Origin of the sequence: Streptomyces sp. NPDC001231 (genome assembly GCF_042896885.1) — a bacterium.
Taxonomy (GTDB): domain Bacteria; phylum Actinomycetota; class Actinomycetes; order Streptomycetales; family Streptomycetaceae; genus Streptomyces.
In genome coordinates this window covers 16,574-130,345 of the sequence record NZ_JBIAXS010000013.1, presented here as the reverse complement: position 1 = coordinate 130,345, position 113,772 = coordinate 16,574, and the positions used below count along the sequence as shown (strand labels likewise).

At 71.7% G+C, this 113,772-nt stretch carries 104 protein-coding genes and 2 pseudogenes (1 of these 106 running past the window's edge); 56 read left to right on the top strand and 50 right to left on the bottom strand.

Annotation, left to right across the window (positions count from 1 at the left end; all coding sequences use genetic code 11):
* Both ACFY3J_RS17955 and ACFY3J_RS17950 read right to left on the bottom strand, forming a co-directional pair.
* Positions 1-952 carry the 5' end (the start) of a S8 family serine peptidase gene (locus tag ACFY3J_RS17955; RefSeq protein ID WP_390841225.1) on the bottom strand. It extends 2,723 nt beyond the left edge of the window, so the window shows 952 of its 3,675 coding nt (coding positions 1-952); the start codon lies at positions 950-952; its stop codon lies off the left edge, out of view.
* A gap of 496 nt (positions 953-1,448) precedes the next feature.
* Positions 1,449-3,275, bottom strand: coding sequence for a S8 family serine peptidase (locus ACFY3J_RS17950; protein WP_390841224.1), 1,827 nt, complete (start codon positions 3,273-3,275; stop codon positions 1,449-1,451).
* 873 nt (positions 3,276-4,148) lie between these two features.
* On the opposite strand from ACFY3J_RS17950, the gene ACFY3J_RS17945 reads away from it, so the two are divergent.
* The 11 genes from ACFY3J_RS17945 (at position 4,149) to ACFY3J_RS17895 (ending at position 14,379) form a co-directional block, all read left to right on the top strand.
* A complete protein-coding gene (locus ACFY3J_RS17945) occupies positions 4,149-4,721 on the top strand; it encodes a GNAT family N-acetyltransferase (RefSeq protein WP_384176968.1) in 573 nt (190 codons plus the stop codon).
* A gap of 397 nt (positions 4,722-5,118) precedes the next feature.
* Positions 5,119-6,810, top strand: coding sequence for a nitrite/sulfite reductase (locus ACFY3J_RS17940; protein ID WP_390841223.1), 1,692 nt, complete (start codon positions 5,119-5,121; stop codon positions 6,808-6,810).
* Positions 6,807-6,989 carry a hypothetical protein gene (locus ACFY3J_RS17935; protein ID WP_361412369.1) on the top strand — a complete coding sequence of 61 codons (183 nt, stop codon included), beginning with the start codon at positions 6,807-6,809 and terminating at the stop codon, positions 6,987-6,989. The genes ACFY3J_RS17940 and ACFY3J_RS17935 overlap by 4 nt, the downstream gene beginning before the upstream one ends.
* Complete coding sequence (locus ACFY3J_RS17930; protein WP_384176972.1) at positions 6,986-7,696, top strand: phosphoadenylyl-sulfate reductase; 711 nt, start codon at positions 6,986-6,988, stop codon at positions 7,694-7,696. The genes ACFY3J_RS17935 and ACFY3J_RS17930 overlap by 4 nt, the downstream gene beginning before the upstream one ends.
* Positions 7,697-7,744: 48 nt before the next feature.
* Positions 7,745-8,281, top strand: a complete 537-nt coding sequence (gene cysC / locus ACFY3J_RS17925) for an adenylyl-sulfate kinase (RefSeq protein ID WP_384176974.1) — start codon at positions 7,745-7,747, stop codon at positions 8,279-8,281.
* Positions 8,278-9,222 (top strand): sulfate adenylyltransferase subunit CysD, encoded by a 945-nt coding sequence (gene cysD, locus ACFY3J_RS17920; RefSeq protein ID WP_384176976.1) that lies wholly within the window; start codon positions 8,278-8,280, stop codon positions 9,220-9,222. The genes cysC and cysD overlap by 4 nt, the downstream gene beginning before the upstream one ends.
* A 2-nt stretch (positions 9,223-9,224) precedes the next feature.
* Complete coding sequence (locus tag ACFY3J_RS17915; protein ID WP_390841222.1) at positions 9,225-10,559, top strand: sulfate adenylyltransferase subunit 1; 1,335 nt, start codon at positions 9,225-9,227, stop codon at positions 10,557-10,559.
* 225 nt (positions 10,560-10,784) lie between these two features.
* Positions 10,785-11,933 carry an aliphatic sulfonate ABC transporter substrate-binding protein gene (locus ACFY3J_RS17910; protein ID WP_390841221.1) on the top strand — a complete coding sequence of 383 codons (1,149 nt, stop codon included), beginning with the start codon at positions 10,785-10,787 and terminating at the stop codon, positions 11,931-11,933.
* 36 nt (positions 11,934-11,969) lie between these two features.
* On the top strand, positions 11,970-12,749 hold the full coding sequence (locus tag ACFY3J_RS17905; RefSeq protein WP_384176982.1) for an ABC transporter ATP-binding protein: 780 nt from the start codon (positions 11,970-11,972) through the stop codon (positions 12,747-12,749).
* On the top strand, positions 12,736-13,626 hold the full coding sequence (locus ACFY3J_RS17900) for an ABC transporter permease (RefSeq protein WP_390841220.1): 891 nt from the start codon (positions 12,736-12,738) through the stop codon (positions 13,624-13,626). Before ACFY3J_RS17905 ends, ACFY3J_RS17900 begins: the two co-directional genes overlap by 14 nt.
* A gap of 6 nt (positions 13,627-13,632) precedes the next feature.
* Positions 13,633-14,379 carry a sirohydrochlorin chelatase gene (locus tag ACFY3J_RS17895; RefSeq protein ID WP_390841219.1) on the top strand — a complete coding sequence of 249 codons (747 nt, stop codon included), beginning with the start codon at positions 13,633-13,635 and terminating at the stop codon, positions 14,377-14,379.
* Positions 14,380-14,626: 247 nt separating this feature from the next.
* On the opposite strand, the gene ACFY3J_RS17890 is transcribed toward ACFY3J_RS17895, so the two are convergent.
* Positions 14,627-15,244, bottom strand: a complete 618-nt coding sequence (locus ACFY3J_RS17890) for a DsbA family protein (RefSeq protein WP_390841218.1) — start codon at positions 15,242-15,244, stop codon at positions 14,627-14,629.
* Positions 15,245-15,287: 43 nt separating this feature from the next.
* Entirely contained in the window at positions 15,288-16,379 is a 1,092-nt protein-coding gene (locus tag ACFY3J_RS17885) for a ketopantoate reductase family protein (RefSeq protein WP_390841217.1), read from the bottom strand.
* Positions 16,380-16,446: 67 nt separating this feature from the next.
* Between ACFY3J_RS17885 and ACFY3J_RS17880 the strand changes: the two genes are divergently transcribed.
* A complete protein-coding gene (locus ACFY3J_RS17880) occupies positions 16,447-17,274 on the top strand; it encodes an aldo/keto reductase (RefSeq protein ID WP_390841257.1) in 828 nt (275 codons plus the stop codon).
* A 45-nt stretch (positions 17,275-17,319) separates the two neighbouring features.
* On the opposite strand, the gene ACFY3J_RS17875 is transcribed toward ACFY3J_RS17880, so the two are convergent.
* Complete coding sequence (locus tag ACFY3J_RS17875; RefSeq protein WP_384176992.1) at positions 17,320-17,868, bottom strand: DUF1697 domain-containing protein; 549 nt, start codon at positions 17,866-17,868, stop codon at positions 17,320-17,322.
* 260 nt (positions 17,869-18,128) lie between these two features.
* Here ACFY3J_RS17875 and ACFY3J_RS17870 point away from each other — a divergent pair, with 260 nt between their 5' ends.
* A complete protein-coding gene (locus ACFY3J_RS17870) occupies positions 18,129-20,381 on the top strand; it encodes an MMPL family transporter (protein ID WP_384176995.1) in 2,253 nt (750 codons plus the stop codon).
* 20 nt (positions 20,382-20,401) lie between these two features.
* Here the strand turns inward: ACFY3J_RS17870 and mgt are convergent.
* A pseudogene (gene mgt, locus ACFY3J_RS17865) lies at positions 20,402-21,647 on the bottom strand (macrolide-inactivating glycosyltransferase).
* Between the two features lie 139 nt (positions 21,648-21,786).
* On the opposite strand from mgt, the gene ACFY3J_RS17860 reads away from it, so the two are divergent.
* Positions 21,787-22,650, top strand: a complete 864-nt coding sequence (locus ACFY3J_RS17860) for a phosphotransferase enzyme family protein (RefSeq protein WP_390841216.1) — start codon at positions 21,787-21,789, stop codon at positions 22,648-22,650.
* 271 nt (positions 22,651-22,921) lie between these two features.
* Here the strand turns inward: ACFY3J_RS17860 and ACFY3J_RS17855 are convergent, their stop codons facing one another.
* Both ACFY3J_RS17855 and ACFY3J_RS17850 read right to left on the bottom strand, forming a co-directional pair.
* Positions 22,922-23,644 carry a 3'-5' exonuclease gene (locus tag ACFY3J_RS17855; RefSeq protein ID WP_384176999.1) on the bottom strand — a complete coding sequence of 241 codons (723 nt, stop codon included), beginning with the start codon at positions 23,642-23,644 and terminating at the stop codon, positions 22,922-22,924.
* A 109-nt stretch (positions 23,645-23,753) separates the two neighbouring features.
* Positions 23,754-24,992, bottom strand: a complete 1,239-nt coding sequence (locus ACFY3J_RS17850; protein WP_384177001.1) for an SAV2148 family HEPN domain-containing protein — start codon at positions 24,990-24,992, stop codon at positions 23,754-23,756.
* A 727-nt stretch (positions 24,993-25,719) separates the two neighbouring features.
* On the opposite strand from ACFY3J_RS17850, the gene glgX reads away from it, so the two are divergent.
* From glgX to ACFY3J_RS17835, 3 genes are all read left to right on the top strand, one after another.
* Positions 25,720-27,837, top strand: a complete 2,118-nt coding sequence (glgX, locus tag ACFY3J_RS17845) for a glycogen debranching protein GlgX (RefSeq protein ID WP_384177003.1) — start codon at positions 25,720-25,722, stop codon at positions 27,835-27,837.
* A 559-nt stretch (positions 27,838-28,396) separates the two neighbouring features.
* Entirely contained in the window at positions 28,397-30,751 is a 2,355-nt protein-coding gene (treY, locus tag ACFY3J_RS17840; RefSeq protein ID WP_384177005.1) for a malto-oligosyltrehalose synthase, read from the top strand.
* Between the two features lie 57 nt (positions 30,752-30,808).
* The gene (locus ACFY3J_RS17835; protein ID WP_384177007.1) at positions 30,809-32,059 is read left to right on the top strand and encodes a M14 family zinc carboxypeptidase; all 1,251 of its coding nucleotides are present in this window, start codon (positions 30,809-30,811) and stop codon (positions 32,057-32,059) included.
* Positions 32,060-32,355: 296 nt separating this feature from the next.
* Here the strand turns inward: ACFY3J_RS17835 and ACFY3J_RS17830 are convergent, their stop codons facing one another.
* The 3 genes from ACFY3J_RS17830 to ACFY3J_RS17820 all read right to left on the bottom strand — a co-directional run bounded on the left by ACFY3J_RS17830 (position 32,356) and on the right by ACFY3J_RS17820 (position 34,835).
* On the bottom strand, positions 32,356-32,781 hold the full coding sequence (locus tag ACFY3J_RS17830) for an SSI family serine proteinase inhibitor (RefSeq protein WP_390841215.1): 426 nt from the start codon (positions 32,779-32,781) through the stop codon (positions 32,356-32,358).
* Positions 32,778-34,103, bottom strand: coding sequence for a M14 family zinc carboxypeptidase (locus ACFY3J_RS17825; RefSeq protein ID WP_390841214.1), 1,326 nt, complete (start codon positions 34,101-34,103; stop codon positions 32,778-32,780). The genes ACFY3J_RS17830 and ACFY3J_RS17825 overlap by 4 nt, the downstream gene beginning before the upstream one ends.
* Before the next feature lie 180 nt (positions 34,104-34,283).
* On the bottom strand, positions 34,284-34,835 hold the full coding sequence (locus tag ACFY3J_RS17820) for an FHA domain-containing protein (RefSeq protein ID WP_384177013.1): 552 nt from the start codon (positions 34,833-34,835) through the stop codon (positions 34,284-34,286).
* Between the two features lie 173 nt (positions 34,836-35,008).
* Between ACFY3J_RS17820 and treZ the strand changes: the two genes are divergently transcribed.
* On the top strand, positions 35,009-36,763 hold the full coding sequence (gene treZ / locus ACFY3J_RS17815; protein ID WP_390841213.1) for a malto-oligosyltrehalose trehalohydrolase: 1,755 nt from the start codon (positions 35,009-35,011) through the stop codon (positions 36,761-36,763).
* A 25-nt stretch (positions 36,764-36,788) separates the two neighbouring features.
* Here treZ and ACFY3J_RS17810 read toward each other — a convergent pair whose 3' ends face one another.
* From ACFY3J_RS17810 to ACFY3J_RS17785, 6 genes are all read right to left on the bottom strand, one after another.
* Positions 36,789-37,751, bottom strand: a complete 963-nt coding sequence (locus tag ACFY3J_RS17810) for an aminoglycoside phosphotransferase family protein (protein WP_384177017.1) — start codon at positions 37,749-37,751, stop codon at positions 36,789-36,791.
* Positions 37,752-37,798: 47 nt separating this feature from the next.
* Positions 37,799-38,926, bottom strand: coding sequence for an aminopeptidase P family protein (locus ACFY3J_RS17805; protein ID WP_390841212.1), 1,128 nt, complete (start codon positions 38,924-38,926; stop codon positions 37,799-37,801).
* A 601-nt stretch (positions 38,927-39,527) separates the two neighbouring features.
* Complete coding sequence (locus tag ACFY3J_RS17800) at positions 39,528-40,076, bottom strand: PDZ domain-containing protein (RefSeq protein ID WP_384177021.1); 549 nt, start codon at positions 40,074-40,076, stop codon at positions 39,528-39,530.
* 34 nt (positions 40,077-40,110) lie between these two features.
* Positions 40,111-42,273: a germacradienol/geosmin synthase Cyc2 gene (cyc2, locus tag ACFY3J_RS17795; protein WP_390841210.1), complete on the bottom strand. Its 2,163-nt coding sequence runs from the start codon at positions 42,271-42,273 to the stop codon at positions 40,111-40,113.
* A 117-nt stretch (positions 42,274-42,390) separates the two neighbouring features.
* On the bottom strand, positions 42,391-43,569 hold the full coding sequence (locus ACFY3J_RS17790; RefSeq protein WP_390841209.1) for a damage-control phosphatase ARMT1 family protein: 1,179 nt from the start codon (positions 43,567-43,569) through the stop codon (positions 42,391-42,393).
* Positions 43,570-43,591: 22 nt separating this feature from the next.
* Positions 43,592-44,239, bottom strand: coding sequence for a ScbR family autoregulator-binding transcription factor (locus ACFY3J_RS17785; protein ID WP_384177027.1), 648 nt, complete (start codon positions 44,237-44,239; stop codon positions 43,592-43,594).
* Between the two features lie 299 nt (positions 44,240-44,538).
* Here ACFY3J_RS17785 and ACFY3J_RS17780 point away from each other — a divergent pair, with 299 nt between their 5' ends.
* A complete protein-coding gene (locus ACFY3J_RS17780) occupies positions 44,539-45,543 on the top strand; it encodes a lytic polysaccharide monooxygenase (protein WP_390841208.1) in 1,005 nt (334 codons plus the stop codon).
* Here the strand turns inward: ACFY3J_RS17780 and mgtA are convergent.
* Together mgtA and ACFY3J_RS17770 are read right to left on the bottom strand one after the other, a co-directional pair.
* Positions 45,500-48,211 (bottom strand): magnesium-translocating P-type ATPase, encoded by a 2,712-nt coding sequence (gene mgtA / locus ACFY3J_RS17775; RefSeq protein WP_384177031.1) that lies wholly within the window; start codon positions 48,209-48,211, stop codon positions 45,500-45,502. The genes ACFY3J_RS17780 and mgtA overlap by 44 nt on opposite strands.
* The gene (locus tag ACFY3J_RS17770) at positions 48,201-48,557 is read right to left on the bottom strand and encodes a metalloregulator ArsR/SmtB family transcription factor (protein ID WP_225075702.1); all 357 of its coding nucleotides are present in this window, start codon (positions 48,555-48,557) and stop codon (positions 48,201-48,203) included. The genes mgtA and ACFY3J_RS17770 overlap by 11 nt, the downstream gene beginning before the upstream one ends.
* Positions 48,558-48,746: 189 nt before the next feature.
* On the opposite strand from ACFY3J_RS17770, the gene ACFY3J_RS17765 reads away from it, so the two are divergent.
* A complete protein-coding gene (locus tag ACFY3J_RS17765; RefSeq protein ID WP_141357183.1) occupies positions 48,747-49,202 on the top strand; it encodes a tellurite resistance TerB family protein in 456 nt (151 codons plus the stop codon).
* Between the two features lie 111 nt (positions 49,203-49,313).
* Here the strand turns inward: ACFY3J_RS17765 and ACFY3J_RS17760 are convergent, their stop codons facing one another.
* The 5 genes from ACFY3J_RS17760 to ACFY3J_RS17740 all read right to left on the bottom strand — a co-directional run bounded on the left by ACFY3J_RS17760 (position 49,314) and on the right by ACFY3J_RS17740 (position 53,800).
* The gene (locus ACFY3J_RS17760; protein WP_384177034.1) at positions 49,314-50,273 is read right to left on the bottom strand and encodes an ABC transporter substrate-binding protein; all 960 of its coding nucleotides are present in this window, start codon (positions 50,271-50,273) and stop codon (positions 49,314-49,316) included.
* Between the two features lie 220 nt (positions 50,274-50,493).
* Positions 50,494-51,162 carry an ABC transporter permease gene (locus ACFY3J_RS17755; RefSeq protein WP_225075705.1) on the bottom strand — a complete coding sequence of 223 codons (669 nt, stop codon included), beginning with the start codon at positions 51,160-51,162 and terminating at the stop codon, positions 50,494-50,496.
* Positions 51,159-51,875: an ABC transporter permease gene (locus tag ACFY3J_RS17750; RefSeq protein WP_384177036.1), complete on the bottom strand. Its 717-nt coding sequence runs from the start codon at positions 51,873-51,875 to the stop codon at positions 51,159-51,161. The genes ACFY3J_RS17755 and ACFY3J_RS17750 overlap by 4 nt, the downstream gene beginning before the upstream one ends.
* On the bottom strand, positions 51,872-53,068 hold the full coding sequence (locus ACFY3J_RS17745; protein WP_384177038.1) for an ABC transporter ATP-binding protein: 1,197 nt from the start codon (positions 53,066-53,068) through the stop codon (positions 51,872-51,874). Before ACFY3J_RS17745 ends, ACFY3J_RS17750 begins: the two co-directional genes overlap by 4 nt.
* Before the next feature lie 366 nt (positions 53,069-53,434).
* Positions 53,435-53,800, bottom strand: a complete 366-nt coding sequence (locus ACFY3J_RS17740; RefSeq protein ID WP_141357191.1) for a DUF6479 family protein — start codon at positions 53,798-53,800, stop codon at positions 53,435-53,437.
* Positions 53,801-53,980: 180 nt separating this feature from the next.
* On the opposite strand from ACFY3J_RS17740, the gene ACFY3J_RS17735 reads away from it, so the two are divergent.
* A complete protein-coding gene (locus ACFY3J_RS17735; RefSeq protein ID WP_390841207.1) occupies positions 53,981-56,707 on the top strand; it encodes a SpoIIE family protein phosphatase in 2,727 nt (908 codons plus the stop codon).
* Between the two features lie 228 nt (positions 56,708-56,935).
* Here the strand turns inward: ACFY3J_RS17735 and msrB are convergent, their stop codons facing one another.
* The 4 genes from msrB to ACFY3J_RS17715 form a co-directional block, all read right to left on the bottom strand.
* Complete coding sequence (gene msrB, locus ACFY3J_RS17730; protein WP_141357193.1) at positions 56,936-57,343, bottom strand: peptide-methionine (R)-S-oxide reductase MsrB; 408 nt, start codon at positions 57,341-57,343, stop codon at positions 56,936-56,938.
* A 14-nt stretch (positions 57,344-57,357) separates the two neighbouring features.
* Positions 57,358-58,746, bottom strand: coding sequence for a UDP-N-acetylmuramate--L-alanine ligase (gene murC, locus ACFY3J_RS17725; protein WP_384177043.1), 1,389 nt, complete (start codon positions 58,744-58,746; stop codon positions 57,358-57,360).
* A 71-nt stretch (positions 58,747-58,817) separates the two neighbouring features.
* On the bottom strand, positions 58,818-59,291 hold the full coding sequence (locus ACFY3J_RS17720; protein ID WP_384177045.1) for an indole-3-glycerol phosphate synthase: 474 nt from the start codon (positions 59,289-59,291) through the stop codon (positions 58,818-58,820).
* A gap of 198 nt (positions 59,292-59,489) precedes the next feature.
* Positions 59,490-60,317 carry a pyrimidine reductase family protein gene (locus tag ACFY3J_RS17715; protein ID WP_390841206.1) on the bottom strand — a complete coding sequence of 276 codons (828 nt, stop codon included), beginning with the start codon at positions 60,315-60,317 and terminating at the stop codon, positions 59,490-59,492.
* Positions 60,318-60,354: 37 nt separating this feature from the next.
* Here ACFY3J_RS17715 and zapE point away from each other — a divergent pair, with 37 nt between their 5' ends.
* The 9 genes from zapE to ACFY3J_RS17670 all read left to right on the top strand — a co-directional run bounded on the left by zapE (position 60,355) and on the right by ACFY3J_RS17670 (position 70,255).
* On the top strand, positions 60,355-61,491 hold the full coding sequence (zapE, locus tag ACFY3J_RS17710) for a cell division protein ZapE (protein WP_384177049.1): 1,137 nt from the start codon (positions 60,355-60,357) through the stop codon (positions 61,489-61,491).
* Positions 61,492-61,591: 100 nt separating this feature from the next.
* Positions 61,592-62,170 carry a carbonic anhydrase gene (locus tag ACFY3J_RS17705; RefSeq protein WP_384177051.1) on the top strand — a complete coding sequence of 193 codons (579 nt, stop codon included), beginning with the start codon at positions 61,592-61,594 and terminating at the stop codon, positions 62,168-62,170.
* Positions 62,171-62,280: 110 nt separating this feature from the next.
* On the top strand, positions 62,281-63,228 hold the full coding sequence (locus tag ACFY3J_RS17700; RefSeq protein ID WP_384177053.1) for a slipin family protein: 948 nt from the start codon (positions 62,281-62,283) through the stop codon (positions 63,226-63,228).
* Positions 63,229-63,420: 192 nt separating this feature from the next.
* On the top strand, positions 63,421-63,993 hold the full coding sequence (locus tag ACFY3J_RS17695) for a YbhB/YbcL family Raf kinase inhibitor-like protein (RefSeq protein WP_384177055.1): 573 nt from the start codon (positions 63,421-63,423) through the stop codon (positions 63,991-63,993).
* An 88-nt stretch (positions 63,994-64,081) separates the two neighbouring features.
* On the top strand, positions 64,082-64,954 hold the full coding sequence (locus ACFY3J_RS17690) for a polysaccharide deacetylase family protein (RefSeq protein ID WP_384177057.1): 873 nt from the start codon (positions 64,082-64,084) through the stop codon (positions 64,952-64,954).
* Positions 64,955-65,060: 106 nt separating this feature from the next.
* The gene (locus tag ACFY3J_RS17685) at positions 65,061-65,780 is read left to right on the top strand and encodes a peptidyl-tRNA hydrolase (protein WP_390841256.1); all 720 of its coding nucleotides are present in this window, start codon (positions 65,061-65,063) and stop codon (positions 65,778-65,780) included.
* Between the two features lie 205 nt (positions 65,781-65,985).
* Positions 65,986-67,440 carry a DUF692 domain-containing protein gene (locus ACFY3J_RS17680; protein ID WP_390841205.1) on the top strand — a complete coding sequence of 485 codons (1,455 nt, stop codon included), beginning with the start codon at positions 65,986-65,988 and terminating at the stop codon, positions 67,438-67,440.
* 117 nt (positions 67,441-67,557) lie between these two features.
* Positions 67,558-68,382 carry a TIGR04222 domain-containing membrane protein gene (locus tag ACFY3J_RS17675; RefSeq protein WP_390841204.1) on the top strand — a complete coding sequence of 275 codons (825 nt, stop codon included), beginning with the start codon at positions 67,558-67,560 and terminating at the stop codon, positions 68,380-68,382.
* A 214-nt stretch (positions 68,383-68,596) separates the two neighbouring features.
* Positions 68,597-70,255, top strand: coding sequence for an alpha/beta fold hydrolase (locus tag ACFY3J_RS17670; protein WP_390841203.1), 1,659 nt, complete (start codon positions 68,597-68,599; stop codon positions 70,253-70,255).
* Positions 70,256-70,297: 42 nt separating this feature from the next.
* Here the strand turns inward: ACFY3J_RS17670 and hemQ are convergent, their stop codons facing one another.
* Both hemQ and hemG read right to left on the bottom strand, forming a co-directional pair.
* The gene (gene hemQ / locus ACFY3J_RS17665) at positions 70,298-71,029 is read right to left on the bottom strand and encodes a hydrogen peroxide-dependent heme synthase (RefSeq protein ID WP_390841202.1); all 732 of its coding nucleotides are present in this window, start codon (positions 71,027-71,029) and stop codon (positions 70,298-70,300) included.
* Positions 71,030-71,033: 4 nt separating this feature from the next.
* Positions 71,034-72,488, bottom strand: coding sequence for a protoporphyrinogen oxidase (gene hemG / locus ACFY3J_RS17660; RefSeq protein ID WP_390841201.1), 1,455 nt, complete (start codon positions 72,486-72,488; stop codon positions 71,034-71,036).
* Positions 72,489-72,670: 182 nt separating this feature from the next.
* Here hemG and ACFY3J_RS17655 point away from each other — a divergent pair, with 182 nt between their 5' ends.
* Both ACFY3J_RS17655 and ACFY3J_RS17650 read left to right on the top strand, forming a co-directional pair.
* A complete protein-coding gene (locus tag ACFY3J_RS17655; RefSeq protein WP_384177069.1) occupies positions 72,671-73,666 on the top strand; it encodes a DUF4349 domain-containing protein in 996 nt (331 codons plus the stop codon).
* A gap of 78 nt (positions 73,667-73,744) precedes the next feature.
* Positions 73,745-75,154 (top strand): FAD-dependent oxidoreductase, encoded by a 1,410-nt coding sequence (locus tag ACFY3J_RS17650; RefSeq protein ID WP_390841200.1) that lies wholly within the window; start codon positions 73,745-73,747, stop codon positions 75,152-75,154.
* Between the two features lie 3 nt (positions 75,155-75,157).
* Here ACFY3J_RS17650 and ACFY3J_RS17645 read toward each other — a convergent pair whose 3' ends face one another.
* Positions 75,158-75,454 carry a hypothetical protein gene (locus ACFY3J_RS17645; RefSeq protein ID WP_390841199.1) on the bottom strand — a complete coding sequence of 99 codons (297 nt, stop codon included), beginning with the start codon at positions 75,452-75,454 and terminating at the stop codon, positions 75,158-75,160.
* Between the two features lie 125 nt (positions 75,455-75,579).
* Here ACFY3J_RS17645 and ACFY3J_RS17640 point away from each other — a divergent pair, with 125 nt between their 5' ends.
* Both ACFY3J_RS17640 and ACFY3J_RS17635 read left to right on the top strand, forming a co-directional pair.
* Complete coding sequence (locus tag ACFY3J_RS17640) at positions 75,580-76,398, top strand: rhomboid family intramembrane serine protease (protein ID WP_390841198.1); 819 nt, start codon at positions 75,580-75,582, stop codon at positions 76,396-76,398.
* Between the two features lie 457 nt (positions 76,399-76,855).
* Complete coding sequence (locus ACFY3J_RS17635) at positions 76,856-77,116, top strand: helix-turn-helix domain-containing protein (protein WP_390841197.1); 261 nt, start codon at positions 76,856-76,858, stop codon at positions 77,114-77,116.
* 305 nt (positions 77,117-77,421) lie between these two features.
* Here the strand turns inward: ACFY3J_RS17635 and ACFY3J_RS17630 are convergent, their stop codons facing one another.
* Positions 77,422-78,054, bottom strand: coding sequence for an HAD-IA family hydrolase (locus ACFY3J_RS17630; RefSeq protein ID WP_390841196.1), 633 nt, complete (start codon positions 78,052-78,054; stop codon positions 77,422-77,424).
* A gap of 173 nt (positions 78,055-78,227) precedes the next feature.
* Here ACFY3J_RS17630 and ACFY3J_RS17625 point away from each other — a divergent pair, with 173 nt between their 5' ends.
* The 11 genes from ACFY3J_RS17625 (at position 78,228) to ACFY3J_RS17575 (ending at position 88,700) form a co-directional block, all read left to right on the top strand.
* On the top strand, positions 78,228-79,448 hold the full coding sequence (locus tag ACFY3J_RS17625) for a helix-turn-helix domain-containing protein (protein ID WP_390841195.1): 1,221 nt from the start codon (positions 78,228-78,230) through the stop codon (positions 79,446-79,448).
* A 514-nt stretch (positions 79,449-79,962) separates the two neighbouring features.
* A complete protein-coding gene (locus tag ACFY3J_RS17620; protein ID WP_390841194.1) occupies positions 79,963-80,430 on the top strand; it encodes an ATP-binding protein in 468 nt (155 codons plus the stop codon).
* A gap of 149 nt (positions 80,431-80,579) precedes the next feature.
* Positions 80,580-82,424, top strand: coding sequence for a glycoside hydrolase family 15 protein (locus tag ACFY3J_RS17615; protein ID WP_390841193.1), 1,845 nt, complete (start codon positions 80,580-80,582; stop codon positions 82,422-82,424).
* Complete coding sequence (locus ACFY3J_RS17610; protein WP_390841192.1) at positions 82,424-83,884, top strand: ATP-binding protein; 1,461 nt, start codon at positions 82,424-82,426, stop codon at positions 83,882-83,884. Before ACFY3J_RS17615 ends, ACFY3J_RS17610 begins: the two co-directional genes overlap by 1 nt.
* The gene (locus ACFY3J_RS17605) at positions 83,881-84,291 is read left to right on the top strand and encodes a roadblock/LC7 domain-containing protein (RefSeq protein WP_390841191.1); all 411 of its coding nucleotides are present in this window, start codon (positions 83,881-83,883) and stop codon (positions 84,289-84,291) included. The genes ACFY3J_RS17610 and ACFY3J_RS17605 overlap by 4 nt, the downstream gene beginning before the upstream one ends.
* Positions 84,288-84,644, top strand: a complete 357-nt coding sequence (locus tag ACFY3J_RS17600; protein WP_390841190.1) for a DUF742 domain-containing protein — start codon at positions 84,288-84,290, stop codon at positions 84,642-84,644. Before ACFY3J_RS17605 ends, ACFY3J_RS17600 begins: the two co-directional genes overlap by 4 nt.
* Positions 84,622-85,236: an ATP/GTP-binding protein gene (locus ACFY3J_RS17595; RefSeq protein ID WP_390841189.1), complete on the top strand. Its 615-nt coding sequence runs from the start codon at positions 84,622-84,624 to the stop codon at positions 85,234-85,236. Before ACFY3J_RS17600 ends, ACFY3J_RS17595 begins: the two co-directional genes overlap by 23 nt.
* Entirely contained in the window at positions 85,233-86,411 is a 1,179-nt protein-coding gene (locus ACFY3J_RS17590) for a cytochrome P450 (protein WP_390841188.1), read from the top strand. The genes ACFY3J_RS17595 and ACFY3J_RS17590 overlap by 4 nt, the downstream gene beginning before the upstream one ends.
* Positions 86,412-86,424: 13 nt before the next feature.
* A complete protein-coding gene (locus tag ACFY3J_RS17585) occupies positions 86,425-87,654 on the top strand; it encodes a cytochrome P450 (protein WP_390841187.1) in 1,230 nt (409 codons plus the stop codon).
* Between the two features lie 24 nt (positions 87,655-87,678).
* A complete protein-coding gene (locus tag ACFY3J_RS17580; protein ID WP_390841186.1) occupies positions 87,679-88,158 on the top strand; it encodes a helix-turn-helix transcriptional regulator in 480 nt (159 codons plus the stop codon).
* Positions 88,155-88,700 (top strand): hypothetical protein, encoded by a 546-nt coding sequence (locus ACFY3J_RS17575; RefSeq protein WP_390841185.1) that lies wholly within the window; start codon positions 88,155-88,157, stop codon positions 88,698-88,700. Before ACFY3J_RS17580 ends, ACFY3J_RS17575 begins: the two co-directional genes overlap by 4 nt.
* Positions 88,701-89,222: 522 nt before the next feature.
* Here the strand turns inward: ACFY3J_RS17575 and ACFY3J_RS17570 are convergent.
* The gene (locus ACFY3J_RS17570) at positions 89,223-89,486 is read right to left on the bottom strand and encodes a hypothetical protein (RefSeq protein WP_390841184.1); all 264 of its coding nucleotides are present in this window, start codon (positions 89,484-89,486) and stop codon (positions 89,223-89,225) included.
* 20 nt (positions 89,487-89,506) lie between these two features.
* Between ACFY3J_RS17570 and ACFY3J_RS17565 the strand changes: the two genes are divergently transcribed.
* The gene (locus ACFY3J_RS17565) at positions 89,507-92,650 is read left to right on the top strand and encodes a tetratricopeptide repeat protein (protein ID WP_390841183.1); all 3,144 of its coding nucleotides are present in this window, start codon (positions 89,507-89,509) and stop codon (positions 92,648-92,650) included.
* A 90-nt stretch (positions 92,651-92,740) separates the two neighbouring features.
* A pseudogene (locus ACFY3J_RS17560) lies at positions 92,741-92,932 on the top strand (hypothetical protein); the annotation flags it as partial.
* Here the strand turns inward: ACFY3J_RS17560 and ACFY3J_RS17555 are convergent.
* On the bottom strand, positions 92,873-93,988 hold the full coding sequence (locus ACFY3J_RS17555; protein WP_390841182.1) for an ISAs1 family transposase: 1,116 nt from the start codon (positions 93,986-93,988) through the stop codon (positions 92,873-92,875). The pseudogene ACFY3J_RS17560 and the gene ACFY3J_RS17555 overlap by 60 nt on opposite strands.
* Before the next feature lie 209 nt (positions 93,989-94,197).
* Here ACFY3J_RS17555 and ACFY3J_RS17550 point away from each other — a divergent pair, with 209 nt between their 5' ends.
* A complete protein-coding gene (locus ACFY3J_RS17550) occupies positions 94,198-94,443 on the top strand; it encodes a hypothetical protein (RefSeq protein WP_390841181.1) in 246 nt (81 codons plus the stop codon).
* A 22-nt stretch (positions 94,444-94,465) separates the two neighbouring features.
* Positions 94,466-95,266, top strand: coding sequence for a PIG-L deacetylase family protein (locus ACFY3J_RS17545; RefSeq protein WP_390841179.1), 801 nt, complete (start codon positions 94,466-94,468; stop codon positions 95,264-95,266).
* 55 nt (positions 95,267-95,321) lie between these two features.
* Here ACFY3J_RS17545 and ACFY3J_RS17540 read toward each other — a convergent pair whose 3' ends face one another.
* The 12 genes from ACFY3J_RS17540 to ACFY3J_RS17485 all read right to left on the bottom strand — a co-directional run bounded on the left by ACFY3J_RS17540 (position 95,322) and on the right by ACFY3J_RS17485 (position 105,744).
* Complete coding sequence (locus ACFY3J_RS17540) at positions 95,322-96,233, bottom strand: aKG-HExxH-type peptide beta-hydroxylase (protein WP_390841178.1); 912 nt, start codon at positions 96,231-96,233, stop codon at positions 95,322-95,324.
* Between the two features lie 96 nt (positions 96,234-96,329).
* Positions 96,330-96,500: a hypothetical protein gene (locus ACFY3J_RS17535; RefSeq protein WP_390841177.1), complete on the bottom strand. Its 171-nt coding sequence runs from the start codon at positions 96,498-96,500 to the stop codon at positions 96,330-96,332.
* Between the two features lie 79 nt (positions 96,501-96,579).
* Positions 96,580-97,293: a hypothetical protein gene (locus ACFY3J_RS17530; protein WP_390841176.1), complete on the bottom strand. Its 714-nt coding sequence runs from the start codon at positions 97,291-97,293 to the stop codon at positions 96,580-96,582.
* Positions 97,290-99,170: a radical SAM protein gene (locus ACFY3J_RS17525; RefSeq protein ID WP_390841175.1), complete on the bottom strand. Its 1,881-nt coding sequence runs from the start codon at positions 99,168-99,170 to the stop codon at positions 97,290-97,292. The genes ACFY3J_RS17530 and ACFY3J_RS17525 overlap by 4 nt, the downstream gene beginning before the upstream one ends.
* Positions 99,171-99,204: 34 nt before the next feature.
* A complete protein-coding gene (locus ACFY3J_RS17520) occupies positions 99,205-100,137 on the bottom strand; it encodes a nucleotidyltransferase domain-containing protein (protein WP_390841174.1) in 933 nt (310 codons plus the stop codon).
* Positions 100,134-100,955: an NAD(P)-dependent oxidoreductase gene (locus tag ACFY3J_RS17515; protein ID WP_390841173.1), complete on the bottom strand. Its 822-nt coding sequence runs from the start codon at positions 100,953-100,955 to the stop codon at positions 100,134-100,136. The genes ACFY3J_RS17520 and ACFY3J_RS17515 overlap by 4 nt, the downstream gene beginning before the upstream one ends.
* 119 nt (positions 100,956-101,074) lie before the next feature.
* A complete protein-coding gene (locus tag ACFY3J_RS17510; protein ID WP_390841255.1) occupies positions 101,075-101,770 on the bottom strand; it encodes a TylF/MycF/NovP-related O-methyltransferase in 696 nt (231 codons plus the stop codon).
* A 2-nt stretch (positions 101,771-101,772) separates the two neighbouring features.
* Positions 101,773-102,246 carry an NUDIX domain-containing protein gene (locus ACFY3J_RS17505; protein WP_390841172.1) on the bottom strand — a complete coding sequence of 158 codons (474 nt, stop codon included), beginning with the start codon at positions 102,244-102,246 and terminating at the stop codon, positions 101,773-101,775.
* 87 nt (positions 102,247-102,333) lie between these two features.
* Positions 102,334-103,209 carry an isocitrate lyase/phosphoenolpyruvate mutase family protein gene (locus ACFY3J_RS17500; RefSeq protein WP_390841171.1) on the bottom strand — a complete coding sequence of 292 codons (876 nt, stop codon included), beginning with the start codon at positions 103,207-103,209 and terminating at the stop codon, positions 102,334-102,336.
* Between the two features lies 1 nt (position 103,210).
* The gene (locus ACFY3J_RS17495; protein ID WP_390841170.1) at positions 103,211-103,861 is read right to left on the bottom strand and encodes a thymidylate kinase; all 651 of its coding nucleotides are present in this window, start codon (positions 103,859-103,861) and stop codon (positions 103,211-103,213) included.
* Positions 103,862-103,865: 4 nt separating this feature from the next.
* The gene (locus tag ACFY3J_RS17490) at positions 103,866-105,116 is read right to left on the bottom strand and encodes an ATP-binding protein (protein WP_390841169.1); all 1,251 of its coding nucleotides are present in this window, start codon (positions 105,114-105,116) and stop codon (positions 103,866-103,868) included.
* Between the two features lie 493 nt (positions 105,117-105,609).
* Positions 105,610-105,744 (bottom strand): hypothetical protein, encoded by a 135-nt coding sequence (locus ACFY3J_RS17485; protein WP_390841168.1) that lies wholly within the window; start codon positions 105,742-105,744, stop codon positions 105,610-105,612.
* 72 nt (positions 105,745-105,816) lie between these two features.
* Here ACFY3J_RS17485 and ACFY3J_RS17480 point away from each other — a divergent pair, with 72 nt between their 5' ends.
* Entirely contained in the window at positions 105,817-106,227 is a 411-nt protein-coding gene (locus ACFY3J_RS17480) for a PP2C family protein-serine/threonine phosphatase (RefSeq protein WP_390841167.1), read from the top strand.
* Positions 106,228-106,333: 106 nt separating this feature from the next.
* On the opposite strand, the gene ACFY3J_RS17475 is transcribed toward ACFY3J_RS17480, so the two are convergent.
* The 3 genes from ACFY3J_RS17475 to ACFY3J_RS17465 are packed head-to-tail and all read right to left on the bottom strand — an operon-like array spanning position 106,334 to position 108,359.
* Positions 106,334-106,957 carry a hypothetical protein gene (locus ACFY3J_RS17475; RefSeq protein WP_390841166.1) on the bottom strand — a complete coding sequence of 208 codons (624 nt, stop codon included), beginning with the start codon at positions 106,955-106,957 and terminating at the stop codon, positions 106,334-106,336.
* Positions 106,954-108,150, bottom strand: coding sequence for an MAB_1171c family putative transporter (locus ACFY3J_RS17470; protein WP_390841165.1), 1,197 nt, complete (start codon positions 108,148-108,150; stop codon positions 106,954-106,956). Before ACFY3J_RS17470 ends, ACFY3J_RS17475 begins: the two co-directional genes overlap by 4 nt.
* Complete coding sequence (locus ACFY3J_RS17465; RefSeq protein WP_390841164.1) at positions 108,147-108,359, bottom strand: hypothetical protein; 213 nt, start codon at positions 108,357-108,359, stop codon at positions 108,147-108,149. Before ACFY3J_RS17465 ends, ACFY3J_RS17470 begins: the two co-directional genes overlap by 4 nt.
* 21 nt (positions 108,360-108,380) lie before the next feature.
* Between ACFY3J_RS17465 and ACFY3J_RS17460 the strand changes: the two genes are divergently transcribed.
* Positions 108,381-108,620 (top strand): hypothetical protein, encoded by a 240-nt coding sequence (locus ACFY3J_RS17460; protein WP_390841163.1) that lies wholly within the window; start codon positions 108,381-108,383, stop codon positions 108,618-108,620.
* A 269-nt stretch (positions 108,621-108,889) separates the two neighbouring features.
* Here the strand turns inward: ACFY3J_RS17460 and ACFY3J_RS17455 are convergent, their stop codons facing one another.
* Positions 108,890-109,336, bottom strand: coding sequence for an XRE family transcriptional regulator (locus ACFY3J_RS17455; RefSeq protein WP_390841162.1), 447 nt, complete (start codon positions 109,334-109,336; stop codon positions 108,890-108,892).
* Positions 109,337-109,870: 534 nt separating this feature from the next.
* On the opposite strand from ACFY3J_RS17455, the gene ACFY3J_RS17450 reads away from it, so the two are divergent.
* The 5 genes from ACFY3J_RS17450 to ACFY3J_RS17430 all read left to right on the top strand — a co-directional run.
* The gene (locus ACFY3J_RS17450) at positions 109,871-110,017 is read left to right on the top strand and encodes a hypothetical protein (protein ID WP_390841161.1); all 147 of its coding nucleotides are present in this window, start codon (positions 109,871-109,873) and stop codon (positions 110,015-110,017) included.
* Positions 110,014-110,910 (top strand): helix-turn-helix domain-containing protein, encoded by an 897-nt coding sequence (locus ACFY3J_RS17445; RefSeq protein ID WP_390841160.1) that lies wholly within the window; start codon positions 110,014-110,016, stop codon positions 110,908-110,910. Before ACFY3J_RS17450 ends, ACFY3J_RS17445 begins: the two co-directional genes overlap by 4 nt.
* Positions 110,911-110,912: 2 nt before the next feature.
* Positions 110,913-111,614 carry a hypothetical protein gene (locus tag ACFY3J_RS17440; RefSeq protein WP_390841159.1) on the top strand — a complete coding sequence of 234 codons (702 nt, stop codon included), beginning with the start codon at positions 110,913-110,915 and terminating at the stop codon, positions 111,612-111,614.
* Positions 111,615-111,774: 160 nt separating this feature from the next.
* Entirely contained in the window at positions 111,775-112,422 is a 648-nt protein-coding gene (locus ACFY3J_RS17435; RefSeq protein ID WP_390841254.1) for a WhiB family transcriptional regulator, read from the top strand.
* A partial coding sequence (locus ACFY3J_RS17430) for a hypothetical protein (RefSeq protein WP_390841253.1) occupies positions 112,419-113,772 on the top strand: 1,354 nt, incomplete at its 3' end. The genes ACFY3J_RS17435 and ACFY3J_RS17430, both read left to right, overlap by 4 nt.

Sequence of the window (113,772 nt, the reverse complement as noted above, 5' to 3'; positions counted from 1 at the left end):
GCTTCGCACCGGGCGCCACACCGCGGCGCAGCCCGTCGGAGGCCTTGCCGGTACCGGCGATCGTGGACGCCACATGGGTACCGTGTCCGTGTTCGTCCACCGCACCCTTCGGGCTGTTGGTGAAGTCAACCGCCTCGGTGATCCGGCCGGCGAGATCGGGGTGGGTGGCATCGATGCCACTGTCCAGCACCGTGACCTTCACGTTCGAACCGTCGTAGCCGCGTTCCCAGGCGGCGGGCGCGCCGATCTGCGGTACGGACTGGTCGAGCTCCAGCTTCGTCAGCTCGTCCAGCCACACCTTCCCCACCCCGGCCAGCGGGCCGGAGGCCCGGGAGGCCGCGGCGGACTTGCCGGTGGTCTTCTCCCGCACCTCTCGCCACCACTGGCCGTTGTCCTTGATGGTCATCGAGCGGGCGTTGATGCTCGGCAGGACGGTCTTGGCGGTCGTACCGGCGGCGGTCGCCGCTGTCCGGGCACTGGCCTTCCCGGTGTACGTGGCAATCACCGGGACCTCACCGGTCCTGCCCTCGGCCGCCCAGTCGGCCAGCTTGGCGAGGTTGAAGAGTTCCCAGTCCAGCAGGTCGGCACCGAGCAGCGACAACGCGTCTTCCGGTACGACGTAGACCTGGTCGTTCCTGGTGACGGTGTGAAAGAGAACCGACTCGTTCCCGGGCCGCGTCGCGGGCTCGATCTCACGGACGACCGGCTTCCGGTCCTCGGTGATGCCGATCTGCACCTTGTCGCCGGTCACCAGCGTCAGGGACAGGTTCGCCCGATTTCCGGCGGCAGCCTGGAGAAGGCTGTCGTGGACCGACGCGGGCAGGTTGCGGGCAGTAAGGGAAGACGGAGCCGGAGTTGGGTTGGAGGCATTCGCCGCGGTGCTCGACATGACCGTCCCGAGGACGGTGATGCCAGCGGCCGCGGCGGCCAGCCGTCGCCCGAAACGCCTCATCGCAAGGCCTCCCGAGATGCCGTTCTTTCGGGTTGGCCGTGAAAATGGCGCGGGGGATGCATGAGCGTCTCCTACTCATCATGAGGAAGAAGTTCTTGCTGCATTCGGCAGATACTTTCGGGCTCTTCACGGACCGAGGCAACCGATGGGCAGTGGCGGATTTCTTCCATGTCGGAAACCCGTCACGACATTCGGCCGGAAGACCGGCGGAGGAACGCCAAAGTGCTCGTGGGGAGGGGAAACTGCCGGCGCCGCGTTCGGGAATGCGGAGCTATGCCGATGGTGCGGTGTATCAGGCGGGCCGGTGCGGACGTCAGAACTCTCGGATATGTCCGGTCTTTTCGAGGATGCTCTCGATTTCGGCAACACGGAGGAACGGCAAGGTATTCGATTGCCGGTGCAACGGGGTGTGCCCCTGACACAAGGGCGTTCCTTGTGCCAGGGGTGCGGTCGGGAAAGGGCTGCCGTGAGGGTCAGCGAATGGCGTAGGCCTTGATCAGTTGACGGTGAGGTCGACGGTGGGCACGTCCTTCGTGGCGCCGACGGTGGTACGGATCGCGGTGCCGTCGGGCGCGGTGGCGGTGATGATGCCGGTGTAGTCGCCCACGGCGCCGAGCTCGGGGTGGCAGGTCACCGTCACGCTGGCGGTGGAGTTCGCCGGGACCGTCACGCTGTTGGCGCCGAGCGTGAACATGCCGTCCGGCGGGGGTGCCGTCTCTCCGAGGCTGAACAGGCCGAGCGACAGCGTGGTGTCCGCCGCGGAGGTGTTGACGTAGTTGATCGTCTTGGTGAGCGGCGCGCTCTCGGCCGACTTCTTGCCCATGCTGATGACGGCGGGGCTGGAGTACGTCGTGGCGTCGATCGCCTCGGGCACGTCGACGCGGCCGTTACCGCCCTGGTAGGCGTTGTACGAGCCCTGCTTGGTGGTGCTGACCAGCACCTGCTTGGGCCGGTCGGCGGACCAGTCGGGGTGGCGCTGGACGAGGGTCGCCGCTGCGCCGGACACGTGCGGGGTGGCCATCGAGGTGCCGTTGGCCGAGGTGTAGTTGGTGTCGACCGGGGTGCCCATCGTGGTGCCGGCGGCGCGCGCGGCGACGATGTCCACGCCCGGTGCGGTGATCTCCGGCTTGACCGCGAAGGTTTCCTTGACCGGGCCGCGGCTGGAGAAGTTCGCGAGCTGGTCCTGCTTGCTCACCGCGCCGACGGTCAGTGCGTCCTGGGCGGCACCCGGCGAGCCCCCGGTCCCCTTGCCCGGGCCCGTGTAGCCGGCCGCGATGACAAACAGCGGCCCGGAGGACTCGGTGAGCTGGTTGGCGGCCTGGCTGATCGGGTCGGTGCCATCACTGCCGGCCGCCGAGCCCAGGCTCATGCCGATGACGTCCGCGCCCTGGGCCTCCGCCCACTCCATGCCGGCGATGACCATCGACTCGGATCCCGAACCGGCCGTGTTGAGGACCTTGCCGATGTACAGGTCGGCGCCCGGCGCCACACCCTTGAGCCTGCCGCCCGACGCGGCACCCGAGCCGGCGATGGTCGAGGCGACATGCGTGCCGTGGCCGTGGTGGTCGACCGCGTCGGAGTCGTCGCTGAAGTTCGGCGTCTTCTTCACCTGCCCCGCCACATCGGGGTGGTTGGGGTCGATTCCGGTGTCGAGGATGGCCACCTTGGTGCCGGCGCCGTCGTAGCCGGCCGCCCACGCGTCCGGGGCGCCGATCTGCGGCACACTCTGGTCCAGAGTGACGTGCACCGGCTTGTCGAGCCAGAGCTTCTTGATGCCGCCGGCGAGCTTCGGTGCCTTCGTCGCGGCGGTGCTGTCGTCGTCGACCGCCTCCCAGAAGGTCGACGCCTTCTTCCTGGCGGCGTGCAGCGCCACCGCGTTGGCGCTGGGCGGCTCATCCTTCTTCACCGAGCCGGCCGGCGCGGCCTGGTCGAGCGCCGTGCCGGCTTTGCCCGGCGCGCCTGCGTAGGTCGCGATCAGGGGTACGGCGGGGCGGTGTGCGTCGTCGTAGCCGTACTCGACGAGCTTGGTGACGTTGAACAGCTCACGGTCGAGCTCGTTCGCGGCGAGGTAGGGCTGTGCCTTGTCCGGGATGACGTAGACCTCGTCGCCCACCTTCATGGACGTGAACGCCGCCGGGGTGCCGTCGGCTGCGGGCTCCACCGTCGCAGCCTGGAAGCCATTGGCGTGACGCTCCAGCGTCACCACCTCGCCGGTGACGAGGGTGAGCTTGTGTGTGGCGACAACGGGGCTGTTCTGCTGCGGCTGGGCTGCCGGCGTCTCGGCGGCGGTGGCGGCGGGGAGGGTGACGAGCGTGCCGGCCACACAGGCTGCGATGAGAATCCCCAGGGCGGTCCACACTGGACGGTATGTCAGCCAGCAGGGTGTTGAGGTAGTCGGGCGGTCCGGGTGTCCGATCGGCCCACCCGGTCGTGACAGCCTCATCAAGGTGATGACCTTCTCTGAGAGGGAACAAGGCGCGCGCAACCACGCAGCCGCGCGGATTCGGCGCCGCGTCGGATGACTGCGTCGTACGTGGTGGGCGGTCGTGCCAGCCCTCCTGAGATGCCCTTCATTTCGGGTTCGCCGTGAAAACGGCGCGGGGGATGCATGAACGTCTCCTGCTCATCATGAGGAAGAAGTTCTTGCTGCATTCGGCAGATACTTTCGGGCTCTTCACGGACCGAGGCAACCGATGGACAGTGGCGGATTTCTTCCATGCCGCAAACCCGCCACGACATTCGACCGGGAGACCGACGAAGGAACGCCCAAGCGCTAGCGGGAAGGGAAAACTGCCGGCGCCGCGGTCGGCAATGTGGAGCTGCGCCGATGATGCGGTGCATCAAGCGGGCCAGTATGGACGCCAGAACTCTCGGACATGTCCGGCCTTTTCGAGGTTGCTGCCGATTTCGATCTTGACGGTGGTGGTTGTGCTGCTCTTTCATGTGTGAGCGGCGAGCAGCACCAGGTCGGCGGACCGCGCACCGTGTTGATGCAGCGGGTGTGCGCTGCCGGTATGTCAGGCACGGGGACCTCGATGTGCTGTGGGATCCGGAAAATCGGGTCGGCCGGACGCGTCGGGCGGGTCCGCGGGATTCGCCGGACGCCCGGCCGGCCACGGCCTTCGGGCGAACGGACCGAGTGAGACCACACACTCCCGATCGACAGAGGCCGGGCGCGGATGATTCCCTGACCGGCATGACGAGCATCGCCGTGACCACCTGGTCCCTGGAGCAGACCTCCCCGACCGACCTCCTGCCGGCCGCCGTGCCCGAGGGGGACGTACGGGTCGTACGGTCCGAGGTTCCCTCCCCCGAGTTCAGCCGGTTCCTCTACGCCTCGGTCGGCGGCGACATCCGCTGGACGGACCGGCTGGGCTGGACGTACGCGCGGTGGCGGGAGTACCTGGAGCGTCCGGGTGTCGAGACATGGGTGGCGTACGACCGCGGCACTCCGGCGGGTTACGTCGAACTGGAGGCGCAGGACGAGGGCGTCGTGGAGATCGTCTACTTCGGTTTGATCGAGGCCTTCCGCGGCCGGCGGATCGGCGGCCACCTGCTGTCCTGCGGCACCGCCCGCGCCTGGGACCTGGCCGACCGCTGGCCCGGACGGACGCCGACGAAGCGGGTGTGGCTGCACACGTGCAGCAAGGACGGCGAGTTCGCGATGGACAACTACCAGCGCCGGGGCTTCAAGCTCTTCGACACCAAGGTCGAGGAGGAGGCGGAGGTGGCCACTCCGGGCCCCTGGCCGGGGGCGTACCCGGCCTGACCTGCGGGTGCGCGCACGATCGCGGCCGACGCGCCGAACGACACCCCTGTCCTGAATCCCGGGACAGGGGTGTCCGCATGCCGGACGAAGCTGGACGCTGTCCAGATCGCCGTGCCAGGCTTTCCACCATGTCTGGAACTGGAGTCGCCCTGGTGAGCCGACGGCACGTCGACCACGGCCGCATGTCCAGCGCCATCTGTCCGGCGAGCTGACCTCACCCGCTGTGGCCTGACGGCCACGGGCCCGGGTCCACCGGTTCTCCCGCTTTTCCGGTTTTTCTGCTTTCCCCCGCTTTCCCCACCTGCGCACAGACGCGCATACCTGCCCGTCTGCCGATGTGCCCTGCGCCCACGCAGGTAAGAGCCGCATTCCCGCTGTCCCGAAGGACGTATCGACCATGGCCGCCTCTCCGCAGAACCCCACCGCGCCCCGCCGCAAGGTGAGCCGTCACCGCGGCGAGGGGCAGTGGGCCGTGGGGCACCTGACCCCGCTCAACGGCAACGAGCAGTTCAAGAAGGACGACGACGGTCTCAATGTGCGGACACGCATTGAGACGATCTACTCCAAGCGCGGTTTCGACTCGATCGACCCCAACGACCTGCGCGGCCGGATGCGCTGGTGGGGGCTGTACACCCAGCGCAAGCCGGGCATCGACGGCGGCAAGACCGCGATCCTGGATCCGGAGGAGCTGGACGACCGCTACTTCATGATGCGCGTGCGCATCGACGGCGGCCGGCTCACCACCCGGCAGCTGCGGGTCATCGGCGAGGTCTCGCAGGAGTTCGCGCGCGGCACCGCCGACATCACCGACCGGCAGAACATCCAGTACCACTGGATCCGGATCGAGGACGTGCCGGAGATCTGGAACCGCCTGGAGGCCGTCGGCCTGTCCACGGTCACCGCCTGCGGCGACACCCCGCGCGTGATGATCGGCTCCCCCGTCGCGGGCATCGCCGAGGACGAGATCGTCGACGCCACCCCGGCGCTGGAGGAGATACAGCGCCGCGTCCTGGGCAACAAGGCGTACTCGAACCTCCCCCGGAAGTTCAAGACGGCCATCTCCGGCTCGCCGCTGCTCGACGTGGTCCACGAGATCAACGACGTCGCGTTCGTGGGCGTGCGCCACCCCGAGCACGGGCCCGGCTTCGACCTGTGGGTCGGCGGCGGCCTGTCCACCAACCCCAAGCTGGGCGTGCGGCTGGGCGCCTGGGTGCCGCTGGAGGAGGTCCCGGACGTCTACGAGGGCGTCCTGTCGATCTTCCGTGACTACGGCTACCGGCGGCTGCGCAACCGGGCCCGGCTGAAGTTCCTGGTCGCCGACTGGGGCGCGGAGAAGTTCCGCCAGGTACTGGAGGACGAGTACCTGAAGCGCGGGCTCGTCGACGGGCCCGCCCCCGAGGAGCCGGTCCAGAAGTGGCGCGACCACGTCGGGGTCCACCGGCAGAACGACGGCCGTCACTACGTCGGTTTCGCCCCGCGGGTCGGCCGCGTCGACGGCGCCACCCTGACGAAGATCGCCGAACTGGCCGAGGCGCACGGCTCGGGACGGGTCCGTACCACCGTCGAGCAGAAGATGATCATCCTCGACGTCGAGGGGGACCAGGTCGACTCGCTGGTCGCCGGTCTGGAGGCACTGGACCTCACCGCCCGGCCGTCCACGTTCCGGCGCGGCACCATGGCCTGCACCGGCATCGAGTTCTGCAAGCTCGCCATCGTCGAGACCAAGGCGCGCGGCGCCACGCTGATCGACGAACTGGAGCGCCGGCTGCCGGACTTCGACGAGCCGATCACCATCAACCTCAACGGCTGCCCGAACGCCTGCGCCCGCATCCAGGTGGCGGACATCGGCCTCAAGGGCCAACTGGTCGTCGACGACCGGGGCGAGCAGGTCGAGGGCTACCAGGTGCACCTGGGCGGCGCGCTCGGCCTGGAGCCCGGCTTCGGCCGCAAGGTGCGCGGACTGAAGGTGACGGCGCGGGAGCTGCCCGACTACATCGAGCGGGTCCTGACCCGCTACCAGGAGCGGCGCGAGGACGGCGAGCGGTTCGCCGCCTGGGCCGCCCGGGCGTCCGAGGAGGAGCTGTCATGAGCGAGCGGGCCGCCCCCTTCTACTGCCCGTACTGCGGCGAGGAGGACCTCCGTCCGAGCGAGGAGGGCCACGGCGCCTGGGAGTGCGCGGGATGCAACCGGGCCTTCCGGCTGAAGTTCCTCGGGCTGCTCGCCCGGGGCGTCGGGCGAGCCGGCCACGAAGGGGACGAGGGGATATGACCACGACTCCGGAAGCAGGCGTGGAAGCCGGGTTGAAGGCGCTGGCCGAACAGGCGGGCCGCGACCTGGAGGACGCCTCCGCGCTGGAGATCCTCCAGTGGGCGGCCGCCACCTTCGGCCGCCGGTTCTGCGTCACCTCGTCCATGGAGGACGCGGTGGTCGCCCACCTCGCCTCCCGTGCGATGCCGGGCGTGGACGTGGTGTTCCTCGACACCGGTTACCACTTCCCGGAGACCATCGGCACCCGCGACGCGGTCGAGGCCGTGATGGACGTCCACGTCATCACCCTCACCCCGGAGCGGACGGTCGCCGAACAGGACGCCGAGTACGGCCCGAAGCTGCACGACCGTGATCCGGACCTGTGCTGCCGGCTGCGCAAGGTGCGGCCGCTGGAGGAGGGCCTGAAGGGCTACACGGCGTGGGCGACCGGACTGCGCCGCGACGAGTCCCCGACCCGGGCGAACACCCCGGTCGTCGGCTGGGACGAGAAGCGGCGGAAGGTCAAGATCTCCCCGATCGCCCGCTGGACCCAGGACGACGTGGACGCCTACGTCGCCGAACACGGCGTCCTGACCAACCCGTTGCTGATGGACGGCTACGGCTCCGTGGGCTGCGCGCCCTGCACCCGTCGCCTGCTGGAGGGCGAGGACGCGCGCGCCGGCCGCTGGGCGGGCAGCGCCAAGACCGAGTGCGGACTGCACGGCTGACCCATGACCGTGCTTTCCACGACCGCTTCCAGACACAGGGAGACACACGTGACGACCGGAGCCACCGTCTGGCTCACGGGTCTGCCGAGTGCCGGCAAGACCACCATCGCGCACGAACTGGCCGGACGGCTGCGTGCGGAGGGCCATCGCGTCGAGGTGCTCGACGGCGACGAGATCCGCGAGTTCCTCTCCGCGGGCCTCGGCTTCAGCCGCGCGGACCGGCACACCAACGTGCGGCGCATCGGCTTCGTCGCCGAACTGCTCGCCCGCAACGGCGTCAAGGCGCTGGTCCCGGTGATCGCGCCGTACACCGACAGCCGCGACGCGGTGCGCGAGTGGCACGCGAAGAACGGCACGGCGTACCTGGAGGTGCACGTCGCCACCCCGGTCGAGGTGTGCTCCGTACGCGATGTGAAGGGTCTGTACGCCAAGCAGGCCGCGGGCGAACTGACGGGGCTGACGGGCGTCGACGACCCGTACGAGCAGCCCCTGTCGCCGGACCTGCGCGTCGAGTCGCAGCACCAGACGGTCCAGGAGTCGGCGGCTTCCGTGCACACGCTGCTCAGCGAAAGGGGACTGGCATGACGACCGTCGCCAAGACCAAGGCGGGCGACGAGGGGACGGGCAGTCCGTACGCCCTCTCCCACCTGGACGCGCTGGAATCCGAGGCGGTGCACATCTTCCGCGAGGTGGCGGGCGAGTTCGAGAACCCGGTGATCCTGTTCTCCGGGGGCAAGGACTCCATCGTCATGCTGCACCTGGCGCTGAAGGCGTTCAGGCCCGCCGCGGTCCCCTTCTCGCTGCTGCACGTGGACACAGGGCACAACTTCCCCGAGGTCCTCGACTACCGCGACCGCACGGTGGCCGGGCACGGCCTGCGGCTGCACGTCGCCTCCGTGCAGGACTACATCGTCCGTGGCGTCCTCAAGGAGCGCCCGGACGGCACCCGTAATCCACTGCAGACCCTGCCGCTGACCGAGAAGATCCAGTCCGAGCGGTTCGACGCGGTCTTCGGCGGCGGCCGCCGCGACGAGGAGAAGGCCCGCGCCAAGGAGCGGGTGTTCTCGCTGCGGGACGAGTTCTCCCAGTGGGACCCGCGCCGTCAGCGGCCCGAGCTGTGGAACCTCTACAACGGCCGGCACGCGCCCGGCGAGCACGTCCGGGTGTTCCCGCTGTCCAACTGGACCGAGCTGGACGTGTGGCAGTACATCGCCCGCGAGGGCATCGAGCTGCCCGGTATCTACTACGCCCACACGCGCGAGGTCTTCCGGCGCGACGGCATGTGGCTGACCGCCGGCGACTGGGGCGGCCCCAAGGACGACGAGGCCGTGGAGAAGCGGCTCGTGCGCTACCGCACCGTCGGCGACATGTCGTGCACCGGCGCCGTGGACTCCGACGCCGACACCATCGAGAAGGTGATCACCGAGATCGCCGCCTCGCGCCTCACCGAGCGCGGCGCCACCCGGGCCGACGACAAGCTGTCCGAGGCCGCGATGGAAGACCGCAAGCGCGAGGGGTACTTCTAGACATGACCACGACCACGACCACGGACCTGGCGGCCACCACCCTGCTGCGGTTCGCCACCGCCGGCTCCGTCGACGACGGCAAGTCCACCCTCGTGGGCCGGCTGCTGCACGACTCCAAGTCGGTCCTCGCCGACCAGCTGGAGGCCGTGGAGCGTGCCTCCGCGAGCCGCGGCCAGCAGGCCCCGGACCTCGCGCTGCTGACGGACGGGCTGCGCGCCGAGCGCGAGCAGGGCATCACCATCGACGTGGCCTACCGCTACTTCGCCACCCCGCGCCGCCGGTTCATCCTCGCGGACACCCCGGGCCATGTGCAGTACACGCGGAACATGGTCACCGGCGCGTCCACCGCCGAACTGACGGTGATCCTGGTGGACGCCCGCAACGGCGTGGTGGAGCAGACCCGCCGGCACGCGGCGATCGCCGCGCTGCTGCGCGTGCCGCACGTGGTCCTGGCCGTGAACAAGATGGACCTGGTCGACTACCGGGAGTCCGTGTTCGCCGCGATCGCCGAGGAGTTCACGGCCTACGCCACCGAACTGGGCGTCCCGGAGGTCACCGCCGTCCCGATCTCGGCGCTGGTCGGCGACAACGTGGTGGAGCCGTCCGCGACCATGGACTGGTACGGCGGCCCGACCGTCCTGGAGCACCTGGAGACGGTCCCGGTCAGCCACGACCTGGCGCACTGCCACGCGCGGCTGCCCGTGCAGTACGTGATCCGGCCGCAGACCGCCGAGCACCCCGACTACCGCGGCTACGCCGGCCAGATCGCCGCCGGCAGCTTCCGGGTCGGCGAGGCGGTGACGGTGCTGCCGTCCGGCCGCACCACCCGGATCTCCGGCATCGACCTGCTCGGTGAGCCGGTCGACGTGGCCTGGACGACGCAGTCGGTGACGGTCCTGCTCCAGGACGACATCGACGTCTCGCGCGGCGACCTGATCGTGCCGAGCAAGGACGCGCCCGCCACCACCCAGGACGTCGAGGCGACCGTCTGCCACGTCGCCGACCAGCCGCTGACCGTCGGCCACCGGGTGCTGCTCAAGCACGGCACCCGCACGGTCAAGGCGATCGTCAAGGACATCCCGTCCCGGCTCACCCTGGACGACCTGTCCCTGCACCCGCACCCCGGGCAGCTCGTCGCCAACGACATCGGCCGGGTGAAGATCCGCACCGCCGAGCCGCTGCCGGTCGACTCCTACGCCGACTCGCGGCGCACCGGCTCGTTCATCCTGATCGACCCCTCCGACGGCACCACGCTCACCGCGGGCATGGTCGGCGAGTCCTTCGCCGCCCCGGTACCGGTCAAGGACGAGGCGGACGAGGACGGCTGGGACTTCTGACCATGAACTCCCCCGACTTCTACTCGACGTTCGCCAAGGAGGGCGGCCGGGTCGGCAGCGGCGCCCTCGGCAGCGGACAGGGCGGAGTGGCCCGATGTGCGCGCTGACGTACGCGCACTGCCCGCGCGCCCTCACCCCCCACCATCCGCGTAGAAGAAGACCTGCCGACCTCCCGGCCACGACCTGACGGGCGTGACCGCCGGGCCTGCGAGAGGACAGCCTCCCGTGCCAGCCAACCTTCCCCCGTTCCGCAACCGCCCGACCGGGGGCACCCGCACGCCCGTACTCCGCCGCGGCCTCGCCGTGGTCGCCGCCCTGCCCCTGCTCGCGCTCGCCGCCTGCGGCTACGGCTCCCAGGCCGACGACGACGGCGCCAAGCAGAAGGTGGCCGCCGGGGCCGAGAAGACCGACGGTCTCGACTCGGTCAGGATCGGCTACTTCGGCAACCTGACGCACGCGACCGCGCTGGTCGGGGTGCAGAAGGGCTTCTTCCAGAAGGAGTTGGGCGCGACGGTCGTCAAGCCGTCGGTATTCAACGCCGGGCCGTCCGAGATCGAGGCCCTCAACTCCGGCTCCATCGACATCGGCTGGATCGGCCCGTCCCCGGCGATCAACGGCTACACCAAGTCGGCCGGCAAGAGCCTGCGCATCATCGGCGGTTCGGCCTCCGGCGGGGTCAAGCTCGTGGTCGACCCGAAGAAGATCAAGTCCCTGAAGGACGTCAAGGGCAAGAAGATCGCGACCCCGCAGCTGGGCAACACGCAGGACGTGGCGTTCCTCAACTGGATCGCGGAACAGGGCTGGAAGGTCGACGCGCAGAGCGGCAAGGGCGACGTCTCCGTGGTCCGCACCGACAACAAGATCACCCCGGACGCCTACAAGTCCGGCTCCATCGACGGCGCCTGGGTGCCGGAGCCGACCGCGTCCAAGCTGGTCGCCGAGGGTGCCGAGGTGCTGCTGGACGAGGCGTCGCTGTGGCCCGACAAGAAGTTCGTGATCACGAACATCATCGTGTCGCAGAAGTTCCTCGAGGAGCACCCGAAGGCCGTCGAGGCGGTACTGAAGGCCTCCGTGGACACCAACAAGTGGATCAACGCCAACCCGGACGAGGCGAAGGCCGCGGCGAACAGGCAGCTGGGGATCGACTCCGGCAAGGAACTGCCGGAGAACGTCCTGGACCCGGCGTGGAAGTCCATCCGGATCACCGACGACCCGCTGGCCTCGACTCTCGACGCCCAGGCGCGGCACGCGGTCAAGGCGGGCCTGCTGCAGAGCCCGAAGCTGGCCGGCATCTACGACCTCGCCCCGCTGAACAAGGTCCTCAAGGCCGCGGGCGAGCCGACCGTCAGCGACGCCGGTCTCGGCGCCGAGTAAAGCCCGTAGCCGAAGAGTTCCCAGGAGGTGACGACCATGGCCACGACCCTTGCCAGGGCCGCCGAGACCGTAGCGCACGCGGCCCGCCTCGAGAACGTCTCGAAGTCCTTCGCGGCACCGGGCGGACAGCAGCTCGTGCTGGACGGCATCAGCCTCGATGTCGCTCCGGGCGAGTTCGTCACCCTCCTGGGGGCCTCGGGCTGCGGCAAGTCCACCCTGCTGAACCTGGTGGCGGGGCTGGACCGGCCCACCGCCGGGTCCATCACGACGGACGGCCGCCCCGCCCTGATGTTCCAGGAGCACGCCCTCTTCCCCTGGCTGACCGCGGGCAAGAACATCGAACTCGCGCTCAGGCTGCGGGGGGTGGCGAAGCCGGAGCGGCGCGGCCGGGCCGAGGAGCTGCTCGAACTCGTCCGGCTGAAGGGCGCGTACGGCAAGCGCGTCCACGAACTGTCCGGCGGGATGCGCCAGCGCGTGGCGATGGCCCGCGCGCTGGCCCAGGAGAGCAACCTGCTGCTGATGGACGAGCCGTTCGCGGCGCTGGACGCCATCACGCGGGACGTCCTGCACGACGAGCTGACCCGGATCTGGCAGCAGACCGGGGTGTCGGTGCTGTTCGTCACGCACAACGTGCGCGAGGCGGTGCGGCTGGCCCAGCGCGTGGTGCTGCTGTCCTCCCGTCCGGGCCGGGTGGCCCGTGAGTGGACGGTGGACATTCCGCAGCCGCGCCGCATCGAGGACGCGCCCGTGGCGGAACTGTCCCTGGAGATCACCGAAGTCCTGCGTGGGGAGATCCGCCGACATGGCCAGCACTGAGACGAAGACGGCGCGGGGCGGCGAACTGGCCGACGTGGAGGCCGGTCTCGACGCCCTGGAGGCCACGACGGCCGGCCGTACGCCGCTGCGCCAGACCCTGGTCAGCAAGGTCCTGCCACCGGTCGTGGCGATCGCGGTGGTCCTGGTGGTCTGGCAGGCGCTGATCTCCCTGAAAGTGGTCGACGACCCGAGCAGGCTGCCCTCTCCCGCCGACGTGGGCGGCGAGTTCAAGGACGCCTGGTTGCAGGGCAAGCTGCTCGGCTTCATCTGGACGTCCGTCTCGCGCGGTCTGCTGGGCTTCGTGTTCGCGCTGGCGATCGGCACCCCGCTGGGCCTGCTGGTGGCCCGGGTGAAGTTCGTGCGCGCGGCCATCGGCCCGATCCTGTCCGGTCTCCAGTCGCTGCCGTCGGTGGCGTGGGTGCCGCCGGCGGTGATCTGGCTGGGCCTGGACAACTCGATGATGTACGCGGTGATCCTGCTCGGCGCGGTCCCGTCCATCGCCAACGGCCTGGTGTCCGGCATCGACCAGGTGCCGCCGCTGTTCCTGCGGGCGGGCCGCACGATGGGCGCGACGGGTGTCCGGGGCGCCTGGCACATCGTCCTGCCGGCCGCGCTGCCGGGCTATCTGGCCGGTCTGAAGCAGGGCTGGGCGTTCTCCTGGCGCTCGCTGATGGCGGCGGAGATCATCGCCTCCTCGCCGGACCTGGGCATCGGCCTGGGCGCCCTGCTGGAGAACGGCCGCAACGCCAGCTCCATGGCCATGGTGTTCGAGGCCATCATCCTGATCCTGTTCGTCGGCATCGCCATCGACCTGCTGATCTTCAGTCCGCTGGAGCGGTGGGTGCTGCGCAGCCGCGGTCTTCTCGTGAAGAGCTGAACGCCCATGATCTCCCAGCCTGTTCTCCTCGTCGTCGCCCACGGCAGCCGCGATCCGCGCCATGCCGCGACCGTGCACGCCCTGGTCCGCCGGGTCCGGGCGCTGCGCCCCGGGCTGCGCGTGGAGACGGGCTTCCTGGACTTCAACGTCCCGTCCGTGCCGGGCGTGCTGGAGTCCCTGGCGGCCGACGGGGTGCGGGACGTCGTGGCGCTGCCGCTGCTGCTGACCCGCGCCTTCCACGCCAAGGCGGACATCCCCTCGGTGCTGCGCCGGGCGCCGTCGCGGCTGCGGATCCGGCAGGCGGAGGTCCTCGGCCCCTCACCGCTGCTGACGGCCGCCCTGGAGCGCCGTCTGTACGAGGCGGGTCTCGACCCCGCCGACAAGTCCTCGACCGGGGTCGTGCTGGCCTCGGCGGGGTCCTCCGACCCGGAGGCGATCGCAGTGATCGCAGAAATCGCGCGGGAGTGGCGGCACACCGGATGGTGCGCCGTGCGGCCTGCGTTCGCCTCCGCATCCCCGCCCCGCACCGAGGACGCGGTGCGGGAACTGCGGGAGCTGGGCTGCGCCAAGGTCGCGGTCGCGCCGTACGTGCTGGCACCGGGTTTCCTGCCGGACCGTATCGCTCGGGGCGCGGCCAAGGCCGGGGCCGACGTGCTGGCCGGGGTGCTCGGCCCGGCGCCGGAGGTGGCCCGGGTCCTGCTGGAGCGCTACGACGCCGCCCGGCTGCCGCTGTCCGCGGCCCTGGGAGCCTGACGGGCGGGCGCCCGCTCCGGCCGCGGCCCGGCACTCCCCCGTGGTGCCGGTCCGCGGACGGTCCGACCACCGGCCGCCGGTGATCGGCGAGCGGTGGTGTCGTTCAGTTCAGCGCGCGGCGGTGCGCAAGTGTCACTGCCGTACTACGGGCGGGGATCCGAATGTGGATCATCCAGCCCAAGCCGTGCGCCGAGCGATGCGCGGCCGGTGCGCGGTGCGGTCGGTGCGCGGCCCGGTCGGTCGCGGCTCAGTCGAAGCGGAGTGATCCGGTGCGGGTCCGCTTGAGCTCGAAGAAGTCCGGTCGGCTCGCCAGGACCCGGAAGGCGTCGAACAGTTCGGCCGCCTCGGCCCCGCGCGGGATGGCCCGCAGCACAGGGCCGAACCACACCGTTCCGTCGACATGAATGGTGGGCGTACCCACATACACGCCCGTGTCCGGCTCGGCGCCGGCCTCGTGACTGCGCCGTACCGCCTCGTCGTAGGACGGGTCGTGCGCGGCCGCCGCGAGGTCCTGGTCGAGTCCGAGTTCGGCCAGGGCGCCGGTGACCACCGCCTCGAAGTCCTCCTCCCCGCGTTCGTGGATGCGGACGCCGAACGCGGTGTACAGGTCCCGCAGCACCTTCTCGCCGTGCCGCTCGGCGGCGGCCACCGCGACGCGTACCGGACCGATCGACTTGTCGACCAGTTCCCGGTACCAGTCGGGCAGTTCGTTGCCGGTGTTGTGCAGGTACAGGCTCATGACGCGGAACCCGAGGTCGAGCGGACGCTCGTGTTCCACCTCCAGCAGCCAGCGGGAGGTGATCCAGGCGAAGGGGCAGGCGGGGTCGAAGAAGAAGTCGACGCGGGTCGGCGAGTCAGGGGTCATGCCGTCGACGCTAGTGCGCGATTGGCGCAGGATCGCGGTCCAATCAGGAGGTCTTTTCGTGGGCCACCTGGCCCGCCGGGTCCACCTGGACCAGCGCGTCCGCCTGGGCCGCCCACTCCCCTTGGTCCGCCGAATCCACCGCGTCCGCCAGCCGCACCAGTTCCGCCGGCGGCAGCGAGCCGGGCGCCCGGCGCTCTCGCGCGAAGGTTCCGGCCAGGTGCTGGAGCAGTTCGTTCAGCGGTGCCGGTACGCCGTGCAACCGTCCCAGGAGCACGATCTCCCCGTTGAGGTGGTCGGCCTCGATGGAGCCGGTGCCGCGCATGAGGGACTGCCAGGAGGAGCCGCCGCCGCGCGGGGCGCCCGGCAGCGGCACCAGGGTGATCTTGTCGCCGCGGACCTTCCTCTGCTCCTCGGCGCTCGCCCACGGGATGCCGGCGGCGGCGAGCACCGCCTCGCCCTCGGCGCGCACCCTCGCGTACAGCGCCCGCGTCTCCTCTCCGTCCAGCGGGCCGCTGACCGCCTCGATCGCGTTGGCGAGGTTGTCGAGCAGCTTGGCGTACTGCCAGCGGCTCACGTCCGGCACGACCGGCGCCTCGAAGCGCGCCGACTCCAGGTCGGCGGAGATCCGCCGCAGGGTGTCGTCGGTGCCGTGCGGGTAGCGGCCGAGGTGCAAGATGCCGGTGAGCGGGGTGCCGGCGGCCGAGACGGCACCGGGTTCGACGTGGGTCGCGGGCAGCCAGACGCAGACGCCGTACACGTGCCGGAAGCGGCGCAGGGCGAGTCGCTGTCCCTCCACCCCGTTCTGCGCGCACAGCAGCGGCAGCGTCCGCTCGGCCGTGCCGCCGCCCGCGACCGGCGCCGGGCCCCAGGCCGCCAGCGCCGCCTCGGTGTCCTGTGTCTTGACGGCAAGCACGAGCACGTCGTCGGCGCGCAGTTCGCCGAGCGCCTCGGGCCCGTCCACGGCGGGCAGCCGGTACGTCAGCTCGCCCTCCGGCACCGTCAGCCGCAGCCCGCCCTCCCGCAGCGCCGCGAGGTGCGCTCCGCGCGCGACCAGCACGACCTCGCGCCCGCTCTGCGCCAGCCGCCCCCCGATGACCCCGCCGACCGCCCCTGCCCCGATGATGATGTAGCGCATGGGACGAGCCTCCCACAGCCATCCGTACGCTTCACCGGACGACCGAGGAGACCGTGTGACCCCGGAGATGTTCACGCTCGGCGGCGACCTGCCCGTACGGCGCCTCGGCTACGGCACCGCGCAGCTCACCGGCCCCGGCTACTGGGGCCCGCGCGGCGACGCCCGGGACGCGGTGGCCGTGCTCCGGCGGGCGGTCGAGCGCGGGGTGACCCTGATCGACACCGCGGACAACTACGGACCGTGCGTCGCCGAGGAACTGGTGGCCGAGGCCCTGCACCCCTACCCCGAGGACCTGGTGATCGCCACCAAGGGCGGGGTGGTCCGCACCAGCGACGGCGCCTGGCACATCGACGGGCGGCCAAAAGCACTGCGGGCGATGTGCGAGGCGAGCCTGCGCCGGCTGCGGCTGGAGCGGATCGACCTGTACCAGCTTCACCGGCTCGACCTCGCCGTGCCGATGGCCGAACAGCTCGGCACGCTCGACGAGTTGCGCGAGGAGGGCAAGATCCGCCACATCGGCCTGGACACCGTCTCGGCCGAACAGCTCGCCGCGGCACTGGAGTCGACCTCCGTCGCCTCCGTCCAGAACCGCTACAACCTCCTCGACCGCGCGTCCGAGCCGCTGCTGGAGCTGTGCGAGGAGCGCGGGATCGCGTTCCTGCCGTGGTTCCCGCTGGGCAACGGCACGTTGACCGGGCACCCGGAGTGCGCCCGGGTCGCCGCCGCGCACGGCGCCACACCGGGGCAGGTGGCCCTGGCGTGGCTGCTGCACCGCTCCCCCGTGCTCTGCCCGACACCGGGCACGGGCACGCTCGCGCACCTGGAGGAGAACCTGGACGCGGGCGGCGTGTCCCTCCGCGCCGCCGAGCTGTCCCGGCTGGCCGCTCTCGGGTGAGCGCGTCCGCCCCGATCGCGTCCGCCCCGATCGCGCCCGCCCGGGTCAGGCGTCCGGGGCGGTCAGCTCGACGAGTTTGAGCACCGTGTTCCAGTTCCGGCTGGTGGCGATCAGGTCCTTGTTCAGCCGCTTTCTGGACAGGTGCTCGGCGAGCTTGGAACGGCCGAGCCCGTCCGGCGCGTACAGGTACAGGGCCCGGTCGCCGAGGCGGAACTCCTCGGGCAGGTAGGCGTCCCGGTCGATCTCCGCGTAGCGCTCCGCCTCGACGGGCGCGGAGAAATAGGTCACGTGCAGCTGCCGGCCCTCCAGTTCTGCGGCCGGGAACGGGCAGGCCTCGGCGACCGCCCGCAGATAGGCGTGGTCGCGCACGATCACGTCCACCGGGAAGCCGAACCGCTTCTCCAGCGCCGCCGTGAACTCGGCGGCCAGCGACTCCTCGTCGCCGTGATCGGCGGCGAAGACGGCCTGGCCGCTCTGCAGATGGGTCTGCACACGGGTGTGGCCGAGCTCCGCCACCAGGGTGCGCAGCTCGGCCATCGGAACCTTCTTGCCGCCCACGTTGATTCCGCGCAGCAGCGCGGCGTACATCGTCATCCGCCCACGATAGAGCGGCGGGCGGAACGCACACCCCTGATCCGCGCCCCCGAGAAGCCGGGATAGGTGTAAGGGGTCGGCGTACTCCCCAGTGCGGAGGAAGCGGGGTCCGGCAGGAGGAGCCCCGGCGGGGGCACTTCACCGGTCAGCACGACGAGCGGGGCATCCCCCCGCACCTACCTTCGATGCGGAAGGCGACGGCAGGGGGTCGTCGCCGCGCACGAGGTCCGCAGGGCCTTTCGAGAAGGGGCAAGCCCGTCATGGTGAACGGAGAGACACGGGCGCGGGGCCTCGCCGCGCGGGCCGGCGGCTGGAGCGCCCGGCATCGATGGGCCGCGGTCGGGATCTGGGTGCTGTTCGTCGTGCTGGCGATGGGGCTGGGTTCGGCGGCCGGCCGGCTGGACGTCAAGGAGAGCGACCAGCTCAAGGGCGAGACGCACACCGCGGCGAAGATCATCGAGGACGCGGGGATCAAGGAACCGGCGAGCGAGACCGTCCTGATCCAGGCGAAGGACGGCTCCGGCAAGGCCACGGACGCCGGCTTCCGGGCGGCCGTCGGCGACGTGATCACGGCCGTCGAGGGAACCGGCCTGGTCACGGACGTGACTTCGCCGTACGACACGAAGACCATCTCCGGGGACGGCCGCAGCGCGCTGGTGCAGTTCGCGCTGCGCGGCGAGGCGGACACCGCGGGCGCGCGGGTGGAGCCGGTGCTCCAGGCCGTGGCGAACGTCCAGAAGGACCACTCCTCGCTGCGGATCGAGGAGATCGGCGGCGCCAGCATGCAGAAGCAGTACTCCGACGCCTTCGGGGACGACTTCAAGCAGGCCGAGTTCTCCGCCGTGCCCGTGGCCCTCGGCATTCTGCTGATCGCCTTCGGCGCGCTGGTGGCCGCGCTGCTGCCGGTGGCGCTGGCGATCACCGCGATCATGGCGACGATGGGCCTGATGGGCATCGTCAGCCACCTCCAGCCGATGAGCGACACCGCCAACTCCGTGATGCTGCTGGTCGGCATGGCGGTCGGCGTCGACTACTGCCTGTTCTACCTGCGCCGCGAGCGCGAGGAGCGGGACGCCGGGCGGGACGCGGGGACCGCGCTGCGCATCGCCGCCGCGACCAGCGGGCGCGCGATCATCGTCTCCGGCGTGACGGTGTGCGTGGCGATGGCGGGCATGCTGTTCACCGGGGTCGCCGAGTTCGAGGCGATGGGCCTGGCCTCGCTGATGGTGGTGGCCGTCGCCATGGTGGGCTCGGTGACCGTGCTGCCGGCGCTGCTGTCGCTGCTGGGCGAGCGGGTCGAGAAGGGGCGCCTGCCGTTCCTGCGGCGCGGCCGGCGCGGCAACGGGGAGAGCAGGTTCTGGACGGCCGTGCTGCGGCGTGTGCTGGCCCGGCCCGTGGTGTCGGCCGTGGTGGCCGTGGGCGCGCTGCTCGCCGTCGCGGCTCCGGCACTGGGCATGAAGACCTCGCAGCTCACGCTGGACCAGGAGTTCGGCGACTCGCTGCCCATCGTGCAGACCTACAAGCGGCTCAACGAGGCCTTCCCCGGCGGCTCCCAGCCCGCCCAGGTGGTCGTCAAGGCCGAGGACGTCAACGCCCCCGAAGTGCGGCAGGCGTTGACCGCGTTCAAGGAACGGGCCATCGCCTCGGGCGCCTCGCGCGGCCCGGTCGACATCAGGCTGCACGAGGACCGGAACGTCGCCCTCGTCTCCGTCCCGCTGGTCGGCGGCTCGGACCTCGACAAGGCGGGCGGGAACCTGGAGAAACTGCGTGACGAGGTGCGGCCCGCCACGCTGGGCAAGGTCGACGGCCTCCAGGCGCCGATCACCGGCCAGGTGGCCGGCTCGCACGACTTCAACGCCCAGCTCGTCGGCTCCGTCGTGCCGGTCTTCGTCTTCGTCGTGGTCTTCGCCTTCCTGCTGATGCTGCTGTCGTTCCGCTCGCTGACCGTCGCGATCACCTCGATCGTGCTGAACCTGCTGTCCGTGGGCGCCGCCTACGGCATCCTCGTCGCGGTCTTCCAGCACGGCTGGGGCGCGTCGCTGGTCGGCGCCCACGGCGTCGGCGCGATCGTCACCTGGCTGCCGCTGTTCCTGTTCGTGATCCTGTTCGGCCTGTCGATGGACTACCACGTCTTCGTGGTCTCCCGGATTCGCGAGGCGCGGCTGCGCGGCCGGAGCACGAAGGACGCCATCCAGCACGGTGTGGTCACCACGGCGGGTGTCGTCACCAGCGCCGCGGTCATCATGGTCGCCGTGTTCGCGATCTTCGGGACGCTGTCCATGCAGTCGATGAAGCAGATGGGCGTGGGCCTGGCGGCCGCGGTGCTCATCGACGCCACGATCATCCGCGGTGTGCTGCTGCCCTCGGTGATGTCCCTGCTGGGCGAACGCAACTGGTACCTGCCCAAGTGGCTGCACCGCCTTCCGGACCTCACCCACGACGAGACCCCGGAGGCGGTCGCGGGCACGCCCGCCCCGCCTGCTCCGAGCAAGGGCGAGCCACTGGGGGTGTGAGCCTCAGCGGGCGGCGCTTGTCACCCTCTCCCGGCGGGCAGTTCGGCTTCGATGAGGTCGGCCGCCCGCCGGGTGCCGCCTTCCTGGGCCATGGCGGCCTGGACGTCCTTCAGCCGCCGCGCCACCTCGGGGTCGTCGACGAGGGCGAGGGCGGTGGCACGCAGGGTCTCGGCGGTCGCCTCCTCCATGGGGAGGTGGCGGGCCACGCCGAGGCCCTGGAGCATGTCCGCGTTGCCGAACTGGTCGACGGCCTGCGGTACGGCGATCATCGGCGTCGCGGTGGCCATGCCCTCCTGGCTGCCCCCGGCCCCGGCGTGTGTGACGAACAGGTCGGCCTGGCGCAGGATCGCCAACTGCGGTACCCAGGACCGCACTTCGACGTTCGCGGGGACGTCGCCGAGTTCGTCCGAACGCACGTGCTTGCCGACCTGGAGCACCGTGTGCCAGCCCGGCAGCTCACCGAAGGCCCTGACGCACTCCCGGTAGAAGCCGGGCTGCTTGGTGAAGGAGGAGCCGAGCGAGACGAGCACCACCTTCTCGGCCCCGGCGGGCCGCTCCCAGTCGCCCTGCGCCGAGCGGTCGCCCTGGCAGGCGCCGACGAAGCTGTAGACCCTCTCGTCGACCCGGTCGGCATGCGGTTGCAGCGCGCGGGGGATCAGGACGATCGAGCGGTCGGGGCGGCCGGCGAACGGATCCGGGTGCAGGGTGACCCCGTTCTCCGCGAGCCACGCCTCGAAGCGGGCGTAGTAGGCCCGGCCCCGCTCCGTCTTCCGGGGCTCGGCCCACAACGGTTCGGCGACCTCCTCCTCGTATCCCTCCCAGGCCACGAGGTTCGGCGAGAGGGAGATCGCGGGCACCCCCCAGCGGTGGGCGAGGACGCGGGCCGGGTAGGAGGTGATGTCGTGCAGTACGAGGTCCGGCTCGTCGTCCCGGTAGGCCTCGATCAGCTGGGGCAGGGCCTGGATCGCGTCGTTCAGGAACGGCTCGACGTTGTCGAGCAGCGTGCTTCCCCAGGCGGAGGGGTCGTCGTCGGGCGAGGGCAGCGTGGAGTGCCAGGGCTTCACCTCCGCGCCGGTCTCGGCGACCTTGTCCGCGAAGACGGGCGGGATGGCGTACGTCACCCGGTGTCCACGTGCGACGAGTTCCCGGATCACTTCGAGGCTCGGGTTCACGTGTCCGTGGGCGGCGACGGAGAACATGGCGATGTGGGTGCGAGTGGGCATGCCCCGGACCCTAGGCGAGACGATACGTCTCGTGCAACGCGATTTCGGCGCCTGCGGACGGATCGCCCCGGCCGGGACACCGGACACCGGCCCCGACCTGTGCGGATGCGACACTGACCCGGCGAAATGGGCGGGGCTTCGGCGCGGTTGCCGGGGCCCGGACGAGGACACGGAGGCGGACGATGGACGAGGCGCGGGCTCGGGAGGTACTGGCCGGGACGGGGGTGTTGCCCGGTCCGGCACGTGACGCGCGGCTGCTCGCCCTGGGTGAGAACGCGGTGTTCGCCGCCGGGGACCTCGTCGTCAAGGTGGGCCGGGACGCCGAGCTGTGGGACCGGGCTCGGCGCGAGCTGCGGATCGCGCTGTGGCTGGCCGAGGCCGGTGTCCCCGCGGTGCGGGCCGCAGCCGCGGAGGCGATCCTCGCCGAGGGGCATCCGGTGACCGTGTGGCACCGGCTGCCCGATCCGGTGCGGCCCGCCGAGCCGTCGGACCTCGCCGAACTGCTGCGCCTGGTCCACGCCCTGCCCGCCCCCGGCTTCAAGCTGCCGAGCCGCGAGCTGCTCGGCGGCGTGGAACGCTGGCTGCGGCTCGCGGGCGACACGATCGACCCGTCCGACGCGGCGTATCTGCGGGAACGCCGCGACGGCTTCGCGGCGGCCGCCGCCGCGCTCACCCCGCAGCTGCCGCCGGGCCCGATCCACGGCGACGCGCTGCCACGCAATGTGCACGTCGGTCCCGACGGGCCGGTCCTGGTCGACCTGGAGACCTTCTCCTCCGACCTGCGCGAGCACGACCTGGTGGTCATGGCTCTGTCCCGGGACCGCTACGGCCTGCCCGCCGAGGCCTACGACGCCTTCACCGGGACCTACGGCTGGGACGTACGCGAGTGGGAGGGCTGCCCGGTGCTGCGCGGCGCCCGCGAGACGGCCAGCTGCGCCTGGGTCGCCCAGCACGCCCCCAGCAATCCCAAGGCACTGGCCGAGTTCGAGCGCCGGGTGGCGTCCCTGCGGGACGGCGACACCACCGTGCGCTGGTACCCGTTCTGAACCTTCCGTTCCCCCTTCCGACCCGGCCCCTTCCGGTCCCCCTTCCGGCCCGGGACCGGTCGCCGGAGCGGCAACAGCAGCCGGCGCGGGACGAGCGGGAGCCGGTCCACGGGCACTACGAGCATGACCGGAACGGCAAGCCGGCAGCCCGGATCGCGCCCCGGCGCCCGTGACCGGACCATCAAGTCGGCTGCGGCGAGCGGAAACCGGTCCGCGGGCACCACGAGCTCTACCGAACCGGCAAGCCGGCAGCCCGGACCGCGCCCCGGGCTCAGACCGTCTCGCCCGCCGGCTGCCGCAGTGGCCACGCGCCGTCGACCACCGCGTCCGGGTCGCCCTTGCGGCGCAGGAAGTCCTGGAAGTCCGCCGCCCAGGCGGCGTGCCACTCGATCTGGCGGCGGTGCAGCTCCGCCGGGCCGAGGGCCGCGACCTTGGAGTGGCGGCCGGCTATCGCGGCGGCCAGCCGGGCCGCCGCGAGGGCGTCGGCCGAGGCGTCGTGGGCGGCGTCCAGGACGACGCCGTACTCCGCGCAGACCGCCTCCAGGGTGCGCTTACCGCGGCGGTAGCGGTCGGCCCAGCGGTCGATGGTGTACGGGTCGACGACCGGGCCCGGCTCCGCTCCGCCCAGGCGGTCACTCAGGGACGGCAGTCCGTACCGGTGCAGTTCGGCGGAGAGCAGGGTCAGATCGAAGGCCGCGTTGTACGCCACGACCGGCACGCCCGCCTTCCAGTAACCGGTCAGGACGTCCGCGATGGCGTCCGCGACCCGGTCGGCCGGCTCGCCCTCGGCGGCCGCGCGTTCGTTGCTGATCCCGTGCACCGCCACCGCCTCCGCCGGGATCTCCACGCCGGGATCCGCCAGCCACTCCCGGCGACCCGCCGGCTCCCCTCCCCTGACCTCGATCACGGCGCCGGTGACGATGCGCGCCTCGCGCGGATCCGTCCCGGTCGTCTCCAGGTCGAAGCCGATCAGCAGCTCCCGGTGCCAGCCCATGGCGGCCCCCCTTCTCGGTGGTGCGTTCCCCCAGTGGCCTCCACGATCGCACGCGCCACTGACAATCCGAGGACCACGTTCCGCTTTCCGCCCGGGGACTGAGGGCGTTTCAGGACACCGGGCGCGAATCCACCCACATCAGCTCGAACTCCTCGCGATAGGCGGAGAAGAGCCCGCCCTCGTCGATCTCGCCGGGTTTGACCACCTTGTTCCCGTTCCGCAGGACGAAGACGGGGGCCTCCATGCCACGGCTGCGCCGCAGATAGGACTGCACGACCGCGATGCCGTCCGAGCCGTCGCCGTCGACCAGGTAGGCGGTGACGCGGGGGGTCTCGTCGTAGACCTGGATCTCGAAGGCGCCCGGATCGCGCAGCCGGCCGCGCACCCGGCGCATGTGCAGGATGTTCATCTCCACCGAGCGACTCAGCTCCCCGCGCTTGAGCCCGAGTTCGCGCTCGCGCCGCTTCACCGCACTGGAGGCCGGGTTCAGGAACAGCAGCCGCACCCGGCAGCCGGACTCGGCGAGCCGCACCAGGCGGCGGCCGGAGAAGTTCTGCACGAGCAGGTTCAGACCGATGCCGATGACGTCCAGACGGCGGGCGCCGCCGAAGATGTCCTCGGCCGGGAACTGGCGCAGCAGCCGCACCCGGTCGGGGTGCACGGCGACCACGTCCGCGTACCGGTCGCCGACGAGGTCCTCGACCGCGTCGACCGGCAGCCGCCGGGCGGAGGGCACGTCACCGCCGGTGCCGAGGATGTCGAGCAGCCGCGCGGAGGCCCGCTCGGCCTGACTGAGCACCGTCTCGGACAGGGCCCGGTTGCGGGAGACGACGTTGCGGGCCACCTCCAGCTCGTCCAGGGCGAGTTCGACGTCCCGCCGCTCGTCTATGTAGGGCGCGAAGCACGGCCAGTGCTGCACCACCAGCTCACGCAGCTGCGGCAGGGTGAGGAAGCTGATCACGTTGTCGTCGGCCGGGTCGAGCAAGTAGCCCTTGCGGCGGCTGACTTCGCGTACCGCGACGGCCCGCTGCACCCACTCCTGGCCGGCCGGTCCGGCGGCGGCCACCACCCAGTCGTCGCCGTGGACGGGCTCGTAGACGGGGCGCAGCACGGCGGCCACGACGGCGCGCAGCCGCTGTTCGACGAGGTTCAGCCAGATGTAGGCGCGGCCGGCCCGCTGGGCGCGCGTGCGCACCTCGCGCCAGGCGCCCGCGTCCCAGTCCAGCTCCGGCCCGATGGCACCCGCGTCCATCGGCCGGGCCAGGGACACCACACCGGAGGGGACGTCTGCGGAGTGCCCCTCGTGACCCTCGTCACCAGGGGGCAGCTCCAGGCCTCCCGAGCCCACCCGTGCACCGCCTTCCGCTCCCCCGGGCACTCCCCGTCCCAACGATCAAGGAAGGGTACTCCGGGAGCGGTGCGCGACGCAGCCGGATGCACAGCTCCTTTCTCAACTTCCGCACGCTATCTGCCCGTTCCGGCGGGCCAGGGCCTGCCGAGTGAGCTGATTCATAGCCGGTGACCGGCACCGGCCGCCGTCCGCGTCCCGGTCGGCGCCGTATGCCCCCGTGTCCGCCACCCCGCCGGGTGAGGGCCGGTCAGCCTGTTGACCCGCGGTCACGCCGGGCCCCGCGGCGCGCTCGGCCCACCCCGCGCACCTGGGCCTTCTCGTCCCGCGGGCACCGTGCGCCCGCTCTCTCCCGCGAGGGGGCCCGGCGTTCGCGCCGGGTGGGAATCGCGTCCTGCGGCAGCGGCGCGGAGTGCTGCCGCATCCGGGTTCCGGCGCGCGGAGCGCCCTGGCAGCCTGCCCGACGGAGCCGGACGAACGCGAACGCGTGTACCGGCATTCGCCGATCGGGGTGATCACCTCGGAAGAGGGGTGCGGCTGTTCGGGTGTCGTGCGCAGGTCGCACGGTGGGTGCCCGGTGATCTACCGCACGCACTGCCGCTGCCAGAACGCAGTCAGCCCATCGGTTCGGCACACGGACGTGCGTCATAGGCGCATCCCCGACTTTGGTGGAGACTCGGAGCCAAGGCGCCACCCGCGGCGCCGCACACCTGAAAGAGTCTTGTCCATGCAGGTCTGGCCTGGAGAGGCGTACCCACTCGGCGCCACGTACGACGGCGCCGGCACCAACTTCGCGGTCTTCACGGAGGCCGCGGACCGAGTGGAGCTGTGTCTGCTGCACGACGACGGCTCGGAGACGGCGGTGGAACTGCGGGAGAGCGACGCCTTCGTCCGGCACGCGTACGTGCCCGGTGTCATGCCGGGACAGCGGTACGGGTTCCGGGTGCACGGTCCGTACGCCCCGGAGCGCGGACTGCTCTGCAACTCGGCGAAGCTGCTGCTCGACCCGTACGCGCGTGCGATCAGCGGCTCGATCCGGTGGGGCGAGGAGGTGTACGGCTACCACTTCGACGACCCCGGCCGGCGCAACGACCTGGACTCGGCGCCGCACACCATGACGTCCGTCGTGGTCAACCCGTACTTCGACTGGGGCGACGACCGGCTGCCGCGCCGCGGCTACCACGAGACGGTGATCTACGAGGCCCATGTCAAGGGCCTCACCATGCGGCACCCGGGGCTGCCCGAGGAGCTGCGCGGCACCTACGCGGGTCTCGCCCACCCGGCGGTCATCGACCACCTGACCGAACTCGGCGTCACCGCCCTCGAGTTGATGCCCGTGCACCAGTTCGTGAACGATCATCGCCTGGTCGACCTGGGCCTCAACAACTACTGGGGCTACAACACGATCGGCTTCTTCGCCCCGCACAACGCCTACGCCTCCTGGGGCGACCGCGGCCAGCAGGTCCTGGAGTTCAAGTCGGCGGTCCGCGCGCTGCACGAGGCCGGGATCGAGGTCATCCTCGACGTCGTCTACAACCACACCGCCGAGGGCAACCACCTGGGCCCGACGCTGTCCTTCAAGGGCATCGACAACCCGCGCTACTACCGGCTCACCGACGACCCGCGCTATTACATGGACACCACGGGCACCGGGAACTCCCTGCTCATGCGGTCCCCGCACGTGCTCCAGCTGATCATGGACTCGCTGCGGTACTGGGTCACCGAGATGCACGTCGACGGCTTCCGCTTCGACCTGGCGGCCACCCTGGCGCGGCAGTTCCACGAGGTGGACCGGCTGTCGTCGTTCTTCGACCTGGTGCAGCAGGACCCGGTGGTCTCCCAGGTGAAGCTGATCGCCGAGCCCTGGGACGTCGGCGAGGGCGGCTACCAGGTGGGGAACTTCCCGCCGCTGTGGACCGAGTGGAACGGCAAGTACCGCGACACCGTGCGGGACCTGTGGCGCGGCGAACCGCGGGCGCTCGCCGAGTTCGCCTCCCGGCTGACCGGCTCCTCCGACCTCTACCAGGACGACGGCCGCCGCCCGCTGGCCTCGATCAACTTCGTCACCTGCCACGACGGTTTCACCCTGCGCGACCTGGTCTCGTACAACAACAAGCACAACGAGGCCAACGGCGAGGACAACCGGGACGGCGAGAGCCACAACCGGTCCTGGAACTGTGGCACCGAGGGCGAGAGCGACGACCCCGGGGTGCTCGAGCTGCGGGCCCGGCAGGCGCGGAACTTCGTCGCGACGCTGATGCTGTCCCAGGGCGTGCCCATGATCAGCCACGGTGACGAGTTCGCGCGCACCCAGCGGGGCAACAACAACGCCTACTGCCAGGACAACGAGCTGTCCTGGGTGCGCTGGCCGGAGCCCGGCGAGCAGGACGGCGAACTGCTGGACTTCGTCCGGGCGATGGCGGGGCTGCGCAGGGACCACCCGGTCTTCCGGCGGCGCCGCTTCTTCCACGGGCGGCCGGTGGAGGGCACGCACGACGAGCTGTCCGACATCGCCTGGTTCACCCCCGAGGGCCGGGAGATGACCCAGCAGGACTGGGACTCGGCGCGGGCCTCCGCGCTGACCGTCTTCCTCAACGGCAACGCGATCTCCGAGCCCGGCACGCGCGGGGAGCGTATCGCCGACGACTCCTTCCTGCTGCTGTTCAACGCCGCGCCGAAGCCGCTCGACTTCGCCGTGCCGGTCGATCACGGGCGCCAGTGGCAGGTGGTGGTGGACACCGCGCGCACGGACCCGGTCCCGCCGGGCACCGGCCCCAAGGTGCGGGCCGGGGAACGGCTCACCCTGACGGACCGCAGCCTGACGGTACTGCGACGACCGGCTTAGCGCTCCCCGGACCGGAAGCCGACGTGGCGCTCCCCGGGGCGGAAGCCGGGGTGGCGCTCAGGCCGGGCCCCAAGCCGGACGAGGCGCCCGGCGCAGCGCCCGCCCTCCTGGGCGGAGAGCCGACGTGGCACCCCGGACCGGAAGCCGGCGTGGTGCTCCCTGAGGCGGAAGCCCGGCGTGGTGCTCCCTGGGGCGGAAGCCCGGCGTAGCACTCCCGGCCGGGGCGAGGCGCCAGTACAGCGTCCACCCTCCCAGGCAGGGAGCCGACGTGGCGCACCGGAAGCCGACGTAGCCCACCCGAGCCGGAAGCCCGGCGCAGCACTCCCGGCCGGGGCGAGGCGCCAGTACAGCGCCCACCCTCCCAGGCAGGGAGCCGACGTGACACCCCCGGACCGGAAGCCGACGTAGCACCCCCCGCGCCGGAAGCCCGGCGTGGCGCCCCCCTCCCGGGCGAGGGCAGGCGTCCGTCCGGGCGAGGGCACTCACCCGCCCGCGTGGGGCGCAGGGCACATGGCGGCCGGGTGACACCAAAGGCGGCCGGGCGGGTACGTAGCTCTCCATGACATCCGAGACACCCGAGCGTCCCGAGTCCGTCGTGCCCACGGCCACCTACCGGCTCCAGCTCCAGCCCGAGTTCCCGTTCGCGGCCGCGGAGCGGGCCGTGCCGTACCTGGCCTCGCTCGGCGTCTCGCACCTGCACCTGTCGCCCGTCCTCCAGGCCGTACCCGGCTCCGCGCACGGCTATGACGTCGTGGACCCCACACGGGTGCGCGACGAGCTCGGCGGTGAGGAGGGCCTGCGGGCGCTGGCGCGCACCGCGCGGGAGCACGGGCTCGGCCTGGTCGTGGACATCGTGCCGAACCACATGGCCATGGCCCCGCGGTACAACCACGCCCTGTGGGAGGTGCTGCGGGAGGGCCCCGCGTCTCCGTACGCGCGCTGGTTCGACATCGACTGGGAGGCCCAGGGCGGCAAGGTGCTGCTGCCCGTGCTCGGCCGTCCGGTGGGCCGGGAGGCCGGCGAGCTGGAGGTGGACGGCGACGTCCTGCGCTACCACGACCACGCCTTCCCGCTGCGCGAGGGCACCGGGAGGCTGCCGCTGCCCGAACTGCTGGACGCGCAGTGGTACCGGCCGGTGTGGTGGCGACTGGCCCGTACGGAACTGAACTACCGGCGCTTCTTCAGCATCTCGGAGCTGATCGGGGTGCGGGTGGAGGACCCGGAGGTGTTCCGGGCGACCCACGCCAAGATCCTCCAGCTGCTGGCGGATGGGGTGGTCGACGGGCTGCGCGTCGACCACCCGGACGGACTCGCCGACCCCGACGCCTACCTCCGGCGGCTGCACGAGGCGACCGGCGGGCGCTGGACGGTCGTCGAGAAGATCCTCTCCGACGGCGAGCACCTGCCGGCCTCCTGGCCGGTCGCGGGCACCACCGGCTACGACGCCCTGCGGCACGTCGACGGCCTGTTCACCGACCCGGCCGGAGCGGGCGAGCTGGCCGGGCGGTACCGGCGGTTCGCCGCTCCGCGCGACGACAGCGGCGGGGACTGGGAGGCGACGGTACGGCGGGCGGCGTACACGGTGATCACGCACGAGCTGGCCGCCGAGACGGAGCGGCTGACCCGGGTGGCGAACCGGGTGTGCGCCACCTCCCCGGACCCGGCGCTGCGCGACCGCGCTCCCTGGGCGCTGCGCACCGCCCTGCGGGAGCTGCTGGTCCGCCTCCGCGTCTACCGGCCCTACACCTCCGTGGACCCGGCGTCCGTGGTCACCGAGCGGGCCGCCGAGGAGGCCCGGCTCGCCTTCGTGGTGCCGGAGGAGGGCGAGGCCGTCGACGTGGTGCGCGACCTGGTCGTCGGGCGGGCCGGATCCGGGCCCGACGCCGTGGAGTTCCGCACCCGGTTCGCGCAGGCCGCTTCCGCGTTGCGCGCCAAGTCCGTCGAGGACACCGCCTATTACCGGTACGTGCCGCTGCTGTCGGCCAACGAGGTGGGCGGCGAGCCCGGTCACCCGGCGGTGTCCCCGGAGGACTTCCACGCGTACTGCGCCCGGGTGCAGCGCGACTGGCCGGTCACCGGGACCGTGGTCTCCACGCACGACACCAAGCGCAGCGCCGACGTACGGGCGGCGCTGGCCGTGCTCACCGAGTGCCCGCGCGTCTGGGCGGATCTGCTGGACGAGGTGACCGGCGGCGGGAAGGGCGTGCCGGACCCGCAACTGGCGTGGGCGGCCTGGCAGACGGTGTTCGGCCTCGGCCCCGCCGACGGGGAACGCGTGCGGCAGGCGCTGCTGAAGCACGTACGGGAGGCGGGCCTCCACACGAGCTGGACCGAGCAGCGGCCCGCGTACGAGGAGGCGGTGGCACGGTACGTCGACGAGGGGCCGTGCGGGCCACCGGCGGGGCCGGTGACCGCCCTGCGCACCGCGCTCGAACCGCATATCCGGGCGAACGTCCTGGGTACGGCCCTGGTGCACCTGACGATGCCCGGCGTGCCCGACGTGTACCAGGGCACGGAGGCCGAGTACCGGGCCCTGGTCGACCCGGACAACCGGCGCCCGGTGCGGTTCCCGCCCGCCGACGCGGGCGACAAGGGCGCGGTGACGGTGGCGGCGCTGCGGCTGCGCGCCCGCCGGCCGGAGGTCTTCGGCCCGGCGGCGACGTACGCCCCGCTGCTCGCCGAGGGGCCGGCGGCGGCCCATTGTGCGGCGTTCGAGCGCTCCGGGGAGGTGGTCACGGCCGTGACCCGGCTGTCGCTGCGGCTGGCGGAGGCGGGCGGCTGGCGGGACACCCGGCTGCCCCTGCCGCCGGGCCGGTGGTCCGACGCGCTGACCCCCGGGCGGGAGTTCGAGGGGCACGTGCCCGTGGCGGAACTCTTCGAGCGGCTGCCGGTGGCGCTGCTGGAGCACGCTTGACAGGACCCGGCGTCCGTGGGGTACTGCGGAATGCGAAGCCGGGAGGACAGGTCGGGGGTGAGTCTCCTGCCGGAGCTGCGCTACCCCAGTGTTCCCGAACTGGTCGCCTCGGCCCATGCGCTGGCCGCGTACCGGCCGGACCGGTGCGTGCTGAGGCAGGTCGGCCACTCCCGTGCGGGACGACCGCTGCACCTGCTGTCCGTCGGGCAGGCCCGGCGGGCGGTGCTGGTGGTCGCCGGCGCCCACGCGAACGAGCCCACCGGCGGCTCCACACTCCTCGCCGTCGCCCGCCGCGTGCTGCGCGAGGAGCGGTTGCGGGTGGACACCTCCTGGCACTTCCTGCTGTGCGCGGACCCGGACGGGGCGAGTCTGCACGTCACTCCGGCCCCGCGCAGCCTGCTCGACTACCACCTCGGGTTCTTCCGGCCCGCCGGGCCCGAGCAGCCGGAGTGGTCGCCCTCCGTGTTGCCGCCCGACCGGCTGCCGCCGGAGACGCGGGCGCTGACCGGGGTGATCGACGAGCTGCGGCCCTACCTCCAGGTGACGCTGCACGGCACCGAACTGGGCGGCAGCTGGGTGCAGCTGACCCGGGACGTGCCCGGGCTCGCCGAGCCGTTCGGCAAGTCGGCGGCACGGCTGCACATCCCAGTGGAGACGGGTGCTTCGGACGCGGCCGGCTGGCCGGTCTCGGGGCCCGGGGTGCGGGTGATGCCGGGGCGTGGCGCGGGCCCGGCGTATCCGAGCATGCCGGACGACGCGCGGCACAGCACCTGGTTCCGCCCGCATCGGTACGGCGGCATGACCGCGGTCGTGGAGGTGCCGATGTGGGCGAGCGACCTGGTGGACGACCCCGCGCCGCATCCCGCCCCGGCGGCGGCGATACGGCGGCTCGCGCACCGGCTGCTGCGGGACGCGCGGGAGGTGGAGCTGGTCCTCACCGACGCGCTGCCGCGTCTGCGCGGGGCGGACGGGCCGCTGCTGCGGGCGGCGAAGTGGGGGCTGAGCCTGGTGCCGGGACTGGCCGCGGACTGGATCCACACCCCGCCCGCGGACACCACGATGGCGTACGTCGGCAGCGTGGACGCGTTCGGGCGCCGCCTGCCGCTGCGGGCCGCGGCGATGCTCCTGCGGACCCTGCGCGAGACCGACGACCGCGCCGCCCCGGACCTGGAACACCTCGTGACCACCTGGAGCGAGTCCTTCGCCCACCGCTTCCACGCCCGCTGGGTCCCCCTGGAACACCAGGTGGAACACCAGAGCCGCACAGTCGTCACCACAGCCCACCAGGCCCGCACCCCGCCCACGTGACCCACACGGGCCACGCCACCCCGTGCCGACCGCGGTTCCGAGCCCGCGGAGCGGGCGCCCGTCACGGCGCCGCACACGCACGGCAGCGGCCCCCGCACCCCGCCCCGGCACACGCGCGTATCGGACACGTGCCGGTCCTCAGCCGCCACGGCGAAGACGACGCCCGCCCAGGCGTTCCAGCGGGCGCGCCCACCACCGCGCCGCACGCAGGACAGCGGCACACCCCCGGAGTCCCGCCCTGGGCACGCGCGCGTGCCGGGTGCGCGGCGGGCCTTCCAACCGCCGTGCGTCGGGCCTCAGTTGACCATGGCGAAGACGGCGCCCGTGCGGGCGTTCAGTCGGCAGGTGTTGGAGAAGGTCTCCGTGTAGTGGATCGTTCGGCCGTGCCACTGGCCGTGGGCGTGGGCCGTTACCGGCGCGTGGATCATCGGGCAGAGGACGTCCCGGTGGGGGATGCCGTGGATGTCGCCGCCGGACGAGCGGAGCCGGGTGCAGGCGTCGGCCGCGTGGGCGTGGCCCCGGGGCGGGTCGCACAGGAGCAGGGCGCCGCGGACGTCACCGGAGCGCTCGTCGCCGTGGGTGACCGTGACGTGGAGCCAGTCGGACTGGCCGGTGGGCCGGTGGGCGGCCGTGGCCGGGGCGGCGCCGGCGAGCAGGAGTGCGGCCGCCGCCGTCAGGCCGCGCCGCAGGCAGGTCGTGGCCGCCTTGGCGAGGTGGGTCATTCCCCGTGTATCGGCACGGACGCCCGCGTGTCCCACCCCGGCTCCCCCGATCGTGAGCGCACGCGCGCGTGCCGCCCGGCGAGTTCGCACACGGCCAGCACCACCCGCGTCTGGTACTCGGCCTGCCGGGCGACCGGTATCCAGCGCGCCCGCAGGTTGTCGCGGTAGTCGGCGCACCCCTGCTCGATGAACCGGTCCAGCTCGGGCAGGACGCCGGCCCCGTCGTGCCCGGCACCGCGCACGAGCCGGTGCAGCAGTCCGGCGGTGCGCAGTGCCAGCCGCCGCCCCGCGATGCGCAGCGCGGCCAGGTGGGCGTTGGTCATCGGCGGGAGCGGGCGCAGCGTGCCGTCGTCGGTGTCGGGGTCCCACGCGTCGGCGAGCCCGGGGCAGACCAGGAGGTAGTCGTCCACCGGCGCGAGCAGCCGTTCCGCGTCCGGCACGTCGGCGAGGTACGGCCGGACCCGTTCCAACAGCCGCTCCATGAGCCGGATGTCCTCGCGCAGGGCGCGACTGACGGTGCGCAGCACGCCGTCCGGGTCCGCGGGCGCCGAGCCGTCGGACACGGCGTCCACACCCCACATGGGCGCCTCGACGACGGCGGTCACGGTGCCGTGCCGCTGCGGGTGGAGCCACGTCGACTCCACGGCCGCCTCGGTGATGGCGGCGGCCAGGCCGCCCTGGCGCGGCGGCGGGATCCGGTAGACGGCGGGCCCCAGACGCGGCCAGTACAGGGGGTCGTACGCGCCGAGTTCGCGCGGGATGCCGAGCCGCGCCGCGGCGTGCCCGACGCGCCGTGCGAGGCCGGGCAGTTCGCGGGTCACCTCGACGAAGCCGCCGCCGACGTCGACGCCGTGCAGCGAGCACTGGACGAAGGGCCGCAACTCGTCCTGGAGTTCGAGCAGCGCCCGGGTCTCCGGCAGCGAGGCGGCCGCGGCACCGTCGGGCAGCCACTCGGGCTGCTCCAGGAACCCGGGCCGGAAGAAGTCCCGGAAGTAGTGGCCGAGGGTGTAAGGGCCTCTGAGCCAGCCTTCGTTGCGCCGTGAGCCGTCGGGGTCGAGGCACAGCAGCAGGTTCCAGGTGACGTCGTCGTCCGCGCCGCCGCCGCGGCCGGCCAGCACGCGTTCGGCCAGCCTCAGTACGGTGGCGCCGCCCACGGGCTCGTTGGCGTGCGGTCCGGCGACCACGAGGGCCTGGCGGCTGCCGTGGCCGACGGAGAGCAGCCACAGGGGCAGGCCCCCGCGGGAGATGCCGACGCGGCGTAGCCGGGCGTCCCGGGGCCGGCGGGCGACGAGTGCGGCGGCGTGCGCGCCCAGCTCGTCCACGGACGGATAGCGCGGGAGTGGCGGCAGGGCACACCTCCACAGTGCGGCGCCGACGCTTTACCACATGTACATGGCGTACACACAGTCAGTCATGACTTGTCGGATACGTCAACACCAGCGTCCGAAAAAGGACTTGACCCGCCGTATCGGATGAGCCGGCGCCAGTGGCGGCGGTGTGGCTCAGTTCGCGGAGAGCCGGAACGCCAGCTGCCCGAACCCGACCTGGTCGCCCTCGCGCACGACGGCCGCGCCGACCACGCGCCGCCCGTTGACGGTCGTGCCGTTGGTCGAGCCGAGGTCCCGCAGCACCCACATGCCGCCCTGGTGGCGCAGTTCGGCGTGCACCCGGGAGACCGTCTCGTGGTTCAGCCGCAGACCGCTGGCAGGATCGCGCCCTATGAGCAACGGGTGACCGCTGCCGGAAAGCGGCAGCAGCAGCTTGGGCAGCCGCTCGGCCTGCCAGGCCCGGCGCAGCCGCACGCCGAAACCGGACACCGCCTCGACCGTGCCGAACACCAGCCGGGACACGCGTCCCTCGGTGCGCAGGTCCGAGGTGAGCGCGGCGAGCTCGTCCGGCCGGCGGGCGGCCAGGGCCAGCTCCATCCGCCGTACGAACGTGTCGTGCGACAGCCGTCCCATCGCGACGCCGTCACGGAGCACCTTCAGCGCCTTGTCGCGCTGCGCGTCGGAGAGCCGCGCGGGGTACGTGTGGGACTCGAAGGACGACGTCACGTTGGCGATTGTCGGTCAGTCGACCCCGCGTGTCCAGCTATCACGGCGACGCACACCAGCCACGCGGATCCGGCGACACCCGCCGTAAAAGGGGGAATTCAAAAGCGGATTGATCTCTTGTGCCGCACCATGGACGGGCTATGTCACGGTGAGCGAACGAAGGGGAACCGTCCGTGCAGTTCGAGGTGTGGGCACCACAGGCCGGCCGTGTGACGCTCCAGTGCGACGGCGCCACGCACGCGCTGGAGCGCGATCCGGAGCGGGAGGGGTGGTGGACCGGTGAGGCCGAGGCGCGCGACGGCTCGCGGTACGGATTCGCGCTGGACGGCGGCCCGGTGCTGCCCGATCCGCGCTCGCCGCGACAGCCGGACGGCCCGGACGGGCTGAGCGCGGTCGTCGAGCACGCGCGGTACCCGTGGCGCTCCGCCGACTGGCCCGGGCGCCCGCTGCCCGGCGCGGTCCTGTACGAGCTGCACATCGGCACGTACACACGTGAGGGCACCTTCGAGGCGGCCGCCGAACGGTTGCCCCACCTGGTCGAACTGGGCGTCACTCACGTGGAGTTGATGCCCGTGTGCCCGTTCCCCGGCCGGCACGGCTGGGGCTACGACGGCGTGTCGCTGTGGGCGGTGCACGAGCCGTACGGCGGACCCGAGGGGCTGAAGCGCTTCGTCGACCGGGCCCACGAGCTGGGCCTGGGCGTGGTCCTGGACGTGGTGCACAACCACCTGGGTCCGTCGGGCAACCACCTGCCGCGGTTCGGGCCGTACTTCACCGACACCCACCACACCCCGTGGGGCGCCGCCGTCAACCTGGACGCGCCCGGCTCGGACGAGGTGCGCCGTTTCCTGGTCGGCAGCGCGCTGGCGTGGCTGCGCGACTACCGGATCGACGGTCTGCGCCTGGACGCGGTGCACGCCCTGGTGGACACGCGCGCGTGCCACTTCCTGGAGGAGCTGTCGACGGCCGTGCACGCGCTCTCCGCCGACCTGGGCCGCCGTCCGTTCCTGATCGCGGAGTCGGACCTGAACGACCCGCGGATCATCACCCCGCGCGCGGAGGGCGGTCTCGGCCTGGACGCCCAGTGGAACGACGACTTCCACCACGCGCTGCACTCGGCGCTGACCGGCGAGTCCCAGGGCTACTACGCCGACTTCGGGCGGGCCCCGCTCGCGGCGGTCGCCAAGACGCTGACCGGCGGCTACTTCCACGACGGGACGTACTCCGGCTTCCGGGGCCGCCACCACGGCCGCCCGCTGGACCGCACCCGGGTGGCCGGGCACCGGCTGCTCGGCTACAGCCAGACCCACGACCAGGTCGGCAACCGGGCCCGGGGCGACCGCCTGTCCACGCTGCTCGCCGGCTCCCCCGGGCTGCTGGCCTGCGCGGCCACGCTGACGATGACCGCGCCGTTCACGCCGATGCTGTTCATGGGCGAGGAGTGGGCGGCCGGCACGCCGTGGCAGTACTTCACCGACCACACCGACCCGGAGCTCGCGGAGGCGGTGCGACGGGGCCGGCGGCGGGAGTTCGCCGAGCACGGCTGGGCGGAGGAGGACGTGCCCGACCCGCAGGACCCGGCGACCCGCGACCGCTCCTGCCTGGACTGGTCCGAGCCGGGGCGCGAGCCGCACGCGCGCGTGCTGGCCTGGTACCGCCGGCTGACCGCCCTGCGGCACGAGCAGCCCGACCTCACCGACCCCGACCTCGCCGACACCAAGGTGGCCTACGACGAGGAGGCCCGCTGGTTCGCCTTCCGGCGCGGGGACGTGCTGGTGGCGCTCAACCTCGCCAAGGAGCGTGCGGAGATCCCCCTCGGCAACCGCCCCACCGAGGTGCTGGCCGCCTGGGAACCGGTCGCGGCACCCGGAGCGGACGGGCTGCTGCACGTGCCCGCGGAGTCGTGCGCGGTGCTGTTCCAGCACTGAGCACGGCACCGCGCCCGGACGGCGCCTACTTCCCGGTGTCCCCCGTGTCCGCAGGGTCCGCGGCGTCCTCCCGGAACTCCGTCACCCGCTCCAGCAGGATCGCCTCCCAGGCGTGGCGCAGCTGGGACCTGAGGAGCGGCAGCGGGCTTTCGTCGCGGCCGTCGAGGCGTGCGGCGAGGCGGATCACGGTGTCGCAGCGGGCCAGCCACAGGCCCCGCAGGCAGGGCCGGGCGCTGTAGCCGGCGAGTGTGGCGGCGCGCACCGCGGCGGGGGAACCGACGGCGACGGCGACGCCGGCGATGTCCTCGGCCGGGTCGCCGACCACGGCGTCGGTCCAGTCGAGGACCCCGCGCACCCGGCCGTCGGCGCTCACCACCAGGTGCTCGCCCTTGAGGTCGTGGTGGACGAGCACGGCGGTGCCGGGCTGGGCGGCCAGCTGGGCCGCGGCGGGCGCCGTGAGCTGGGCCATCCGCGCGGGGTCGAACTCGTCGGCGGCGCCGAGGCGTTCGGCGGCGTGCACGGCCATGCGGCGCAGCGCCTCCAGGGAGCGCGGCGCGGTGCGCGGGACGCCGAGGGTCTGGGCCTGCCGGACGGGGACCTCGCGCAGCCCGGTGAACAGCCCGGCCAGGTCGTCCTCGCCGACGGCGGAGACGTCGTGCTCGCCGGCCGAGCCGCCGGTGATCCGGGTGTCCAGCGTGTACGTCAGCCCGGGCGCCCACTCGCCGCGCGCGACGCTGGCCGGGACGGCGACCGGAAGGTGCGGGCGGACCAGTTCGCGCAGCCGCAGTTCGCGGCGCTGGCGCTCGGCGGCCTCACGGTCGGGGGCCAGGCGCAGCACATGGCGGGCGCCGACCCACCAGGTGGAGTGCTCGCCGCCCTCGGCGACGGGCCGGACCTCGGGGCCGGGGGCGGTGTCCGAGCCGTCCTTGAGCAGGGTGCGGACCAGTCTGCGGACCGTGTCCGCGGTGGGTGTCGGTGCCTGGGTCATCGTCGCGCCGTGTCGTTGCGGTTGCGGGGTGGGGGGACTGCCGGTGGTCAGTCCACTATGACCATCTCCCGGGTCGTGTCGTTGAGGCGGCGTCCCCCGTCCTCGGTCACGGTGACGATGTCCTCGATGCGCACCCCGAAGCGGCCGGGCAGGTAGATGCCGGGCTCCACGGAGAAGCACATGCCGGGTACGAGGGGCTGCTCCTCGCCCTCGATCATGTAGGGCGGCTCGTGCGTGGTGACGCCGATGCCGTGGCCGGTGCGGTGGATGAAGAACTCGCCGTACCCGGCCCGGGTGATGACCGCGCGGGCGGCGCGGTCGACCTCCTGGCAGGAGACGCCGGGGCGCACCGCCCGGAAGCCGGCCTCCTGGGCCTCGCGGACGATGTCGTGCACCCGACGCTCCTCGTCGGTCGGCTCGCCGACGTGCACCGTGCGGGTGGTGTCGGAGCCGTAGCCGTCCTTGAGTCCGCCGAAGTCGAGGACGACCATGTCGCCGCGCTCGATGACGCGGTCGCCCACCTCGTGGTGCGGATTGGCGCCGTTGGGGCCGGAGCCGACGATGGTGAAGTCGACCTGGGAGTGCCCGAAGCGCCGCAGCAGGCCGGCGAGGTCGGCGGCGACCTCGGACTCGCGGCGGCCGGAGAACCGCACCTTCCGGATCTCCTCGAACGCGGCGTCGGCGGCCGCGCCCGCCGCCGCGAGCAGTTCCACCTCGGCCGCGTCCTTCACCGCGCGCAGCATGGGCAGGGCCTCGGTAAGGGAGGCGTAGGAGATCTTGGGCAGCGTCTGTTGCAGGGCGAGCAGGTGCATGGCCCAGGTGTTGTCGCTGATGCCGAACCGGCCGCGGTCGTCGAGGAGGGCGGCGGTGACGGCGTAGGGGTCGGTGCCGTCGGTCCAGTCGCGCAGGGCCAGGGCGGACGCGCCGGTCGCCTTGGCGGCGTCCGGGGCCTCCAGGGTGGGCACGACGAGTACGGGTTCGCGTCCGGCGGCGAGGACGAGCAGCGTGAGCCGTTCGGTGACGGCGGTGGGCGCGTACCCGGTCAGCCACACGAGGTCCGGTCCCGGTGCCACCAGCAGTCCGGCCAGCCCGGCATCGGCTGCCGCGCGGGCGGCGCGTTCCAGCCGGACCCTGTAGTCGTCGGCGGTGAAGGGCGCGAGCGCGATGCCGGTCATCCGGGCCTCCGTATGCGGCTGAAACGGTGAGGAAGGCTACGGGCAGCATCCTGCCCGGCCACGCCGTGCGACGCGAGCCGGTTGAGGATCTCGACCGCCCTCGCGGCGCCCGACCGCACCGGCCCGGGCCCCGGACCGCACTCAGCCGGCGGACGAGGGGTACGAGCCACGGGTCGGGACACGGGCAACGAGTCAGGGCAGGCCATGAACCGGGACGGACCACGGACCGCGGACCCCGGACCGCGGCAGGACACGGAACGAGTCGGGCCACAGACCGGGGTGAGCCACGGGACGGGGCCTGGCCAAGGAGCCGGGGCAAACCACGAACCGGGACGGGCCACAGACCGCGACAGGGCACACGACGGGACGAGACGGTCCGCAGACCCGGGCAAGCCACGGGACAGGGCCTGGCCAACGAACCAGGGCACACCACGAACCGGGACGGGCCACAGACCGCGACAGGGCACGGGGCACGAGCCAGGGCAAGCCACAGGCCGGGGCGGGGCACGGCACGCGGCAGGGCACAGGACTGGTCGGAGCACGGGACGGGTCAGGGCACGGGGCAGGAGCCGGGCCGGGCCTCGGGATGCGGCGGGGGCCGTCATGTGACGATCCCCGGGGTGACGGTCAGTTGCTGGTAGCCGCCACTGGCGTGGCGCACGGTGAGGACCACCGCCTGCCCCGGGCGGGACCCGGCGACCGCGCGGGCCAGGTCCGCCGCCGTGTCGATTCGGGTTCTGCCGAAGACGAGGAGTACGTCGCCGCGGACCAGGCCCGCCGTGTACCCGGGGCCGGGGACGTGGACGCCGACCACCCGGGCTCCGGGCCTGCCGTCGTCCACCACCTCCACGCCCAGGGTCGGACGCACCGGTGCGGGCGCGGAGGCGGGCGCCGGATCCGTGGGCGCCCGGGTGCCGGCCGGCCGCTGCGGCTCGGCGGGGGCGGGCCTGCTCGTGCCGATCACCGTGAGGCCCACCGTGCCGAGGCCGACCCCGGACAGGACCAGGACGATCGCGGCGAGCAGCCCGCACACCAGGGCCGCGAGGCGGCGGCCGCGGCGGCGCGCGGCGAGCGGGCGCCGTACCGGGCCGTGCTCGCCGCCGGGCTCCTGTCCTGGCATCGGCTTGGGACGCAACGCTGTCTGTTCCATCGACCGCCTCCGGCTGCCGCTGTTCGGTGGGCGGTCAGCCCACGGGGAGGGCGGGGACCGGCGGACGGTCCGGAAGGAAGGCGTGGGCCCGGCGGCCCAGCCACTCGGCCTTGTAGCGGTCGACGTTCCGGTGCCAGTTGAGGATGCCCGCCATCCAGTTCTGAAGGTCGGCCACATAGCCGCGCATGGCCGCGCACCCCTCCTCGGACAGCTCGAAGTCGTCGTGGACGACGGGTAGTTCGTGAGCGACGACGTGCTCGAACTGGCGCATGCGCTGGTTCATCATGTCCTGGACGACCTTGAGCGCGGCCGGGTAGTCGATGCCGAAGAAGTGCTGTACGACCAGGATCGCGTTGTGGATCTCGCCCTCGTACTCGATCTCCTTCTGGTACGAGAAGACGTCGTTGAGCAGGCAGGCGTAGTCGACGGCCGCGTTCTCCAGGGAGCGGACCGGGCCGCTGCGGTAGACCTCCGCGGGGATGGCCGGGCCGTATCCCATCCGGCACAGGCTCAGGGTGAGGTCGGAGCCGAAGGTGGCGCGCCGCATCTCCAGGTAGTCGACCGGGTCGGGGACACGGTTCTGGAGCTGGTTGGACAGCTCCCACACCCAGCTCTCGGTCATCGAGTCGATCGCGTGCTTCAGGGTGCGCCGCTGGTCGGGGGTCATCTCCGCGGTGGTGCGCGCCCACAGGTCGGTCAGACTCCGCTCCATGGCGTTGATCGGGACCGGCGCCGCCTCCCCCGCCACGGGCATGCAGGCCGACAGGCGGGCCGTGGTCGCCTTCGCGGCGACCAGGTCGCGGCGGTGTCCGTACACCAGCGGGTAGTAGTCGTCGCCGTAGGTGCCGAAGGCGAGCCACTGCGCGCTCAGGTCGAGCGCCTCGGGCGTGGCGTCCGGGTCGATGCCGGCCGAGCACAGCGCCAGGTCGTAGGCGGCGAGCTTGTCCTCGTCCCACACGCCCTCCTCGAGGATGCCCATGCTGTGGCACCAGTCGACGAGCCTTCGCCTGGAGCGGTCCAGATGCGGGCTCAGCCCCAGCGGGTAGGGCATGCGGAGGTCGGGGATGCGGGACGGGCCGACCTTCTCGAAGGGCACGTGCGTGTACGCGCGCAGCCTCTCCGCCCCGGCCGCCGCGAGCAGCGCGCCCACGTCGGCCGCCGAGGTGCCGGGGCCGGCCAGTCGCTGCCAGGGGCTGGTGGGCCGGGCCCGCTCGTTCATGTACCGGCTGGAGCGCATGTGCCATTCGTGGCCACCGGACTGCCAGTCCTGGAGGCCCTTGGCGTACGCCGCCACCGCCGCGGTCTCGACCGGGGTGAGGCCCTTCTCCAGGGCCACCGCGGGCACTTCGGTGAGCGCGGTGTGCTCGAACTGGTGGAGGCGGGAGGTGAGGACGTCGTTGACGGAGTCGGCGGCCTCCTGGGTGGTGCACCCGAAGAAGGTCTCCAGGACCAGGACGCCGTTGCTCAACTCCCCCTCGTCCTCGACCTCACGCTGGTAGGAGAACAGGTCGTTGCGCAGGTGCACGGCATCGGAGAACGTCTCCATCAGCACCCTGAGCGGCCGGGTTCCGGCGACGGCGGCGGGCACTTCGGCGGTCGCGTACTCCACCAGCCCCGCCGACCAGGGCGCGCCGCCGACCTTGCGGCGCATCTCGATGTACTCGACGGGGTTGGAGATCCGCCCCTCGTTGATGTTCGACAGCTCCCACAGGGACTCGTTCAGCAGGTGCTCGGTGGCCACCGCGAACCGGTGGCGCCAGTCGGCCGACATCGACGGCACCGTACGCGCCCACAGGTCGGCGAGGCCGGCCTCGACCGGGTTGCGCGGCTCGGGGACGGGGGTTTCGAGGTCGAGGGGCATGAACAGGGGAAGCCGGTCCAGGTAGGCCTTGCCGCCCGCGCGGTCCTGGCTGCGCTTGAAGGTCTCCAGGAAGTGGTCGTCGAAGAAGAAGACCCACACGTACCAGTCGGTGATGAGCGACAGGGCGGGCCCGTCGCAGTCGGGGTGGGTGTAGGCGCAGAGCAGTCCGTAGTCGTGCGCGTCGAGGTCGGACTGCTCCCAGATCCCGGAGCCCTCCAGCATGCCCATGTCGCGCGCCCACCGCGTCGAGTGGGCGCGTGCCTCGTCGACGTTCGGGTTGAGCCGCGCGGGATACGGCATGTAGAAGTGCGGGAGTTCGAAGGGCTGCTGCGTCATGGCCGGGCCCTACCCGCGACACTCCGGCACCATCCGTACGCACCAACTCGATCACTCCATCGCGTGAATCCGCACGTGAACGGGGTTGTCGCGCGGTACGGCGGGTCGGCCGACGGCTCAGCTCCCGACCTGGATCAGCGCGTGCGTGCCCGCGACGCGCCAGCGCTCGCCCTCGGCGGCGTCCAGCGCGGCCTCGGTGTCCGCGTCCAGGCCGGTGATCACGTCGGACTTCAGGGTGCGCAGGGCGGCGAGGGGGCCGGGGAAGTAGCCGGTGGCGTCCGCGAACGGCGTGGTCGGGGGCCACAGCCGGTCGCCCACCAGCCGCCGGTAGTTCAGGTCGCCCTTGAACACGGTCAGTGTGGCCGCTGCGAACTCCTCGCGCAGGTCGGCGGGCATGTCGGCGTAGGGCAGCGGGGCGCAGGAGAAGGGGTGTGCCCGGACCGTCAGCCGGCCGTCGGCCATCGCCGCCCACAGGAGGCGCCCGTGCTCCGCGGCCGCGCCGGGAGCCGCCGTCAGCCGGCGCACGGCGTCGATGACGTCGGCCGTGGTGGCGTCGGAGACGTAGTACGGGTACGGCTTGACATGCAGGACCGCCCGCCGGACGCGGCCGTGGGCGAGGAGGTGGGCGACGAGGAGGAGATCGGGGACGAGTTCGCGGCCGGCGTTGTCGGCGACCAGGCAGAGCGTGCCGGTGCCGGAGGGCGGCAGCAGCGACCAGAGGGCCGCCCTGTCGTCGGCGACCAGGGCGGGGACGGGCGGTCCGGCCTCGGCGCCGCCCGCCGACAGCCGGAAGCCGAGGTCGGCGCGGTTGCCCCAGAGCGAGCCGTGCAGCAGGGCGTCCGCGCGCTCCGCCGCCGGCTTGCCCTCCAGTTCGTCGAGCGCCGCAAGTTCCTCGTCGGTCTCCGGGGAGTCGAGTTCGGCGAGTTTGGACGGGCGGAAGGGGTCGATGCCCTGCCAGGGGCCGGGTGCGAAGTAGCCGACGGCTTCGAGGAGACGGCGGTAGAAGTAGCTCTCGGACCACAGCCACGGCACGTCGAACCAGGAGTGGCCGGCGTACTGTCCCAGGCCCCAGTGCTGCCAGCGGTCACGGTCGGGCGCGGCGGCGGGAAGGTCGTCGATCACGCCCTCGGCGCAGCTCTCCAGCAGCGCGTCCAGGGCGCGGTGCTGCCCGGGGCCGTAGGGGAAGGCGTCGCGCACCTGCCGGATGACGGCCGGGTGCCGTTCGGCCAGCACGCTGTGCGGGAAGGAACCGGGTTCGTCGCCGACGAGTACGGGCGCGGACGGGTTGGCAGGCATGCGCCTCACCGTACCCGGCGGGTCATACGACGACGATCTCCCGCTCCAGCCGGGTGGCGAGGCTCAGATAGCGGGGGCGCCGGTGCACCGGCACCAGGCCGCGGATCAGCAGGTGCCACATCTCGGTCGTCCTGCGCGGCAGCCGCCCCATGGGTTCCAGGGGCCTGCCGGCGACCCGGGTGCCGACGAAGAAGCAGACGAGGGAGTGCGCGACGGCGTGGACGTCGACGTCCTGCTGGATCTCGTACTCCTTGACGGCGCCGAGGAGTTTGCCGGTGGCGATGTCCAGCCACTCGGTGAACGGGTGCCGCAGCGGCGGGCGCACCTCGACTCCTCCGGTGGCCAGTCGCAGACCGGCCCGGGTGACGGGGCCCTCCACGGTGAGGCGGGTGAGCGCGTAGGTGATGCGTATCAGGGCCTCCAGCGACGAGTAGCCCTGCTCGTCCACGCGACTGGTCACCTGCCGGGCGGCCCGGGACTGCAACTCCAGGATGGCGTGGGCCAGATCCTCCTTGGCCGCGAAGTGGAAGTACAGGGCGCCCTTGGTGACGTGTGCGTGTGCGACGATGTCGCTCAGGCTGGTCCGTTCGTAGCCGTGCCGGTCGAACAGGTCGGCGGCGGCCGTGATGATCGTCGCGCGGGTCTGTTCGGCGCGTAACTGCCTCGGCATGGACAGAACACTCCCGGGGCCGTAACGAACGGGGCGTGCCGTTTGTTTCTCACTCCGCGTACACGATAGCTCACGGCTCCGAGGCGTCCACCAGGGCCCCTTGGACCTTCCGCCGTCACCCTCGGCGCTCCGGAAACGCACGCCGCCGGTGAAAGCAGACGGGACGCGCTGTATCGGCGCCCGCCGCCCGTCCACACTCATGTGCCGCCACTCGTGGGTCGGTTGAACGCTTCGCGCCCGCGGCCCGTACTGGACCGCGCAGCAGCCCGTTTCCCCGCCGGCCCAGGAGACGTCTCCCGATGACCCGGACGACCGCGCCCCTCAGGCGCACCGCAGCCGCCGCGGCGGTGCCGGCCCTGCTCACGTTGTGGGCGGCCGGGCCCGCACAAGCGCACGGCGCCCCGACCGACCCGGTCAGCCGGGTGTTCGCCTGCTCGCCGGACGGGGGCGGCCTGGCCGGTTCGGCCGCCTGCCGGGCGGCCGTCGCCGCGAACGGCGCCCCCTTCACCGCGTGGGACAACCTGCGGGTGGCGAACGTGGGCGGCCGGGACCGCCAGGTCGTCCCCGACGGAAAGCTGTGCAGCGGAGGACTGCCCGCGTACAAGGGTCTCGACCTGGCCCGCGACGACTGGCCGTCGACCCGTCTGGTGCCGGGCGCGGGGCTCACGATGTCGTACGCCTCGACGATCCCGCACGAGGGCACGTTCAAGCTCTATCTGACCAGGCAGGGCTACGACCCGGCGAAGCCGCTGACGTGGTCGGACCTGCCCGCCGAGCCCTTCGCCGAGGTCAAGGACCCACCGCTGACGGGCGGCGCGTACCGCATCGGGGCGACGCTGCCCGCCGACCGGACGGGCCGTCATGTGCTGTTCACCATCTGGCAGAACAGCAGCACGCCGGACACCTACTACTCGTGCTCGGACGTGGTGTTCGCGAAGGCGGCGAAGGCGACCAAGGGGACCGGCGGCACGAACGGGACCGGCGGCACGAACGGTTCGGCCGGATCGGCCGAACCGGGTGACTCCGCCCGCTCGGGCGGGAGCCCGGCCGCCGGTACGCCGAAACCGGGCACTCAGGTCCCGAGTCCGAGCCCCTCGCACGGGCCGCACACGACCGCTTCGGCGCGGCAGACTCCGGACTCCGCCGCCGCTCAGGCGCGTTCGGGCGCTCCCGACAGCAGCCCGGTGGCGTCCGCGACCGACGCCGGCCAGGGTCCTTCCGCACCACTGCTGGCGGGCGGCGCCGCCGCGGTGCTGGTGCTCACCGGGGGCGCCGCCCTCGCCCTGCGGCTGCGCGGCCGCTGAACACGCTTGTGCCGGTCGGCGGCCGGCACTCGCCTCGGCTCCGGCCGGCTTGCGGACCGGGAGCCGCGGCGGCGTACCCGGGCGCGACGGCTTCCGGAGCTCGCCGCTCGTACCACCGGACCGCCGCCGCGAGGGCGAATCCGTACGGTGCCAGGACGGCGGCGAGCAGAAGGTAGTAGGGCAGCGGAAGCCCCGTCATGCCCAGCCGCGGGCCCAGCGGACTGACCGGGAGCAGCAGCCCGACGAGGGCGAGGACGGCCGCGGCCCGGCCGACGGGTCCGGGCAGCCGCCGCCGGCCGCCCTCGTCCCGGCCGGTGCGCAGGAGCACCATCACCAGCGCCTGGGTCAGCAGGTTCTCGGTGAACCAGGCCGAGTGGAAGACGGCCTCGTCGTTCAGCGCGTCGGGTCCCCACAGAACGAAAGCGAGGACGGCGAAGGTCGCGAAGTCCGCGACCGCGTTGAGCGTGCCGAACCCGGTGATGAACCGCAGGAAGGCACGTGGCCGCAGCGCGGTAGGGCGGCGCAGCGCCGCCCTTCCCGGTCGGTCGTGGGCGAAGGACGACTGTGCCGCGTCGAAGCAGAGGTTCTGGACGAGCACCTGCACCGGGAGCATCGGCAGGAAGGGCAGCAGCAGGCCCGCGACGAGCATCGCCATGACGTTGCCGAGGTTGGAGGAGAGGGTGACGCGCAGATAGGAGGCGATGTTGCCGCTGGCCCGCCGGCCGGCCGCCACGGCGTGGCCGATCGCGGTGAGGTCCTTGTCGGCGAGCACCACGTCGGCGCTCTCCCGGGCGATGTCGCAGGCCACCCGCGGTGCGACGCCGACGTCGGCGGCCCGCAGCGCGGGCACGTCGTTGGCGCCGTCGCCGAGGAAGCCGACGGTGTGTCCCGCGGCCCGCAGCGCGGCCACGACCCGGGCCTTGTCGTCCGGGGTGCAGCGGGCGAAGACGGTGGAACGGGCGGCGGCCGCCGCGAGGGCCCCGTCCCCGGCGGGCCCGGAGCCCACCGTGTGCACCTCCCCCACCTCGAGCCCCAGGTCACGGCAGACGCGCGCCGCCGTGCCGGGGTGGTCGCCGGTGAGGATCTTCACGGTGACACCGGCCTCGGCGAGCCCACGCAGGGCCTCGGCCGCGGTCGGCGCGAGCGCGTCACGGAAGGCGATCAGACCCCGGAAGGTGAGGCCGCGCTCGTCGGCGGGGGTGTAGTCGCCGGTACGGGCGGCGCGTTCGGCCGTGGCGAGGGCCAGCAGCCGCAGCCCGGCGTCCGCCTCGCGCGCGGCGAGCTCCCGCAGCCGCTCGCGCTCGGCGGGCTCCAGCGCGCAGCGCTCCAGTACGTCCTCCACGGCGCCCCGGACGACGAGGACGTGCCTGCCGAACCGGCCCCGCACCACGGCGGTGGCCAGGCGCCGTACCGGGTCGAAGGGGACGGCCGCGACCCCGTCGTGCTCCTCGCCGACCGCTCCGGCGGCCTCCAGGAGTGCCTCGTCGAGCGCGTCCGGCGCGGGAAGTTCGGCGAGCTGGAGGGTCCACCAGGCGCCGACCGCGGCCCAGCGCAGCACCTCCGGGTCGTCGCGGCCGTCCGCGTCGAGGGCCCGTTCGACGACGGGCCGGTCCTGGGTGAGGGTGCCGGTCTTGTCGACGCAGAGCACGTCGACGGCGCCCAGGTCGTGCAGTGCGGGCAGCCGCTTGACGATGACGCCGTGCGCCCCCGCGAGCTGCCGGGTGCCGCGGGCCAGGCACAGGGTGACGATCACCGGCAGCATCTCGGGTGTGAGCCCGACGGCCACCGCCACGGCGAAGGGCAGCGTCTCCAGGCCGCGCCCGCGCAGCGCCGCGTTCGCCATCAGCACCAGCGGCGGCGTCAGCAGCATGAACCGGATGAGCACCCAGGAGATGCCCTGTACGGAGCGGTCGAAGGCGCTGGGGTCCGTCCGGTCCCCGCGCCCGCGGCCCGCGGTGCCGTGGGCGGCGGCGAACCGCGTGCGCGCGCCCGTGTGCACCACCACGGCGGTGGCCGTGCCGGTGGCGACGCTGCTGCCCTGGAAGCACAGGTGCGCCTGTCCGAGCGGGCCGCGTTCCCCGAGCCCCGGCTCCTCCACGGCCGCCTTGGCGACCGGGGCGGACTCGCCGGTCAGCGCGGCCTGATGCACGGTCAGCCCTCGGGCGCGCAGGAGTCGTACGTCGGCCGGTACGCGGTCGCCGGGGCCGAGCCGGAGCACGTCGCCCGGCACCAGTTCGGTGACCGGGACCTCCCGGGCGCGCGGCCGTTCCCCGCCGGCCGTCCGCCGCAGCACGGTGGCGGTGCCGGCGACCAGTTCGCGCAGGGCGGCCATGGACCGGTCGGCCCGGTGCTCGCCGGTCGCGCGCAGCACGCAGCTGACCACGACCAGGCTGAGGATCACCGCGGCGGTCCCCCAGGAGGCGACGAGCGTGGAGACCAGGCCCAGGCAGAGCAGTACGGCCGTGAACGGGTCCCGCAGGGAGCGCACCCACAGCAGGGGCCAGGACGGGGTGCGCACCTCGGGGACCGTGTTCTCGCCGACCGCCGCCAGCCGTGTCTCCGCCTCGGCGTCGGTCAGCCCGCGCGGACCGCTGTCGAGCCGCCGCAGTACCTGGAGGGGTGTTCCGTCGGGCGCGGCCGGGCGGGCCGCCGCGAGGTCAGAGGCCACGGAGGCGGCGCGCCGGGGCGTCGGCGGCGGCGCCCCGGTCGGTGAGCCGGGCGACCGTGAGCCGCACGACGTCGACCACGTCGGGGTCGTCGACGAAGTAGACCTGTCGCCGGCCCTCGCGGCGGGAGCGGACGAGCCCGGCGAGCTTCAGCTTGGTCAGGTGCTGGCTGACGGCGGGCAGCGCGCCGCCGACCCGCTCGGCGAGCCCGGTGACGTCGCTCTCGCCCTGGGCCAGTGCCCACACGATGTGCAGCCGGGCGGGCGAGGCGAGCAGCCCGAAGGCCGCGGCCGCCTCCGCGAGCACGTCGGCGGGCGGATCCTCGAAGCCACTGCCGGCTGCCGCCACGGTCGTCTTCCTCCTGTTCGCGCACGCCCGCACGCCTGGTACGAGCCGCACCAGTCTAGGCGGCCCGGTACGAACGGGACCCGCCGGAACTCGTCCACCGGAACTTATCCGTCGCTCCGATAGTTTCTACGTTGCTGTAGATGCAGCACGGAACGTGTTAGGCCACCCGACACCACACTTGGAGAGCACATGGCCCTGTGGGACCGCATCAAGGACTCCGCGACGCAGATGCAGACCCAGCTCGTGGCGAAGAAGAACGACCTGAAGAGCGGTGCCTTCCGGGACGCGAGCATGGCGATGTGCGCCCTCGTGGCCGCCGCCGACGGCACCGTCGACCCTTCGGAGCGTCAGCGTGTCGCGCAACTGATCGCCACCAACGAGGTGCTGCAGAACTTCCCCGCGGACGATCTGCGCCGCCGCTTCGAGGAGAACCTGAACAGGCTGACCGCGGACTTCGACTTCGGCAAGGTCAGCGTGTTGCAGGAGATCGCCAAGGCGAAGAAGAAGCCCGCCGAGGCCCGTGCCGTCGTCCAGATCGGCATCGTCATCGGCGGCGCGGACGGCGACTTCGACAAGACCGAGCAGGCCATGGTGCGCGAGGCCTGCTTCGCCCTGGGACTGCCGCCGCACGAGTTCGACCTCTGAGCCGGCGGGTCCCACGGCTCACGTCTCGCCGGGTGCCGGACGGTCGTTCGTCCGGGACCCGGCGAGGGAGCGGTGTCACGGCCCCGCGGGCCGTGTCCCCACCGCGGTCGATCAGTCGAGGCCCGCTGACTTCAGCCAGGCCTTGGCCACGTCGAGCGGGTCCTTGTTCTGCGACTGCACCTGGGTGTCCAGGTCCAGCAGGGTGGCCGTGTCCAGCTTGGCGGAGACCGCGTTGAGCGCGTCGACGCCCTTCTGGTCCAGGCCGGACTTGTACACCAGCGGCTGGACGTTCTCGAAGCCGAAGAGGTTCTTCGGGTCCTGAAGGACGACGAACTTCTCCTTGGCGATGGTCGGATCCGTGGTGAACACGTCGGCGACCTGCACGGTGTTCTTCTTCAGCGCCGCCTGGGTCAGCGGGCCGCCCGCGTCCAGCGCCTTGAAGGACTTGAACTCCAGCCCGTACTCGGACTTCAGGCCCTTGAGGCCCTGGTGCCGGGCCTGGAACTCCGGCGAGCCGCCGATGACCAGGTCCTTGGCGGCGTCCTTGAGGTCCGCGATGGAGGACTTCTCGGTGAGGCCGTACTTCTTCGCCGTCGCGGCGTTGACGGTGACGGAGTCCTTGTCCTCCGCGGGCGCCGGTTCGAGCAGCGTCAGCCCGGAGTCCAGCTTGGCGCCGATGGCGGCCGTCGTCGCCTCGACCGTCTTCGGGGCGGCCTTGGAGTCGAGATACGCCAGCAGCGCCCCGTTGTACTCGGGCAGCACGGTGATCGAGCCGTTCTTGAGCAGACCGTAGGTGGTCTCGCGGCTGCCGATGTTGGGCTTGTACTCGACCTTGATGCCCCTGGCCTTCAGGGCCTCGCCGTAGATGTCGGCGATCAGGATGCTCTCGGCGAAGTTGTTGGAGCCGACGACGACCGTGCCGGCGCCCGCCCTGCCCTCCGCGAGCGGGTCCTTGCCGGAGGAGCCGCCGGACGAACACCCCGCGAGAAGCGCCGCGGTGGCGGCGAGTGCGACGGCGGCCGCCCCGAAGTGGCTCTTGCTGGACTTGGTGCTCTTCGTGTTGGAAGTCACAATTCCCGTTCCCGGCTGAGAGGTTGGTCGGGCGCATGGCAGCGGCGGCAGCACGCGGGGCGCGAGCACCGCCGTTTGATCCAATCCAGCGGCTTCTTCGTCAGTCAAGAGGCGCCGGGTCACCGATCGGCTTCGATGCGTGGCAGGTGGTGGGGACGGAGGGCGCCCGGGGAGGCCGAGGATCCGCCCCGGCCCCGGGGTGCCGCCTCGCCGTCCGCGGTCAGCCGCCACGGCGCACCCCGGGCGACACCGTCACCCGCGCGACCGCCCAGAACACCGCGAGCGTCGCCAGCGCCATCACGGCGACCAGCGCGGCCCCGCCCACGACCTTCTCGTAGTCGTGCTGGTAGAGGCCGTCGACGATGTACCGGCCGAGGCCGCCGAGGCTGACGTACGCGGCGATGGTGGCCGTGGAGACGATCTGGATGGCCGCCGAGCGAAGTCCGCTGAGGATCAGCGGGAGGGCGACGGGCAGTTCGACCTGGAACAGGACGCGCGACTCGGCCATGCCCATGCCCCGGGCCGCGTCCACCGGCGAGGGATCGACGGAGCGCATCGCCTCGTAGGTCGTGATCAGGATCGGCGGGACGGCGAGGACGACCAGCGGGATCATCACGGGGATCTTGCCGAAGCCGAGCAGGATCACCATCAGCACCAGCAGGCCGAAGCTGGGCAGCGCCCGCCCGGCGGTGGCGATCAGGGCGAGGGCGTTGCCGCCGCGCCCGTAGTGCCCGGTGAGCAGGCCGACCGGCAGGCCGATGACGGCGGCCAGGCCCAGGGCCATCAGGGAGTACTGGACGTGCTCCACGAGGCGCGTGGGGATGCCGTCGTAGCCCTTCCAGTGGGCGGCGTCGCTGAAGAAGGCGTTGATGAAGTGGAGTACGTTCACCGGGCGGCGTCCTCCAGTGCGGGCGTGGCCGGTTCGGGCCGGGCCTCGGCGTCCGTGGGGGTGCCGCGGCGGGTGCCGCGCGGCATCCAGGGGGTCAGCAGCAGGCGTACGAGGACCAGCACGGCGTCGACGACGACCGCCAGGGCCGCCGTGGTGAGGACGGAGTTCCAGGCGAGTTCGGGCCGGTTGTAGATCTGCGCGTCGTGGAGCAGATTGCCGAGGGCGCCCTGGTTGCCGATCAGCATCCCGACGCTGACGAGCGAGATGCTGGAGACGGCGGCCACCCGCAGCCCCGCGATGATGGCGGGCACCGCGATCGGCAACTGCACCTGGAGATACCGGCGTACGGGCCCCAGGCCCATGGCGGTGGCCGCGGCCAGTGTCTCCTGCGGCACCGAGCGGACGCCGTCGACGATCGCCGGGACGAGCACGACGAGGCTGTAGACGGCGAGCGGGATCATCACGGTGAGCTCGGTCTGGCCCGTGTAGTCGATGAGGACGACGAAGAACGCCAGCGACGGGATCGCGTACAGCACGGTCGTCAGGCCCAGCACGGGCGGGTACAGCCAGCGGAACCGCACGCACAGCTGGGCGAGGGGCAGGGCGGCGAGGAGACCGGCCAGCACCGGCAGCAGGGCCTCGCGCAGGTGCAGTCCGATCAGGCCGAACCAGCTGTGCTGAAGGTCGCTCGGAATGTCGAAGAATCGGTTCATCCGGCGACCCCGGCCTCGGCGCCGGCTTCTGCTCCGGCGTCGGCGCCGGCCTCCGCCGCGGCCCCCGCGCCGGCCTCCGCCCCGGCACGCCCCTCGGCGTGGGCGCTGCGGATCGCCTCGCCGATGGTCTGCTGCGAGACGACGCCGACCGCGCGGCCCGTGCCGTCCACGGCGACCGCCCAGCCGGTGGGCGAGAGCACGGCGCCGTCGAGGGCGGCGCGCAGCGAATCGGTGCCGTACTCGAAGGGCCGCCCGTGGGACAGGAGCCGTGCGGCGTCGAGGGGGCCGTCGCCAAGCGCGCCCGGCTCGCTCCAGCCGAGGGGTCTGCCGTCCGGGTCGGTGACGAGGAGGTAGGGCACGTCGGGGGTGGCGCGGGCGGCGAGCTGCTCGGCGGTGGAGTCGGCGGCGACGATCGGGGTCTTCGTCAACTCCAGTCCCCCGGAGGCGAAGAAGGACAGCCGGCGGATGCCGCGGTCGACACCGAGGAAGTCCTCCACGAAGTCGTCCGCGGGCGCGGAGAGCAGTTCGGCGGGCGGGGCGTACTGGGCCAGCCGGCCGCCGGTGCGCAGGACCGCGACCATCGTGCCGATTTTGACGGCCTCGTCAATGTCGTGCGTGACGAAGACGATGGTCTTGCCCAACTCTTCCTGGATCCGGAGCAGTTCGTCCTGGAGGCCCTTGCGCACCACCGGGTCCACGGCGGAGAACGGCTCGTCCATCAGCAGCACCGGCGGGTCGGCGGCGAGCGCCCGCGCCACGCCGACGCGTTGCTGCTGGCCGCCGGAGAGCTGGTACGGGTAGCGCTTGGCGAGCGAGGCGCCGAGGCCGACCCGCTCCATCAACTCGGCCGCCCGCGCCCGGGACTTCTGCTTGCCCCAGCCGAGCAGGCGGGGCACGGTCGCGATGTTGTCGACGATGGTGCGGTGCTGGAAGAGCCCCGCGTTCTGAATGACGTACCCCATCGACCGGCGCAGGGTGTTGACGGGCTGTTCCTGGATGTCGACGCCGTCGAGGAGGATGGTGCCCCCGGTCGGCTCCACCATCCGGTTGATCATGCGCAGAGTGGTGGTCTTGCCACATCCCGACGGTCCGACGAGGACGGTGATCGAGCGGTCCGGTATCTCGAGCGAGAGCCGGTCGACAGCCAGCGTGCCGTCCGGATACCGCTTGGTGACTGAATCTATCCGTATCAAAACGCCGAATACCCTTCGGGTCTGGCAGGAGCTGTCCGCTCTCCGCCAAGGTCGCGCGGGCCGTTGCGGGAATGGTCCGAGCGGCTTGTGACGTGCGACGACCGCACGCGACACCCCCGTCCCCCGTAACCGCACTGTGCGCAAGCTGTGAGCCCGGCGCGCGGGCCCGCCCGACCGGACGGTTCCCAGGCCCCGTGGCGCCTTTCGACACCGACGCCTACCCAGCATCGCGCCCGCGACACCGGTCGGCCCACGCGATCCGCGCCACGTCTCCCGCCCCGGCCCGCCCGGGCGCCCCGCCCCCGGCAAGGGGCGGGGGCGGGCCCGTGAGGGCCCGTCCCCTGGACGGGTGCGGCCGGGGCCGGGTCAGGTCCGGCCGGGGCCGCCACCGCCGAAGGATCCGCTGCTGCCCGGGTGCCAGCGCCGCCGGTGCTGGTCCTGGCTGCGGCGGGTTCCGGTGGCGTGCAGCTCGTAGGGCATGAGCCGCTCCCCGTCGTCCGGATGGAGCTCGTCCAGCTCCCGCATCTCCCTGATCTCGTGGACGGCGCCGGTGACCGGCAGGTGCGGCTGCTCCGCCTCGGTCGGCCGGTCCGGCTCGCGGCGCATCACACCGATACCCATGCCGACGGCCCACACCAAGGCGATCACGATGACGAGTCCACCGATGAATGCGCCGAAGGTGGCCCACACATTGGGTGCCACGGCCAGTACGGCGTAGGAGGCTATGTCCATGTCTTCCACCCGCCTCACCAAGGAAAGCGAAGAGTGCCGGCGGCGCCGATGACGCCACCTGTGTCCCATATTGTCCCACCGTGCGAGTGCCCCGCAAAGTGCCCGCGACTCCCAGGACGGCCGCCGCCCCGGTAGCCGCCGGTGACTTCGCCGTGGCCGCCGGTGCTGGAAAATGAACACATGGCCGGACTTCTGCGCAGGCGCTCGAGGCGGCGGCGCCCGGCGCCGGGCGTGCGCAGCTTCGCCGCGCAGGCGTTCGCCGTCCAGATGGTGATGCTGCTGGTGTTCATCATCGCCGCGGGCGCCGTCCTCGTGCTCGAGACCCGGAACAACAGCCTGGCGGACGCCCGGCACCGCACCCGCTCCGTGGCCGAGTCCTTCGCCAGTGCCCCCGGGACGGCGCAGGCCCTCGACAGCCGCGATCCGACGGCGATCCTCCAGCCGCGCGCCGAGGAGACCCGGAAGCGGACGGGCGTGGCCTTCGTCATCGTGTACCGGCCGGACGGGATCCGGCTCACGCACCCCGACCCCGCCCTGATCGGCAAGCACGTCATAGGCCCGTACAAGCAGGCGGCGGAGGGCAAGCCCTTCACGGAAGTCTTCACCGGGAGCCGCGGCCCCGCGGTCGACTCGGTCGTCCCCGTCTTCCGGCCGGACGGCTCGGTCGCGGGCGTCGTGAGCGTCGCGATCACGCTCGGGACGGTGAACACGACGGTCCAGCGCCAGCTGCCGGTCCTGCTCGCCGGCGTGGGGGGCGCGCTCGTCCTGGCCACGTGCGGATCGGCCTGGGCGAGCAGGCGGCTGCGGCGGCAGACCCATGGTCTGGGCCACGTCGAGCTGACGCGGATGTACGAGCACCACGACGCCGTCCTGCACTCCGTGCGGGAGGGCGTCCTCGTCCTCTCGGGCGAGGGCCGGCTGCTCCTGGCCAACGACGAGGCGCGGCGGCTGCTGGACCTGCCGGAGGACGCGGAGGGACGCCGGATCGCCGATCTCGGCCTCGAACCGCGGGTGGCCGAGTTGCTGTCCTCCGGGCGGGTGGCCAGCGACGAGGTGCTCCTCGCGGGAGACCGGCTGCTGATCGCCAACACCCGCCTCACGGACCGCGCCGGAGGCCCGGACGGCAGTGTGACGACGCTGCGGGACACCACGGAGCTGCGCGCCCTCTCGGGCCGGGTCGAGGAGGCTCGGGAGCGGCTGCGGCTGCTGTACGACGCCGGGGTGCGGGTCGGCACCACCCTGGACGTCGTACGGACCGCCGAGGAGCTGGCGCAGGTCGCCGTCCCCCGATTCGCCGACCTGGTCACCGTCGAACTGCTGGAGCCCGTCCTGCGCGGCGACGAGCCGGCGGACACGGCGGACATGCGCCGCACGGTCATCCTCGGCGACAGCCTGGACCCGCCCGTCTTCCCCGTCGGCGGGCGGATCACCTGGATGCCCGGCACCCCGATGGCGGCGGCGCTGGAGACCGGTCACGCGGTGCTGGAGGCCGATCTGGACGCCACCCACGACTGGCGCGTCCAGAGCCCGGAGACGGCCGGAAGGATCCTCGACCACGGGATCCGCTCGCTCATCGCGGTACCGATGCGGGCGCGGGGCGTTCTGCTGGGACTGGCCGACTTCTGGCGAACGGACCGGCGCAGCCCCTTCGACGACGACGACCTCTCCCTCGCCGAGGAGCTGGTCGCGCGGGCGGCCGTGTGCGTCGACAACGCACGCCGCTACACCCATGCGCGCGGCGTCGCCGTGAGCCTGCAACGCAGCCTGCTGCCCCGGGGGCAGCCCGAGCAGAACGCGCTGGAGGTGGCCCACCGCTATCTGCCCGCGCAGGCCGGCGGCGTGGGCGGGGACTGGTTCGACGTGATCCCGCTGCCGGGCGCGCGCGTGGCCCTCGTCGTCGGCGACGTCGTCGGACACGGTCTGCACGCCGCCGCCACCATGGGGCGTCTGCGCACCGCCGTGCTCAACTTCTCGGCCCTCGACCTGCCGCCCGACGAGATCCTGGTCCACCTCGACGAACTGGTCACCCGGATCGACCAGGACCGGGCGGCCGAGGCCGAGACCGACACGGTCACCGGGGCCACCTGCCTGTACGCGATCTACGACCCCGCCGGCGGACGCTGCACCGTGGCGACCGCGGGTAACCCCGGGCCCGCGCTGGTACGTCCCGACGGCGCGGTGATCTTCCCCGAGGTGCCCGCCTCCCCGCCCCTCGGCCTGGCTGCGGGCCTGCCCGTCGAGACCGCCGCGCTGGACCTGGCGGAGGGATCGCTCCTGGTCCTGTACACCGACGGGCTGGTCGAGGACCGGGACATCGGCACCGGCCTCGCCCTGCTGCGCGACACCCTGGCCGGCCGGCCGGACCGGAGCCCGGAGGAGACGTGCCGGGCGGTGATCGACACCGTGCTGCCACCGCGCCCCAGCGACGACGTGGCGCTGCTGGTGGCCCGCACCCGGCTGCTGGACCCGGCGGACGTCGTGGAGTGGGACGTGCCCCGCGACTCCGCGTCCGTCGCCCCGGTGCGCGCGGCCTGCGCCCGGCAGCTGGACGCGTGGGGACTGGACGAGGTGGGTTTTGAGACCGAGCTGATGCTCAGCGAACTGGTCACCAACGCGATCCGCTACGGCAGCGAGCCGATCCGCGTGCGGATGCTGCGCGACCGCGACCTCGTCTGCGAGGTCTCCGACGGCAGCAGCACCTCACCGCACCCGCGTCGGGCCGCCCTGACGGACGAGGGCGGACGCGGACTGTTCCTCGTCGCCCAGCTGGCTCGGCGGTGGGGGACCAGGTACACACCCCACGGCAAGGTCATCTGGACCGAACAGCCGCTGCACGGCGGGGCGGCGCGGCCCGGCGGGGATCTGGGCGACCTGCTGCTCGACCAGTGGGACGACGAGGCGTTGTGACGGGCGCGCCGCCCGTGCTCCCGGACGCGGGGGGGGGGGGGGGGGGGCGCCCGCGCCCCCCCCCCCCCCCCCCCCCCCCCCCCCCCCCCCCCCCCCCCCCCCCCCCGGGGGGGGGGGGGGGGGGGGGGGGGGGGGGGGGGGGGGGGGGGGGGGCCGCCCCCCGGGGGGCCCCCGGGGGGGGGGGGGGCCCCCCCCCGGCCCCCCCCCCCCCCCCCGCGCCCCACCGCCTCAGCCCTCGTCCGGGACCAGCCGCAGGGAGATCGAGTTGATGCAGTACCGCTGGTCGGTCGGGGTCGCGTACCCCTCGCCCTCGAAGACGTGCCCGAGGTGCGACCCGCAGCGCGCGCACCGCACCTCGGTGCGCAGCATCCCGTGGGAGCGGTCCTCCAGCAGCTCCACGGCGTCGGTGTCCTTCGGGTCGTAGAAGGACGGCCAGCCGCAGTGGGACTCGAACTTGGTGCCGGAGGTGAACAGTTCCGCGCCGCAGGCCCGGCAGGAGTAGACACCCTTGGTCCTGGTGTCCGTGTACTCACCGGTGAAGGCGGGCTCCGTGCCGGCCTTGCGCAGCACGGCGTACTCGGCCGGGCTCAGCTCGGCCTGCCACTGCTCGTCCGGCTTCTCGACGTCGTACGGCATGGGTCTCGCGCCCCTCACTTCGACAGACGGTCCAGGATGCGCGGTCCGAGGTCGGTGACGTCGCCCGCGCCCATGGTGAGAACGAGATCGCCGGCCTTCGCCATTCCCGCGACCGCGTCGGGCACCTCGGCCTTGTCGTGGACGGCCGTCACGTCGGCGTCCGCCGCCCGCGCGGCGGCGATGATCAGCTCGCTGGTGACACCGGGGACCGGGTCCTCACGGGCCGGGTAGATGTCGAGGACGACGGAGGCGTCCGCGAGGGCCAGCGCCTGGCCCATCTCCTTGCCCAGCTCCTGGGTGCGGGAGAACAGGTGCGGCTGGAAGACGACCAGGATCCGGCCGTCGCCCACGGCCGCGCGCATCGCCTCCAGGTCGGCGGTCATCTCGGTCGGGTGGTGGGCGTAGGAGTCGACGACCTGGACGCCGGCGGCCTCGCCCTTGAGCTGAAGGCGCCGCTTGACGCCGGTGTACGCGGCCAGCGCGGAGGCGAGCTCGGCGGCCGGGACGCCCAGGGCGGCGCCCGCGGCCAGCGCGGCGACGGCGTTGTGCGCGTAGTGGCGGCCGGGCACGGAGACGGCGAAGGTGAGCTCGGTGCCGTCCAGCAGGACGGTGACCTCGCTCCTGAGGCCCTGCGGCACGACCGACAGGATCCGTACGTCGGCGTCATCGGCCTCGCCGTACGTCACCGTCCGCACCGCACCGGACACGCGCCGGGTCAGTTCCCGCGCGCCCGGATGGTCGGCGGCGATCACCAGGGTGCCGCCGGGGACGATCCGGTCCACGAAGGTCTCGAAGGACTCGTAGATCTCGTCCATCGAGGCGTAGTTGGCGTGGTGGTCGAGCTCGACGTTGAGGACGATGGCGACCTCGGGCGCGTACTTGTGGAAGCTGCGGTCCGACTCGTCCGCCTCGGCGACGAAGATCTCGCCGTCGCCGTGCAGCGCGTTGGAGCCGGGGGCGTCCAGGTCGCCGCCGATGGCGTACGACGGCCGCAGGCCCAGCTCGCCGAGGGACACGGCCAGCATCGAGGTGGTCGTCGTCTTGCCGTGGGTGCCGGCGACCGCGATCGGGCGCAGGCCCTCCATCAGGGCGGCCAGCGCGTCGGAGCGGTGGACGACCGGGATGCCCAGCTCGGCCGCGCGGGCCAGCTCCGGGTTGTCCTCGCGGATCGCCGAGGAGACGACGACGCAGCTGGCGTCGTCGGCGAGGTGCCCGGCCGCGTGCCCGATGTGCACGGTGGCGCCCAGCGCGCGCAGTGCCTGCGCGGTCGCCGACTCCTTGGCGTCGCTGCCCGCGACCTTGGCCCCGCGCTGGGCGAGGATCTTCGCGATGCCCGACATCCCGGCGCCGCCGATGCCGATGAAGTGCGGTCGGTCCATGGCGGTAGGAAGGCCGGGTGCCATGCGCTTTTCTCCCCAGGTGGTGCGGCTGTGGTACGACGGTGCGCGCCCCCGTGCGGGGGCGCCGCCCAAGCCTATGCCTTGCTGTGGGAGAAGAGCTTCAGGACCGGTACGCCCACCTTGTGGCGGGCCCGGGAGGCCCAGTCGCGGTGGAAGAACTCCTCCACGTAGTGCGGGTCGGTCAGGACGATCACCTCGTCGGCGTCGACCTCGGCGACCAGGGACTTCAGGGCGTCCAGCGGGTGGTCCTCGACGAGCCGGCCGTCGGCCCGGCTGCCCGCCGCGCGCAGCGCGATGAGGGACACGTCCAGGGCCTGTTCCCCGGCGCCCTTCGCGGCCGCGCCCTCCGGGGTCTCGCCCTCGCGCGCCGCCTCGTCGAGTTCGCCGAGCGCGATGTCGTCGATGGCCCGCAGCAACCGGTCCGCCTGATCGCCGCGCGGCTGGAGCAGCACGTGGAAGAGCACCGGCTCCTCGCCGTGCAAGGTGGTGACGAACTCCACGTCGGCGGACGTCAGGGCCTTCTCGATCATCAATACGCTTGTGAACACCAGGCGCCCTTTCTCCTCCGAGGGTCCCTGGACCCTCCGTCTCCCTCCACGGGCCGTAGCAGCCCCTGCGGAAACCATCCTGCCCCGTGATCGCACGGGTATCGCGGGATTTGGCGCACCCGGCGCACACGGATCGGAACAATTGGTTCCGCCTGCCCGGAGCGCGAGCCCCCGGGCAGCCGGACGGCGGGGCTCCGGTCAGGGGCGGCGGTACCTGCCGAACAGGAAGCCGTCGTCCTCCAGCAGGGAGGCCAGGGTGAAGCGTTGCGGGACCGCGACGGAGGGGCCGCCCGCGATGCGCTGGGCGTCACCGGCGGTGAGCATCGGGGAGACCGTGAGGCACATTTCGTCGAGGACGCCGGACGCCACCATCTGACCGAGCAGGCGAGGGCCGCCCTCGGTGAGCAGGCGGGTGTGACCGAGTTCGGCCAGCGCCCGCACGGCGCGGGCGGGGTCGACGCCGACGCCGTCACCGGCGATCACCACCCGGGCACCCGCCCTCTCCGCGGCCACGATCCGCTCCGGGGCCGCCGCCGCGCCCGTGAGGACCAGCGTGGGCACCAGCGGCGAGGTGAACAGCGGCAGCGAGAAGTCCAGCTCCAGGCTCGCCGTGACGACCGCGATCGCAGGAGCCGGGCCCTGCCCGGCCGCCTCCCGCAGCGCCGCGAACTCCGCCCGGGCCCGGGCCGGGCGGTACCCCTCCTGGCGTACCGTCTCCGCGCCGACCACCACCACGTCGGCCAGTGCCCGCAGGGTGCCGAAGATCCGCATGTCGGCGGCGCTGGAGATGGGCTGCGAACGCCCCTCGTGCTGGGCGGCCCCGTCGAGGGTGGCGACCATGTTGGCGCGCAGCCACGGCTCCCGGACCGCCGCCCCGCGCTCGGGGTAGGCGTACGCGGCGGCCAGCTCGGCGAAGGTCCACTCCCGGTCCACGAGGGCGCCGGGCACGCTCGTACCACCGGCGCCGTGTGTCCCGTCCGGGGTCTGGGCTGCTGTTTCGTCGGTCACAGGGAACAGGCGTCGCATGACGTGCAGTGTTCCATGCCGCTTACCATGGGGAACCGTGTCGTCCTCCACAACCGCCTCCGGGCTCAGCTCCCTGACCGCCGCGGCCCCGCTGTCCCTGTGCGCGCGCGAGCCGCACGTCCCCGCGGACCGGCTGGTCGCCGAGATGGTGCCGCCGCCGCGCTTCGACTCCGTGCGCTTCGCGACGTACATCCCGGACCCGAAGCAGCCCAGCCAGACCGAGGCCGTCGAGGTGCTGGACGACTTCGCCGCCGGACTCGGCGGGGCGTCCGCGACCGGCTCCGGCAGGCGCGGCCTGTTCGGCTTCGGCAGGAGCAGGAGCAACGACAAGGGCAGGGCGAAGGGCAGGGGCCGGGCCGCCGGTGCCGGGCCCCGCGGTGTGTACCTCGACGGCGGTTACGGTGTCGGCAAGACCCACCTGCTGGCCTCCCTGTGGCACGCCACCCCGGCCGAACCCGCCCGCAAGGCGTTCGGCACCTTCGTGGAGCTGACCAACCTGGTGGGCGCCCTCGGCTTCCAGAAGACCGTCGAGACCCTCTCCGGCCACCGCCTGCTGTGCATCGACGAGTTCGAACTGGACGACCCGGGCGACACCGTGCTGGTGTCCACCCTGCTCGGCAGGCTGGTCGACGCGGGTGTCGCGCTCGCCGCCACCTCCAACACGCTGCCGGGCAAGCTCGGCGAGGGCCGCTTCGCCGCCACGGACTTCCTGCGCGAGATCCAGGGCCTGTCCGCGCACTTCCGCGCGCTGCGCATCGACGGCGACGACTACCGCCACCGCGGCCTGCCCGAGGCGCCGGCGCCGTACTCCGACGAGCAGGTGACGAAGGCGGCGTACGCCACCGAGAACGCCTCGCTCGACGACTTCCCGCACCTGCTGGACCACCTCGCCAAGGTGCACCCCAGCCGTTACGGCGCCCTGACCGACGGGTTGGCGGCCGTGTGCCTCACCGACGTGCGGCCGGTGCCGGACCAGTCGACGGCGCTGCGGCTCGTGGTGCTCGCGGACCGGCTCTACGACCGCGAGGTGCCCGTGCTGGCCTCCGGGCTGCCCTTCGACCGGCTGTTCAGCGAGGAGATGCTGAACGGCGGCTACCGCAAGAAGTACTTCCGCGCGATATCCCGCCTGACCGCCCTCGCCCGGGACGCCAAGGGGCTCGTCGAGACGCACTGACCGGGACAGCACCCCGGCGGACGGCTTCTCGGGGCTTACCGTGTCTCCTGGCCAGTTCTTGATCGTTGGCCGGTCCGCGCCGGAGACACGGAGTCGCCCCATGCAGCCCCTGATCCACAACGCCCGTACGTTCGGACGGCGCCCCGAGGACTTCGCCCGGCTCGCCGAGGGCCAGTCCCCCGAGGTCCTGTTCATCACCTGCTCCGACTCCCGGGTCGTCCCGGCCCTGATCACCGGCGCCCGGCCCGGTGAGCTGTTCGAGCTGCGCACCGCGGGCAACATCGTGCCGCCGTACGCCTCGGCACGGCCCACCGCCGAGGCGGCCACCATCGAGTACGCGGTGGAGGTGCTGGGCGTCGGCGACATCGTCGTCTGCGGCCACTCCCACTGCGGTGCGGTCGGCGCCCTCGTGCGCGGGGACGACCTCGACGCCGTGCCCGCCGTACGGGACTGGCTGGCCCACGCGACGCCCCGGCCCACCGGAGCCGTCGAGGACCCCGCCGTCGCCGAGGGCGTCCAGAGCCACGCCCTGACCCAGCTGCTGCGGCTGCGCTCGTACCCGTGCGTCGAGAAGCGGCTCGCGGACGGCCGGCTCACCCTGCACGGCTGGTACTACGAGGTGCACACCGGCGCGGTGCTGGCGCACTGCCCGCGGACGGACGCCTTCACGGCCCTGTGACGGGCCCGTGAGCCGGGGCCGTCCGGCGGCTCGACCATGACCTCGGAGCGGGCATATCGTTGAAGCGGCGCATAACGCGCATATCGGCGACCGGTCGAGGAGTCCTCGTCATGGTGCAGGAACTGGTGACCTCCGTGATCACCGCGGGCTGCGTGGGGGTCGTGTACCTCGCCGCGGCGATGCGGGTCGTCAAGCAGTACGAGCGCGGGGTGGTGTTCCGCCTCGGGCGGCAGACCGGCGAGCCGCGGCCGCCGGGCCTGGCCATGATCATCCCGTTCGTGGACCGGCTCTACAAGGTCAACATGCAGATCGTCACGTTGCCGATCCCGGCCCAGGAGGGCATCACCCGGGACAACGTGACGGTACGCGTGGACGCGGTCGTGTACTTCAAGGTGGTCGACGCCTCCAGCGCGCTCATCCGGGTGGAGGACTACAAGTTCGCGGTCTCGCAGATGGCGCAGACGTCCCTGCGCTCGATCATCGGCAAGAGCGACCTGGACGACCTGCTGTCCAACCGCGAGAAGCTCAACCAGGGGCTGGAGCTGATGATCGACAGCCCGGCCGTCGGGTGGGGCGTGCAGATCGACCGCGTGGAGATCAAGGACGTCTCCCTGCCGGACACGATGAAGCGGTCCATGGCCCGGCAGGCGGAGGCCGACCGGGACCGGCGGGCCCGCATCATCAACGCGGACGCGGAGTTCCAGGCGTCCAAGAAGCTGGCCGAGGCGGCCCAGCAGATGGCGGACACGCCCGCCGCGCTGCAACTGCGGCTGCTCCAGACGGTGACGGCGGTCGCCGCCGAGAAGAACTCCACCCTGGTCCTGCCCTTCCCGGTCGAGCTGCTGCGCTTCCTGGAGAAGGCCCAGCGGGAGCCGGAGCCGCACCGGAGCGCCGCACCGGCGCTTCCCGGCCCGCCCGAACAGCTGCCGGAGGCTGCGAGGGCAGCAGCGGATCCCGGCGCCCCCGCCCCCGAGGAGGCACCGATCACACCCGTGCGGAGCACCGCCGACGCGGTCACCCCCGACCCGGACGGCAGCGCGGCCCGCACCAGGACCTAGTGCCGCGGCAGGCGACGTTCGCCCGTGAACGCCTTAGGAGTGCCGGGCGTCGCGACAGGGCGAACGCTGTCTGTCGCGGCACTGGCTTCCCTCCGACCCACCCCCACCCTCCACCCCCCATCCCCCGTTCCCCGTCCCCCGGACGGCCCCGCGCGGTGGCGGCGCCGTGGGGCCGTCGTTAGCGTGCGAGGCATGCGCAGCCGGCTCGTGGGGGTTGTCCTGATCGCGACGCTGGGGGGTGTCGCGGGGTGCGGTGGCGGCGGGGGCCCGGGGGCCGCCACGCCGAGCGACTCCGGCACCGCCTCACTCGGTGCCGCGGGTCGGATCACCGTGTCGAGTCCGGCGTTCACCGACGGCGGCACCGTTCCCGGCCGCTACACGTGCACCGGGTCGGACCTCTCGCCGCCGCTGGCGTTCTCCGGGGTTCCCGCGCGCACGGTGGGGCTGGCCCTGCTGGTCGAGGACCGGGACGCCCCGGGGGGCACGTTCACGCACTGGCTGGTCTGGAACATGGACCCGCGCACCACCAGCCTGCCGACGGGCGCGACCCCGCCGGGAGCCGCCCAGGGACGCAACGACTTCTCGAAGACGGGCTACAGCGGCCCCTGCCCGCCCCCGGGCAAACCCCACCGCTACGTCTTCACGGTGTACGCCGCCGACCGCCGCCTCGCCCTGAGGCCCGACGCCACGGCCGCCGACGTCAGACGCGCGCTGAGCGGCCACACCCTCTCCTCCGGCACACTCACCGCCCGCTACGGCCGCTGAGCCGGGGCCGCGACGCCCGGCCACCGGCCGGGTGACCGCCCCGCCGTGCCGCCGTTCTCGTGATAGGAGAAGGTCATATGTTCATCGTGTGATCACACTTGTACGACGCATCACCGCCGTCTGCGCCCTCAGCGCCGCCCTGGCCGCCTGCGGCGGCGGCACCGAGGCGTCCCGCACCGGTCTGACGCCCCCCTCCACGTCCGCGTCGGCCTCCCCCTCCGCTCCGGCCAGGCCCTCGCCCTCCCGGCCTCCGGCCCTCACCCCGGGACCCGGCGGTCTGACCCCCGTCTTCAGCCACGGCCCCCGCACCAAGGGGAAGACGGTCGCCCTCACCTTCGACGCCGACATGACCGCCGACGAGGGAGCGCGCGCGTCGGCGGGCGAGCACTTCGACAACCCGGAACTCATCGCCACCCTGCGCGCCCTGAAGGCGCCGGCCACGGTGTTCATGACGGGCCGCTGGGCCGAGCAGTACCCCGACCAGGCCCGCTCCATCGGCAGCGACCCCCTGTTCGAGCTCGCCAACCACTCCTACAGCCACTACGCGTTCACCGCGCACTGCTACGGCCTGCCCACCGTGCCCGCCGACCGGATGCGGTCGGACGTGGAGGGCGCGTACGAGGCGTTCCGCAAGGCGGGCGTGCCGCACGCGATGCCGTACTTCCGCTTCCCCGGCGGCTGCTACGACCAGCAGTCCCTGCGGGCGCTCAGCGGTCTCGGCGTCACCGCGGTCCAGTGGGACGTGGTGAGCGGAGACGCGTTCGCGACGGACGCGGACGCCGTGGTCCGGCAGGTCCTGGACGGGGTCAAGCCGGGCTCGGTCGTGGTCATGCACTGCACCCGCAGCGCCGCCCCCACCACCGAACGCGTGGTACGCGCCGTCGTACCGGAGCTGCGCAAGAGGGGCTACCGCCTGGTGAAGGTCTCCGACCTGATCGGCGCCTCGACCGACCGCGCCTGAGGGGCCGGCCGGCTCTCGGGCAGGGAATCACCCGCGGGCCGGCGGGCTCCGGCGGCCGGTCACCCGGCTGGCAGACTGGACGCCGTGAGGTACCGACGAGAGCACCATCGCCACCGCCCCGCAGGACAGCCCGTTCCGGTCCGAGCCCGGCGCGCGCGACCAGGCGCGGCAGTTCGTGCTGCCGCTGGTGGTGCGGATCGAGCGGGCCGCTCCCCCGGCCCGTACGGACGCCCTGGAGACCGCGGCCCGAGCGGTCCTGGTGCTGCTCGCCGACGAACGCTCGGCCGGTGACGGGGAGTGGGCGCGGGCCGTGCGGGACTGGCAGGACGCCCGGATCCGCAAGGTGGTGCGGCGGGCGCGCGGCGCCGAGTGGCGGCGGGCCGAGGCCCTGCCCGGCATCACCGTGACCGGGAGGACCGCGCAGGTGCGGGTCTTCCCGCCCATACCGCTGGACGGCTGGCCCAAGGACCTGGCGAGGCTTCAGGTCTCCGGCACCGAGCTGGACGACCCGGAGCCGCCCACCGCGCCGGACCCGGCCGTCCCGGTGCTGTGGATGAGCCCCGGCCTGGACATGTCCGCGGGCAAGGCGATGGCCCAGGCGGGTCACGGCGCCCAGCTCGCCTGGTGGGAACTGTCCGCGGAGCAGCGCACGGCCTGGCGGGACGCGGGCTTCCCGCTCGCCGTCCGCACCGCGGGCCCCGCCCACTGGCGGGACCTCACGTCCGGCGGACTGCCGGTGGTGCGCGACGCCGGCTTCACGGAGATCGCCCCCGGCTCCTGCACGGTCGTCGCCGACCACCCCGCGCTGCGCCCGGGCCGGGTCTAGTGCCGCGACCGTGAAGGTTCACCGGCTCGCGACGCCCGGCAAACCCTCCGGTCGCAGAACCGGCTCGCAGAACTGGCTCCCACGGCGGGGCTTAGCTCAAATGTTGCTCTGAAGGTGCGGGCGGCGGGGTTCGGGTTCCGGCGCCCGGGCCATACCCCCGTCACGTGCGCCGTGCGGAGGCGGGCAAGAGGGGGGCGAGAGCACGATGGAGCGGCTGGGGACGGGGATCGGGTGGCGGCCGGAGATCGCGGACGCCGTGGAGGAGATGCCGGGCGTCGACTGGGTCGAGGCCGTCGCCGAGAACGTGTGTCCCACGCATCTTCCCGAGTCACTGCTGCGCCTGCGCCGCCGCGGGGTGACCGTGGTGCCGCACGGGGTCTCGCTCGGACTCGGCGGGGCCGACCGGCCGGACGAGGACCGGCTGACCGCACTCGCCGAGCGGGCGCAGGCGCTCGGCTCGCCGCTGGTGACCGAGCACATCGCGTTCGTGCGCGCGGGCGGGGTACTGACCGCCTCACCGCGGCTGGAAGCCGGGCATCTGCTGCCCGTGCCACGCACCCGCGACGCCCTCGACGTGCTGTGCGAGAACGTCCGGATCGCGCAGGAGGCGCTGCCCGTGCCGCTCGCCGTGGAGAACATCGCCGCGCTGCTGGCCTGGCCCGACGAGGAGCTGACGGAGGGCCAGTTCCTCTACGAGCTGGCCGACCGCACGGGTGTGGGGCTGCTGATCGACGTCGCCAATCTGCACACCAACCACGTCAACCGGGGAGAGGACCCGGCCCGGGCGCTGGCCGAACTCCCCCTCGAAGCCCTCGCGTACGTCCATGTGGCGGGCGGCTTCGAACGCGACGGTGTCTGGCACGACAGCCACGCACACCCGGTGCCGCGGCCGGTCCTCGACATCCTGACCGACCTCGCCTCACGCGTCGCCCCGCCGGGGGTCCTGCTGGAGCGCGACGAGAACTTCCCCGAACCGGCGGAACTGGAGCGGGAGTTGGCGGCCATCGGCACAGCGGTGGAGTCGGGGCGTACGACGGCCCGACGGGCGGCCGACCCCGCCCCCACCCCCGGCCCCGGCCCTGCCCCTGACCCTGACCCCGGCCCCGCTCTCGACCCCGACCCCGACCCCACTCCCGACCCCGACCCCGACCCCACTCCCGACCCCGACCCCGACCCCGACCAGGCGCCGGACGCCGGCGGCCGCGGTGCGCCCGGACCGGATCCGCGGACGGCCTGCGGCACCGAGCCCGCCCGGCAGCGACTCGCCCTCGCGCAGACCTCGCTGCTGTCGGCGCTCGTCGCCGGGACGCCCTCGCCGGAGGGGTTCGACCGGGTGCGCATCGGCGTTCAGGCGCGGTCGCTGGCCGCGAAGCGGGCGGACGTCGTGGCCAAGGTGGCGCCCGAACTACCGGTGCTGCTCGGCGAGGGGTACCGCACCGCGTTCCTCGCGTATGCGCAGAGGCAGCCGATGACCGGGGGCTACCGGCAGGACGCCCTGGACTTCGCGGAGTCCCTGCTGCTCGCCGGCAGGCCCCGGAACGCGGGCATCCGGCGGGAGCTGCGGGAGTGGTGGCTGGACCGCTCGGGGCCGGCGCCGCGGTCACGCCGTCCGGCGGTACGGGTGGCCCGCGCGGCCCAACGGGCGCTGCTGCGCCGCTGAGCCCGGCCCCGACGCCCTGACCTCGGAAAACAAACGGAACGTCACATACCGGAAACACTCTGTCCGGATGGCGAACAAGGCATGGCGTTTCCCAGGCCTCTGGCATAGAAACGCGTCATGTTCTGGGTCCTTCTCCTGCTCCTGGCCTGGGCCTTCGCGGGCACGGCGTGCCTGCGGCTGTGCCTGGCCGCGGTACGCGCCGCGGCCGTCGACCTGGACGCGGGTCAGGGCCGCGATCTGACGCTCTACGAGGCGGCGTTCCTCTCGGGCGGACCGGCGCGCGTAGCCGATCTGACCCTGGTCTCCATGGCGCGCCAGCGCCGGCTGCTGCTCGCGCACACCGGCTGGGCGACGGTCGTCGATCCGCGCGGGCGGGACGAGATGGAGCGCTCCGTCATAGGGGCGATCGGCCCGGAGGGACAGTCCCGGATCGCGCCGGTGTGCGCGGCCGCGGCCACCGCGGACGCGGTGCGCGGCCTCGCCGACCGGCTCGTCAGCGCCGGTCTCGCCGTGCCGGACGGGGACGGGTCCACGATCGCGGCCGGGGTGCGCCGGGTGCGGGCGGCCACGCTGGCCGTGCTCGCCCTGGGCACGACCGCGCTGCTGCTGCCCGGCCCGACCGGGATGCCCCGCGAGCTGATCGCCCTCTGGTTCGCGCTGCCGCTCGCGCTCACCCTGAGCTGCCTGGCCATCGCCCGCTTCGAGGTCCACCCGTACTCGCGTTGGGCGTCCCCGGCCGGACAGCGGCTGCTCGGCGCGCTGAACCGGCGGGTGAACGGCGCCGGTGACGAGCGCACGTACCTGGCGTCCGTGGCCGTACGCGGCATCAGCGCGATCGGCGAACCGCACCTGCGCGCGGCCTTCGCCCACCGCGACCAGCCCTCGCCCGACCGGCCCGCGCGCGGCATGCCCCCGCACGGCCGGGCCCTCCGGGACCGGTAGCCCGCGACACGACCGGCCCGGGCCAGGGCCAACGGGCGTACGGGCCAACAGGCGTACGGGCGGCGGTGCGGGCCGGAGCGCGCGCCCGGCACCAGCGCTCGCGCGGGGCGCGTCGGGCGCATCGGCGCCGACACCGGCGGGACGGTGCTTGCCCTCCCCACCGGGGCGAACGAAACATCCCTTCTGTCGCTGCCGTGCACCGAAGGGAGACGCGATGACCGCTGCCGCCGTGTGGACGGCCGCCGGGTCCCTGGTCCTCACCGCCCTCGCCGGAGCCCCGGCCTCGGGCGCCGCACGTCTTCCCGGCACCGCGGCGGAACTGCGCGGCACCGTCGTGGCCGCGGCGCGCGCCCGCGCGGCCGGAATGGACTTCGGCGCGTGCCCGAAGGCGCGGGACCTGCCCGGCACCCTGGAGTGCGGCACGGTCCTGGTGCCCCTCGACTACGCCCATCCCGACGGCGAGCGGATCCGGCTCAGCGTCAGCCGGGTGCGGGCCACCCACAAGGACCCGCGCAACAGCAAGCGCAGAGTGCCCCGTCAGGGCGCCCTGGTGTTCAACCCGGGCGGTCCGGGCGCCGACGGCACCTCCTTCCCGCTCATGGGCCTGCTGCCGGAGTGGAAGCGCGTCGCCGCCGCGTACGACCTCGTCGGCTACGCCCCGCGCGGGGTGGGCCGGTCGGCCCCGCTGTCCTGCCAGGACCCGAAGGGCTTCTTCAAGGCGCCCACACCCGCGCCGACGCACCCCTCACGGGCGTACAAGGAGCGGCGCGTCACCGAGGCCAAGGCGTACGCGGGCGGCTGCGCCCGGCGCGCGGGCCAGGCGCTGCGGCACTACAACTCCCTCAACAACGCCCGCGACCTGGACGTGCTGCGGGCGGCGCTGGGTGAGGACCGGCTGACGTTCGTGGGCGCCTCGTACGGCACCTACTTCGGCGCGCTGTACGCCACGCTGTTCCCCTCACACGTGCGCCGGATGGTCTTCGACGCGGCGGTGAACCCGGCGCCCGACCGGATCTGGTACCGCAACAACCTGGACCAGTCGGCCGCGTTCGAGGCCCGCTGGGCGGACTTCCGGGAGTGGACGGCCCGGCACGACGACGTGTACGCGCTGGGCCGCACGGCCGGGCAGGTGCAGAAGAGCTACGACAGGGCGCGGGAGCGGCTCGCCGCCGAACCGGCGGGCGGCTCGGTGGGACCGGGGCAGTTGCAGGGCCTGTTCCTGACGGCCGGGTACTACGACGACCACTGGCCGGGCAGCGCCGAGGCCCTGTCGGCGTATCTGAAGGGCGACCCCGAGCCGCTGGTCGCGCTGGCGGCCCCGCACCGGGAGGGGGCAGCCGAGGCGGAGAACGGCAACGCGGTCTACACGGCCGTGGAGTGCAACGACGCTCCCTGGCCGGCGGACTTCGAGGTCTGGGACCGGGACAACACACGGCTCGCGCGGGTGGCGCCGTTCGAGACCTGGAGCAATGTGTGGGCGAACCTGCCGTGCGCCTACTGGAAGGCACCTCGGCAGAGGCCCCTGGACGTGCGGACCGGGCCGGGCGAGCTGCCGCCGACGCTGATCCTGGCCGCCGAGCGGGACGCGGCCGCGCCGTACGACGGCGCCCTGGAGCTGCGCCGGCGCCTGGCCGGTTCGGTGCTGGTGACCGAGCGGGGCGCGGGCACGCACGGCATCGCGGGCGGGCCGAACACGTGCGTCAACGCGTATCTGGACGCCTACCTGCTCCAGGGCCGACTGCCGGCGCGGCGGGCGGAGTGCGCCCCGCGCGCGGAACCGAGGCCGGACGGCCCGACCTTCCACGAGTCCCGCGCACGTCAACTGCGCGAGGCCCTGAGGAACGCCACCGGCCGGCCCGCCGCCATCCGCTGACCAAGCCGGTCCCGGGGCCCGGCCCCGGGACCGGGCCGGGTGTCACGCCAGACCCGCGACCAGCTCGGCGATGTCCTTGCGGCGCCCGGTGAAGAACGGGATCTCCTCGCGGACGTGCCGGCGGGCCTCCGAGGCGCGCAGGTGGCGCATGAGGTCGACGATGCGGTGCAGCTCGTCGGCCTCGAAGGCGAGGACCCACTCGTAGTCGCCGAGGGAGAAGGACGCGACCGTGTTGGCGCGCACGTCCGGGTAGCCGCGGGCCATCTTGCCGTGGTCGGCGAGCATGCGGCGGCGGTCCTCGTCGGGCAGCAGGTACCAGTCGTAGGAGCGCACGAAGGGGTAGACGCTGACGTAGTCACGCGGCGTCTCGTCGGCGAGGAACGCCGGGATGTGCGAGCGGTTGAACTCGGCGGGGCGGTGCAGCGCCATGTTCGACCACACCGGCTCCAGCGCGCGACCGAGCCTCGTGCGGCGGAAGAGGTTGTACGCCTCCTGGAGCTGGTCGCTGGTCTCCGCGTGCCACCAGATCATGAGGTCGGCGTCGGCACGCAGGCCCGAGAGGTCGTACGTGCCGCGGACGGTCACGTCCTTGGCGGCGAGCTGGTCGAACAGTTCCTGGACCTCGTCCGCGTAGCCCGCGCGGTCCTCGGGAAGCAGGTCCTTCAGCTTGAAGACGGACCACAGCGTGTAGCGGATGACCTCGTTGAGGTCCTTGGCCAGCTTGCCCTTGTTCGGGATCCTGCCGGACTCGGTGGTAGGAGCGTCGTCACTCATGAGGCTATTCTCCCGCTCCGCCGTGCAGACTCTGCACCGGGTCCGCGGTCAGCTCCCGCACGGCGCGCAGGTCGCCTTCCAGCTGGTCCACGGCCGCGTACGCGCTCGCGACGCACGCGGGGATGCCCACCCCGTCGTACACCGCGCCGCACACCGCCAGACCGGGCAGCTTGCCGATGTGCTCGCGGATGCGGGCCACGCGCGCGTGGTGGCCGACGGGGTACTGGGGCAGGCCGTCGGTCCAGCGGGTGACGCGGGTCTCCAGGGGGGTGGCGTCCAGGCCGGTCGCCTCGCGCAGGTCGTGCCGGGAGACCTCGACGAGGTCGGCGTCCTCGCGCTGGAGGATCTCGGTCTCGCCGTACCGCCCCACGGACGTGCGCAGCACGACCACGTCCGGGTTCTCGTCGGCGATCCAGCCCCACTTCTGGGAGGCGAAGGTGGACGCCTTGATGGTGCGGCCGTCGACGGGGGGCACCAGGAAGCCGCTGCCCTCGGGCAGGGCGGTGCCGGCGCGGCGGTAGGCGAGGGTGATCAGGGCCATGGAGGCGTACTCGACGGCCCGCAGCTCGGCGGCGGCCTCCGGGGACTCGGCGCGCAGCAGCCCGGCGGCGGCGGGCGCGGGCACGGCGACGACCACCGCGTCGGCGTGCAGCACGCGGTCACCGGCGGCCACCCGCCAGGAGTTACGGTCCTGCCGGCGCAGCTCCGTCACGGGGGTCCCGGTCAGGATCTCGCCGCCGCGGGCCCGCACCGACTCCGCGACCGCGAGCGGCAGCCGGCCCACACCGCCCTCGACGCCCATGAACACCGGCCCGGTCTGCTGTGCGGCGGCCGCCGCGTCCTGGATCTCGCGGACCCCTTCCAGCAGCGAGTCGTGGGTCTGCGCGGCCCGGAAGAGCTGCGGGACGGCCGAGCGCATCGAGATGCGGTAGGCGTCACCGGCGTAGACCCCGCCGAGCAGGGGCTCGACCAGGCGGTCGACGACCTCGCGGCCCAGGCGTGCGGCCACGTACTCGCCGACCGCCACGTCGTCGCCGACCTCCGTGCGGGGCAGCTCGGCGTCGCGCTCGATGCGGGCCAGGCCCTCCTCGGACAGCACTCCGGCCAGCGCGGAGGCGGTGCCGGGGACGCCCATGACGTGCCCCTTGGGCATGGGCCGCAGGGCGCCGCGCGTCCAGATGGAGGCGCTCGCCGTGGCGGGCGGCTGGAGGTGGCCGGCGAGTCCCGTCTCGCGTGCGAGGGTCACGGCCTCGGGCCGGCGGGCCAGCATCGACTCGGCGCCCAGGTCGACGCGGACGCCCGCGATCTCGCCCGGCAGCAGCTTGCCGCCGACCCGTTCCGCCGCCTCCAGCACGGTCACCCGCGCCCCGCGCTGCAACAGCCGGTGCGCGGCCGCCAGCCCCGCGATCCCGGCCCCGATGACGACGACATGGCCCGTGCCCGTACCCGTTGCGCTCATGAGCCCACTCTCTCAGACCCCTCCGGGGCTCCTCCCGCGCCCCGGTGTCCGGCCCGAGTCATGCCCGAGTCATGCCCGAGTCATGAACGTGACCGCATCGGAACCGATTTCGGCCAACGTCTCGCGCGGCTCGGGAGTCGAAGAAGCGTCAGTGGTCACGAGGACCCTCGGGGGTATGCCACATGCGCACACGACGTTCCGTCCGGCCCGCTTCCGCCCTGGCCGGGCTCCTGCTCGCCGCCGCCCTCGCGCTCACCGGGTGCGGAGCGGGCGGCAGCGACGACTCCTCCACCAAGTCCGCCGCGGCCGCGGCCGGCGGCGAGGCCCAGAAGGGCGCGGCGGACAGCGGCCGCGGCACGGCCTCCAAGGCGAGGGCCACCGCGCCGCCCCGGGTCGCCGCGAGCCACATCATCCGCACCGCCTCGCTCACCGTGCAGGTCAAGGACGTGCCGAAGGCCCTCGACACGGCCCGCACCACCGTCGAGAACGCCGGGGGCTACGTCGGCGACGAGAGCACCAGCCGCGACGAGGACGGACACGAGCGCACCCGCGTGGTGCTGCGCGTGCCCGCCGACAGGTACGACGAGGTCCTCAGCGGCCTGGAGGGCACCGGCAAGCTGATCGAGCGCACGGCGAAGGCGCAGGACGTCACCGACCAGGTCGTCGACGTGGACAGCCGCATCAAGTCACAGCGCGCGAGTGTGGCGCGGGTGCGCGAGCTGATGGACCGGGCGACCCGGCTCAGCGACGTGGTCAGCCTGGAGGGCGAGCTGAGCCGTCGCGAGTCCGACCTGGAGTCGCTGCTGGCCCAGCAGGCGTCGCTGAAGGACCGCACGAGCCTGGCCACCATCACCCTGTCGCTGTCCCGGACACCGGCGCCCGAGCCGGTTGTCGCCAAGGCCGATCAGCCCGGGTTCACGGACGCGCTGGCGGGCGGCTGGCACGTCTTCGTCACCGTGCTCCGCTGGATCGCCCTGGCCATCGGGGCTCTCCTCCCGTTCGCCGCGGCGGCGGCTCTCCTCACGGCGCTGTGGCTGTGGTTCGTACGGCCCCGGCTGCCCAGGCGCCCCGCCGAAGCGACGCCCGCCATGACCGCACTGGGAGCGGTGCCGGACTCCCGGCGGGCGCCCGCGCCCCCGGCCCGGACGCCCGGCGACGAACCGGACCCCCAGGACTGAGACGACCCCAGGACCGGGGCGACCCCAGGACCGGGACAGCCCCAGGACCGGGACGGCCCGTCCCCGTAGCGTGTTCGCATGGACGTGAGCGCTGCGTGGGATGCCCGGGGTACGAAGGAACGCCTTGTCGTGATCGGCGGCGACGCCGCGGGGATGTCCGCGGCGTCGCAGGCACGACGGCTGCGCGGGCCGGACGAGCTGGAGATCGTGGCGTTCGAACGCGGCCACTTCACCTCGTTCTCGGCGTGCGGCATCCCGTACTGGGTGGGCGGCGACGTCGGCGAGCGGGACCTGCTGATCGCCCGTACGCCCGAGGAGCACCGCGCGCGGGACATCGGCCTGCGGATGCGCACCGAGGTGACGGAGATCGACGTGGCCGCCGGCCGCGTGCGCGCGCGGGACGTCGATTCCGGTACGGAGTCCTGGACGTCGTACGACAAGCTCGTGATCGCGACCGGGGCCCGCCCCGTCCGGCCCGACATGCCCGGCGCCGACGCGCCCGGTGTGCACGGGGTGCAGACCCTCGACGACGGGCAGGCCCTGCTGGACAGCCTGGCACGCGCGCGTGGCCGCCGGGCGGTGGTGATCGGGGCGGGCTACATCGGGGTGGAGATGGCCGAGTCGCTCATCAAGCGCGGCTACGAGGTGACGGTCGTCAACCGCGGCCGGGAGCCGATGTCCACGCTCGACCCCGACATGGGCCGCCTGGTGCACCGGGCCATGTCGGGCCTGGGCATCACCATGGTCGACGACGCCGAGGTGACCAAGGTGCTCACCGGCGACGACGGCCGGGTCCGGGCGGTGGCCACCGCGGACGCCGAGTACCCGGCGGACGTGGTCGTGCTGGGCATCGGGGTGAGCCCGGAGACCGCGCTCGCGCGGGCGGCCGGGCTCCCGCTCGGCACGCGCGGCGGGCTGCTCACCGACCGGGCGATGCGGGTGCGCGGCCACGAGAACATCTGGGCGGGCGGCGACTGCGTGGAGGTCCTGGACCTGGTCTCCGAGCAGCTGCGCCACGTGCCGCTGGGCACTCACGCCAACAAGCACGGCCAGGTCATCGGCACCAACGCGGCCGGCGGCTACGCCACCTTCCCGGGCGTGGTCGGCACCGCGGTGAGCAAGGTGTGCGACCTGGAGATCGCGCGCACCGGGCTGCGCGAGAAGGACGCCCGCCGGGTGGGCCTGAAGTTCGAGACGGTCACCATCGAGTCGACCAGCCGCGCGGGCTACTACCCCGGCGCCTCCCCGATGACCGTCAAGATGATCGCCGAAGTCCGTACCGGCCGTCTGCTGGGCGTGCAGATCGTCGGCCGTGAGGGCGCGGCGAAGCGGGTCGACATCGCCGCGGTCGCCCTCACGGCCGGTCTGACGGTGGAGCAGATGACGGCCCTGGACCTGGGCTACGCGCCGCCGTTCTCCCCGGTGTGGGATCCGGTGCTGGTGGCGGCCCGGAAGGCCGCGGCGAAGGTCCGCGACAGCACGGCGTGAACCCTACGCCGTTCCGTTCAGCCTCGGCAGGGAGGAGACCGAGCCGCTGGACGTCACCGTCGACGCCGTCGCGGCCGGCTGCTCCCCGGCCGGCCTGGCGTGCGCGGCCGCGGCCCTGGTGGAGCGCAGCCGGTGCCCGACGGCCTCGTCCAGCGTCACCGGGCGCTTCATCTGGGATGCCAGCCGACCGGCCTCCTGGCCGAGCCGGGCGACGTCCTCCCAGGGCAGCCGCACCACCAGGTTGAGCTCGGCCTCGCCGTCGGGCAGCGCGTGCACCGCAGGAGTGACTCGGTCGTTCATCGCCTGTTCCTCACGTCGTCCCCGCGGCCCGCCTTCCCTGGGCCGCGGGTGGTTGAGGAGGCATACGTACACGCGGACGGCGGCGTTCACCGGTTCGGCGAGCGCATCGCGGGCAGAACTCCTCCGTGGTCATTCCCGTCCATGACGTGAACCCGGCGCGGCGCACCCCGTGGGTGACGTACGCCCTGATCGCCGCGAACTTCGTCGTGTTCCTGCTCACCCCCGGCATCGCCGGGTCCTTCACGGGCAGCAGCACGCTGGCGCAGTTGTGCCATCTCCAGGCCTTCACGGAGCAGTACGCGCTGGTGCCCAGAGAGTTGATCCACCATCAGTTGCCTTCGCTGGTCCCGACGGGCGCCGTCGGGGTGGGCGTGCACGGCCCGGGCTGTGTGGTGGGGCCGCCCACCTACGACAAGTCGCCCGTGGTGTCGGTCCTCACGGCGATGTTCCTGCACGGCAGCTGGCTGCACCTGCTGGGCAACATGCTGTTCCTCCTCATCTTCGGCAACAACATCGAGGACCGCATGGGCCATGTGGGATACCTGGTGTTCTACGTGGTCTGCGGCTACGCGGCCGCATACGGATTCGCACTCACGAACACCTACTCCCCCACTCCCCTGATCGGCGCCTCGGGGGCCATCGCCGGCGTCCTCGGCGCCTATCTGGTGCTCTATCCGAAGGCCCGCGTCTGGATCCTCGTCCCCTTCCTCCTCTTCCTGCCGCTGCGGCTGCCGGCCTGGCTGGTGCTGGGCTTCTGGTTCGTACTGCAGGCGTTCTACTCCTCCGGCCAGGCCATCGCCGAGTCGGGCACCGTGGCGTACGCGGCCCACGTGGTCGGCTTCATCGTGGGCATGCTCATCGCCTGGCCCCTCAAACCGGGCACTCCCCCACCACCCGAACCGCGCGGCATCCTCTTCGGACGGCAGACACGACGGTCCTGGTAGGGCCACACACCAGAAGCCATACAGCGCAGGGAAAACCTGGACAGCTTTGCATAAGCGACATTTGCATTCTCGGGTCAGCCGTCAGTCGTTGAACGATTCAACCACCTGCATGTTTTGCCAGATCTTTGAGCCTCTAGTAGGGCTCATGCTGACCTGTTGCTGACTTCTCTGACAGCCCGTCAGGCGAGAAGCGTCCCCCGCGAGGGTCGCACCGAGCCCATCCATCACAGCTCGGAGCGGAGGCCCCCAGGGGCTCACAGCCGAGCCCGACAGGCCCCCGAGCACCTCACGTCGGAGACGCCACATCACGAGGCGGAGCGAAACATAGCCGGAGTTCCCCGGTTAGCCAAACCGGCGATACTCCGCATCATTCTCCTATCCCGATCAAGCCGGTCGTCCGCCTTGGCGAATGGCCCTCGGGCCCCGATGAGTACCTCACCGAACGGAGAGAGAAGAGATGCCGATGCACACGGGACGGAATCGCTCCGAGAAGAACCCTCAGCCTCATTCTGCTGGGGGCAGCAGCTCCACTGTGGAGCCCATACTCATGGATACTTCCGAGCTCGCAGCCATGATCAATATGTCCGAGAGCTGGGTATACAGAGAAGCCCGAAGGCTGGGACTCAAGGGCTACAAGCTTGGTCGGGGCAGAAACGCGAAGGTCCAGTACAAGAGGTCCGATGTCTTCAGATGGCTGGAACAGCAAAAACTGCACTGATGTACTGGCCCACGGGCACGAGCAGGCTCAATTCTTCGAAGGCAAGGCCAAGGAAGAAACGGGCTCAACCAGCCGACGCCTCAAACGCTGACTGTCAGCGGTTCGCCCTGGTCCGCAAAGCCGGGATCGCGACGATCCTGGCTGTGTCAAATGGCGCAGTCGGTCCCTGGATGCGCTAGCCGCACAGCACACCAACCGGATCGCGACACCGGATACCGAAGCCCTCACACAGGAAATGATCACGGGAGCGATCCACAGCGAGCACTCGACAGCATCACACATCCCGCGGTGTGTCTCCGGTCGATTCAGACCGGCGTCGGATCGCGAAGGAGTGAGTCCAGGATGGCCGCGGTACCGGCGGGGTCCGTGGTGTGGTGGACAGTGCGGATGCCAAGGGCCTCGGCGGGTGGCAGGTTCTCCGCGTGATCGTCAACGAACACGCATTCCGGGCCGGTCAGTTCCACGGCGTCGAGGGCTCGCTGGTAAATGAGCGACGACGGCTTCCGAACGCCTTCCAGCTCCGACAGGATCACCGCGTCGAAGAAGTCCGTCCACATGCCCTTGTCCTCATACGGGTTATAGGGCTCGATACCGAAGCTGTTGCTGAGCATGGCGACCTTGATGCCGGCCGCCCGGGCGCGCTTCGCCGCGGCGACGATCTGGGGCTCGGGACGCAGGTTGGCCAGGGCGCGCCGCATCAGGTCGGTGGGGTCGATGCCGAGGATGCCGCCGATTACGCGGTTCCAGTCCTCTTGAGTGGCCTCCCCGACCTCCAGCGCTGCGTAGATCGCGACACCGTCAGGGTGCTCGTTCAGGGCTGCGAAGTAGGCGCCGGGCGTCAGGCCCTCCGACATCTCGAACGCCTGCCCATTCAGTCTCATGCGGGTGGTGAGCACACCGCCGAAGTCGAGAATCAGGCCACGGTATGGGGCTGACAAAGCGGCCTCCTGCCCATCTGTTCTTGCGTGTACGCAGTCCCCCGGCCGCAACGCGGCAGGGGGACCGTTGAGTGCCCTCCCCAGGGGAGAGACCACCAGTATCGCCCCTGTTCGATGCGCGTGGGCCTACGCTTGACACGAGTGCCCTGTCCACTACGACGAATGGTCACCCCATGGCGTATGACGGAGAGTTGTTCAGCATCGGGCAGAGGATCAAGTGGTTCCGGGAGCGCCGGGGCATGTCCCAGAAGATGCTGGGAGACCTAATCGGCAGGTCAGAGAACTGGGTCTACAAGATTGAGAACGATCGAATGCCACTGGATCGGGTTCCGATCCTCATCGCGCTCAGCAGGACGCTGCGTTGCAGCCTGGAGGATCTGACCGGCGGCTATGTGTCCGGGATCACCACGGGAGGGACGGAGCACGAGCACGTCCCATTCATCCGTCAGGCGCTGTCCCTGCCAGCCTCCCTGCTGCCGCACCGTGTCGGCCCGATCAGCGCCGAAGACTTCGAGTCATCCGTGACGGACGCCTGGAACGTCTACGAGACGCAGGCCGAAGACCGCTACCGCGACGTGGGCGTTCGGTTGCCGAACCTGCTGCGCCAGGGCCACGCCGCCCTACGTGATGCCTCCTCTGAGCAGGAGGGTGCCGTCCTGCGACAGCTCATCAGCCTCTACGGCCTGCATCAGATTTGGCTGCGCCGCGTCGGCGAACCAACCCTCGCGCGCATCGCGGCGGACCGCGGCCTGGCCCTCGCAGACAACGCTGGCGACCCGGCTCTCCTCGCAGCAGCGGCCTGGAACTTGGCCTGCGTCCTCACCTCCGCGGGGGACGTGGATGACAGCTACGAGCTGACCCAGCAGACCATCGCCCAGTGCCGACCTCACGATGGCGCCAGCCCCGAGCATTGGTCTGCGTACGGCGCGCTGCACCTGCAAGGCGCTGTCGCTGCCGTACGCGCCACGAAGGGCCCGCGCGCGTGGGACCTGTACCGCGGGGCCCAGCAAGCCGTGGAGCGGGTCGGTGCGGATCTCAACCACTGGCACACGTGCTTCGGGCCGACGAACTTCGCCATGCACGAGGTACACATGAAAGCCGAGGAGGGCGACACAAGCGAAGCCCTCCGCGCCGCAGACCACGTGCAGGTCAACCCGGCGGTTCCTCTCGAACGTCGGACCCGATATCTGATCGAGGTGATGAACCTCAACCGCATCCAGCGAGACGACTACGCGACGGTCCATATCCTCGGCAAGCTGCTGAAGCAGTCTCCGGAGGAGATCGTGTTCTCTCCGCTGGTCAGGGAAGCTGTCGCCGACCTTCTGAAGCGCGAGAAGCCGATGTGGCGCGACGACCTGCGCGCGGTCGCCAGGCACATCGGACTCGCAGCGTAGGCATATGCCAACCCTGAGCCTTACTCAGCCCTGATTTTTTCTCAGGGGTGAGCCGTCGAAACGGCCCTAGCTTTACGGGTCATGACGACAAGTCACGCACAGTCGGAATTCGGCGTGGCGCCATTACCGCCCGCCAAGCGCCATCTCCGTCTTGCTCGCGAGGCCGAAGTCGAGCCGACGGAGGCCGGCCGCTTCGCGGTCCCCCTCGCCCTGTACGAGGGGGCCGCGGAGCCGGCGGATGTCCCGCTGGTCTTGACGGCAGATGAAGCGGTCGCCCTAAGCTGCAAGCTCGGTGCCCTCTTCCGGACCACGGAGGGGGACGCCCGATGACGGCGCGAACCCTCCAGGACCGGGAGCGCCGACGCAACCTCGCTGACGCCTCCATCACCCCCCTGCCCGCCCTCGGCGGACACCTGCGGCACATCCCGGGCCAGCGGCGCCGAACGAACCCCCTTGCCTCGCTGCACACTCCGGTAGCCCTCCACGTCCGGCTTTCACGGGGCAGGCGGGGGCGATGAACGGCACAACGCAGCAGCGCCCAACCGCGCTTCGCGACAGCAGCCTGGTGAGGGAGGACTTCCCCATCACCGAGCACGCACCAGGCGAACTCCCTGCATACGAAGACACGCTGAGGGTCGGAGCCATGAGGCGCGTGACCCACGATCGCCTCCGCTCACGCGGTCTGGACTGCGTCGCGGACGAGGCGACCTTGGTCGTCTCCGAGCTGGTCACCAACGCCATCCTCCACAGCGGTGGCCGCCACGTTCGCCTCACCCTCGACCTTAAAGACGGCGTCCTCCGCATCCGCGTCTACGACGGTGTCCCTGGGCATCGCGCAACGGTGCAGCACCCCACCGAAGAAGACGAACATGGCCGCGGCCTTGCCCTCGTGCAATCGATCGCCAGCAAGCGACTGGGCGCCTGGGGCATCGACGACGACGGGGCCACGACATGGTGCAACTTGCGTTTGGAACCGAGCTGATGGCGGTGCATCGCCAACTTCCTGCCATCAGTTGGCCGGTTGGCCCGATGTACGTCATCTCCAACGCGATCTGATCCATCCACTTCCCGGCCGCTGCGTCGGCCCCTCATGCCATCCCCGGCTTGTCCGGGCCTACGGAGACCAACACGATGAAACCTGTTCCGCATATCGAGCAGTACGGCCTGATCGGCGACATGCAGACCAGCGCTCACGTCTGCGACGACGGCTGGATTGACTGGCTGTGCCTGCCCCGCTTCGACTCGTCGGCCGTCTTCGCTGCTCTGCTCGGAACGAAGCGGCACGGAGCATGGCGTATCGCGCCGACCGCAGCGTACGAGGGCAGCGCCGGTGTGGTCGCCGAGCGTCGCTATGCCGGCGAGTCCCTTGTGCTGGAGACAGTATGGACGACGCCTTCCGGCAGCGTGAAGGTCATCGACTTCATGCCGCCGCGGGACGGCGCATCGCAGGTGATCCGGATCGCGGAGGGAACGGCAGGCGAGGTGGCGATGGTCTCCACGGTGCGGGCTCGCCCCGGTTACGGACGAGTCAGCCCGTGGATTCACGAGCTGGGCGGCCGCATGATCGCCGAGGCCGGTGGAGACGCCTTGTGGCTCGACACGTCCGCCGAGCAGGCCGAGAAGGACGGGGCGATCGTCAGCTCGTTCACGGTCGCCGCAGGCGAGAGCGTCGCCTTCGTCCTTGGTTGGGGGCCGTCCCACGGGGCCGCGCCGGAGATTCCGGATCCTGAGGCTGCCCTGGCGGCGACGCTCGCATTCTGGGCGGACTGGACGAGTCAGTGCACCTACAACGGCCCGCATCGGGAAGCCGTCGTCCGATCCTTGATCACCCTGAAGGCCATGACATACGCCCCCAGCGGGGGAATCGTCGCCGCTCCGACCACGTCGCTGCCGGAAGAGATTGGTGGGGGCCGGAACTGGGACTACCGCTACACCTGGCTGCGCGACGCCTCCACCACCCTGGCAGCCCTGCTCGGCACGGGATACCGGCAGGAGGCCGAGGCATGGCGGCGATGGCTGCTGCGGGCCGTGGCCGGCGACCCGGAGAACCTGCAGATCATGTACGGAATCACCGGTGAGCGGGACCTGCAGGAGCGGGAGCTGGGGTGGCTGCCCGGCTACGAGAACTCCGTCCCCGTCCGCGTCGGCAACGCTGCAGCGGACCAGCTGCAGCTCGACGTGTATGGCCACGTGATCGAGATCCTGCGCCTCGCGCACCTCGGCGGGGTCGCCCACTGCAGAGATACCGCGGTTCTGCTCCAGCGGCTGGTCGAGCACCTGGCCCAGCGGTGGCAGATGCCCGACGAGGGTATCTGGGAGGTCCGCGGGCAGCGCCGGCACTTTGTGCACTCCAAGGTCATGGCCTGGGTGGCGGTCGACCGGACGATCCGCCTGGTCGAGGCTGGCGCCCTGGACGCCGACCTGTTCGCGCTGATGGAACTGCGCGAGGCCATCCACCACGAAGTGTGCACGAAGGGCTTCGATCCGGACCGCAACACCTTTACGCAGTCGTATGGATCGCAGGAGGTCGATGCCGCCCTACTGCTGATCCCCCGGGTGGGATTCCTGCCTCCCGATGACCCTCGGGTGCTGGGGACGGTGGAGGCGGTGCGCCGGGAGCTGTCCACCCCGGAGGGCTTCGTACGGCGCTACACGACCGCCGGCGGCGACATCGGGCTCGACGGCTTGGCCGGCGACGAGGGGACCTTCCTGTTCTGCTCGTTCTGGATGGTCGACGCGCTCGCCCTGACCGGCCGCCTGCCAGAAGCCCGCGCTCTCTTCGACCGGCTGCTGGCCCTGCGCACCGACCTCGGTCTGCTCGCCGAGGAGTACGACCACGCCGCCGATCGCCAACTCGGCAACTTCCCACAGGCGTTCAGCCACATCGGGGTGATCGGGTCCGCGCTCCTGCTGCAGCAGCTCGGCGCTGGGGCGCCCGAGGCGACGGCCGACATGCTCGTTCCGGTGGGTGTCTGATGAACGCGACCGTCACGACCCTGGTCGTCCTACTCGCCGTCGCGGCCGTGGTCGCCGTGGCAGCGGCCTGTGTCTCCCACCGCCGTTGGCAGCAGGCGCGACAGGAGGCCCATCGTCTCAGCCGAGAACAGCAGGCGACCGAGCATGCCCTGCGGAAGCTTGTCGGCGAGATCCTGCCCCAGATTCACCAGGCGGGCGGTCGGATCTCCGTACCGGCCCCTGCACCGGAACTGGTGGGAACCGCGGTCGGTGAGCAGCTGACCACGGTGGTCAAGTGTGCCGCTGGCGTCGTCCAGGCCGTGGTCCGCGACGTCCAGTACGCGGCGTACGAGGAGGTCGAGCGGGCAAAGACGCTCGGTGCCGAGGAGTTGCGGGGTGCGCATACCGCCGCGCAGGAGGAGATTGCGCGTGTCCGTTCCACCGCGCTGCGGTCGACCGAGGCCGCCGTGCGCAGCGTGTCGTCTGCTCTTGTGGGCATGGCCGCCAGGACCAGCCGCAAGGTCAGCAAGGGGATGCGCGCCCACGAGGACGACGCCGCATTCGAGACGCTGATCGGCATCGACCACACGGTCCAGCAGATGCTGCTGGTCGCCCAGGGATGGACCGTTCTGGCCGGCGGCAAGCTGACCCGGCGCTGGCCCACGACGTCCTTGACCGACGTGGTGCGGGCCGCGATGGGCTACGTCGAGGACTACCAGCGGGTGCTGCCGCAGGAGCTCGACGTGGCGGTGACTACCCGGGCGGTGGGGCCCGTGGTGCAGACGCTCGCGGCCTTGTTGGACAACGCGCTGCGCTTTTCTCCGCCGGAGTCGCGCGTGCATGTCTCCTTCGAGCAGGGTCACAACGGGGTCACCGTCTTCGTGGACGACAGCGGCCTGCAGATGACGCCTGAGCAGCTCGACGCTGCGCGGGACATCCTCACCGGGCAGCACAGGGATAACATCACGCAACTCGGTGCCCGTCCGCAGATCGGGTTCAGGGTCGCCGCCGCACTCGCGAGCGCCTACGGGTTCCGGGTCGATGTCCAGGCACCCAACTCCCTGCTGGGCACTCGTGCGCTCCTGACTCTTCCCCAGGACCTCCTCACCACGGTGCCGCAGACGCCGCTGGCACCCGCGCAGCCGCCGCAGGCCATCCAGTCGCCCGCGCTCGCCCCCGTCCCGGCCGACCCGCCGCCCGCGCTCACCCCGGTTCCAGCAGCCTCGCAGCCCGCACTCGCTGCTGCCCCGGCCGCCGAGGAGCCCGGCCAGGAGCGCCCCGCTGTCCGCACGACCGCCAGCGGCCTGTCCGTGCGCAACAAGCGCACCACACCCGCTGCCGCTCCCGCTCCCCGCCCGGCCAACGCCAAGCCGGGACGGGCGAGCGTGATCGCCGCCTGGGCTCATGGCACGCAGCGCGCCCGCGCCGAGCAGGACGCCTACACCTCCATCGCCGACAACGACCAAGGACAGGACGCATGACCGATAAGAACATCGGCTGGCTCCTCGAAAGCCTGGAGGGCACCGCCGGCGTGGAGTACGCCGTTCTGGTCGCCGCGGACGGCATGAGCCCGGCCTACACCGACCGGCTGCCGCGCGTGCGTGCCGAGAAGATCTCGGCTATCGCTTCCACGCTGTGGGGAGCATCGCGGGCCTACGACCGGGAAACGGACGGTGGGGGCGTCCGCCAGTTCGTCATGGAGTCGGTCGACCACATCTCGCTGTTCATCCCGGCCGGCGAGAACTCGATGCTCGCTGTCCGCACGGACAGCCCCCACGCGGACATCGGTGTGATCAGCGAGGCCGCGTTGCGCCTGGCCGCGAGCGTGGGCGACCGGCTGGGTGTCAAGACGCGCGTCGCGGGCGGCACGGACGCCTCGCGGGCATGAGCGGGCCGCGGCAGGACCCGGATCTGGTCAGGCCCTACGTCCGCACGGGTGGACGTAGCCGCCCCAGCAAGGACGTGCGCCTGGAGAGCCTGGTCTTCGCCGCGACCGGCACCCTTCCCGGCCTGAACCCGGACGCACGTCGCGTGCTCGCCCTGTTCGCGCCCTCGCAAGGTGGAGGACTGGCCGTCGCGGAGATCGCCTCCGCGTTGTCCCTCCCACCCTCCACCACCCGGATTCTGGTCGCCGACCTCATCGAGCAGGGACTGATGACCCTCGCCCAGGGGCGGGACGACGACCGGCCCGTGGCCTCACTCCTCGAAAGGGTTCTGCATGGACTCCGCGCTCTCGCCTGAGCTCTCGCCTGACCGGTTCATCGCACCCACGGTAGCGGAGACCGCGAAGATCGTGATCGCGGGAGCCTTCGGCGTGGGCAAGACCACCTTTGTCGGCAGCGTCTCCGAGGTGTCTCCCGTGCACATGGAGGAGACCATCACCCGGGCGAGTGCCCTGGTCGACGACCTGGCCCGCACGCCGAGCAAGGCCACCACCACAGTCGGCGTGGACTTCGGCCGCATCCATCTGGGCGACGCGCTGGTGCTGTATCTGTTCGGCACCCCCGGCCAGGTCCGATTCAGCTTCCTGTGGCAGGAGCTGATCGTCGGCGCGCTCGGCGCTCTAGTGCTCGTCGACCCCCGCGACCTGGACGTCTCCCACGAAGTCCTCGGCCTTCTCGAAGAGAACGGCGTCCCATACGCGGTCGCGGTCAACCAGTTCGACGGCGCACCCCACCACCCGCTCGAAGAGATCCACGAAGCCCTCGCCCTGGAGGGCCACACGCCGCTGACCATGTGCGACGCCCGCGAGCGAGCGTCCTGCATGCAGGCACTGATCCAGCTCACCGAGTATCTCGCCCGTCTCGCGCACCCTCTGGAGCCCCGACCGTGAGCACCGCGACCCACCGCATCCCCCTGTACGAACCGGACTTCGCCAGAGATCCGCACGCGGCCTACCAGCGCATGCGTGAGCAGTTCGGCCCCCTGGTCCCCGTGGACCTGGCCCCCGGCGTGCCCGCCACGCTGGTCGTCGGGTACGAGCAGGCCCGCCGCATTGTCGCTGACCCGCAGCGCTTTCCCGCCGACCCGCGCCGGTGGCAGACCTCCGTCCCCGACACCTGCCCGATCCGGCCGATGATGGAGTGGCGCCCCAACGCGTTGCGTTCGGCCGGCGCCGAGCATGCCCGCTACCGGGCCGCGAACACCGCAGCCCTGGACGCCGTCGACCAGCACGCGCTGCGCGCCCACGTCGAAGTGGTCGCGGAGCAGACCATCAAAGCTTTCAAGGCTGGCGGCAAGGCGGACCTGCTGTCCCAGTACGCCTGGCCCCTTGCGTTTCAGACGCTCAGTCACCTCCTCGGCTGCCCCGACGAGGTCGGCCACCGGATCGCCGACGGGATGGCGAAGGTCTTCGACGGGGTCAATGCCTCCATCGGCAACCAGATCCTCGCCCAGGCCGTAGCGGACCTCGTCGCCCTGCGTCGCCGGCACCCCGGCGACGACGTGACCAGCAGACTGCTCGACCACATGGCACGGCTGGATGACACCGAGATGGGCCACCAGCTCATCACCCTCTACGGGGCGGGCATCGAGCCCCTGACCAACCTGATCACGAACACGCTCCTGGAGATGCTCACCAACAGTGAGTTCTCCGGAGACCTGCACGCCGGCGATGCCCCCGTGCGCGAGGCCCTGGACACGGTCCTCTACCGCGATCCGCCGCTGGCGAACTTCCAGATGACCTACCCGCTCCGGCCGGTGGACATCAGCGGCTTCCTCCTGCCGGCCGACCAGCCGGTGGTCATCAGCTACGCCGCCTGCAACAACGACCCCGCCCTGGGCCCCCACCGGCCACTGGGCAACCGAGCCCACCTCGCCTGGGGCGCAGGCCCGCACCGCTGCCCCGCCAGCTCGCACGCCTACCTCATCGCCGAGGCCGCCATCCTCCACATCCTCGACGCCCTGCCCGAGATGGACCTCGACGGCCACCGCGACGACCTCGCCTGGCGCCCCGGCCCCTTCCACCGCTCCCTGGTCGCCCTGCCCGTCACCTTCCCCTCACGCTGAAAGAGGCCCCACCATGTCCGAACAGATACTCGTCCTCGACCCCACCGGATCCGACCCGGACGCCGAACACCAGGCCCTGCGCGAGCGCGGCCCAGCCACGCTGGTGGACATCCTCGGCGTGCGCGCCTGGTCCGTCTCCGACCCGGTCCTCCTCAAGCAGCTTCTGACCAGCAAGGACGTCTCCAAGGACGGCCGCGCCCACTGGCCGGCCTTCGCCGAGACCGCGCCCGTCTGGCCCCTCGCCCTGTGGATCTCGGTTCGGAACATGTTCACCGCGTACGGCGGCGACCACCGCAGGTTGCGCCGCATGATCGCCCCCGCCTTCAGCTCACGCCGCATCACCGCTCTCGGGCCTGCCATCGAGCAGATCATCACTGCGCTCCTCGACGACCTCGATGCCCTCCCCACCGGCGAGGTGGTCGACCTGCGCGAGCGCCTCGCCTACCCGGTGCCGATCGCGGTGATCTGCCAGATCATGGGCGTCCCCCAGGAGCAGCGCGCCGGTTTCCGCGGCGTGGTCGACCGCGTTTTCGAGACCACCCTCACCACCGACCAGGCCGTCGCCAACTCCGGTGCCCTCTACAAGGCCCTCGACGCACTCATCGAAGCCAAACGCGCCGCCCCCGGCGACGACATGACCTCGCTGCTCATCGCCGCCCGCGACGACGAGGGCGACGGTACCGGCCTCACGCACGAACAACTCCGCGACACCCTGGTCCTGATGATCAGCGCCGGATACGAGACCACCGTCAACGCGATCGACTGGGGGCTGGTCGCCCTGCTGTCCGACCCCGACCAGCTCGGACACCTCCGCGCCGGCCGCGCCGACTGGGACGACATCGTCGAGGAGACCCTGCGCCACCAGCCCGCGGTCAAGCACCTACCGCTCCGCTACGCCCTCACCGACATTCCCCTACCCAACGGCCAGAACATCCGCAAGGGCAACGCCATCCTCGCCTCCTACGCCGCCGCCAACCGCCACCTCGACTGGCACGAGGACGCCGACCGCTTCGATGCCACCCGCCCCAGCAAGGAACACCTGGCCTTCGGACACGGTGTCCACTTCTGCCTCGGCGCCCCGCTCGCCCGCCTCGAAGTTGCCACCGCCCTGCGTCTGTTCTTCGAGCGCTTCCCCGACGTCGAACTCACCGCTCGTTACGACGAGTTGGAGAGGCTGCCGAGCCTGATCAGTAACGGACACACCACCGTCCCCGTGCACCTGCGTCCCATCACGACACGCTGACCGATACCGACGAGGAAGACCACCATGACCGCCTCCGCCCCGGCCACGCCGCTCACCCCGGCCGAACGGCGCATCGCCCAGCACGTGGTCAACGGCCTGCCGGCGCGACAGATCGCCGACGCCGAGACCCTGTCTCACCACACGGTCCGCTCACACATGCGCACCCTGCGCAGGAAGCTGCACTGCCCCGAACGCTGCTCCCTCGCGATCGTCACCCACCGCCTGCTCAGCGCCAACGACGCCACGGCCCCGTCACCGGACGCACCCGCGCCCGATCTGAGCACCAAACAGACGAGCCTGCTGCGAGCCATCACCGAGCACAGCACGCCACTCGACATCGCACGCGCCGCCAACATCGCCCCCTCTGACCTGCACTCCGCGCTCGACCAGTTGCTCGCCGACGCGAGCGCGCCGAACACCACCCAACTGGTCGCCCAGGCGCACGGCTGGAACCTGCTGACCGCAGACCAGACCAGCGCGGTGCAGAGCGGAGCGAGGCAGTGACGACGCTTCCGGCCTCCACCGCAGCCCAGCAGCAGCCGGCACCCCTCCCCCGGCGCCCGAGGCCGTTCGTGTCCGCGTACGAGATGCACTCGCTGCGCACGGACGCCGAACGGGCCAAAGCCGCCGCACTCGTCCAGGACCGTCAGCGCTGGCTCACCCTCCGCGGTCTGCCCGTGCCCGCCCGCGCTGACATCCCGGCTCTCTTCCGCGACCCGCAGGCGGAGCTGGCCGGTCTGTTCGAGGACGGCCTCCTGATCGCCTGCATGATCCTGCAGCGCGATCCCGACCTCGGATGGGGCGAGGGCCCCTGCCTCTTCCTCGGCCACGTCCACACCCTGCCCGGCCGCTCCGACGACACGATCCGGCTGATCACCCTGTGGGCCTCCGACTTCGCAGCCCGCCTCGACCTGCCGCGCGTGAGGGCAGAGGCTCTCGCCCGCCGCCCTCTCAACGTGGATCCGATCGCCCGGGTCCTGAACCGCCTCACCGGCATGGGATGGGACCTGCGCGGCTCCGGAACGGGACTGACCTTCCCCTCGTAGCGTAGAGACCGTGATTGCAGGGGAAGTTGGGAGTCATGGCGAGCAAGAGGCTGAAGTTCGATTCGGAGTTCCGTGAGGGTGCTGTGCGGATCGTCACTGAGACCGGCAAGCCGATCGCGCTGCGCGAGCCCGGACCGATCAGGAAGGCCGGACCGCATAACCAACGTCTCTACGCAACCAGGGGATTGACAAGTGCGCGCTGCTGGGTCTTTGGTTCGAACTCTCCTGCGGCATAGGCGGGTTGATCCTGTCGTCCCGCTCGAACGACTTGCACTGACGGCGCAGCACCCCGCTAATGGTAATCACGTCGTGACGACCCTTAACGGACCGGCCGCGGGACGAGTGCGAGGTTCGCGCACGCATGTGTCGCGCGCATGCGTCGCTCGGATGCATCATCCTTATGGATTGGCAACAGGAGTAGCAGTGACTGGAGTTGAAGTTATCGTGGCCGCGTTGGCCACAGGTGCGGCGGCTGGGTTTACGGATACCGTTAGTGATGCTGTACGCCAGTCCTACACGTCCCTACGTGAGTTGGTCAGGCGCCGACTGGAAGTCCGCGGTGACGCGGCGGTTCAGGTACTGGACGCTGAGGAGGTCGAGCCCGACGTTTGGCAGGCGCAGCTCGGTGAGCATCTGGTCGCGGCGGGAGCCGATAAAGACCAGCAGATCCTCCGCGCCGCCGAGGTACTCCTCGCGCAGGTGGAGGCCCAGGGCAGCCCCGTATCGAAGTACGCCGTCGATGCCCGGGAGGCCAAGGGCGTCCAGACTGGCGACCACAACACGCAAACGAATCACTTCAGCTGACGGTGAGCGAGCACACGACTGCTTCGGGTTCGAAGCCGGTTGACGCCCGTCATGCATACGGTGTCCAGGTCGGTGACAACAACGTCCAGATCACCACGGTCGTCGCGCGGGCACCGGGAGCGGATGTGCCTCCGCCGGCGGAGTGGCCTCTGCTGCGGCACGTGGAGTCGCCTCTTCACATGGGCGTACATCCGACCGCCATGGGCCGGGACGGGGAGCCACAGCTTCCCCCCTACGTGCCGCGGGACGGTGACGCCGCGCTGCACGACGCGCTGCGGGCCGTCGCCGAGTCCGGTGGACTGGTTCTGGTCCTCGGCGAGTCCACCGCAGGCAAGAGCCGGTGTGCGTTCGAGGCCGCGCGTAGCGTCGTTCCGGACCATCGACTGCTTCACGTACCGCCCCAGGATCTGATCAGCGGGGTCCAGAACATCCCGGACGGGATGCCGGTGATTGTCTGGCTCGACGATCTCGAGCAGTACCTGGGGGCGGCTCGCCTGACTGTCCCGTGGCTGCGCCTGATGCGGCGGAAGGGTGTGGCACTCCTGGCGACGATGCGTGTGGAGGAGTACTCACGGCTGCGGTCCGGACCGGGCGGGGACGGGCACCGCCTCGCTGGCGACGATGTCCTCAGGCAGGCCGATCACGTGGTCCGCGTGGAGCGACGGTGGTCATCGGCCGAACTAGGCCGCGCCCGGGGGGCCGAGGACTCTCGGCTCACGGAGGCGCTGACTCGTTCCGACGAATACGGGCTCGGGGAGTACCTGGCGGCGGGGCCCGACCTCATGACGGCCTGGCTCAACGGGTGGGCGCCCGGGGCACATCCACGGGGTGCTGCCCTCGTTGCCGCCGGTGTGGACCTTCGCCGCGCCGGGGTGCGCGTTCCCCTTGCGCTGTCGATGCTGGAACAGTTGCACGGGCACTATCTGCGCGGGCGGGGCGGTGCCCGGCTTCGCCCCGAGCTCCTCCCCCAGGCCGTGGAGTGGGCGACCGCTCAGATCAGGGCCACCACCAGTCTGCTTCTGCCCACCGACTCCGAGGGGCACATCACGGTGTTCGACTACCTCGTCGACACCACACAACGGGATGCCGCCGCCCCTCCCGTGCCCGAGGTCGTCTGGGACGCCGCCCTGCGGATGGCCGCTGAAGCCGATCGGGCGAACGTCGCAGAAGCAGCAATCAGTGAGAAGCAGTACGACATCGCGGAGGGCGTCTTCCGTGAGCTGCTGGACGCCGGTGACGAGGACGCGCTCGTCGGCCTATGCCAGGCTCTCGTAGGACAATTCAGGCTGCGCGACGCCGAGGAGTTGCTGAAGCAGCAGCTGATCGCCACTGCCGTTAATCCGCAGCGGCATGCCTTCTGCAGGTCCCTGCTCGGTATGCTGCTCTGCGCCGAGGAGCGGTTTGCCGAGGCCGAGGTCCATCTGCGTGAGGCCCTGGCAACGGAATCCGCGATCCCCGGTGCGGGCGTGTACCTCGGCACGATCCTGATCAGTCAGGAGAAGTACGCGGAGGCGGAGAGTCTGCTGCGCCCGTGGGCCGAGGAGGGCGACACGGACGCGTGCCGTGTCCTTGGCAAGGCACTCGATGGGCAGGGCAGAAGAGATGAGTCCCTTCCCTGGTTCGTCAAGGCCGCAGAGGCCGGCGACAACGAAGCGATGGTCTTCATGGGGCTCGCAGCCCAGAACGATCGCGACCTCGTCACGGCGGAAACATGGTTCCGCAAGGCGTTCGCGCTCGGTGGAAAGAGCGCGGAGAATGCCGGAGCCTTCCTGGCGATGATCCTCTCCGCACAGACTCGGTTCACCGAAGCGGAGCCCTTCTGGCGCGCTGTGGCCGAGACCGGCGGTAGCCCGCTCGCCGCGCATCACCTCGGGCAAGCCCTGCTGGCTCAGGACCGCGCAGGCGAGGCCGAACCATGGCTGGTCCAGGCAGCCGAAGACGGCTACGAAGGGAGTACAGAGGCCAGAGTTCTGTTGGGGCGCGCCCTCGCCGCGCAGGGCAGAGCCGACGAAGCCCTACGGTGGTGGCGCGAGGCCGCGGCGGACGGGTCCTCGGAGGCGGCGTACCGGATCGGCTTCCTCTTGCTGGATCAGGGCTCTTCGGAAGGCATCGAGTGGCTCGAGCGGGCCGCCCGGGCAGGCGAGTCCCTCGCGAGCAGTCGCTTGGGGGCGCACTATGCGGAGGCCGGCCAATACGAGGAAGCGCACAGATGGCTTGCGCAGGCGGCGGAAGCCGGCGTGCCCAGGGCTGCGTACATCCTGGGCTTGCTCCTGAGCCAGCAGGAGCGCTTCCGAGACGCTGAAGAGTGGTTCGAGAAGGCGGTCGAGTTGGGTGTGTCGGAGGCCTCCGAGCATCTCGCCACGCTGCGGGCGCAGGGTGCGCAGCCACGATCGGGAGCACCCGCGCAGCAGGACGAACGACGAGCCGACGAGGCGTTCGCCGCCGGGCTCCGCCTCCGGGATGCTGGTCAGCCGGACCAGTCCGAGGCGTCATTCCGCTCGGCGGCGGAGATGGGTCATGCCGACGCGGCCATGATGCTGGGCGTCGCGTTGATCAACAGGGGTTCGGGAAACGAGGGCATGGCCTGGCTGCGCGGCGCCGCCGAAAGTGGGCGGTCCTCCGGCGCCGCTCTCACCCTCGGGCTCCTGCTCAAGGAACAGGGAACCCTCGACGAGGCGGAATCCTGGCTCAGGCTAGCGGAGGAAGGCGGCCAGTCATCCGCGGCAGCGGAACTCGGCAAGCTCCTCCACGGTCGCGACCGCAGAGAAGAGGCCGAGCCGTGGCTCCGCAAGGCGGCCGAGGCCGGGAATGCCGAGGCGGCCGGCATCCTGGGCGTGCAGCTCAAGGATCAGGGGTGCACGGAAGAGGCGTGGGCGATGCTCTACCGGGCCGCTACGACAGGGTACGGGTTGGCGGCCACGGTCCTCGGTCTCATGTGCCTGGAGCAGGAACACTCTGATGCGGCGATCAAGTGGTGGCAGTACGCGGCGCAGGCGGGTGAGCCGATCGGAGCTCACACCCTGGGGACCGTGTGGGAGCAGAGGGGCCGGATCCAGGATGCCATCGCCATGTACACCCTGGCCGCGGAGAAGGGGCATGCGGACGCGATCGCCGCTCTGAACCGGCTTCGGGTTCTCGGGTTCTGAGCTGGTCTCCGAGTGCGGCAGGATAGGAGAGGGCTGCTGTGCAAGTGAGTTGAGACGTCGAACACCTCGCTCAACGGCACGGGAGCCTGCTGGTTCGCCTCAGCGGCCGTCCTGGACGAGGGCGGCTACGAGGTCGTCCGTCGTGACACCTCCCGCAGAGAGCACGAGGTCACCACAGCCACCAGTATCCAGGGTTCGTTGCGTGATCAGTTCTGTCCGGGTTCACCCGGTGAGGCCGAGGGCAGTCAGGGGACGGTGGCAGTCGCGGGCGGCGTGACGTAGCGCGGCGGCGGTGTTGGTGTGGCCATCCTGGCGGTGGATGCCGATGTCGAGATTGCGCAGGCCGGCCATGACGCGCGGGAGCCGGCCGATATGGATCTTGGAGTCGTCCTCGCTGAAGGTGCGGTCCCGGACGTGGTGCAGAAGATTTTCGATCTTCCAGTGCCCTCTGATCCACGCGGCGAGCTGAGCGCCGCTCACGGCTCCCGGCGGCAGGCTGGTGATCAGGTAGACGCGCTCGATGGTGAGCTTTCCGCTGGTGAAGTCCTTGCGCCAGCGCACGACCTGGAGGGCCTGGCGGGCGTCGGGATAGTCGATGTGCGCGAAGGAGGCGGTCTTGAGGCGCCGGATCTCCTTGCGGTGGTAGGCGGGGGTGCGCTCGTAATGGTCAAGGGTGATCTCCTGCCAGGGCAGGTGGCGGACGCGGTCGAACAGACCGGGGTGGTTGGCCTTGACCTGGGCGATGTAGTGGGCGCCGCGGTTGCGGAGGTAAGCGCCGTGGGCGTGCTGGGTGTGCAGGGCATCGGCGGTGATCACGCTGTCGGTGAGATCGATGTTGTCCAACAGGGGCTGGAAGGCGGGTATTTCGTTGCTCTTGTCGGCGATCTGACACTGGGCGAGAACGCTGCCGCTGTGGTCCATCGCGGCGAGCAGGGTGACGTGCGTGGCCGTGGCGGTGCGCGAGCCGCGCAGGGCCTTGCCATCGACGGCGATAGCCCGCAGCCCGGGCTCGGTCGGGGTGGCCCGGGCGGCGAGGAAGGCGCCGATCGCCCGGTCCAGGCCGTCGCCGTCGAGCTGGACCAGGAGACGGCGCAGCGTGTGGGGATGCGGCACCGACACGGTGCCGGTCAGCCGGTCGACGGGGAAACCGAGGGCCCGGCAGGCCCAGGCCGGGGCATCCGCGACCCATTCCGTGATCGCGGTCAGTGAGCGGGCGCCGGCCAGGACGCCCGCCGCGGCCGCTGCGAGCAGGGCGGACAGCAGGTAGCGGCGTCCGCGAAGACCTCGCAGGTCGGGCATCGTCTCCAGGAACTGCGACAGACACAGTGCGTCCGTCAACGGGGCCGGTGCAGTGGCCTGAGCCAGTTGATCCAGCGCGGAGGGCATGAGAGAAGATGGAGGAGCAGGCACGGACTCACCAAGTGTTCATGGGACTTCGACACTCACATGATCACTGGGACCCTGCCTGCACTGCGTTCACCCTCCGCCCGGACCGGGGCACCCCACCCCAACTGCGAACCAACCCGACGTTCCAGACAGAACCGATCATGCAACGGACCCTGGTCGCCGCACTGGTCAACACCTGGCAGGGCCAGCCGACAACCCAGCCGAACGAGAGCGTCGGCGACTGGGACTGGTACTCCCTCGACCAGCTGCCCGACAGCCTTTTCGTATGCAGCGCCCAAATCCTCACCGCCTGGCACCCGGATCCGCCCTTTGACCACCCCGCGCACTTCACGCCCTACGCCCAAGGCACCGGGCTGGCACCTACCGCTGTGAGCGGCGGGGCATGAACTCCACCCGCCTCGCTAGGAGATGATCATGCAACCCGCACACCAGACCGGGCCCGACGAGCGGGGCTCATCCGCGAGCACTGCGCCGACGACGCTGCCATCACTGCTTGCTGTCTTTGCCCACCCCGATGATGAATCCCTGCTCGCCGGGGGCGTGCTCGCGCGGCACAGCGCGAGCGGGGCGCGTACGGCAGTCGTTACGACCACCTGGGGCTCAGACAGCGCACGTGCACCGGAACTCGCCGCTGCTTTGTCCATCCTTGGCGCAGGGTCACCCCACATGCTCGCATACAGCGATGCGCGCAACGACTCATCCGCACCAGGCCGGCCCCGTCTATGCGACACCCCCATGGATGAAGTCGTCGGCGACCTGGTTTCCCATATCCGCGACTTTCGGCCCACGACCGTGGTGACCCACGATGCCCTCGGCCAGATGACCGGCCACCCCGACCACCGCTATACCCACCAGGCGACTCTGCTTGCCGTCGAAGCAGCAGCCCTCGGCAGCCTTCACCGTGAGCGAGGTGTGCCTTGGCAGACCGAGGCGATCTACCTCGCCACCCACGCTGTCTCCGGGGGTGCTGCTCTGGCCGCGGCGCTGTACACAGTAGGCAAGAGCGCGCTGACGGTCCCGGACGCGTACGTCAGCACGACCGCAGACGTCAGCGTCAGGTCGCCGCTTCTCGCTCCCTGCCCAGCCTCCTCGCCAGAATGGAGCCGCCGACACGCGAAGAGATCCTGGGCACCGAGTTCTACACGCGCATCCAACTCACTCCGACGCCACCAGACGCCACACTGTGGACGCTCTGAGCAGTCCTATTGAAAACGGTCGCACGACCGGCTAGTTGGGACGTGTGCTGGCGACTTCCGTGGGCGGTTCAGAGCGAGCGGGCGTGCTGAAAGACCGTGCCGAGCCGCTCTCGCAGGCCGTGATCGGTGACCAGCTTCAGCGCGCGGGTGAAGCCGTCTTGCGCTGCTGCCAACTGGGCACGCTGTTGGTGGACGTGGTCGGCGAGGGCAGCGTGTTCGGGGCCGGAGGAGTCAGCCAGGATTCGCGCGGCGTAGATCATAGTGAGGGGAAACGCGAAGCAGGCGTGGACGAATCCATACGCGGGCCGCTCGGTGCCGCGCCACGGGGAGAAGTAGGTTTCCTCGTCGGGGAAAGTAACTCGGAGCGCGGCCAGGGCGTCATTGAGCCAGTTGTGGGCGGCTTCGTGGACTAGGTCGCGGCCCAGCACGGCACCGTCGCCGGTGTGGTCGGTGAAGACGGTCGCCGGCAGACGGGTGATGGCGAAGCTGCGCAGGGTTTGGTAAGGGCGGCGTCGGCCCGTCAGGCAGATCACAGTGGCGTGTGCCTCGACGAGAGCGTCGAGGCCGGTGGCGGCGATTTGGTCGAAGGCTTCGTCGGTCAGCGCGGCGAGAGGTTCGGCGGCGCGGGTCGTGTCGGGGCCGAGGACGTAGTACGGGGTGTCGGAGTGCGGGCCTCTGATCATCTCGTCCTCGTTCGGAGCGACCACGATGCGTGGGCCGAGGCGGGAGGTGCGGACCAGGCGGGTCAGGGAGAACCCCGCGGTGTTCCGGTACCAGTCGAGGGCGGTCGTGTCGCTGTGGCGGGCGGCGTTCTCGGCGCCTTCGAGTCGGTGGTATGCCAGGGCGTAGGCCAAGGGAAGCGCTTTGTCGCCCGGCGGCGGGGTGTGCCCGGCGTCGAGCAGTTCCAGGGCGGCGGCGGTGCGTTCGCGGCGGTGGGTGGCGATGGCGTCCAGGGCAAGAGCGGCGGCGATGTCGTTCATGTCGGGAGGCTCCTTGGCTGCGGGGCCCCGGTGCCGGGCCCAGCGGGCGCCGGCACCGGGGCCGTTGACGACAGGCAGGTTGCTGGTCCGGCCCGATCAGCTGGTGCTGTCCGCCGCAGGGGTGGCGGTGGCCGGCTCGGCGGCGTCCGGGGTGCTCCAGGCGTCGGCGGAGACACTGGAGGTGTGCGCGGTCAGACGCACGGTGCCCTCGTCGCGCAGCTGGTCCACCGCGGCAAGGAACTCGCCGCACTCATCGGTCGTGTCCATCTCTTCCTCCGGGTTGCAGGGACTGGTCGGGGTGCACCGCACAAACGGCGGGCTGCGTATGGACGGGAGCATGGCCGGATCAGGCTTCGCTGATCAGCCAGCTGATGAACTTGCGTTCGCGCCCCACGCGGACCGGCTCGGTGCCGTGGGTGACCTGGGATCCGTACAGCAGCGCGGTGCCGGGGGCGGGGCGCACGCTCCAGCGGGTGCGCGGCATGGTGCGGAACCAGTCGGCGGAGTGGTCGGCGCCGTCGTGGGTGAACGCCATGGCCGGGTGGTAGCCGTTACCGCTTTGCTGGTCGCTCCACAGGGCGGGGTGGGAGGTGGTCTCAACGAAGAATTCCCCACCAGCTTGGGCGTGTTCGAGGACGACGCTCATCCCGGCGAGCTGGCGGATGGGATCGGTGGGGTGCGGGGCGATGCCGTCGACGTGCGGGGTGATGTGCTGTCCGGGCGCGTACTCGACGTACATCCATTCGCGGCAGGCGGTCAGGGCGGGCAGGGCTCGCCGCAGGGCGGGCATCGCCCGCTCGACGGCCTGGGCAAGGATCTCGGCCGCGCTCTCGGGGGGCGGGTGGATTTCGAGGCGACCGGCGGGCTCGTAGATGGCCATGGCCTGCTCGGTGGTGTGGCCGGGGATGGAGTGCAGGGTGGTGGTGCGCTCGGTGTCGAATCGGCGGATGCCGTCATCGCCGAGGGCGTGGTCCACCACGTTGGTGAGGGTGGCCACCTCGTCGGGGGTGAGGAAGTCCTCGAAGCTGGAGACGGTGAGCGTCTCCGCTATGTGGATCATCGTGTCTCCCGGTTGGGGCGGGGCGGGCGGAGTGCGCAGGCGCATCCGGTGACCTGCGGGGTGTGGCGGGCAACGTGGGTAAGGGTTCGCACGGCCTGGTCGAGGCCGGTGAAGTAGTCGGCCCACGTGCTGTCTGGGGCCGGGGTGAGGGTCAGGTTGAGGGCCGGGTACTGGCGGCCGGTGCGGGTGCTGGACAGCTCGGTGCGGACCAGCTGCGCGGTGGTGGCGGCAGGCAGGTAGCCGTCGGCGGCGGCGAGCGCGTGGCACAGGCGGGCAGCGAGCGCGGCGTACTCGGCGCGGGTGCGCGGCAGTAGGCCGACCTGGAAGGCCGACGGGGTCAGGCCGGTGCCCAAGTGGGCTTGCCCCTGGCAGGAGTCGTAGATGACGGCCTGCCAGCTGCGGGTGATCGTGTCGACCAGGTGCCACGCCCTGTCCTCGATGCCGTCGCGCCACTGAGGGTGGCGCGGGCCGAGTTCGTCGGCATCCTGCTGGCCGGGCAGGCCGACGGCGTTGATGTTGCCCTGGTCGCTGCGCCGGAGCCGGGCCGGGGTTCGGGGGACCGCTGGATCGTCCCAGCGGGCGAGGAAGGCGTCAGCGTCGTCCAGGACGGTCGGGACGGTGGGCCGCCAGTGGGCACGGAGGCAGTGGGCGCCGGCCGGGTGGTCGGGGGCGGCGAGCAGGTGGGCCATGCCGTCGATCAAGCGGGCGCGGTGGTCGCAGTACGCGTCGTCGCTCCCGGTTGCCTTCCGCATGCGCCAGCGGGTCGCGGTGCATCCGCCGCCACAGACCTCCCGGTACGGACAGGAGGCGCACGTGGTCATCAGCTGTCGCCCGGCGGTGAGCAGCGGGTTGGCGTGCTGGGCCTCGGTGACGTCCGCCTCGCTGCGAGCGGCGGCGAGCGGCAGCAAATTGGCCTGGGGCCAGGGAAGTTCGTCGCAGGAGCCGAAGCGGCCGTCTGGGTAGGTGGCGAAGACGTGGGAGCACTTGTGCGCGGCGAAGTGGCAGTGGGCGGTGCCCAGGCCCTTGAGACGGCGGATCGCAGCGACGGCCGGGTCGAGCTTGATCCGACGGAAGTGGCCGGCGCCGATCCAGCGGGCCGCGGCGTCGAGGACGAACTCGGCGTACTGCGCGGGAGTGATCGCCCAGGCCGCTCCGTCCTCGCCGACTGCGCGGGCCTGGAGACGGCGGCTGGGGCTGGTACGCCGGCCGGTGGCCTTCAGCGGCTCCGTGACGGTGGTGTCGAAGGCGGGCAGGAGGTGCACGGCGCGTACCGCGTCGAAAGTGGCGATGTGGTCGATGACCTCGGCGGCGCGGCCCAGGACTGCCGGGGTGACCACGGTGACGATGCCGCAGCTCCGTTGGCGCTCGGCGAGCAGGTTCAGAGCATTCACGATGTGCGGGTAGATCGCGGTGCCGTCGTATCCAAGGCGCCACGAGTTGCCCTGTTCGTCGCCGTCCATGGAGACGCCGATGTGCAGGTCCGGGTAGTGGGCGTCGAACAGGTCGAGCCACTCGCTGTCCAGCCGTACACCGTTGGTCTGCAGGTGCACACGGTGCACGGTGGGCTGGGCGGTGAGCTCGTCGAGGAGGGCGGCCATGGCCAGCTTGCCGATGGTCAGGGGTTCCCCGCCGTGCAGTTCGATCGCGAGAGGCCGCTGGCCGAAGATCTGGCCGAGGCGGCGTACGTGCTTCGGGGTGATCTGGGCGCCACCGGGAGCGAGCTTGCGCTTCTCGAAGCAGTACAGGCAGTCGACGTCGCAGGTCTCGCCGCGCAGCTTGAGGACCACGGATACCGCGGCGCCGTGATCGGTGTCCTCCAGCGGCCGCCACACCTCGGCGCCGACGGTTGTCGTGGGGGTGGTGAGCGTACTGGGCATCGGGACCTCCCCGATTCGCAGGTAGGCGGATGGATCACGTGCGGGCCCGCCGGGCGGCGGCGTCCCGCCAGGCGCGCATCCGGCTGGTAGAGAGCGGGACGCGAGCGTCGCCGCGGCGCAGGAACCAGCCGTCGCTGTAGCGCTGCGGCAGCCAGCCGAAGCTGCCGAGCCCCGCCTCGTCGAGCGGCTCCGGCTCGACGTCGGCGGGCCAGAGCGAGAGCAGGGCATTCGCGAGGCGGGCCTGGACGGAGGCGAAGAAGGGGCTGTGTGCGGCGGCGCTCACCCAGCGAGGCTCAGGAAGGGCCGGCACGGGCGTGAAGCGGGCAGCGTCGTCGCGGCTGCTCAGCAGGCTGGGCAGCCACTTCTCGCCGAGCAGCGGGGCGCCGGCGGCGACGGTCTCGGCCTGGGCGACGACGCGGGCGAGCTGATCCCACACCAGGTCGGCGTGCGGGTACAGGCCCGCCTGAGCCAGGCCGAGCAGGTCCTCGGTCAGGCTCGCCGCTGCCTCGCAGCGGTCCGCCAGCGCCCACCGCTGATAGGTGGCCCGCTGCTCGGGCGCAAGGATCTCCGCCTGGTCCGATGCCCGGGCCAGCGGACGGGCCGTACGCAGGAGGGTGAGGTTACTCAGCCGGGCCCGGACCGTGCGGAACATCTCGATGTCGTCGCGGGACACGGTGAACGCCTCGAGCAGCGTGCGCCAGTCGTGCACGGTGGTCTTGGTCACCGCCCGTACGTCGATGCGGATGCCACACGTGAGGCGCGACCTCAGCTCGGGGGCCGGGCCGCGGTCGTCGGGCGTGACAACGAAGAGGTCCACGTCGCTTTGCTGGTGGGCCAAGTTCTCGGCAAGGGCACCCACGAGCCACACGTCGGCGCCGAAGTGCTCGTCGGCGAGTTCGGCGGCGGCCTGCTCGGCGACCTTGAGCCGCGTCTGAAGCCAGGGGGCGGGCTGCCAGGCGTCGGTCATCGGGGCACGCTCCCTTCAGGGTTCAGGACTGCGGCGGCGGTCGTGGCGACCCAGGCGTCGAGGACGGCGCGGACGTCGTGGCGCTGGGCGCCGATGTGCGGGGTCGCAAGCAGATTCAGCGGCCCGGGTGGATCGCTGTGGGCCCACAACGGGAGGTCGCCGGGCTCGACGGGGTCGAGGGCGAGCCCTGCGAGCTGGCCGTCGGCGAGCGCACGCAGGCAGGCGTCGGCATCGAGCGTGCCAAGGCGGCCGACGCAGATCAGCAAGGGGCGCCGTGCCCGGGCCGAGGTGAGGAACGCGGCGTTGAACCGGCCGTGGTTCTCGGCGGTGAGTGGCAGCGCCACGACATGTGCGTCTGCCCAGGCGGGCAGCTCGTCACAGGAGCGGGCGGGCAGGGCGCTGGGCAGGCTTGGCCGGGCCGCGAAGGCGATCTCGGCGACATGCGGGGCGAGGACCTTCGCACAGGCGCGGCCGACCGGCCCGGCGCCCCAGACCGCCAGCCGCATCCGGGAGACGGGCGGGGCCAGGCACTGCTGCTTGGTGTGCTGGCCGGTCATCAGGGCGGCATGCCCGTACGGGATGCGGCGGGCGAGGCAGAGCAGAGCGGCCAGGGCCCATTCGGCGACCGCGTCGGCGGACGGGGCGGGGTTGCGGTGCAGGGTGATACCGCGGCGATCTAGCGCAGCGACGTCGATGCCGTCCGTGCCGGAGCCGGCCCGGATCACGTGCCGCAGCGCGAGCCATACCCTCAGCCGGTCGGTGTTAAGGAGCTGTCCGGAGCGCAGCACCAGTACCTCGGCCCGGGAGGCGAGTTTCACCTCTGCGGAGGCGAGGCCATCGATTTCCCGGACCGCGCAGCCGGGCAGGTGCCTCTGTAGCAGCTTGGTGTCGGCCGCGCCTCGCACACTAACGAGCAGGGGTGCCGGCATTGCTCCGGTCACCGCCCTGCCCTCCTGCTGGGCAGGGCGGGGGCGGTGTAGCGGCCGAAGGCGAGGTCGTCGGTGCCGGCCAGTACCTCCAGCGGGGACGGCGTGCCGAAGTGGTCCTCGCAGGCCGCTTTGACGCCGGGCAGTCCGTTCCACGCCTTGGGGTTGGCTTGAAGGTCGGCGTAGTCGTCGACGACGAGCGCGCCACCCGGGGCCATCCGGGGAACACACCCGGCCAGGCAGGTGCGGATGGAGTCGTAGTAGTCCCCGTCCAGGTAGGCGAAAGCGATCTGGTCGGGCAGCTGTTCGGGCAGGGTGTCAGCGAACCAGCCGCGGTGGATGACCGGCGGGGTACGACCCCAGCGGTCGTGCAGGGCGAGGACCTGTTCCGGTTCGGCGCGCAGGAAGCCGGGCTCGAACAGCTTCGGATCTTTCTCGCCCCGCTGGGGCAGGCCCTCAAAGGAGTCGTAGACGTGGATGGGTCGCTGCTGCTGTCCGGTGGCGTCGAGGACGGCGCGCATCCACAGGGCCATGGCGCCTTGGTAGCAGCCGAGTTCGGCGACTGCGCCGGGCACGTCGTCGGCGCCGATGCGTTCGAGCTCTGCGCGGATGGCGGGCAGCCGGTCGGCGTCCACGGTGTCACCGTGGTGTTCTAACAACCACGCGTGCAGCTCGGTCAGGACGGCGGTGGTGGGCAGTCCCGGCATGGTCACCACCGGTCCACGAGGACGTCGCGGTCGGCGGGGGTAGCGGCGAGCGCGTCCAGGAGCTGCTGGTTGACGCGCGGCAGCAGGTATTTGTCGGGCAGCTCGGGCAGCGGTACCCACTCGAAACCGACCTGGATCGGGTCAGGCGGGTCGGACTTGCGCGGAGTGGCGGTATCTCCGAGGAGTTCGGCGAGGAAGTTGTGCTGGGTCTTGTGGACGGTGCCGAACTCGTCGTTGTACTGCTCGGGGACGTACTCCACGACGAACAGCAGCCGGGTGGCGCGTACGCGCAGTCCGGTCTCGTCCTTCACCTTGCGGGCGACCGCGTCTCGCAGCGGCTCCCCGACGATCGCTTTGCCGCCGGGCAGGTTGTAGTGGAAGCCGGAGTGATCGTCGTATGACATCAGCAGAATGCGGTCCTGGTGCACGATCGCGGCCTTGACCGACACGCTGATGCGGGGCAGGGGCGTGGCCATGGGCGTGGTGCGTCCTTCCCTCGTCGGGCCGCGCGGCAGGATGCCGCGCGTGGGTGGTGCGGGGCTGGAGCAAGGTCTGGCGCAGTGCTACAGGCAGGCGCGCGCCGCGGGGTCGGCGATCTTCAGGAGGTCGGCAACGTCGGACAACGGCGTGCCGTCGGCGGTGAAGGAGCCGGTGGTCTGGAAGGAGGCGGCAGCCTGGCGCATCGCGGCGAGCGCGGCGCGCGAGAGCTGGTTGGCGTAGATGGCCAGTGCAAATCTGGCCGCGCCGAGTTCGTCCGGGGCCAGGTGTGCGAACGCGGTGGGCACGGTAACCAGCGGCACTGCTCCCGTCCACGCAGCGGCTGTCGCCAGGGCCTGGGTGCCTGTGGGGTCCTTGGAGTGGATGAGGACCGCGTCCGCGCCGGCCTCCGCGTACGCCGCGGCCCGCTGAACGCTCTCCGCCACGCTGGCCCCGCAGATCAGGGCCTCGGTGCGGGCGATGAGCGCCACCTCGCGGCCCGCGGCCTCGCGCATCGCGGCGAGTTGCTCGCTCATCGTCTCCACACGGGTGAGCGCCTGACTGCGGTGAAGGGCAAAAGAGTTGACCTTGGGGTAGGCGCTGTCCTCCAGGCAGAGGGCGGCGGCTCCGGCTCGGGTGAGGTCGTCGGCGAACCGGCGGGCCGTGGCGGGGGTGCCGCCCGCGTTGTCCACGTCCACGATCACCGGCAGCGCCGCCGTACGGGTGAGGGCGAGGGTGGTGTCAGCCAGATCCCGCGGGCCCAGAACGTTCTCGTCCGGCAGCCCCAGGGCTGTGGCGACTTCCAGGCCCGACACCCACAGGGCGTCGAAGCCGGTCTCCACGGCAACCTTGGCGGCCACCGCGCTCGCGGCGCCGATCGCCCGCAGCGGCCGGCCGGCGCGGGTGGCCGCGATGAGCCGAGGGGTGAGCGGGGCTATGTCGGCCTCTGTGGGGGTGCTCACGTCAAGCTCCTTCACTGTTGGGCAGCAGGCCGTACTCGTCGAGGGCCTGCCAGGCGGTGTGCAGGACGGTGGCGCGGTCCTGTGCGGCGTTGATCCGTACAACTGGGCCCAGGGCGGGAAAAGCGGCGGACGCGACCGACTGGTAGATCTCTCGGACCTTTGCCTGAATCTCGAGGACGTCCCAGTCGGGTCGGGTCGCGTCCCCGGAGCGGGCGGCGGCCCGCTCCATCGCGGCCTCGGGCGTGATGTCCAGGACGAGCGTGAGGTCGGGGACCAGGTGGAGCTGCTCGGTGAGTCGGGCGTAGGTCTCTTTGGGGGTGCGGTTGTGCTTGACCGCGAAGAAGGCCAGTTCGGACAGCAGCCACCGGTCCGCGATGACCGGGCGGGCCGGCAGCGCCGGGGCGATGAGCCGGCCGGAGGTGGCCTGCTTGTCCGCGGCGAGCGCCGCCAGGTAGCGGTCCTGGTTCTCCGGGATGGGCTGGTACTTGCCCTCCACCAGGTCCAGTGCCACAGCCGGATCAAGGAAGTTGGTGGTCAGCACAGCGAGCGGGGTGACCTGGTAAAGGCCCTCGAAGAGGCGGAACAGCCCCTTGCGCAGGGTCGTCTTGCCGGTGCCATCCAGCCCTTCGACAACGATGAAGGGGTAGTCCATCGGCTTACTCCACCTGCCCGGCGCCGGTGCCCCCGGCGTACTTCGTGAACCGGCCGCGCCACGGGATCGACGTGGACACCAGGTCGACCAGACGCAGCTCGCCCAGCTCGTCCAACAGAGTGGGAAGCCGACTCTCGACGACGATGCTCTCGGTGATGGCACGGCAGTAGCCGAGGCGCACGGTCTCATCGTCAGCGGTGCGGAGATACTGGGCGAGGATCCGCTGGGCGGTGCCGAGCGCCACGATGCGCGTCGCGTCCTCCAGCGTCTCCAGACAGACCGCGGTATCGACCGGCTGCAGGGACGTGTGATGGACCCCGAGGTGGCGGATGACGGCGAACGCGCCCACCCACCAGGCCGACGCCGCACACACGGCGGCCACCGCCGCGTGCGCGACCGGCTCGGTGACGCCCTGCAGCAGAGTGTCCGCGACCTGCTCCGCGCTCACGGTCAGCGAAGTCGTCCCGGCGTCGGCCGTGCCGTACTCGGCCGGCAGACGCAGCCAGTGCGCCAGGCCGGCCCCGTCGATCACCGCCTCGGCTGCGGGCCCGGCAAGCGCGGCGGGGCACGTGGTCAGCGCGCCCGGCGAGGTCCGCGCGAACAAGGCGACATCGCCGGGCGGTGTGATGAGCTGCTCGCGCAGCTGCGGCAGGTGCAGGGCCAGGCGCTGGACCTGCAGCCCGTCGGCAAGCGCCTCCCAGGACGCGTACAGGTTCAGGCCGGGTGGGGAGAGGGACACACGGGCTCCTTCGTCAAGCGTCGGCGGACGATCTCCGGGAGGGGATGAGGGCGGCAGGCTATCCAGCCCACGGTGCGGATCCGGTGCGCCCTCGCCGCTGATCGCGAGACAGGCCCAGGTCACGGAGTCACCGTCCAAGCGCCGGCGCCCCCATGCGAGGCAGACGGCCTGCACAATCAACAGACCGCGGCCGTGGTCTTCCTCGGGCCCCGGCGACCTCGCTCGCAGCCGCTTGCACGGGTGATGGTCGGCAACCTCGACGACCAGATGGTCCTCGCGTGCACGGACCCAAATTCGGATCTTGCCGTCCTTGGCGTGCTCCACAGCGTTGGTGACCAGTTCGGATAGGACGAGTGCGGCCGTGTCAGCCGTCTCCTCGCCCAGCTCCCAGTCACGCGCCGCTGTGCGCACGAAATCCCTCGCCCGACCGGCCATCTCCGGCTCGCCGGGCAGCACTAGCTCCCGCTCGCCCGGGAGCCGGCGCGCGGCGGTGACGTGCACGGGTCGGGTGGTCACAGCGGCGCTCACCCCGACACCCGCGACGGGAGGGCCTGGGGCATGGGCATGACGCGATCCCCTTCACAGCAGCAGGCGGGAGGCTCAGGCCGTCAGCCAGCGCGTGCGGCAGCGGAGCCGGTACTCCAGGACCCCGAACGACGTGCGCCATGCCCAGGTCTTCCAACGGCCCCCGGCGGCCAGGAGACGGCCGTGCGGCGCCCGTCTTGAAGGCCACCAGCCATCTGAATCCGCGAGTCAGCCTGGAGCTGGTCGACGCCGGCTCCGCGGCCCCCTCGTACAGGGCGAGGGGGACCGTGAAGCGGCCGGCCTCCGTCGGCTCGACTTCGGCCTCGCGAGCAAGACGGAGTTGGCGCTTGGCGGGCGGTAATGGCGCCACGCCGAATTCCGACTGTGCGTGACTTGTCGTCATGACCCGTAAATCTAGAGCCGTTTTGACGGCTCACCCCTGAGAAAAAATCAGGGCTGAGTAAGGCTCAGGGTTGGCATATGCCTACGCCGCGAGTCCGATGTGCGTGGCGACCGCGCGCAGGTCGTCGCGCCACATCGGCTTCTCGCGCTTCAGCAGGTCGGCGACAACTTCCCTGACCAGCGGAGAGAACACGATCTCCTCCGAAGACTGCTTCATCACCGTCGCGATCCTCGACATCCCCGACGCGCTGCCGCAGGTGGAGATGGTCACCTGCGGGCATCCGCCCCCATGCTGCTCCACGGCCGGAAGGTCTCCACACTGCTGAACGCAGCCTGCCCTGCCCCGCCGCTGGGACTGGGCGAGCTGACCGGCCACCGCTACCACGTCGGCACCTTCACACTTGAGCCCGGTGACACGCTGCTGCTGCACACCGACGGGGTGACCGAGGCCCGGAATGCCCGGGGCGTCTTCCACCCGCTGGCCGAACTCGCCGCCTCCTGGGACCGCCACAGTCCCTCCGCGCTCGTCCACCACTTGCGCACTGACCTCATCGCCCACGCCGGCGGACACCTCGCCGACGACGCCGCCGCGATCGCCGTCCAACGCAGCCTCTGGCCGGCACCCACCGAGGCGGCCGAACGTGCATCTTCACCCCGACCCGCCGGCGAAGGGGCTCAGACGCCCGAATCAATGATCTGAGTCAGTGTTCGTGTCCCATCCCGGCATGACACGCTGAGCGCTTCGGGGGCCCGGACGCCAGTCAGGCCCCCGCGAGCGCCACCGACACGGCGCGCCCGCCGGGGTACTACCGCAGAAGCGCGAACACCAGGGCAGCGGTGGAGCCCAACGCCGAGCCGCAGACGAGCTGAGCCAAGGTGTGTGCCTTCAGGACGCGGCGGGACCACCCCATGGCCACGACGAAAAGGAACGCAGGAAGGACCAGCGTCTGGCCGAAGACCAGGACGAGGATCATCACAGTGCCGCCGGCAACGGCGTTGTGCACGGATATCTGCCACCACACCGTCACCGCCAGCGCGCTGGCCAGGCCAGCGAGCATGGCGATGACGAGCGCGAAGACCTCCCGGGGCGCGCCCAGGACGTTCAGGAGAACGATGCCGGTCACCACGGAGGTCAAGCTGGCCGTGAGCGGGGCGATGCGCTGCTTGCGTACGCGGACGTGCTTGTCGGTGAGCTTCCCGCGACGCACGCCGAAGTGGATGATCCCCATGGGGACGATGCCGCAGAACAAGGCCGCGAACAGGCCCCATCCGACTCCGCTGAAACTGCTTGTGCTGTGCTGGCCGATCAGCAGGAGCAGCGCGATGACCAGGTTGGCCGGCGCGAAGACGTCGGTGAGGACCTTCGCCGCTTTCACGCGCGGGGTGGCTTCGGCGTAGGCCGGGGTGGGGGGTGCAACGAAGGTGCTCATGCCGGTGGCTCCATCAGGCGGTCTTCCAAGTCCGTGAAGTCTCGGACGAGGTCGGAGTGGTATGCGTCGGACAGCTGGGTGAGCGCTGAGATCTCACTGCGCAGGTCCCGCCCGCCGCCCGCGGGGCGGTGCTCGGCGCTGGAAACGGGCGCTGCGCCCCGGAGCTTGGCGTGGCGTGCGGCGGCGAGCCAGCAGGCTTCGGCGGCGATTGCGGCCTGCGTGCCGAAGAGGCCGCGGGCTTCGGCGTGCTGCTGGGCCCGATTCCGCAGGGCGGGCGACGCGTAGTTGTTGAGGGCCAGCGCGGCATCACGGATCTCGACGCCTCGACGGTACAAACGGTCGTGCACATTGAGTGGGTTGAGGTGTTCGGTCACCGCACCGCGTGGAGTGTGAAGGCGTACGGAGGGTGTGGCCTGTGTGAGGTCTCGCCACAGGGGGCGCAGACGCAGGAGCGCGTGCCGCTCGGCCCGCCAGCTGCGGAGCAGGCTGAGCATGGGCAGGCTGGTGCCTGCGACGATGAGAACGAGGGCCGCCATGAGCAGGACGGTGCAGATGTAGTCGTCCACGGCGCCGGGGAAGAGGCCGTCACCGCGGATGCGTGTGGCGATCGTTGCCGCTCTGACGACGGCATACACGACGCCAGCGGCCAAGCCCACGCCAATGGTTCGAAGCCCCCAACTGAGCGATCGGCCACTTGAGTTGCGTCCCCAGCGCCAGCAGACCCTCATGCCTCCCAGCAGTGAGGCGGTGAGGTAGCCGAGGAAGAGAAGCGTGTAGGCGAGAAACACGTAATGGGCCACGGGGTCCGCGAATATTGCCGGCGTCTCGTACGGCTGGAGTTTCGCGAAGAACAAGATCGCCATGGCGAGCGCCGTCGCGCAGGCGAACGTGATGCGCCGCCGCTTGGTTCGCGGCCCATCCGAAGCCCCGGAAACCTTACGCAGGAAGGCCAGCAGAGCAGCTGGTGCGAGCACCCCTCCGATGAGGTGCTTGAGCAAGTAGGAGAGGTCGGTAACGCCTGTCCATTGGTCGAGCGCTCTTCCGGGCGGCATGCGCAACGTCATCATGACGGCCAGCCCGAAGAACGCCCACCAAAGGGATCGGTCCTGCCCCTTCCGCCAGACCTTGACGGCGCGCCATGCAACGGTAATCCACAGGAGTGCGGTGACCACAAACGTGAAGAGGTTCATCATCTGCCGTCACCGCGCAACGCCGCAGCTATACGGTCGAGTTCGGGATCATGATTTTTCGGAAGGGGCGTCAGTTTTGCCAATTTGGCTATTCGGGTGGCGAGTTGCTCGGCCTCGCGCTCCTGGGGACTGCTGAAGTTCGCCCGCCCCAGCACACTACGGACAGTGCGGAGATCGATGGTGGTGAACAGTCCGCCCAGGTTGGCGCCCACAGTCCCATCGCTCGAGGAGCTGTGCCCGAGGAGCATGTGACTGATCTCATGCAGGACGATGTGGTCTCGGTGCAACGGGGAGGTCGACGCCTCGAAAAAGATACAGTCCGCGGTATCGAGTTCCACCCAAAGGCCACACAACTCTTCGTCTGCGCCACTCACTCCTTCGACTTCCTCGACGAGCAGCGGGCGACCTCGATGCTCCGCTACGGCGGCGCAGAATTTCTGCAGATCGAAGGGGGAAGGAATTTCAATCCCTGACAGTGGATCCGGCTTCATCGTTTTCCGGCGCTGCCGGAAGGACGGAATCCGGAGTCGTCGCTGTGAGCGCAACGATCCCCTCCTGGTCTTTCATTTCTTGCTTGCTGCAGGCGCACTGAAGGCCCACCACCGAGCACTTTATGCGACCTGGGGATGAGGATTCACATCCGAAAACGAAGCGCTCTCGATAACGCTGCCACTTTCCAGGATGACCAGACAGAAGTGTCCTGATTTTTACGGGACCTATCCCCCGCAGGGAGTGACGAGAGTCATACGCCCTGTTCTGGCTGACCGCCCTTGTTGAGGCCCTCGAGCTCCCGAGCTCGCTCGATGAACGCCTGCACGGTACGGAGGGTCTCGGGAGAAAGGCCGGAGGCACGCAGGGCCACGGAACGGACCTGGTTGTCGCGCATCGACTCGAGCAGGGTCACTTCCGCCTGAGCGCGCGCCCCCTCGCCGTCGTCAAAGAAGTACGCCGGCGACACACCAAAAAATCCTGCGATTGCCTTTAGATACTTTATGCCCGGATTGTCGCGTTGCCCTGTACGCAACTGGTGAAGGAAGCTCGCCGACATGCTGGGGCCACCCATGTCCGCCACACCTCGGGCCACCTCGCGCAGCGAGTAAGGCCCCCGCCCCTCGGGGTGAATCACCCGAAACAGCCGGTCAACCTTCTCCGCCAGAGCGCGCCCCTCCTCGCTGACCTCGTCGCCCACTATTCGACCTCCCTCTATCACACATCGGGGTCCATCAAACCAGACCCGTCAACTCATGTGTACACCGCACTCACAGAACCAATGAAGTCGTCCGCACCTGTTGACAGTGGACGCTGCCCACGACTTACGATCTTGCCTGTCCGTCAACAGGTGTAAACAGCCCTCGTGAGGGGGCGACCTCAATCGAGAGGCAAGATGCTGACTGCACGCAAGCCCGTTAGCGGGCAAAACCACACGAAGCAGAGAGTTGTGGGGAGTTTAAGAACCAAGTCTGGATCTTGACACGGTGCCGTACGTATGTTCGTCGTCCGCCGGGCAGACCGCCCAGCGCAACGAACATAAGGAGCAGTGGCATGCGCACACTCCGGGCCACGTAGGCCCACAAACAGCGGCGGCGCCCGAGAGCGGCAACTCCCGGACGCCGAACGCTTCAACGGCACTAACCGCCCCGGCAAGGGCGGAGATCGCCATCATCACCACGCTGATCCCTTCCACGGGGCGTCTCAGCGTGGCAACACCGAAGGAGATTCTTGCATGCGCTCCGCCCTGCGCAAAAGGTCCAACGGCCTGGCCTGCGCGGCAGCCGCCCACTTCCCTGCCTCCACCCACCGGCCGCGTGAACACGTCCCGGCCCCCGAGCCGATGCAGCCCTCCCACCCGACGATCGGGAGCGGCCGATGAGCGTCGATGCCCGCGAGTGGGTGTGGAAGCACAGCTCCAGCCGCGGGACCGCGCGCCTGGTCCTGCTGTCGGTCGCCGACCGCGTACCGGACGAGCAGTGCGCCGCCTGGGCCTCACTCTCCAGCCTGATCGAGCGCACGAACGCGAGCCGGACCGCGGTACGCGACGCGCTCACGTCGCTCGTCCAGAGCGGGGAGCTGAAGGTGCTGGACCATCTGCAGGGCCCGCAGCGCACCACGGCCTACCGCTTGCCGCGCGCCGCCGCGTGGCTGGCCAAGGTCGCGGCAGCCACGTGGGAGGACCCGGACGCGTACGTCGAGCCGCCAACCGAGTCGGACCCGGTGCCCGAGCTGGACGAGACGCGGCTCCGGCGTCACGGAATCTGGCCCAAGGAGGGTACGGAATCCGACCCCTCCCGCCGGAATCCGGCCGGTGCGGAATCCGGCCCCTCGCGACGGATTCCGACCCCCCGACGTGCCGGAATCCGCACCGCGCAAGGTACGGAATCCAACCCCCAGAACCGTAGAGAACCGAAGGTGAACCGTAAAGGCAGCAGTAGTGGTGCTGCCCTCACCTCGGCTGGCGAGTGGCAGGTCGACCCAGCCACCGAAGCCTGGGCCCACCAGCAGGGGCATCTCACCCGCCTCGGCAAGGACGGCCTGCGTGCCGCCGACGCGAAGTGGCGTGCCCACCGGGCCGACTGGAAGCCCCGCTCGGCGAGCGCCTGGGCTGCCGACTGGCGCTCTTGGATCGCCCGCGAGCACGCCCCCGGCCGCCCGAACCTCTACGCCCTGCCCGGCAGCGGCCCCGCCCCCGCAGGCGGCATGACCCGCGCCGAGGCTCACACCGCCGCCCTCCTCGCCGCCCTCGACGAACCGACCGGAACGGAGTAGCCATGGACCGCCGCGAAATCGCCGCCCTGCTGGCCTACATCGGCCGACTCGACACCCGTACCATCCGCACCGACCAGGGCGAGGCCCGCGACCAGCTCGCCCAGTGGCACGAACTGCTCGCAGACGTGCCACTGGCCACGCCACACGGCTGGGACGCCCGCATCGCAGCCCGCCAGCACATCCGCCTCTCGCCGTACCAGATCCTGCCGGCGGACATCGCCCGCCCGTGGGAGAGCTACCGGCGCGACCGCCTGGACCGGCACACCGATCCCACCCCGTCCGCCGACCCCGACGACCAGGCGGCCTGGACTGCCGAGCTGGTCGGCACCCGGCACGCCGTCGCCACCGGCACCGCGCAGCCCGCGCAGCACCGGCAGATCACCAGCCGCCGGATCGACCCGCAGCTGGAGGCGCGGCTGCGGCGGGTCGGCTCCTGCATCCCGCCGGAGGCCCGGGCCGCCCTCGCGCCCTACCGGCCCGCCCGAGCGGCACGCGAGGCGGCCATCGCCCAAGGCGAGCCCGACGCGCTCTCGGTCCGCTGCGAGTGGTGCCAGGCCCCAGTCGGCGAACCGTGCCGCCGTCGGCGCATCAGCCCCGACGGCGCTGCACGCGGCAACGTACCGCGCGCCACCCCGCACCACTGCCGCCTCGACCTCGCCGCCGCCCAGCAGGCACAGGAGCCCCATCAGCCCGCGATGGCCTGACCAGCCCAACCCGCCGGTGCACCCCGTCCGGTGCACCGCAACAACGCCACCGTCCCGCCCCGGCTGCGGCACCTACCCAACGCCGCGGCCGGCACCCGACGCCGCGTCCGCCCACCGTCGGCTCCGACCGGTCGACGCGGCAGCACATCGGAGACCACCCTTGCGCCACATCACCACCCACACCTCGCCAGCCACCGGCCTGCGCGGCATCGGCGACACCAGCTGGCATACCCGCGGTGTGTGCCACGGCATGGACCCCGAGGACGCCGACGCCACCTTCTTCCCGCTGCCCCGGGACTACGAGGCCATCGTCGAGGCGAAGGAACTGTGCGGCCTGTGCCCGGTCCGCCGCGACTGCCTCAACTACGCCTTGGAGAACACCCTCAAGGAAGGGATCTGGGGCGGCCTGACCGAGGCGGAGCGGCGTCCCTGGCACAACGGGCTGCCCCAGCGCCTCGACTACGGCCGCGTGATCGCCTTCTTCAACGGACGCGACGTGCACCTGACCGAGATCGAGCGCCATGTCGTCATCGACCACGCCTACGTCCGGGGCTGGCGCCCCGACCGGCTCGCCGCCACCCTGCAGATCAGCCACAAGCACGCCCGTGACCTGCTGCGGCAGGCCGCCAACAAGGTCTTCGACCGCGACCGGACCTTCGGCGTACCAAGGCGCAAGAACAAAAAGAAGGGGACGCAGACCGCCCCGACGACCAGCCGACCCGCGTCCGTCAAACCCGGCATGAAGCAGCCGGCACGCCAGCCGGCGAAGCCCACCTCGGTGCACGCCTCTCACCGAAAGGCCGCATGACCCACCTCACTGTTCTGTCCCTCGGCGCCGTCCCGGGCCTGTCTCTCCTCCTCGCCATCGGCGTCCCCGTCACCGCCCTGGCGCTGGCCCTGACCGCCTGGGTGATCCGACACCGGGGCGTTCGTCCGCAGAAACGTCTCGGCAGCCCGGCGGTCAAGGTTGCCGCGCTCGCCGCGCTCGGCTGCACCGCCTACAGCGCGGACACGAGCTGGCGGTTCGCCGCCGACTACCTCGACATGGCCGGCACCGCCGAGCGCGTCGGCATGTTCGCCGCCGCCGAACTCGCCCTCTTCGCAACCGCGCTGATGGCCCGGCAGAACCTGGCCACCCAAGGGGCGCCCGGACTGCCGGGCACCCTGGTGTGGGTCATCACCGGAGTGCAGGTGATCCCTGCCTACGCCGAGAGCGGCCCCGTCGGCGGCACCGTCCGCGCCTTCGTCGGGCCGGTCATGGCGGCGGCGCTGTGGCACCTGGCCATGGGCATCGAACTGCGCCTGCGCACCCCCGGCGCCGCCTCCCACGGTCTGATCGCCACCCTCGGACGTGAGGCACGTGAACGGCTGCTGTCCCGCCTCGGCATCGCCGCCCGGGACCGCGACGCCGCGCAGATCACCCGCGACCGCGCCACCGCCCGCGCGGTCACGCTCGCCGCCCGCCTCGCCGAGCGCACCCCCAAACAGCAGCAGAGCCGGCGTGGCCAGCGCCTCACGCGACGGCTGTCGAAGGCGATCGGCCGGGCCTCAGTCGCAACGGACCCTGCCCAGCGCGCCGCGCTGCTCGACCAGCTCGCCGCCCGCAGGCACGCACTCGCGCTCGCCACGGTCCCCCTGCCCTCCCCTTGGTCCGCGCACCACTACAACACAACGACCGTCACGGTCCCCGTCCCGACGGCCTGGAGCACCACGGTCCCCACCGACGGTCCCCGCACCGCCTCCGAACTCGCCGGGGACCGGGGACCGTACGCGGAGAGGGGACCGGTCCCCGGAGCCAGGGACCGTGACGTGGGGACCGAGCTGGGAACCGGGGACCGTGACGCGGGGACCGAGGACCGTGACGATACGGGGACCGAGGACCGTGACGATACGGGGACCGAGGCGGTCAAACCAGAGCCCAAGAAGGACCTCGTCAGCTGCGCGGGGACCGACCTCGATGCGGCGAAAGCGCCTGCTCAGGGCCCTGACCGGCACCGGGGACCGAGTGACGCCGAGTCGGGGACCGACACCACCAGGGACCGGGGACCGAGCACCCCCGACACGGGGACCGACACCACCAGGGACCGGGGACCGAGCACCCCCGACACGGGGACCGACACCACCAGGGACCGGGGACCGAGCACCCCCGACACGGGGA

Coding starts and splice junctions, on each gene's coding strand:
- ACFY3J_RS17945 (WP_384176968.1), top strand. CDS start 4,149: ATGACGAGCATCGCCGTGACCACCTGGTCCCTGGAGCAGACCTCCCCG.
- ACFY3J_RS17940 (WP_390841223.1), top strand. CDS start 5,119: ATGGCCGCCTCTCCGCAGAACCCCACCGCGCCCCGCCGCAAGGTGAGC.
- ACFY3J_RS17935 (WP_361412369.1), top strand. CDS start 6,807: ATGAGCGAGCGGGCCGCCCCCTTCTACTGCCCGTACTGCGGCGAGGAG.
- ACFY3J_RS17930 (WP_384176972.1), top strand. CDS start 6,986: ATGACCACGACTCCGGAAGCAGGCGTGGAAGCCGGGTTGAAGGCGCTG.
- cysD (WP_384176976.1), top strand. CDS start 8,278: ATGACGACCGTCGCCAAGACCAAGGCGGGCGACGAGGGGACGGGCAGT.
- ACFY3J_RS17915 (WP_390841222.1), top strand. CDS start 9,225: ATGACCACGACCACGACCACGGACCTGGCGGCCACCACCCTGCTGCGG.
- ACFY3J_RS17905 (WP_384176982.1), top strand. CDS start 11,970: ATGGCCACGACCCTTGCCAGGGCCGCCGAGACCGTAGCGCACGCGGCC.
- ACFY3J_RS17900 (WP_390841220.1), top strand. CDS start 12,736: ATGGCCAGCACTGAGACGAAGACGGCGCGGGGCGGCGAACTGGCCGAC.
- ACFY3J_RS17895 (WP_390841219.1), top strand. CDS start 13,633: ATGATCTCCCAGCCTGTTCTCCTCGTCGTCGCCCACGGCAGCCGCGAT.
- ACFY3J_RS17890 (WP_390841218.1), bottom strand. CDS start 15,244: ATGACCCCTGACTCGCCGACCCGCGTCGACTTCTTCTTCGACCCCGCC.
- ACFY3J_RS17885 (WP_390841217.1), bottom strand. CDS start 16,379: ATGCGCTACATCATCATCGGGGCAGGGGCGGTCGGCGGGGTCATCGGG.
- ACFY3J_RS17880 (WP_390841257.1), top strand. CDS start 16,447: ATGTTCACGCTCGGCGGCGACCTGCCCGTACGGCGCCTCGGCTACGGC.
- ACFY3J_RS17875 (WP_384176992.1), bottom strand. CDS start 17,868: ATGACGATGTACGCCGCGCTGCTGCGCGGAATCAACGTGGGCGGCAAG.
- ACFY3J_RS17870 (WP_384176995.1), top strand. CDS start 18,129: ATGGTGAACGGAGAGACACGGGCGCGGGGCCTCGCCGCGCGGGCCGGC.
- ACFY3J_RS17860 (WP_390841216.1), top strand. CDS start 21,787: ATGGACGAGGCGCGGGCTCGGGAGGTACTGGCCGGGACGGGGGTGTTG.
- ACFY3J_RS17855 (WP_384176999.1), bottom strand. CDS start 23,644: ATGGGCTGGCACCGGGAGCTGCTGATCGGCTTCGACCTGGAGACGACC.
- glgX (WP_384177003.1), top strand. CDS start 25,720: ATGCAGGTCTGGCCTGGAGAGGCGTACCCACTCGGCGCCACGTACGAC.
- treY (WP_384177005.1), top strand. CDS start 28,397: ATGACATCCGAGACACCCGAGCGTCCCGAGTCCGTCGTGCCCACGGCC.
- ACFY3J_RS17830 (WP_390841215.1), bottom strand. CDS start 32,781: ATGACCCACCTCGCCAAGGCGGCCACGACCTGCCTGCGGCGCGGCCTG.
- ACFY3J_RS17810 (WP_384177017.1), bottom strand. CDS start 37,751: ATGACCCAGGCACCGACACCCACCGCGGACACGGTCCGCAGACTGGTC.
- ACFY3J_RS17805 (WP_390841212.1), bottom strand. CDS start 38,926: ATGACCGGCATCGCGCTCGCGCCCTTCACCGCCGACGACTACAGGGTC.
- ACFY3J_RS17800 (WP_384177021.1), bottom strand. CDS start 40,076: ATGGAACAGACAGCGTTGCGTCCCAAGCCGATGCCAGGACAGGAGCCC.
- cyc2 (WP_390841210.1), bottom strand. CDS start 42,273: ATGACGCAGCAGCCCTTCGAACTCCCGCACTTCTACATGCCGTATCCC.
- ACFY3J_RS17790 (WP_390841209.1), bottom strand. CDS start 43,569: ATGCCTGCCAACCCGTCCGCGCCCGTACTCGTCGGCGACGAACCCGGT.
- ACFY3J_RS17785 (WP_384177027.1), bottom strand. CDS start 44,239: ATGCCGAGGCAGTTACGCGCCGAACAGACCCGCGCGACGATCATCACG.
- ACFY3J_RS17780 (WP_390841208.1), top strand. CDS start 44,539: ATGACCCGGACGACCGCGCCCCTCAGGCGCACCGCAGCCGCCGCGGCG.
- ACFY3J_RS17765 (WP_141357183.1), top strand. CDS start 48,747: ATGGCCCTGTGGGACCGCATCAAGGACTCCGCGACGCAGATGCAGACC.
- ACFY3J_RS17750 (WP_384177036.1), bottom strand. CDS start 51,875: ATGAACCGATTCTTCGACATTCCGAGCGACCTTCAGCACAGCTGGTTC.
- ACFY3J_RS17740 (WP_141357191.1), bottom strand. CDS start 53,800: ATGGACATAGCCTCCTACGCCGTACTGGCCGTGGCACCCAATGTGTGG.
- ACFY3J_RS17735 (WP_390841207.1), top strand. CDS start 53,981: ATGGCCGGACTTCTGCGCAGGCGCTCGAGGCGGCGGCGCCCGGCGCCG.
- msrB (WP_141357193.1), bottom strand. CDS start 57,343: ATGCCGTACGACGTCGAGAAGCCGGACGAGCAGTGGCAGGCCGAGCTG.
- murC (WP_384177043.1), bottom strand. CDS start 58,746: ATGGCACCCGGCCTTCCTACCGCCATGGACCGACCGCACTTCATCGGC.
- ACFY3J_RS17715 (WP_390841206.1), bottom strand. CDS start 60,317: ATGCGACGCCTGTTCCCTGTGACCGACGAAACAGCAGCCCAGACCCCG.
- ACFY3J_RS17705 (WP_384177051.1), top strand. CDS start 61,592: ATGCAGCCCCTGATCCACAACGCCCGTACGTTCGGACGGCGCCCCGAG.
- ACFY3J_RS17700 (WP_384177053.1), top strand. CDS start 62,281: ATGGTGCAGGAACTGGTGACCTCCGTGATCACCGCGGGCTGCGTGGGG.
- ACFY3J_RS17695 (WP_384177055.1), top strand. CDS start 63,421: ATGCGCAGCCGGCTCGTGGGGGTTGTCCTGATCGCGACGCTGGGGGGT.
- ACFY3J_RS17680 (WP_390841205.1), top strand. CDS start 65,986: ATGGAGCGGCTGGGGACGGGGATCGGGTGGCGGCCGGAGATCGCGGAC.
- ACFY3J_RS17675 (WP_390841204.1), top strand. CDS start 67,558: ATGTTCTGGGTCCTTCTCCTGCTCCTGGCCTGGGCCTTCGCGGGCACG.
- ACFY3J_RS17670 (WP_390841203.1), top strand. CDS start 68,597: ATGACCGCTGCCGCCGTGTGGACGGCCGCCGGGTCCCTGGTCCTCACC.
- hemQ (WP_390841202.1), bottom strand. CDS start 71,029: ATGAGTGACGACGCTCCTACCACCGAGTCCGGCAGGATCCCGAACAAG.
- hemG (WP_390841201.1), bottom strand. CDS start 72,488: ATGAGCGCAACGGGTACGGGCACGGGCCATGTCGTCGTCATCGGGGCC.
- ACFY3J_RS17655 (WP_384177069.1), top strand. CDS start 72,671: ATGCGCACACGACGTTCCGTCCGGCCCGCTTCCGCCCTGGCCGGGCTC.
- ACFY3J_RS17650 (WP_390841200.1), top strand. CDS start 73,745: ATGGACGTGAGCGCTGCGTGGGATGCCCGGGGTACGAAGGAACGCCTT.
- ACFY3J_RS17645 (WP_390841199.1), bottom strand. CDS start 75,454: ATGAACGACCGAGTCACTCCTGCGGTGCACGCGCTGCCCGACGGCGAG.
- ACFY3J_RS17635 (WP_390841197.1), top strand. CDS start 76,856: ATGCCGATGCACACGGGACGGAATCGCTCCGAGAAGAACCCTCAGCCT.
- ACFY3J_RS17625 (WP_390841195.1), top strand. CDS start 78,228: ATGGCGTATGACGGAGAGTTGTTCAGCATCGGGCAGAGGATCAAGTGG.
- ACFY3J_RS17620 (WP_390841194.1), top strand. CDS start 79,963: ATGAACGGCACAACGCAGCAGCGCCCAACCGCGCTTCGCGACAGCAGC.
- ACFY3J_RS17615 (WP_390841193.1), top strand. CDS start 80,580: ATGAAACCTGTTCCGCATATCGAGCAGTACGGCCTGATCGGCGACATG.
- ACFY3J_RS17610 (WP_390841192.1), top strand. CDS start 82,424: ATGAACGCGACCGTCACGACCCTGGTCGTCCTACTCGCCGTCGCGGCC.
- ACFY3J_RS17605 (WP_390841191.1), top strand. CDS start 83,881: ATGACCGATAAGAACATCGGCTGGCTCCTCGAAAGCCTGGAGGGCACC.
- ACFY3J_RS17600 (WP_390841190.1), top strand. CDS start 84,288: ATGAGCGGGCCGCGGCAGGACCCGGATCTGGTCAGGCCCTACGTCCGC.
- ACFY3J_RS17595 (WP_390841189.1), top strand. CDS start 84,622: ATGGACTCCGCGCTCTCGCCTGAGCTCTCGCCTGACCGGTTCATCGCA.
- ACFY3J_RS17585 (WP_390841187.1), top strand. CDS start 86,425: ATGTCCGAACAGATACTCGTCCTCGACCCCACCGGATCCGACCCGGAC.
- ACFY3J_RS17580 (WP_390841186.1), top strand. CDS start 87,679: ATGACCGCCTCCGCCCCGGCCACGCCGCTCACCCCGGCCGAACGGCGC.
- ACFY3J_RS17550 (WP_390841181.1), top strand. CDS start 94,198: ATGCAACGGACCCTGGTCGCCGCACTGGTCAACACCTGGCAGGGCCAG.
- ACFY3J_RS17545 (WP_390841179.1), top strand. CDS start 94,466: ATGATCATGCAACCCGCACACCAGACCGGGCCCGACGAGCGGGGCTCA.
- ACFY3J_RS17540 (WP_390841178.1), bottom strand. CDS start 96,233: ATGAACGACATCGCCGCCGCTCTTGCCCTGGACGCCATCGCCACCCAC.
- ACFY3J_RS17535 (WP_390841177.1), bottom strand. CDS start 96,500: ATGGACACGACCGATGAGTGCGGCGAGTTCCTTGCCGCGGTGGACCAG.
- ACFY3J_RS17530 (WP_390841176.1), bottom strand. CDS start 97,293: ATGATCCACATAGCGGAGACGCTCACCGTCTCCAGCTTCGAGGACTTC.
- ACFY3J_RS17525 (WP_390841175.1), bottom strand. CDS start 99,170: ATGCCCAGTACGCTCACCACCCCCACGACAACCGTCGGCGCCGAGGTG.
- ACFY3J_RS17520 (WP_390841174.1), bottom strand. CDS start 100,137: ATGACCGACGCCTGGCAGCCCGCCCCCTGGCTTCAGACGCGGCTCAAG.
- ACFY3J_RS17510 (WP_390841255.1), bottom strand. CDS start 101,770: ATGCCGGGACTGCCCACCACCGCCGTCCTGACCGAGCTGCACGCGTGG.
- ACFY3J_RS17505 (WP_390841172.1), bottom strand. CDS start 102,246: ATGGCCACGCCCCTGCCCCGCATCAGCGTGTCGGTCAAGGCCGCGATC.
- ACFY3J_RS17495 (WP_390841170.1), bottom strand. CDS start 103,861: ATGGACTACCCCTTCATCGTTGTCGAAGGGCTGGATGGCACCGGCAAG.
- ACFY3J_RS17485 (WP_390841168.1), bottom strand. CDS start 105,744: ATGAAGCAGTCTTCGGAGGAGATCGTGTTCTCTCCGCTGGTCAGGGAA.
- ACFY3J_RS17480 (WP_390841167.1), top strand. CDS start 105,817: ATGCTGCTCCACGGCCGGAAGGTCTCCACACTGCTGAACGCAGCCTGC.
- ACFY3J_RS17475 (WP_390841166.1), bottom strand. CDS start 106,957: ATGAGCACCTTCGTTGCACCCCCCACCCCGGCCTACGCCGAAGCCACC.
- ACFY3J_RS17470 (WP_390841165.1), bottom strand. CDS start 108,150: ATGATGAACCTCTTCACGTTTGTGGTCACCGCACTCCTGTGGATTACC.
- ACFY3J_RS17450 (WP_390841161.1), top strand. CDS start 109,871: ATGCGCTCCGCCCTGCGCAAAAGGTCCAACGGCCTGGCCTGCGCGGCA.
- ACFY3J_RS17445 (WP_390841160.1), top strand. CDS start 110,014: ATGAGCGTCGATGCCCGCGAGTGGGTGTGGAAGCACAGCTCCAGCCGC.
- ACFY3J_RS17440 (WP_390841159.1), top strand. CDS start 110,913: ATGGACCGCCGCGAAATCGCCGCCCTGCTGGCCTACATCGGCCGACTC.